The following is a 109,460-nucleotide window of genomic DNA, read 5'->3' as shown; positions in this document are numbered from 1 at the left end:
ACGTGCTCAGGTCCTGACGACACGACCCGCTGCCCGCAAAATATGCAGATGCATCGCGCGGCGTTTGCGCACCGCAATGGGTAGCGCGCTGCACCAATTCCGACATCATCGGTCTGATCTGCAAAATCATCATGCCGATCGCGCGGCGTGATGTTGAATTTGTGAAAACGCGTTTGAATACATTCATTGTCGCTCAATCAACGCGAGCAAAGCCATATTGATGCACTGCGGCGCCAATTCTCCGCCTTGTTTTCGGCAGAGTTCCAGCGCCTGCTTGTGGACATGTCCCGCGCATCGTTCACGACCAATTCCTCATCTTCCGAGAGCACCACGGAACCTGAAGCCGACGCGCGCGCCGAGCAGACGCGGCGAACGATCCTGCTTGGCGCAATCGCCACCACCGCCTGCCTTGGTTGTTCCGCGCACGCACGCGCGGACGAAGATCCGCCTGGGTCCGACGAGCGGCCCCAGAAAGGCGATGTGCTCGTCTTCTCCGAAGGCGACAAGGAGGGGAAGCTCATCACTGCGGCCGACCTGCCCGCCGGCGGGCCGCCGGTGCATGCCTGGCCGAAGGATCCCAAGACATCGGTGGTGCGCAGCGCCTCCCGGCTCAACGAGATCCTGATCATCCGGCTTGATCCCGCCGAGCTCGACGACAAGACGCGCGAGCGCGCCGTCGACGGCATCATCGCCTATTCGGCGATTTGCGCTCATGCGGGCTGTCCCGTCACCGCCTGGGTGAAGAGCGATGTCGGCGACAAGGAGGTGTTCAAGTGCATGTGTCACAACTCCGAATACGATCCTCGTGCGAGCGCACAGGTGGTGTTCGGGCCGGCGCCGCGACGGCTCGCCGCGCTGCCGCTGGCGCTCGCTGACGGCTCACTCAGTGTCGCCGGCAACTTCATCGGAAAGGTAGGTGGCGCGCAGCCTGGATGATGGACGGTGCGGGATATGCCCGCGTCACGAGAGGCCGCATCCGCCGATGGGCGGACGGCGGGACGAACGACAAGAATTCAACACAAGAATTCAAACGGATGAAAAAGGGGAACGTCCATGAAAACTTTCATGACCAGGAAGCAATGGTACCTGTCCGGCTTCGTCGCTTTTGCCTGCCTGGCTTCGACCGCCGCCACGGCTGGCCCGATCGAGAGTTATTCGCCGGTCACCGCGCAGCGGCTGGAGAATCCAGAGCCAAGCAACTGGATGCTCTATCGGCGCACCTATGACGGCCACGGCTACAGCCCGCTCGACCAGATCAACACCTCCAATGTGAAGAATCTCACGCCGGTCTGGACCTTCGCCACCGGCGTCGTCGAAGGCCACGAGGCGCCGCCGATCGTCAACAACGGCGTCATGTTCGTGGCGACCCCGATGGGGCAGGTGATCGCGCTGAACGCGAAGACCGGCGACGAATACTGGCGCTACAAGCGGCAGCTTCCCGACGATCTGTTCCAGCTGCACCCGACCAGCCGCGGCGTCGGCCTCTGGGAGGACAAGCTCTATCTCGCCACCACCGACGACCACGTCGTCGCGCTCGATGCCAAGACCGGCAAGGTGGTGTGGGACACCAAGGTGCAGGACTACAAGAAGGGCCAGTACATGACCCTGATGCCGCTGATCGTCGACGGCAAGGTCATCGTCGGCGGCTCCGGCGGCGAGTTCGGCGTGCGCGGCTACGTCGCCGCCTATGACGCCAAGGACGGCAAGGAGCTGTGGCGGACCTTCACCATTCCCGGCGAAGGCGAGCCGGGCCATGAGACCTGGCAGGGCGACGACTGGAAGAACGGCGGCGGCTCGGCCTGGATGACCGGCAATTACGACAAGGACACCAAGACGATCTATTGGGGCGTCGGCAACGCCGCGCCGTGGCCCGGCGAGACCCATCCAGGCGACAATCTCTACACCTCCTCGGTGCTCGCGCTCGATCCAAACACCGGCAAGATCAAGACCCATCACCAGTATCACCAGAACGATTCCTGGGACTGGGACGAGGTCGAGGCGCCGATGCTGATCGACCTGCAACGCGACGGCCGCAACATCAAGAGCCTGGTCCATCCGGGGCGCGATGCGATCTTCTGGGTGCTCGAACGCACGCCGACCAAGATCAACTACGTCGCCGGCTGGCCGTTCGTCTCCACCGACGTCTGGAAGGGCATCGAGCCCGAGAGCGGCAAGCCGATCGTCGATCCCGCGCACAAGCCGGTGATCGGCAAGCGCGTCGAGTTCTGTCCGTCGCTGTGGGGCGGCAAGGACTGGCCTTCGGCGGCCTACAGCCAGAAGACCGGCCTCGTCTACGTGCCCGCCAACGAGAACTTCTGCGGCGGTTTCACCGGCGAGAAGGTCGCGCTCAAGCCGGGCGAGCTCTGGCTCGGCACCAAGCCGGAGGACATCGGCCTGAAGACGAAGCCAGGCGCGGATCATTTCGGCGAACTGCAGGCCTGGGATCCCGCGACGGGCAAGAAGGTGTGGCAGCACAACTTCCCGAAGTCGCAGCTGTTCGGCTCGGTGACGGCAACCGCGGGCGATCTCATCTTCGTCGGCGGCACCAATGACCGCAACTTCCGCGCCTTCAATGCCAAGACCGGTGAGCTGCTCTGGGAGCAGAAGACCAACTCCGGCATCATGGGCATGCCGGTTTCCTATGAGATCGACGGCACCCAATACATCGCGATCCAGTCGGGATGGGGCGTGGACGCCCAGCGCATCCAGGATGCGCTGGTGACCAACAACATCGGCATCGAAGCCAATGTGCCGCAAGGCGGCGTGGTCTGGGTGTTCGCACTGAAGAAGTAGCTCCGCGGGCGGATCGAAAGAAGGCGGAGCAGCAGGGGGGTGGCGAATGCGGCGGACGGCAACGTCCGCCGCATTCTTGTTCCTACTTCCCCGTCCGCTCCACCTTGTCCTTTTCCTTCTGGTTCATCTCCTGAACCTTGGGATCGGGATTGTGCTGGCCCGTGGTCTGCGTGGTCGAGGCGGGCGGGGCGTTGGCGTTCGGCAGCGAGTTCTGGTCGGGCGTGGCGGGGCGCGTGGCCGTGGTCGGCGGCGTCGTGTTGCCCTGGGCGAACGCGCCTGCGGCCGTCAAAAGAAAGGCGCCCGACAGCGACACTGCGAGCGCCTTTGAGATGTTGGTCATCGATCTGCTCCTGTCAGATCGATGGAAACGGCGCGAGACGGCTTGTGTTCCGTCTCGCGCTGCTGTTTCGGCTCACGCCTCCAATTGCTTGCCGATCGGAAGCGAGCGGATGCGTTTTCCCGTCGCTGCGAAGATCGCATTGATCAGCGCCGGCGCAAATGGTGGGACACCGGGCTCGCCGACACCGCTCGGTGGCGTGTCTGAATTGGGCGGCACGATGTAGACGTTCGTCACGACAGGAGATTCGTCGATCCTGACGACCTGGAAGTCGTCAAAATTCTTCTGCTGCACCTTGCCGTCCTTGAAGCTGATCTCGCCGTATTTGGCGAGGCTCAGCCCCATGATCGCGGCGCCCTCGATCTGCGACGCGATACGCTCGGGGTTGACATAGGTGCCGCAATCGATCGCGGTATCGACCCTTGGCACCGACAGCTTGCCCTTGTCGTCGACGGCGACCTCGACGATGGTCGCGATATAGCTGACAAAGCTGCGGTGCACCGCAATGCCGAGACCGTGGCCCTTCGGCACCTTGCGGCCCCATTCGCCCTTTTCGGCGACCAGTTCGACCACCTTGCGCAGGCGCGCGGTGTCGATCGGGTAGCTGTCCTGGGGCTCACCGTAGTTCCAGAGGTCCTTCACGTTCGGCTTGACGATGCGGGGCGAGCCGATCAGCTCGAGCAGCATGTCTTTCTGGTCGCGCCCTGTCGCTTGCGCGATCTCGCCGACCATCGACTGCACGGCGAAGGCGCGCGGAATGTTCGAGACCGAACGGAACCAGCCGATGCGGGTATGCGCGGCTGCTTCCGGATTCTCGCAGGAGATGTTGGCGATCTCGAACGGCATGTCGGCGAGACCCATGCCGATCTCGAACGGCGCCTGGTGCACCGTGCCGGCGGCAAAGGTCGAGGCGATGCTGGGCGCCACGCTGCGGTGGCGCCAGGCGATCACCTTGCCGCTCTTGTCGAGGCCGGCCTCGATCCGCTCGGCCGAGACGGTGTGCAGGAAGCCGTTCTGGATGTCGTCCTCCCGCGTCCACTGCACCTTCACCGGCGCGCCGAGCTCCTTCGACAGCAGGGCGGCCTCGAGCGCATAGTCGCATTTCGACTTGCGGCCGAACCCGCCGCCGAGCAGGGTCACGTTGACGGTGACGTTGCCCTCGGGAATGCCGAGCGTCTTGGCGACGTCGTCACGGGTTCCGCCCGGGCTCTGCACCGGCGCCCAGATCTCCGCCTTGTCGCCCTTGACGTCGGCGACCGCCACCGGCGGTTCCATGCTGATATGAGCAAGATGCGGGATGTAGTACTCGCCGACGATGACCTTGTCGGCGCCCTTCAAGGCGGCATCCGCATCGCCCTCCTGGCGCACGACGAGGCCCGGCTTGCGCGAGGCCTCCTCGAGCTCCTTGCGGAAGGCGACCGAGTCGTACTTGCCGTTGGCGCCGTCGTCCCAGACCAGCTTCAGTGCGTTGCGACCCTTGATCGCCGCGCCGGTGTTGCGGGCGATCACCGCGACGCCGCCGAGCGGCTGGAACTTCGACGGCCACGGCCATCCCTGGACCTTCATCACCTTCTCGACGCCCGGGACCTTCAACGCCGCGTCTGGATCGAACGAGACCAGCTTGCCGCCGGTCACCGGAGGGCGTGCGATCACAGCATATTTCATGCCGGGAAGCCGCACATCGGCGCCGTAACGCGCCTTGCCGGTGGTGATGTCGTGGAGATCGACGATGCCGATCTGGCCCTTGGTCAAATAGCGGAAGTCCTTGGCGTCCTTGAGCTTGAGACCTTCAATCGCGGGCACCGATTCCTTGGCGGCATCAGCGGCAAGCTCGCCGAAGCCGAGCTTGCGGCCGCTGGCGCTGTGGACGACCTCGTGATTGACGGCCTTGACCTCGGTCGCCGGCACGCCCCAGCGCTTCGCCGCGGCCTGCTCCAGCATGGTGCGGGCGGAGGCGCCGATCTGGCGCATCGGAAGCAGATAATGCCGCGTGCTGCGCGAGCCGTCGGTATCCTGGTTGCCGAACTTCACCTCGTCGCCATGGGCCTGCTGCACCTTGACCCTGGACCAGTCGGCTTCCATCTCCTCGGCCACGATCAACGGCAGGCTGGTGCGCACGCCGGTGCCCATTTCGGAACGGTGTCCGACGATGGTGACGATGCCATCAGGTGCGACCGAAACGAAGACGCGCGGATCGACCACGACGCCGTGCGGCATCTTTCCGGCGCCGGTCTCATATGCAAATGCTTGGCGCGTCATCACGGGGGCGGCGAGCACGAAGCCGCCGGTGATGCCGAGCCCCTTCAGGATGCTGCGGCGCGAAACCTTCTCGACCTTGATGTGCTTTTCGAACCCACGGAGCTTGCCGGGATTGTCGATGAAATTCATGTCACACTCCCGTCGATGCGAGATGGACCGCGTTCTCGATGCGCTGGTAGCAACCGCAGCGGCAGATGTTGCCGGACATCGCCTCGCGGATCTGGTCATGCGAGGGCTTCGGGTTGTCCATCAGAAGCGCGGCGGCCTGCATGATCTGGCCGGCCTGGCAGAAGCCGCATTGCGGCACGTTGACCTGACGCCAGGCCTTTTGCACCGGATGATCGCCATTCGGATGCAGTCCCTCGATGGTCGTGACCTCGCGTCCGGCAACGTCGTTGATCGACGTGATGCAGGAGCGCACGGCTTCCTTGTCGACGATGACGGTGCAGCTGCCGCACAGGGCCTGGCCGCAGCCGAATTTGGTGCCGGTCAGCCCGGCCTCGTCACGCAGGAACCAGAGTAGCGGGAGATCCGGGTCGCCGTCCCAGCTCTGTTCCTGGCCGTTGATCTTCACCTTGATCATGATCATCCCTCGCTCTTCATAAGCATGCCAAATTCAAAACGCGCCGATGGGCGCGCGGCGCAGTGCCAGTTGTGTCGTGTCGTCGCATCCCGGCCCGTGATCCCGCGCGGGCAGATCCCGGCAGGAGGCAGGAACGCGAATCTCGATGTCCGGATGTGTTCGATACCTCCCGTGCTTGTTCTTGGTTGATTGTATTTCGCGCGGCATCGTGACGGCCGACCCTAGCAGAGGTCGCACCGGCCCGGCGTTCACAGCCGGGTGTTCTCACCGGGAAAAGATTGCATCGATGGTTTGTCAAAAGCAGGGCGCGGCATCACGCCGCGTGATCCGCGCGTTCGCTGACGGCAGGTGCAACGAAAAAGGCTTCGTCCGCCAGAAAGACTGCGCGGACGAAGCAGGATGCCTCAGTCGAGGGAGGGAGAAACGCAGCGGGCCGGGGACTTCAAGTCGGAAGTTGGCGGCACTGCGCAGTCATTCAGAGACCAGGACTGAGGAGCTGATGCCCTCACAGACGCGTGGTACGAAGCGGCGGCATCGCCGCCAGAGTCTTAAAGTGCGGAGCGGTCCGGCTCGCTGGCGGAGGTCGTCGCCAGCGAGCCGGGGAGGTCTGGCCGAAGCTCGGGCCCGGCCAGCTCAGAGGCTTTCCTAAGCAGCCTTGGCTTTCGCCACGTGGGTCGCGATCGCGTCCATCAGTGCCGGTGACAGGCAATCATAGGGCTCGAGCCCGATTTCCTTCAGCCGCGAACGGATGCCCGCCATCTGCTCCGGCTTCACGCCGGATTCGATCACGGAGGAGACGAAGGCGGCGAATTGCGGCGCCTGCGAGCCCTGCTCCTGGAACAGCTCGGGATGGATGAAGTCGAGACCGTAGAACGGGTGGCCCTTGTTCTCGATGCGACCGTACATATGCGTGCCGCAGGCCTTGCAGGCGTGGCGCTGGATCACCGCGGAGGGATCGACGATCTGAAGCTTGTCGCCGTTCTCGAGCACGGTGACGTTCTGGCGCGGCACCACGGCGACGACGGAGAACGTCGCGCCCTGGGGCTTCCAGCATTTGGTGCAGCCGCAGGCGTGGTTGTGGGCGACGTCGCCCTTGATGCCGACTTTGACCTGATGGTCCTTGCATTTGCAGACCAGGGTGCCGCCGGCGAAGCTGCCGCTGCCCTGTTTGAGGCCGTTGTCGATCGATGGATGGAGTGCAACAGTCATGGGTCGATCCTCCTTGGGGGTGACGTCTTCCGGTTCAGTACACGACGACGGAACGAATGGATTTGCCCTCATGCATGAGGTCAAAGCCCTTGTTGATCTCTTCGAGCTTGAGCACGTGGGTGATCATCGGATCGATCTGGATCTTTCCGTTCATGTACCAGTCCACGATCTTCGGCACGTCGGTACGGCCGCGCGCGCCACCGAAGGCGGTGCCGCGCCAGTTGCGCCCGGTGACGAGCTGGAACGGACGGGTGGCGATCTCCTTGCCGGACTCGGCAACACCGATGATGATCGAGGTGCCCCAGCCGCGATGGCAGGCTTCCAGCGCCTGGCGCATCACGGTGGTGTTGCCCGTGCAGTCGAAGGTGTAGTCGGCGCCGCCATCGGTGAGGCCGACGAGATGCTGGACGATGTCGCCGGTGATCTTCTTGGGGTTGACGAACTCCGTCATGCCGAACCTGCGGCCCCAATCCTCCTTGGCATCGTTGATGTCGACACCGATGATCTTGTCGGCGCCAGCCATCTTGGCGCCCTGGATGACGTTGAGGCCGATGCCGCCGAGGCCGAACACGACCACGTTGGAGCCCGGCGTGACCTTCGCGGTGTTGACGACGGCGCCGACGCCGGTGGTGACGCCGCAGCCGATGTAGCAGCTCTTGTCGAAGGGGGCGTCCTCGCGGATTTTCGCGACCGCGATCTCCGGCAGCACGGTGAAGTTCGAGAAGGTCGAGCAGCCCATGTAGTGGTAGACCGGCTTGCCCTTGTAGGAGAAGCGGCTGGTGCCGTCGGGCATCACGCCCTTGCCCTGCGTGGCGCGGATCGCGGTGCACAGATTGGTCTTCTGGCTGAGGCAGCTTTTGCACTGCCGGCATTCCGGCGTGTAGAGCGGGATGACGTGGTCACCCGGCTTCACCGATGTCACGCCCGGGCCGATCTCGCGGATGATGCCGGCGCCCTCATGGCCGAGGATCGACGGGAAGATTCCCTCGCTGTCGAGGCCGTCGAGCGTATAGGCGTCGGTGTGGCAGATGCCCGTCGCCTTGATCTCCACCAGGACCTCGCCGACCTTCGGGCCTTCCAGATCGAGCTCGACGATCTCGAGCGGCTTCTTGGCTTCGAAAGCGACGGCGGCACGTGTCTTCATTGGTAACTCCTCAGATTCTCGAAAGGACGCCGAGAAGTAGTCCCGGCAGTCCCGGCAACGTTCATTTATGGCCCATGCAGGCGTCTTCCGCCTTGGTGTAGACCTCGTTCTTCTCGTCCTTTTTGGCGGGACGCTGCCGGCCCCACGCTTCGGTGGAGCGGGCGCGCAGATAGACGTAGAGATCGTCCATGTAGCAGGCAACGTTCGGATTGTCGCCGAACGCCGGCATGACATTCTCCTGCGCGGTCGAGATGTTCTTGCGACCGGAGGCAACCACGCCGAGGAAGTCGCCATAGCTCATGGTCTTGACGGAATCCTTGAGCGCCGGCGCATAGGTGGAGCCCATGCCGTCGGGCCCGTGACAGACGTGGCAGTCGGAGTGATAGCGGCGGTAGCCGGAATAGGTGAACCAGTCCACGGTGCCATCCGCCGAAATCTTGTAGGTCGGGTTTCCTTCTTTATCGAGCCACTTTCCGTCGTCTTCCTTCTTCACGGCAGTCGGGTCGCCCGGACCTTCCGCGACCGCAATTCCTCCGGACGCAACCAAGATCATCGCAGCAATGGCAGAGCAGATTTTACGCAAGAGATTCATCCTCGAAGGAGCCCGGGGGAGACGAGCCGGCGCGTGGAGTCGATCCACGCGCCGGAGCGATGCTGATGGGCCTAGTTCGGCAGCGAGAACACGGTCAGCGTACCGCCGAGAGCGGTGTAGTTGCTGAGGGCCGCGTAGCCACCCACCGCGCCGAGACCTGCGGTCGGATCGGTCAGGCCTGCGGCCAGACCAATGCCGGCCCAGCCGCCGACGCCGGAGAGCACTGCGACATACTGCTTGCCGCCGTTCTCATAGGTGGTGACGTTGCCGATGATGCCGGAGGGAGTCTTGAACTTGTAGAGCTCTTTGCCGGTCTTGGCATCGACCGCCTTCAGGTAGCCTTCGAGCGTGCCGTAGAACACCACGCCGCCGGCGGTTGCGAGCGCACCCGACCAGACCGAGAACTGCTCCTTGTTCGACCAGACGATCTTGCCGGTCTTGCCGTCCCAGGCGATGAAGTTACCCATGTGGGTTTCACCGGCCGGCGGATACATCGAGAGCGTCGCACCCACATAGGGCTGGCCCGCGGTGTAGCTCACCTTGAACGGCTCGTAGTCCATGCAGACGTGGTTGGTCGGAACGTAGAACAGCTGCGTGTCCGGCGAGTAGGCTGCCGGCTGCTCGTCCTTGGTGCCGAGCGCGGCCGGGCAGATGCCCTTCACATTGTGGTCCTCGCCCGCCTTGTCGGTCGAAGCTGCATCGAGCACCTTCGGACGGCCGTAGGTCGGCGAGTTCTTGTCCATGTCGACGCCGGAGGTCCAGTTCACCTTCGGATCGTACTTTTCGGCGACCAGCAGCTCACCGGTGGCGCGATCGAGCGTGTAGCCGAGGCCGTTACGATCGAAGTGCGTCAGCAGCTTGCGCGGCTGGCCGTTGATCGACTGATCCGAGAGGATCATCTCGTTGACGCCGTCATAATCCCACTCGTCGTGGGGCGTCATCTGATAGACCCACTTGGCTACGCCGGTATCCGGGTTGCGCGCCCAGATCGTCATCGACCATTTGTTGTCGCCGGGGCGCTGCTTCGGATTCCAGGTCGAGGGATTGCCCGAACCGTAATAGACGAGGTTCAGCTCGGGATCGTAGGAGATCCAGCCCCAGGTCGCGCCGCCGCCGATCTTCCACTGATCGCCTTGCCAGGTCTTGAGGCTCGAGTCCTTGCCGACCGGCTTGCCGAGCGCGGTGGTCTTCTCGGCGTCGACCAGGATCTGGTTGTCCGGTCCTTCCGAATATCCGCGCCATGCCAGCTTGCCGGTCTTGATGTCGTAGGCCGACATATGGGCCTGCACGCCGAACTCGCCGCCGGAGATGCCGATCAGCACCTTGTCCTTGATGACCATGGGCGCCGACGTGCCGGTCTCGCCCTTGCTCGGATCGCCGTTCTTGCTGGACCAGGCCACCTGGCCGGTCTTGGCATCGAGCGCGACGAGAGTGGTGTCGGCCTGATGCAGGAAGATCTTGCCATCGCCGTAGGCCAGACCACGGTTAACCGTGTCGCAGCACATCACGGGAATGACGTTCGGATCCTGCTTGGGCTCGTACTTCCAGATGATCTTGTTCTCGTTGGAAAGGTCAATGGCGTAGACCTTGTTCGGGAACGGCGTGTGGACGTACATGACGTTGCCGATGATCAGCGGGCCGCCTTCATGGCCGCGCAGCACGCCGGTCGAGAAGGTCCAGGCGACCTGGAGCTTGCCTACGTTTTGTGCGTTGATCTGGTTGAGCTTGGAATAGCGGGTATTGGCGTAATCGCCGGTCGGCATCACCCAGTCTTTCGGGTTCTGCGACATCTTGATCAGCTCGTCATTGGCTGAGGCGCTCCCGACGGCGAGAGCCGCCGCTGAGCCAAGAAAGGTCGCCAGTAGCACCTTGCGCATAGTCATTCCTCCGTTGGTCTCGTTTATTTTTCCCGAAGCATTGGTAACTCACCGGGCTTCTCGTCCGGCGTCTGCTCGTGCAGGGCGGTCACGTTTCGGACCAGAAACGATGCTGTGCTGTTTCCTCCTCCTGATGAGAGCCACGGGTCCGCCTGCAGGAGCGGCCCGTTCTTGTTGTTCCTGCCGCAATCCCTAACGACTTCGTCATCGGGAAACTTGCCCAAGAGGGAAGCCGGTTTGCTTGATAGCGCACGGAGGAAAAGAATTTGATTTTGCAGTAGCGAATTCAGCGGCTTCCGCACCGCTTGGCAGCACTCTCAACGCTCAGGTTCCCCTTGACGGCGCTGCAACTAAGGCGGAGGATTAACCCTCAAGGGTGGCAATGGAACGATGGCGCTCGTACCAAAAGACCACTCAAATTCGAGGTAAACGTCACGCAATCACGGCTGAGGGCTCGCGCAGGCGCTGGTCGCGATTCGCGTCGAATCTCCGGATCAAACCAGTGGCTGGATTAATGTCCGACACCATTCACACGCTCTCGACGACCGGCATGACGCCGAAGCGCCAGATCCAAAGCTGGATCGACGGGCTGACGAGCCTGTGTGGGCATTTCGACGTCGATCCGCTGGAAGCGTCCTCGCTCGAAGGCCGCATTGACTACACGAGTGTCTCGCGCCTGAAGCTGTGCCAGATCGAGGTGAGCCAGCATCGCATCGCGCACACGCTGGCGCGCGCCAAGGCCAATGAGCACCCCTATATCAAGATTCACTTCCAGACCTACGGCGTGTCTTATTTTGAACAAGAAGGCCGCCACATCGAAATCAATCCCGGCGACATCATCGCCTATGACGTCTCCTGTCCGCATTCGATCATCAGCCCCGCCTTCACCCGTCACGACGTGGTGATCGTGCCGAAGGCGCTGCTGCGCGACCGCGGCTTCCCCTCGCAGCGGATGCCCGCCTGCAAGCTGTCGGCGAAGACGGGCACGGGGCGGATCGCCCACGATTTCGTCCATGCGACCTTCGACGAGGCGGCGAAGCTGTCGGCGAACAGCGCGGTCGGCGTTGCCGATTCGCTGATCGATTTGCTGCTGCTGCCGCTGCGCGAAGCCGACACGATGTTCGACCGTGTCGGGCCCGAGGCGATGTACGTGCGCGCGCAGTTCTTCATACGCGAGCACTTGCGCGATCCGGATCTGTGCATCGACCAGATCTCGGCCGAGCTCGGCTGCTCCAAGCGCTATCTGCACATGCTGTTCTCGGAGCGCGGCACCACGGTGAGCGACTACATCTGGCAGGCGCGTTTGCAGAACTGCCGCCAGGAGCTCGAGGCCCACGCCGGCAAGACCATCACCGACGTCGCGTTCTCCTGGGGCTTCTCCAGCTCGTCGCATTTCAGCCGGGTGTTCCGCAAATATTTCGGCGTGGTGCCGTCCTCGATCCACAAGGCGCAGCAGGGCGCGGCCAGCTCGGGCGAGCATTAGCAGGAAGGGCGCATCGCCCTTCCTTGCTTGCCGGACATCTTGACTTGATTGATCGAAGGCGTTCGTGAGGTAGCCGCCGCACTGCGCGTCGTGCGCTGCTGATGGTTACTGCAGTCCCAGGCCGCTGCAATACCAGGCCATGTCCTCGTGCCGCCAACCGCGCTTGACGCCGGATTCCTTGCACTCGTTGTAGGTCTTGAAGTTGGCTGCGTTGCGGCAGCCCGATGGATAGGACCCGAAGCCGCCACCCGAGGTGGAGCATGCGACCGAGCTGACCTTCGTTGCCGAGATCGAGGCGTCGGTGCTCTTGGGCGCAGCATTGGCTGCGCTGATCGACAGAATGGTCAGGCCGGCAAGAAGAAAAACTGGAGCTTTCATCGCCTTCTTCTCCTGAATGGAGGATAGCGTTACGCTATCCCAGGTGCATTATATCGAAAAATGCAACCTGAGACAACGTGCCGGCTCACACTCGGTGAAAGGCTCTTGCGGAGAGCTTCAGGTGTGACCTCGTGGAGGGAGGGATCGCGGCGCAGGAGCTGCGTTTCCGCCGATGCGGTTCGTCACGCTGACGTCGCGATATAGGGAATGCCCGCCAGGAGCGCGACGAGCAGCACCGCATTGGCGAGCATTCCGCTCCAATGCAGCCGCCGCAGCCGGCGCGGCGCATCGGTGTCGCCGGCCTCCCTCGCGCCGAGCTGTTCGTCGACCCTTTGCATGAACCAGCGGCGTCCCCAGATCGCCAGCGCTGCGATCATGCCGACACCCAATGCAGCGAGCAGGCGGCCGTCGAGGAGGAGGGCCACGGTCCCGATGAGGGCGGCGACCCGCATCACCAGGAAATGGGCGTTGAACATGCCGCGCAGCAATTGGGCGACGGGCTGAATGTCCAGCCTCACCAGCAGGAAGGCGGGCGAGGCCAGCGTGAAATAGCCCATCGGAAACAGCAGGATGACCATAACGGCGACGGCGACTGCATCCGGTGTCATGCGATCGGCCCTTCTTGTCCGCGTGCGCGGGCAATCATAGCGGGAAAATGCACGTCCGACACTAGGCTTTGGTCGGATTCCGGGGCGGGAAAGGGGCGGTCGGCGCGCCGGCCGGCAGCTCGACGCCTAGGCCGGCTCGAGGCCGAGCGACTTCGCGCTCTCGATCCAGATCGGCAGCTCGCGCTGATACAGCGCATTGGTCTCCTTGAAGCCGATCGCCGGCTCGAGCACGAAGGTCGCGAGTACCTCCTTCACCTTGGGATCGCTGTTGGCGGCAACGCACAGCTCCGCCATGCGGTCGACGACCGCCTGCGGCGTCGCCTTCGGCACCGCCCATCCCGAGAAGCCGCTCACGGTGAAGAATTTCGACGTCGCGCCTTGCTCGGGAAGGGTCTTGATCGCGGGGATCGCGTCGACCTTCTTCGAATGCACCGCGAATACGGTGCCGCGGTCGCTCTGCAGGACCGATTGTGCGGCCGTGTAGCTTCCCATCGCGGCATCGAGGGTGCCTTCGAGCATCCCGGTCCACATCGGAGCCTCGCCGCGATAATGGACCGGCTCGATGCTCAGCCCGTACTGCTTGTTGAGCTCGTTGATCGTCATGTGCGGGGCCGAGCCTGCGCTGTAGGTGCCGAAGTTCACCTTGCCGCTCTTGCGCGCGAAGGCGACGAAATCCTCCAGCGTCTTGACCCCGGTCTTCGGGTTCGCAACCAGCAGCAGGCCGGCGCCCGGAATGACGCTGACGAGCGTCAAATCCTTGTCCATGTCGTAGCCGGGATTCTTCATCACCACGCGGTTCATGATGTAGGTGGTCGAGATCGAGCACAGGATGGTGTGGCCGTCGGGCTCGGCGCGGGCGACTTCCGCCGTGCCGATCGCGCCGGAGGCGCCGGGCTTGTTTTCGACGACCACGGTCTTGCCGACTTGCTTGGAGATGAATTCGCCATAGGCGCGCGCGAGCAGGTCGGTCTGCCCGCCGGCGGGATAGCTGCAGATCATGCGGATCTGCCGCGACGGCCAGCTGCCTTGTGCTGAAGCGCTGCGCGAGACAAAGGGCATCGCGAACGCGCCGGCTCCGGCGGCGATGAAGTGGCGGCGATCGATTTTCTTGGACATGATTCTCTCCCGGTTCCCTGGAGGGTACTGCACCAGGCAGGCGCTGCCACGGGCGTCAGGCGAGACAGATTGGCGCATTGCGTCGGACGGAGTGGGGCATGGTGGGCGCGGCCTCCGTACGCCGGACGCAGTGCAGCGCTTCTCCAGCGGCTCTGCGCTGCAAGGTTAAGAGGCGTTGCAGCGCGTCCGGGCACCAGAGCCCTTTCCAATCACCGCTGAATGATCTTCGTCCACACGTCGCCCAGAATGGCGGGCTCGCGTGGCGGCAGATAGGTGAGGCCGGCCTGCTTGCCGAATTCGGCGATCTTGCCTTCCGTCGCAAGGGCGCTCAGCGCCTTGTTGACGGCCTCGATCAGCGCGGGATCGCTGCCGAGGCCGACATAGCCGCGATTGGCGCCGATCGGATAATAATACCCGGACGCTGAGAGTGCGGTGTCGGGGTGCGCGGTACGATGGGCGTCGAAGCGGCCGAGGTCGATCAGCGTTGCGTCATAGTCGCCGCGCTGGAGCGCGCCCAGGAGATCGTCGCGGCCAGGGACGAGATGGGTGATGTTGTCGATCAGCCGTCCCTTGTCGAAGGTCATCAGGACGGCGTCGCCGAGCGAGCCGCTTTCGATGACCAGACGAAGGCCGGCGAGATCGCCGATGTCGCCGATCTTGCGGCCGTTTGCCTTCGGCCCGAGCACCACTGTCATCGGCGAATAGACGTAAGGCTGGCTCGGCGCGAGCACGCCGAGCGCGACGCGGCGCCGCCGATCGTCGCGCGTGGCCCCGGCGAAGTCAGGCAAGCGCGCCGTCTTCATCCCGGGGACGACCAGCGAATCCTGCGTCAGCGCGTAACCGCCGACCAGCGAGCAGCGCCCATCCGAGAGCAATGCGTTGGCCTCCAGCTGCGGGCTGGAATCCTCGTCCAGCTTGCTCTCGAACCACTGGATCGCCAGCGACCGTCCGAGCCGTTCCGCGACCGCCTGCGCCAGCAGCACATCGAATCCGGCATCCGGCTTGCCGCGGTGGTGCATCGAGAGCGGCGGCCGGTCCTCGTCGAGACAGATCCGCAAGGGATCGTCGGCCGCCACGGCGACCGACGCCATCGTCGAAAGCAAGGCCGCAAGGCTCCATGCAGCACGCCGGCCCCTCATGGCTTCCTCCGGCTGGAGACGAACGCCCAGAGATTGCCGATCTCCTCGTCGTTGAGAATGTCGCCCCAAGGCGGCATCCTGTTATTCTTGCCGTTCTTCACGGTGGTGACGAACCGCGTCTTGTCGTCGGGAAAGGCACGCAGGTCCGGGGTGATAGTGCCGGAGTTCATCAGATTAGGGCCATGGCAGTGCGAGCATTTCGAAGCATAGGTCGACTTGCCGTGGTCGATCTGTGCCTGCATGGGATTGCCGCTTGCGTCGTCCGAGGCGCGGACGGTCGCCGCAAGCGCGACCGTCAGCCCCGCGACGGCGGCGAGGATCGCCGCCGTCTTGTGAGAGACCACTTTCAGCATTGCACCGGATTACTGCTTGATTGCAAAAACCCAGAGCGAGCCGCCGGGCGGCACCTTGGCAAGCCGCTCGTCGCCGGAGAACAACGAGTAGACGCCGCCATAGCCTGATGTCACCGCGACATATTGCACGCCATCCTGCTGCCAGGTCACCGGCTGGCCCTCGATGCCGGACCCGGTCTGGAATTGCCAGAGCTTCTTGCCGGTGTCGGCGTCGAAGGCTTCGAATTCGCCGGTGAGGGCGCCCGAGAACACGACGCCGCCTGCGGTCGACAGCACGCCCGAGAAGCGCGGAATGTCGCTCGGCGCTTCCCATTTCGACTTGCCGGTCATGGGATCGATGGCCTTGAGGTGACCGCGCGGGCCGTCCCCGAACTCCCAGGGATCGGTCAGGTCCATGCCGAGATACCATTCACCCTGCTTGAAGGTGACGGGCTCGGCCTTGTACTTGCCGCCGAAGTTGAGCGTGTTGGCGTAGGCGAGGCCGGTCTGCGGATTGAACGACATCGGCTCCCAGTTCTTGCCGCCGAGGATCGACGGATAGACCGTCACCTTCTTGCCCTCGCGCGCATCCTTGGCGACGTCGGTCTCGATCGGACGCCCGGTCTTCATGTCGACGCCGGTCGCCCAATTGACCTTCACGTAAGGATTGGCCGCCAGCAGCTTTCCGTTGGTGCGGTCGAGCACGTAGAAGAAGCCGTTGCGGTTGGCATCCATCAGCACCTTGGTCGGCTTGCCCTCGACATTCATGTCGGCGAGGACCATCTCGGCCACGCTGTCATAGTCGAACGGATTGTTCGGCGAGAACTGGTAATGCCACTTGATCTTGCCGGTCTTGGGATCCATCGCCAGCACGGAGCAGGTGTAGAGGTTGTCGCCGGGACGCACCGCCGAATTGAACGGTCCGGGATTGCCGATGCCCCAATACACGGTGTTCAGTTCGGGGTCGTAAGAGCCGGTGATCCATGTCGAGCCGCCGCCGAGCTTCCAGGTGTCGCCCTTCCAGGTGTCGCCGCCGGGCTCGTCCGGCGAGGGGATCGAATGGGTGCGCCAGAGATGTTTGCCCGTTGCCGGATCCCAGCCGTCGATGAAGCCCCTGGTGCCGAACTCGGCGCCGGAGATGCCGGTGATGACGACGCCGTCGGCGACCAGCGGGGCCACCGTCATCGAATAGCCTTCCTTGATGTCCGCCGCCTTCTGCCGCCACAGCTCCTTGCCGGTCTTGGCGTCGAGCGCGATCACGTTGGCGTCGAGCGTGGTGCGGAACACCTTGCCGTCGAACAGCGCCGCGCCGCGGTTGATGATGCCGCAGCAGACGATGCGCGGCGTCTCGGCGGGATATTCGACCTTGGTCTTCCAGATCTGCTTGCCGGTCTTGGCGTCGACCGCCATGGTCGCATTGTGCGAGGTCACGTAGATCACGCCCTGGTACACCAGCGGCTGCGATTCCTCGCTGCGATCGTCGTTGAAAGAGTAATTCCAGACCGGGACGAGGTTCTTGACGCTGTCCTTGTTGATCTGGTTCAGCGTCGAGAAGCGCTGCAGATTGTAGCCCATCCCATAGTTGAGAACGTTCGATGTATCGGTCGCGCCTTTGACCAGTTGCTCGGTGGTCTGTGCACTTGCACACGTCGATGCAAGCATGACGAGGCTCGCGGCCATCGCAAAGCGTTTCATCCGTTCCTCCCAATATGCGCGCCTTTTGACGCTGCGGGAGCAACACTCCGTCGGAAACCAAAACGCGTCAATACGAAAGTCGTAAGTGTCGTGCCGATATCGTTGGACGCAGCTGGCGGTCACCTTACGGAAACCTGACGGCAGCGGACTCACTTGCGTGGAGACGCTGAAAAAATTCCGCGACGCGAAGCAGCTCCGGGCGGCGGCCCTGCCAGGGTTCCGCGGTTGGCGCGCGCGCAAGTTGCAATTCCGGACTTGAACCGGGGGGCGCTTGTGGGATTTATGTCGTTATGTCCCGCCCGAACCTGGGCTCTTCATCTGGGAGGTCTTGATGATTTCGCGTCGCTCGGTTGCGCTTGCGCTCACCATTGCATTGTTGTCCGGTCCGGCGTGGTCCGCCTCCGGCAACGCAGTCAAGTTGTTCGACACCGACAATGACGGCACGCTCGATCTTGCCGAGGTGAAGAAGGCGGCCGCCGCCACGTTCGCAAAGCTCGATCCCGATCATGACGGCACGCTCGATGCACGCGAATTGCGCGGCCGGCTGTCGGCGAAAGAGCTCGCCGCCGCAGATCCCGATCGCGACGGGACCCTGACGCTCGACGAATATCTGTCCGTGGTCGAGCAGCGCTTCAACGCAGCCAATCCCGACAAGGACGGAACGCTGGATGCGAAGGAGCTGAACTCGCGCGCCGGCCGCGCACTCCTGCGATTGTTGCGGTGATGCCCGTCGATTCGACGCGCGGTGCGCTGCACAAGCCTGCGTCTCATAGCTCTTGTTTGACCAAGAGAGAACTGGCTTTGTCCGAGAGAGAAATGCGGCCGTGAAGAATCGACACTGATGTGGTCGGCAGTCGAATCGAGGCTTGAACTGCACCTGACGCAGCCCTAGGTTTTGCGCCGCGCGATGTCGCGCTCAATACCTTGGGAGACCCCGAATGGCCTGGAAAGCTCCGAAGATCGTGGAAGTGTCGGTGGGCATGGAAATCAACATGTACGCCTGCGCTTCGCGCAAGTAAGACTGACGACCTGCCGCGGCTTCGGCGGTGAACACCGTCGAAGCCGTGGCAGTGTCGGATACGCTTGCCGTCGGATACGCCTGCTGTCGGATACGTCCTTGCCCTCGGACACGCTTTGCCCGCTGTGCCTCGCGCTTCGTCACTGATGCATTTCTTCATTGATGCGGTGCCACGCCGCGAAGGCTGCAATCCGTTCTCATCAAAATCTCGACTTTGATCGGCGGCAGTGTGTTACGCTGATGCCTGGTCAGCGCAGCTGCCGCATCGATGCGGCGCGCGCGTTCGGGGCACGGGATGCGCGGCGGAGCTTGTCGATTTCGGATGGTCGTTGCGTGTGCGCTCGCGCTGATGCCGGCATGCGCCGGTGCCGAGGAAGGCTTCGATACCGAGCATATCTTCGGCTTCATGATCGGCACCGATGTCGGCAATCCCGGCGAGCGCGAATTCCAGAGCCAGACGACCGGGCGCTTCGGCAAGGGCGGCGGGACCTATCGCGCGCTGGAGAAGGAGGTCGAGATCGAAATCGTGCCGTTGCCGAATTTTCGCATCGAGATCGGCGGCATCGCCAGCCTGCACGACATCACCGGCGTTCCCGATATCGACGACCGCCGCCAGTTCAATTTTCAGGGCGCCTCGCTCGATTTGCGTTATCGCCTGCTCGACCGCGAGCGTGCGCCGTTCGGGCTCACCATCGCCGCCGATCTCCATGGCGACCGGATCGACGAGACCAGCGGAGCGAAAGGGCGGATGTACGGCACCGAGTTCACGTTGGCCTTCGACCGCGAGCTCATCCCGAATTTCGCCATCGGCGCCCTCAACCTGATCTATCAACCGGAATGGGCGCGCTTCGAGGTGGCGGGGGTGTCCGAGAAGAGCTCGACGATCGGAGCGGCGTTCGCCGGCCTGGTGCGGGTGCGGCCCAACATGCTGCTCGGCGGCGAGCTGCGCTATTTCCGGCAATATGAAGGCATCGGCCTCGGCGAGTTCTCGGGCCAGGCTTTGTTCGTCGGCCCGACCGCCTATTTCCAGCTGTCCGAGCGCTCGCGGCTGACCTTGAGCTGGAGCATGCAGGCCTGGGGCCGCCCGGTCGGATCGGGCGGCAATCTTGACCTCGTCAATTTCGAGCGCCACCAGGCCCGGATGGTGTTTGGCATCAATTTCTAGAGTTGGCTCGATTCCTCCTGCCGGATTGAAACTTCCCCCTCCATGGGACGTAGTTTCTTGTGCTAACCTCCATTGTTCCCGTGAGAGGATCCCGGCATGAACCCGATTGACCTGGTGGTGACCGTGTGTGCGGTGCTCTCGCCTGCGACTTGCGAGGAGCAGCACCTGATCTTCAATTATGCAGGGTCGCCCCGCCAATGCGTGATGGCCGCGCCCCCCTATATCGCGCAATGGGTCGGCGATCATCCGAAGTGGCAGGCGGTGCGGTGGCGCTGCGAATATCCGCACCCTAACGACAAGGCGTAACGAAGCTCTCTATTTGGTGCAGTCCTTCAGGTCCTTGTCGGCGATCGAGAACACTGCATCCGCCCTGATCTCGATGTCGCGGACGACGCATTGGCGTCCGTTGGGGTAGCCGACCCTGGCATCGTAGCGGCCCGGCTCCACGCCCGTGATGCGCAGCCGCTCGTCGTGATCAACCTCCTTGTCCTTGTCGTTCAAGCACTGGTTCGGGCCCCAATCGGTCTTGCCGGCCGGTGAGAGCTGGAAGCCGGAGATCGTCTCCGTCGTCAGGTTCCAGAGCCGAATGCCCTTGCCTTTGGTCTGCGCCAGCGCGGCGCCCGGCACCGCCACCAAGAGGAGGCCGATCGCAATCAGCGTACGTCGCATTGGTGAATCTCCATCGACAAGTCGCTCCAGTTGACCACGAGTGTTCATTTCGATTCAAGCTGCAGCGCCGCGAGCTCGGCCCGGATCCTGCCGAAATCGGCTTCGCTGCGCATCGCGCGCGGAATGGCGATCGGCACGTCCTGCACGATACGTGCGGGGCGCGGCGACAGGAAGAACAGGCGGTCGCCGAGCCTGATCGCATCGTCGAGACTGTGGGTGACGAGCAGTGTCATCACCGGACGGCTCGCCACCAGTGTCGCAAGCTCATCGCGCAGGCGGCCGGCGAGCGCGTCGTCGAGCGAGGCGAGGGGCTCGTCGAGCACCAGGAGATCGGGCTCGACCGCGAAGGCGCGGGCGAGCGCGACGCGCCGGGCGAGGCCCAGTGACAGCTCGCCGGGGAAGTGGTCGCGATGGGCCTGAAGCTCCAGGATCCTGAACAGCTCCGACAGCTTGGCGTCAGTCACGTCGGGCGCCACCAATCGCACATTCTGCTCGACCGAACGCCACGGCAACAGCCGCGGCTCCTGGAACACCATGCCGATCCGCGCCTGCGGTGGCCGCGCGATACGGCCTTGAAATTCATGGTCGAGCCCGAGGATGATGCGCAGCATCGTGCTCTTGCCGCAGCCGGACGGGCCGATCAGCACGCCGACCTCGCCCGATGAAAGAGCGAACTTGACCGGCGCCAGCACCTCGTGGGTTTCGCCCGCGGCACTCCTGAACGTCTTGCCTGTGATCTCGACCTCAAGCCGCACGGGGCCGCCACCGTGTTGCACGGGCTTCGAATGGCTGTACCAGCAGCGTCTCGATCACGAGCACGACCGCGGCGAAGGTCAGCGAATAGGCCAGCAGCCGCGGCGTGTCGAACAGCTGGAAGGCGACCCCGATCTCGAAGCCGACGCCGTTCGGACGACCCAGCAGCTCGGCGACCAGCACGATCTTCCACACCAGCGACAATCCGGAGCGCGCGGCGGCCGCGATATAGGGCGCAAGCTGCGGCAGCACGACATGGCGGAACGCGCGCCAGCGCGGCATCGCGAACACGCTCGCCATCTCGTCGAGCGAGCGGTCGAGCGCGCGGGTGCCCTCGCGCAAGGTGACGACCGCGGTCGGCAGCTTGTTGATGGCGATTGCCGCGATCGCCGCGGCCTCGGTCAGACCGGCCCAGATATAGGCCAGCACGATCACGACCAGCGCCGGCAAATTGAGCAGCAGGATCAGCCAGGGATCGCCGAGCTTGTCGGCGAGCCTGACCCGTCCCATCAAATAGCCGATGGCGCTGCCGAGCGACATGGCGAGCACAAAGGCGAGGATCACGCGCGCCAGCGTCGCGCCGAGATGCAGGAACAGCGCGCCGGATGAGGCTTCCGCGATCATGACCTCAAGCACGGCCGGCGGGGAGGGCAGCTTTGCGCCGCCGACGAACAGCGCGGCAATCCACCAGATCACGAGGAACAGGGCGAACGACAGAAGACGCAGCACCTCAATCTCCGGGGACTGCGTGATAGAACGTGCCGGGGTCGAGCTCGGTCGCGGGGCCGACGAGGTCGCGGCCGCCGATCTCGGCCAGCACGCGGTACAGCACGCGCGCGTCCTGTTCCTCCTCGGCGATGCTCCGGCGCGGGATCCCGTCGCGATAGCGCTCGCGATAGGTCTTGAGCAGGGTGGCGTCGCTCGTGCCGGTCAGCGGTGCGATCTTGTCCCAGGCCGCATCCGAGGTCACCAGCAGCTGCTTGGCCTTGCGGGTCATCGCGATGAAGCGCGCCACTGCGTCCTTGTGGCTTGCCGCCCAGCTCTCGTCGAAGACGTAACCGACCGCGGAGACGGCACCCTTGGCGCCAAGCTTCGGCAGGATCTCCTCGATGCCGGCGAGGCGCCGAAAACCCTTGGCTTCGAGCTGGGCGCAGAAATTCCAGAAATTCAGGCTCGCCTCCATCTCGCCGTCGAGCGCCTTGGCGGCGATCAGGGGCGGAGCGCCATATACGATGGTCGCATCCGACTTCAGATCGATGCCGTCCTGCTTCATGCGCGCCTGGAGCAGCAGCCAGCTCTTGTCGATCGCCCCGCCGGCGACGGCGAGCTTGCGGCCCTTGAGGTCGGCGAGCGTCTTGATCGGCGAAGCGGCGGGCACCATGACGGCGCCGAGCGCGCTGGAATAGGGATAGAAGGTGAGCTTGGCGCCGAGCGCCCGCTCGCGCGACACCCACAGCCAGTCCGACAGGATGATGTCGGCGCTGCCTGCGCGCATCGCGATCTTGCCGGCCTCGGTGCTCGCGAGCTCGGCGACCTCCAGCGTGAGGTCCGCCTCCTTGTCGAGACCGCTCGCGCGGATCGCGGCCAGCTCCCAGGAGAATGTTCCGGTTTTCTGCACCGCAAGGCGGATCGTATCCGCGGCGCGGCCTGGTGCGGCCAATGTCAGCGCCAGCATCGTCGCGAGCGCCAATGTTCGACCAAATGCCCTTATCACACCGCGTGCTCTCATCACCTTGTGAGCCGTTTCCCCTGACAGAGTGCTTTTCAGGACAATACGCATAGCATAGCTTCGGCCGCAACCCGCGGGAGGATGCGCATGAAACTGGGCGGACAGCTACGACCGATTGTCGCCGCATTGACTGTGTTGGCGGCGACCGCGTGCGTGGCGCGGGCCGAGGAGGCCAACGACTATCCGACGTCCGCGCGCGCGGAGTACGTCTATGGCTGCATGAAGGCGAATGGTGAGAGCCGGCAGTCGATCGAGCAATGCTCCTGCTCGATCGACGTGGTGGCCTCGATCGTCCCCTATGAGCGCTATGTTACCGCGGAGACCGCGCTGAGCATGTCCCAGGTCCGCGGCAATCTCGGCGTCCAGTTCCGCACCTCCGAGCAGGCGAACACGGCGGTGAATGATTTGAGGCGCGCGCAGGCGGAAGCCGAGGTGAGGTGTTTCTGATAGCCCACGATGACAGCCGTATTCGTCATGCCCGGGCTTGTCCCGGGCATCTACGTTCTTGGGGATGGCGCGCAGTTTCGTGGATGGCCGGGACAAGCCCGGCCATGACGATCGGTAGACCTAAGTCCCCGGCTTCTCGACATCCCACTCGTTGCGGAACACGTGCCCCTCCGTGTCCTTCGCTTCCGCGCGAAAGCGCTTGGCGCCGTTGGAGACGTAGGTGAAGCGTAGATTGGGATCTTCCGAGATCGAGATGCCGCCTTCCATCGACAGCACGGGGCTGTCGTCCTGAGTGAGCTTCAGCTGGTTGACGAAGAAGGCGGGAATATAGAGCTGGGTGACCTGGTCCATCTGCAGGCCGGAATTGTTGGGATGACCGATCATGATCTGCGCTTCGCGGATTCGGCTCGCGGGCGCTTCCTCGCGCGCGAACTGCCGGTAGCGCATCTGGCCGAGCCGGTTGTTGGCCTCCTCGGCGTTCTTGCCTGCCGGCGCGGAGCAGCCGCCCGAGGCCTTCACATAGACCTTCGAGACATAGAGCTGACCGTCGCTGAGCTCGGCCACCGCATGCACGTCGGTGTAATTGTTGACGCGGACGCGCGTCGAGATCTCGGTGACATTGGCGTCCGGACCGAGCTCGAACTTCGCCGCCATCGGTGCCGGGTTGCGGTCGATCACCAGCGTGATCGAACGGATCCGGCGGCTGTCTGCGGGTGACAGCTTGCTGCGCAGGGTGACCGGCACGATCGCCGCGTCCTCTGCGCGATATGGCATCTCGATGCCGATGACGGCGCTGCCATCATTCATCGGACGATTATTGAAGATGTCCTGCACCAGGCCCGGCCAGGGATCGTAAGCCTCTTCAGCCCGCGCGGGCACGGCGAAGGCGATGCCGAGCAGGGCGGCGATCAAGGGCAGGCGGCGTGTCCATCCCGTCATGGCTATGGTTCCCGGCGTCAGCGAAGCTGATCTCATGCAGATGATAGCGCGCCCGCTACTCCCATTCAATTTCCGAGAATGCTGCAGTTGCGTTCCGGGCGTTGTAATCGCCGAACAGCTCCCAGCGTGGCTTTTCCTCAGCGGCCGCCTTGTCGGCGGCAGCCCGGATCGGCTCGCCGCGCTTGTTCAGGGCGCGCACGTCGGACAGCAGCGTTGACAGGTAGCGCCGTTCATCGCTCAAGGCGGCAGGCCAGTCGCTCACGGGCCCGTGACCGGGAACGACGCGCTGCGCCGGGATGGTTTCCAGCTCCTTCAATGTGCTGAGCCAGCCGCGGATGCTGCCGTCCATGACTGGAATGTGGCGGAGAAAGACCAGGTCGCCCGCGAACAGGGTCTTGGTCGTCTCGTCGTACACGGTCACATCGTTGTCGCTGTGTCCGGCGCGCCAGGCGCGCAAGACGAGGCGGCGCGAGCCGAGATCAAGCGTCATCGTGTCGGAAATCAGCAGGGTCGGAGGTATGATCTTCACCGGGTCGATCAACGCGCTGCCCATGATGCGGCGAAAATTGTCCAGATAGTAGGGGCCGCGGGTCGCGAGTGCCTGCGGCAGCTTGCTGTGGCCGACGAAGGTGGTGTCCGGGGCGGCGAAGGCCGCATTGCCGAATACATGGTCGGGGTGGCCGTGAGTGTTGATGACATAGCGGATCGGCTTCGTGGTGTGGGCTCGCACGGCCGCCAGCAGGGCCTTGCCTTCGCGCAAGCTGCCGCCGGTGTCGATGACGGCGACGGCTTCCTCGCCCACGATGAAGCTGACATTGGCAATGTCGCCCTCGTTCTCGCGGCTCATCAGCGCAATGGTCCCGGAGTGTACGAAGATTCCCGGTGCGACTTCGCTCACAGGCAATTCGGCCGCCCCGGCCCGTGCTAGCGTTGCTGTCCCCAGCAGGGACAAGGCTGCGATCACTCGAGCGATGCGAGACACTTTTCCGCCTCAGTTCAAAGGATTGGCCGCATTGCACTGCAACAACGCGAAATCAGCCAAAGTCGGGCAAGGCAATGCCTGCAAGACCAGACATGCAAGACATGGCACCTCATGTGTTGCATGGATAGCATTCAAACAAAACGAGGAGGAAGCGCGATGACGGAGGCCGGACGACATCGTCGCTGGTTGTGTTCCCTGTGGGTCCTGGTTGCGTCCTGTGCGCTCGGGGACGTCGCCATGGCGCAGACCAAGGACAGCGGCGACCTCTCGTTCGAGCTGGTCGACCCGAACGTGCTGCGTGTCTGTGCCGATCCGCGCAATCTTCCGTTCTCGAACGAGAAGGGCGAGGGCTTCGAGAACAAGCTCGCCGAGTTCTTTGCCGACAAGCTCAAGAAGAAGCTCGACTACGTCTTCTTCCCGCAGGCCACCGGCTTCGTGCGCATGACGCTCGGCGCGCATCGCTGCGACGTCATCATGGGTTTCCCGCAGGGCGACGATCTCGTGCAGGGCACCAATCCCTATTACCGCACGAGCTATGCGCTGGTGGCGAAAGCCGGCAGCGGGCTCGAGGAGGTCGACACGCTCGAAGATCCGAAGTTGAAGGGCAAGCATGTCGGCATCGTCGCCGGCACGCCGCCGGCGACCAACATGGCGTTGGCCGGCCTGATGGGCGACGCAAAGCCCTATCCGCTGATGATCGACACCCGCTACGACAATTCGGCGCAGGCCATGATCGACGATCTCACAGCCGGCAAGATCGATGCCGGCGTGCTGTGGGGCCCGATGGCCGGGTTCTATGCCAAGAAAGCCGGCTCGCTGCATGTCACGCCCCTGGTGAAGGAAACCTCAGGGCCCAAACTGGTCTATCGCATCGGCATGGGCGTACGTCCCGCCGACCAGAATTGGAAGAGGCAGCTCAACAAGCTGATCCAGGAGAACCAGGGCGAGATCAACAAGATCCTGCTCGACTTCGGCGTCCCGCTGCTCGACGAGAGCGACAAGCCGCTCGGCGCGGAGACGGCCAAGAAGTCGCAATGAGGCGGCGCCTTGCCGCTGTGCTCGTCGCTGCCGCGTTCGCGGTGCCGGCATTCGCGCAGCAGCAGGAGCCGTTCGAGCCCGAAGGTTATCGCACCGACAATTACCGCGCGCCGGTGCCGGCGACGCTCGCCGGCGCGCGCGTGCTCTCCACCGCGGAAGCCGAAGCGATCTGGCGCGCGAAGAGCGGCGCCTTCGTCGATGTGCTGCCGCGCCCCCCGAAGCCGAAGAACCTGCCCGCAGGCACGGTGTGGCGCGATGCGCCGCGCAGGAACATCCCGGGCAGCATCTGGCTGCCGGATACCGGCTACGCCACTCTGCCGCCGGCCATGGAGGATTATTTCCAGCGCGGGCTCGCCCGTGTCTCGGGCGGCGATAAGGCCGCGCTGCTGGTGATCTATTGCCTCGCCGACTGCTGGATGTCCTGGAACGCCGCCAAGCGCGCGCTGGCCTATGGCTATTCCAACATCGCCTGGTACCCCGACGGCACCGACGGCTGGGAGCGCGCCAAGCTGCCGACGGAAGAGGTGCAGCCGGAAACGCGGCCGGAGCAGTAGACGCCGTCATGCCCGGGCTTGTCCCGGGCATCCACGTTCTTCACGCTGCGTGGCCAAGCGTGGATGGCCGGGACAAGCCCGGCCATGACGGCGGTGCGAATGGAGAGAGGCGAAGCAAGCGCCTTACTGCTTCTGCAACTTCGTCAGCGTGCCCGTGCCGTTATTGTCGGTCGCAGAATAGGTCACCCTGTCGCCGGCATGAACGGCCTCCAGCATCGCGGCGTCCTTGGTCTTGTACTCCTGGAGGGCGCCGGCGCCACCGGCACTGCCGCCGACCGTACCCTTCTGCGTCTGCTGGATCGAGATGGTGCCGTTGAGCCGGTCGATCCGCATGACCATGCCAGTCAGGTCGTCAGCAAAAACGCTGGTTGCGAGCATGCCGAGGGCTGCAACGCCCGCAAAGATAAATCTGGTGGTTCCCATCGAGGCCTCCCGACGTCTTGGAGTTCACTTCGACAAGCCATCCTAGAACGATTTGGTTCCGGCCGATAGCGTCGCAAAGGTTAACCGGGCCGATCCGGGAACCTGTCGGGAGCCGTCGGCGAGACGAACGCTATTCCATCTCCTGCTGGATCACGCGGCCGAGCGCGAACAGGCGTTGGTCGATCGTGGTGGGAACCTCGCAGACGAACCGCACCACCTTGTTGCGATCCTCGAATATGCGGGTCTTCCAGATCAGCTCGTTGCCGAGCGCCTCGACCTTGGCCTCATCACGCGGCGTCGCACCCTGAAGCGCCTGGAGCTGAATTGTCTCCTCGCGGATCTTGTCGGCGGCTTCGCGCTGCTTGCGGCTGACCCGTTCGAGCCCGTTCATGACCTGGGAACGCTGGGCGTTGAGCGTGTCGAACAGGCCGGCGAACAGCAATTTTGCGTTGGTGGTCTTGTCGGTGGAGGAGGCCAGGAAATCCTTCACCGACTTTTCGGCCTCGTCCATCGACGTCTTGCGTGCCGACAATTTTGCCACCAGCGCGGTGATCTTCGCATCGTTCTTCCATTTGGTCTCGGCGTCGTCGAGCGCAGGACCGGCCCACACCGCGGCGAGCGAAATCTCTGGCACCTTGGCTTGCGTGCAGGGCCAGTTGGGATAGCGCGGATCGGCCGCGCGGGCGGCCGTGCCCGACAGCGCGAGCGCCACAACGGCCATCACCAGAACCTTCATCCTTCGCCTCCTGCCGGCCCCCGTCGCGCCAGCCCGCGCGAGGGATCATAGGCCCAAATCGCGCCGATCATGAAGACGATTGTGCAGCTTGCTACCACCGCCAGCGAGATCCAGTTGATCTGCCCGTAGAGTGCAAAACGGATCAGCTCGACCGCGTGGGTGAACGGATTGGCCTCGCAGAGATAGTACAGGTAAGGGCTGCCCTCCTGCACCCGCCAGAGCGGATAGAGTGCGGACGAGGCGAAGAACATCGGGAAGATGACGAAATTCATGACGCCGGCGAAGTTTTCCAGCTGCTTGATGCCGGAGGAGATCAGCATGCCGAGCGAGCCCAGCATCAGCCCGGACAGGATCAGCGCCGGCAGCACGGTGAGATAGCCCGACGGCGGCGGGGTGATGTCCCAGAACCAGGCGATCAGCAGGAACGCATAGACCTGGAGCAGGGACACCGCGGTGCCCGCCAGCAGCTTGCAGAACAGCAGGAAGCCGCGCGGCAGCGGGCTCACCAAGAGCGTACGCATGTTGCCCATCTCGCGGTCGTAGACCATCGACAGCGAGGACTGCATGCCGTTGAACAGCTGGATCATCGCCATCAACCCCGGCGCGATATAGACCTCGTAGAGGATGTAGGTCTCGTAGGGTGGGATGATCGAGATGCCGAGCACCTGGCGGAAGCCGGCAGCGAAGATGAACAGCCAGACCAGCGGCCGCACCAGCGCCGAGACGAACCGCTCGCGCTGATGCAGGAAGCGCAGTCCCTCGCGCCAGACGATGCCCGTGAGGCAGGTCAGGTACTCCTGCACCGAGAAGCCGCGCGGCGCCTCGCGTGTCGTGATGCTGCTCATGCGCCGCCTCCCGGCATGGTTTGCGCGCCGGTGAGGCGCATGAAGGCGGTGTTGACGTCCTGCGCGCCTGCTTCGGTGACGACCCGGCTCATCGGCCCCTGCGCCAGCACCTGGCCCTGATGCAGCACCACGAGGTCGTCACTGGGCATGATCTCGTCGAACAGATGCGTGGCCCAGAGCACGCCGATGCCTTGCTCGGTCACGAGCCGGCGGACCTGGCTGATGATGTCGGCGCGCGCCTTGACGTCGAGCCCGACGGTGGGCTCGTCGAGCAGCAGCAGTCGCGGCCGGTGCAGCAGTGCGCGGGCGATCTCCAGCCGCCGCATCTGGCCGCCCGAGAGATCGCGCACCTTGCTGCCGGCGCGGTCGGAAAGCCCGATGCGGCCGAGCAGCTCGGCGCTGCGCGTAGCGGCCTCACGGCGGCTGATGCCGTGCAGGGCGGCGTGATAGAGTAGGTTCTGCGTCAGCGACAGGTCGAGATCGAGCGTGCGCGGCTGGAACACGACCCCGAGCAGCCGCAGCGCCTCGCCGGGCCTCTTGCTGACGTCATGGCCGAAAATGCCGACCCGGCCGGTCTGGATGCCGAACAGGCGCGTGATGAGCGAGAACAGCGTGCTCTTGCCGGCGCCGTTGAGGCCGAGCAGGGCGGTGAAGCTTGCCGGCTGCACATTGAAAGAGACGTCGATCAACGCCCGGCGCGATCCGTAAGAATGACTGACGCCGTCGATCGATAGCGCCGGCACCGCGGCCGGATCGGGTCTCGGCACCTCGCGCGGGTCGGGGATCGGAGCAGGACTGGTCATGGCGCGATCGCGATGCCCCAGGGCAATTCGCCAACCTGGATGGTCTTGATCACCTTCTGCGCGGCGACATCGATCACCGAGACGTCGTTCGAGACCCCGTTGGTGGTCAGCAGATATTTTTCATCCGGCGTGAACGCCATGTGCCAGACCCGCTGCCCGACCAGCAGATATTTCGTCACCTTGCGCGAGGCGACATCGACGACGGCAATGCGGTTGGCCGGCCCGAGCGCGACGAAGGCGGTTTTGTCGTCCTTGGTCATGCCGATGCCGACAGGCTGGATCGCCTCCTTCCGCAGGCCCGGGATCTCGAAATTGACCTTGCCGATGACCTCGTGCTTTCCGGGATCGATGATCGAGACGGTGCCTCCGATCTCGGAGGAGACCCACACTTCGGAAGCATCGTGCTTGAACTCGGCAAAGCGCGGCCGGGCGTCGACCAGCACGTTGGCGACGATCTGGCGCGACGACGTGTCGATGAAATGCGCCATGTTGGTCGTTTCCGACGTGTTGATCAGCGTCTTGCCGTCGGGGCTGATGGTCATGCCCTCGGGCTCGACGCCGACCTGGATGTCGCCGAGCCGGGCGCGCTTCTCCAGGTCGATCACGGTGACCGTATTGTCGTTCTCGTTGGCAACATAGAGAATTTTTCCCGCCGCATCCTGGGCGAACAGCTCGGGGTCGGGGCCGGAGGGCAGGCTGTCCACCACTCCTTGCGTCTTCGCGTCGATCATCTGGATGGTGTCGTCGTCGCCGACCGCGACCATCACGAACTTGCCGTCGCGCGTGAAGTCGATGCCGCGCGGGCGCTGGCCGACCTTGATGGTCTTGGTCACCGTCCAGCTGTCGGTGTCGATCACCGACACCGTATTGCTCTTCTCGTTCGAGACATAGGCGATGAACGCGTGCGCGGGCGCAGCCGCGAGCGCCAGCCCGGAGAGAAGCCCCACACGCCACATGCGCAACATCTGCGTCCTCACTTCAGCTTGCATTTGCTCTCCGGACGATCATAGCCGAGCGTGTCGAGCTCGGAGACCTGGTGCAGAAATCCCTCCTGCGGCGACACCGACACCACCATGCGGCCGTCGACCAGGAGGATCGGCTGGCGCAGCTGGAGATTCCAGTCGCGCAGCGTCAGCCGCGTGCCCTTGAAGGCGGCGACCGAGAAGTCCGGGCCCTTGATGAAGTCCGTCACCTTCTTGACGTCGCCGGAATTGGTGCGCGAGGTGGCCTCGCCGATCATGCGGGCGGCGGTCCATGCCTGCATGTCGAGCGCGGTCATGCGCCGTGAATTGAGCTTCATGAAGCGGTTCTGCATCTGGATCGCGCCCCATTGGTCCTGCGCCGCGTCCCAGCTGCGCGGCACCAGCCCGGCCGAGCCGGCCACGGGCCGGGGGTCCCAGGTGCGATAGGGCAGGTAGGCGCCGAACACCTCGCTCTCGTCGGCGGCAACCAGCACGTCGTAAGCCGGCGCGCCTTGCGTGAACACCGGCATCTGACGCTGTATCAGCGTCACGCCGCTATCGGTACGGCGGGCGCCGCCCTTGTCCTCGAAAGTCTTCTCCTGCACGATCTTGGCGCCAAACCGGGTGGCGGTGCGCCGGAGCGCGTCCGCAAACAGTCTGTCCTCGTCATGCGAGCCGACCACGAGCAGCCAGCGCGACCACTTCTTCCACACCAGGTATTGGCCGAGCGCATCGGCCAGCATCGCGCGCGTTGGCGCGGTGTGGATGACGTTGGCGCGGCAATCGGCCTCGCGCAGCCGCTCGTCGATCGCTCCCGCATTGAACAGCAGCGCGCCGCGGTCGCGCAAGGCGTCCGAGACTTTCAGCAGCGCATCGGCGGGCAGGTCGGTGATGATGAAGCTGTTCTTCTCCGCGAGCGCGGTCGCGGCCTGGACGACGTCCTCACCCTCCCTGATGCGGCGCTCTTCCAGCACGAAGCGCTGGCCCAGGAATCTTCCGGTGGTGTTGTTGTCCTCGATGGCGAGCCGCGCGCCGGCGACGCCGTCATTCTCGGCCGGTTGCTCGACCAGCGACAGCGTCGATCGGGTGCCGGCGACGCCGAGATAGCCGACGCCGATCAGGGCTGGCTCCGCCGCGAGCGCGCTCGTCGCAGCAAGACCGAAGCCGATCAGACCGGCCAACCATCGGATCATGTTTCCTCCGAGCGATCCCCCCGGCTTGACCGCAGGTGGAGAATTGTCTCTGCTTCAAGCATGACCAATTTGTCAGGGCATGCAACCCCGCATTTCGTCCCCGCGCGCGCGAGAGGCGGAATCACGATCATGCGAGCATTGATGGTGATCGCCGCTTTGCTGTTGACGCCGTCGCTTGCGCGCGCCGATCCGCCGAAGCTCGCCGTGTTCGATTTCGAGCTGATCGATACCAGCCTGCCGGGCGAGTTCTACGGCTCCCGGCCCGAAGAGGCGCGGCTCGTGCTCATCAGCGAGCAGCTGCGCAAGGAACTGAGGGAGTCCGGCAAGTTCCAGGTGCTCGACATCGCGCCGGTCAGGGACGCGGCCCGCCACGCGAACTTACAGGCCTGCGGCGGCTGCGATCTCAAGCTCGCCGGGCAACTGGGCGCAGACCTTGAGATCACCGGCATGGTGCAGAAGGTCTCGAACCTGATCATCAACCTCAACATCTATCTGCGCGATGTGAAGACCGGCGCCATGATCATGGCTGCGAGCGCCGACATGCGCGGCAACACGGATGAAGCCTGGACCCGCACGATGAGCTATCTGATCCGCAACCGCTTGCTGGCGCCGAATTACGGCAAGCGGGAGTAGGGCTCTCTACCCTCCCCTGGAGGGGGAGGGTCGATCGCGCGAAGCGCGAGCGGGGTGGGGTGACGGTCTCTCCTTTGAGGCGGTGTCCGCGTGGAGAGATCACCCCACCCCGCTACGCATTGCGCTTCGCTTCATGCGTAGCGACCCTCCCCCTCCAGGGGAGGGTAAGAGAAAGCATCACCCCTTCAACTTCTCCGCATGCCAGTGCAGATGATCGCCCATGAAGGTGGAGATGAAGTAGTAGCTGTGGTCGTAGCCCGGCTGACGCCGCAGGGTCAGCGGGATGCCTGCTTTGCTGCAGGCAGTTTCGAGCAGCTCGGGCTTGAGCTGCTCTTTCAGGAAATTGTCGGCCTCGCCGACATCGACCAGAAAGCTGGAGAACTTCGCCCCGTCCTCGATCAGCGCCACGGTGTCGTGGCTGCGCCAGGCGTCCTTGTTCGGTCCGAGATAGCCGGTCAGCGCCTTGATTCCCCAGGGCACGACCGAGGGGGCCACGATCGGCGCGAACGCGCTCGCGGCGCGATAGCGATGCGGGTTACGCAGTGCCACCGTCAGCGCGCCATGGCCGCCCATCGAATGGCCCATGATCGACTGCCGCTTGGCGTCGACGGGAAAATGTCCCGCCACGAGCTTGGGCAGTTCGTCGGTGACATAGCTCCACATCCGGTAATTGCGCGCGAAGGGCTCCTGCGTCGCGTCGACATAGAAGCCGGCCCCGAGGCCAAAATCATAGGCATTGTTGGGGTCGCCCGGCACGTCGGGTCCGCGCGGGGAGGTGTCGGGTGCGACGAAGATCAGGCCGAGCTCGGCGCAAGCCTTGCGGAATTCGCCCTTCTCGGTGACGTTGGCGTGAGTGCAGGTGAGGCCGGACAGATACCAGACCACGGGCAGCTTGGCGCCGTCGGCATGCGGGGGAACGTAGACCGAGAACACCATGTCGGTTCCGGTCGCCTGGCTGGCGTGGCGATAGACACCCTGCACGCCGCCGTAGGATTTATTGGTCGAGACAGTCTGAATCGTCATGCCCTAAGCTCCAGTGGCATTCAACCACATCAACATTGCAACGCTTGTGTGACCGAATTTGTGGCAGCTGCCCGTCAGGCGACACCGCTGTCGATCGCCAGCCGCACCAGCTCGACCGAGGTCTTCACTCCGAGCTTCTGGCGCATGATGGACGAGGTGTTGGCGACCGTCTTGTACGACGATTGCACCAGCCAGGCGATCTCGGACAGGCTCTTTCCGGCGCTGAGCAGCCGCAGGATCTCCATCTCGCGCGCGTTCAGCTTCGACAATGGGCTTTGCGCCAGCGTCGGCCCCGCGAAGGCGATGCTGCGCGCGATCGCCGTGGGCAAATAGGTGCCGCCGCCGCCGACGGCGCGGATCGCCTCGACGAGGTCGTCGGGGTCGCCGGTCTTGGAGACGTAGCCCTTGGCGCCGCATTCGATCGCGCGCGCGGCAAAGGCCGGGTCGTCGTTCATGCTGAACATGATGATGCGGGCCTCGGGCGCGCGCTCGAGGATGCGGCGTGCGAGCTCGAAGCCGGAGACGGTCGGCAGATTGATGTCGATGATGCAGAGGTCGGGGCGTTCGACGATGAAGATGCACTCGCCGTCCTCGGCGTCGGCGGCCTCCAGAATCTCGATCTCGCCCTCGTCGGCCAGCACGGCACGGCAGCCGGAGGCGACAATGGGATGATCGTCGACAATCAGAATGCGCATTGGCGTTTCCTTGTGACAGCGTCGGCCTGTTTCGCGCCCGGCCGGGATTGCTGTACGCTTCCGATTAGATATCCGCCGCTTCGTCCCTGTCAACGTCATCAGGCAGAGGCGGGCGAGGCTTCGCGAGGCACGGGCGACACCAATGTGGCAAAATCTATCCTTGCGCGGGCGCATCAACCTCTTGCTGGCGCTGCTGCTGGCGCTGGGGCTCGCCGTCAATATCGGCCGCCAGGTCGCGGAGGCAGGTCCCCGCGTGCAGGCCGAGGACCAGAGCGTGATCCGCCTCGCGCGCGAATTCATCGAGATGATCGTGGCTGATCTCAACGAGGCGCCCGATCCGGATGCCAGGCTGAACCAGATCGCGCGCGACCTCAGCCGTCTGCGCCATGTCAGCATCACGCTCCGGAATGCCGGCGGCAATCCTCAGACGCCGCCCCGGCTCGACGGCGAGGCCGACACGCACGGGCCGCCAGCCTGGTTCGTCAGCCTGGTTCATCCCGAGCAGACCGCGGTGAGCGTGCCTGTCTCGATCCATGGCAGGCCCGGCTCGCTCCTGATCACCTCGCATCCGGACGACGAGATCGCCGAGATCTGGGACGGTATCGTGACCCAGCTCGAGGTCGGCTCGGTGATCGCGCTGGCGCTGTTCTTCCTGATGATGAATGTGGTCGGCCGGGCATTGGCGCCGCTGCAGTCGCTGGCGGAGGCAATGGGCAGGCTCGAGGGCGGACATTACGAGGCCCGTGTCACGCCGGGCGGTGCGCCGGAGCTCGCGGTGATCTGCACCAAGCTCAATCACCTCGCGGCAACGCTTCACGAGGCGGTCGAGGACAAGCGGCGCCTCGCCGAGCGGGCGGTGTCGCTCCAGGACATCGAGCGCAAGGAGATCGCGCGCGAGCTCCACGACGAGTTCGGGCCGTATCTGTTCTCGCTGCGCGCGCATGCCGGCGCGCTGGCGAAGCAGGCGGATGGGCGCGTTCCCAGTGCGGAGGCCGTGCGAAAGCATGGCAGCGCCATGCTGGAGCAGATCAACGCGCTGCAGCAGTTCAACCGCCGCGTGCTGGAGCGCCTGCGTCCCGTCGGCCTCGCCGAGTTCGGCCTGCGCCAGGCGCTGGAATCGCTGTCGCGGCTGTGGCGGGAATCGCATCCCGACGTCGCGATCGAGACCACGATCTCGCCGTCGCTTGGGGTCACCGGCGAGACCGCCGATCTCACCATCTACCGCATCGTGCAGGAAGCCCTCACCAACGTGTTCCGCCACGCTGGCGCGACCTCGGTCAATGTCGTCATCGAGCCGGCGGAGCAGATGGCTCACGATGGCCGCGTCTGCGCCCGCGTGCGGGTCAGCGACAATGGCCGCGGCATGGAGCCGGACCAGAAGCTCGGCTTCGGCCTCGTCGGCATGCGCGAGCGGATTCTGGCGCTGGGCGGCACGCTCAACGTCGTCTCCGGAGCCGGCGGCTTGACCGTCGAGGCGCTGGTTCCGACCGCGGCCGCCTGATCGCTCCCGAAACGATCGGGAATAATTCCCGATTTGGTCGGGAAAACGGGAGCGGATATTGCCCGACCTTTTGTGGCTGGCGGGATTGCGACCGCCGAATACACTCGTCTCAACCAAACGGCGGACATCAAAACAGCCGGTGGTTACGGATGGGAAGGCGGGGATGGGCAAGGTTCTTTCGTTCAAGCGTCGTTTGTTGATGGCCTCGGTGTCATCAGGGCTGGTGTCCGGGATGGTTTTCGTGAGTCCCGCCGCAGCGGCGCCGGACGAGGAGACCAACGTCCAGAACCTGCCGCCGGTCGAGGTGGCGGCGCCGCCGCCGTCGGTGGCGCGACGGGTCGCGCCGACGCGGCCGGTCGCCCGTATCGGGGCCGCGTCGTCCGCCGCGCCGAGGACAAGGCTTTACGTCTACCCGACCTCGCCGGGCACCGGCCGGGGTCTCGATGTCGACAAGGTCGCCTCGTCGATCAACGCCGTCGATGCCAATCAGATCAAGCGGACCGGCTCGCTGAACGTCACCGACGCGCTGCGCGACAACATCGCCGGCGTCAACATCACCGAGGTCACCGGCAATCCGTTCCAGCCGGATGTCGAATTCCGCGGCTTCGTCGCTTCGCCGGTGACGGGCACGCCGCAGGGCCTCGCGGTGTATCAGAACGGCGTCCGTATCAACGAAGCCTTCTCGGATGCCGTCAACTGGGACCTGATCCCGACCGCCGCGATCAGATCGGTGACGCTGGTGACCAACAATCCCGCCTTCGGCCTCAACGCGCTGGGCGGCGCCATCAACCTGCAAATGAAGGACGGCTTCACCTATCAGGGCGCGGAGATCGACGTGATGGGCGGCTCGTTCGGCCGCGTCCAGGGCTCGGCGCAATGGGGCAAGCAGGTCGACAAGAATTTCGGCGTCTATGCCGCGCTCGAAGGCCTGCGCGACAACGGCTTCCGCAACTTCTCGCAATCGACCGTGCGTCGCTTCTACGGCGATGTCGGCTACAAGGCGGGCGACAGCGAATTCCACGCCAATATGGGCGTTGCCAAGAACGATTTCGGCGCCAGTGCCACCGTTCCGGCCGAACTGCTCGACAAATATTGGGGTGCGACCTACACCACGCCGCAGACGACGTCGAACCGCGTCGGCTATCTCAACCTGACCGGCAAGGTCGATGCGACGCCGACCTGGACGCTCGAAGGCGCCGCGCATGTGCGCAGGTACGAACAGAAGCTCGTCGACGGCAATCCGACCGACGTGCAGGAATGCGCCGCCCTGGGCCTCTTGTGCTTCGGCGACGATACGACGCCGGCCAACGGCACCGACGGCGCGCAGCTCGTCAATCCCTATCCGCTCGGAACCATCCTCGGCGAGATCGACCGCAGCACGATCCGTTCCACCAGCTTCGGCGTATCGGGGCAGGCCACCAACACCGATCAACTGTTCGGCCACGACAACCGCTTCGTGATGGGCACGAGCTATGACGCCAGCGTCACGCGCTACAACGCCACCGCCGAGGTCGGCGCGATGGGAGAAAATTACGTTGTCAGCGGCAGCGGCGCCTTCCTGGGGCCGACCGGTACGGATGCGACCGGCTTCACCGGTCCCGTCTCGCTCCGGACCGTCAACCAATATAACGGCCTCTACGCGATGGACACGTTCAACGTCACGGATGCTTTCGCCATCACCGGCGGCGGCCGTTTCAACGTGGCGCGCATCTCGCTGGAGGATCAGCTCGGGACCGATCTCAATGGCGATCACACCTTCACGCGTTTCAATCCGGTGATCGGCGGCACCTACAAGATCACGCCGGAGCTGACCGGCTATGCCGGCTATTCCGAGGCCAACCGCGTGCCGACTCCGCTGGAGCTCGGCTGCTCCGATCCCGCGAGGCCCTGCCTGATCGCGGCGTTTCTGGTCTCCGACCCGCCGCTCAAGCAGGTGGTGTCCAAGACCGTGGAGGCGGGCTTTCGCGGCACCAAGGAGTTGAACATCGGCACGCTCGGCTGGAAGATCGGCGGCTTCCGCGCCACCAATTACGACGACATCGTCGCCATTCCCGTCCCGGGGCGGACCGGCTTCGGCTATTTCTCCAACGTCGGACGGACGCGGCGGCAGGGGTTGGAGGCCGAAGTCAACATCAAGTCGCCGACGTTTCAGTTCCAGGCGAGCTATTCCTTCGTCGACGCGCGTTTCCTGGACGCGTTGACCATCGGCTCGAACAGCCCGTTCGCCGATGGCGACGGCAACATCCAGGTCTCGCCCGGCAACCAGCTCCCCGCGATCCCCCGCCATCGCGTCAAGGTCGGCATCGACTATGCCGTCACCGACGTCTGGAAGGTCGGCGGCAACGCGCTGTTCGTCTCCAGCCAGTATCTGGTCGGGGACGAGTCGAACCAGTTCGCGAAACTGCCGTCCTATACGGTGTTCAATCTCCACACCTCCTACCAGGTGGCGAAGAACATCCAGCTCTATGGCAAGATCGACAATATCTTCGACAAGCGCTACGCGACCTACGGACAGTTCTTCGATCGCGGAGCCTTGCCGAACTTCACCAACGGCGGCAACGACTTCACCGACCCACGCTCGCTGAGCCCGGCGCGGCCGCGTGCGTTCTATGCGGGGATGCGGGTGACGTTCTAGGCGCGAAGGCGCAGCCGGCTGCGCCGGCGTGGAGAGCCCCCACCGCCTCGCGCGGACGGCTTGCGCAAAATATCCCGCTTCCGGCATCATACGGCCGGAGGCTCGCTTTGCCGTGTCGTTGAAGAATCCGGATGCCGTCGCCGCTATCGTTGCAGCGCTCCGACATGTTTATGGCGACGAAGTCGCCCGCCTCATGCTCGTCGAGGGCATGAGCCTCGCCAACCTGATCGATGCAATGTTTTCCGCCCCCTTGACGCACCGCGAGGCCATCAAGGCCATTACCGACGGACTGGATGACTTCGTCATTTCACCGGACCTCGGCCTCATGTGGCACCTCAAATACATCTATGGAAAAGAGCCCGGCTCCTTGCACGTCGTGGACATGGAGATCGCCACGCCGAATGGCACGTTGGCAAGCAAGGATGTCTGGCTGCGCTTGTCTGGCTAGAGGGAGAGGGGCTGTTTGGACATTTGGCCCTAGCGGGGGAAGTTCCACGCGGGTTTACCGATCAGCAACCATGGCGAATGATCTGAAAATTTTAACGAAACTGTTCGGCAGTCTGTGCGTCGGTTTGCTGGAGGGCCCGTCTGATGACAGAGCACCGGTTGAGAGAACAGGAATGCCAGATCGCGCGCTATCGGCGCCTGGAACGGGAGGTGACTGATCCGCTTGCCGCGTGCCTGCTTCACGGCATCGTCGAGGAGCTTGAAGCCGAGCTGCGCAAGGACAGGCCGGATTGGCACGGGCCGCGCGATTAACGCTTTCTTAGCGCTAATCATGCGGATGATCGCGCGGGAATGGCCAAGGGAGACTGCTCCCATGCTGAAGGACGGCACATATGCGGCGTGGTACAAGACGCCGCTCGACCAGGGCACCGGGATCGTCCACGTTGCAGACGGACAGATCTGGGGCCGCGACAGCCTGATGACATATCACGGCTCTTGTCAGGTCGACGGAGACCGCTTCACCGCCACCGTGTCGACCAAGCGCCATACCGACGGGCGTGCAACGGTGTTCGGCGTGGAAGACGAGCTCACCTTGGACATCGAGGGGAACTGCCCCGGCAAGATCGCGACCTACACCGCGAAGGCACCACAAGTGCCGGGAATGATTCTCCAGGGAACGCTTATTCTCACCGAACAGCAATCGCCGGCGCGCGTCGAGCCGCGTCCGCCGTTCAAGCCCGGCAAGCTGCCAAAGTTGCCGAAGCGCTCGCGCTGACCGGGGAAAATGGCGCCAGGCGCACGATCGCCTCGAACTGGCATCCAGCCGGCGACGAGCCCGGCCCGCGACGGGCGAGCTCCCAGCTCCGCTGCCGCCTTGCGCTCACCGCCTCGCACGCGGTGAGCCCGGCAAGACCGCGTTGGTCTCACGCGCAACTGCAGGGCGAGGCGGGTTTCAAGCGCCGCGATGCATTTTCGCGGTTGAGGCGTCCCCTTCGCACGAACGTGCCCTGTGTTCGTCCCTGGAACTCCAAGTTCAAATCGCCATCAGCCCCGACGCTCTTCTTCGGGTAGATTTCGTTCGGTTGCACAACCGATTAACGGGTTGTTAGAAGACTCTATCGCAAATGGTTCTGAACGATAACAACAACCCTGCCGGGTTCCAGCGCCCGGAGCATTTGCGTGAATGTGCCGGCTCCCCTGACCGCAGAAGATTTCGTCGCGCGCGGCACTCGCTCGGATCAATTGGTTGCGACCGTCGTGTTCGCCCTGCTCGCCGTCGGCTCGCTTCTCCCGACGCTGCTTGTTCCCATTCCGGCGATGGGGGATTACGTCAACCATCTCGCCCGCATGTATCTTCTGAGCGAGATGGGCGCCACCGATGCCAATCCATATTATGAGGCGGCGTGGGCCTTCTATCCGAACCTGGCGATGGACCTGGTGGTCCCGCGGATGGCGCGGCTTTTCGGCACCGAGACCGCAACCCGGCTGTTTCTTCTCGTCAGCCAGATCCCGATCGTCGGCGGCGCGCTTGCGCTCGAATGGGTCGTGAAGCGGCGCGTTCATCTCGCCGGTTTCGCGGCGCTCATGTTGCTCTACTGTCTTCCATTTTCCTTGGGGGTTCATCAATTTCGAATGCGGCCTCGGCATCGCCCTTTGCGGCATCGCCGCCTATCTGGCCGTTGGCGATCAACCGGCGCCCGTGCGTTTCGGTGTCAACGCAGCTTTCGTCGTGCTGCTGTTTGCGTCGCATCTCTTCGCCTTGGGGGTCTACGGCGCGACGCTCGGGCTCCATGAGCTGTGGCGCGCCTTCGACCGAAAGTGTCCTGCGCGAGACGTCGCACTCCGGTTCTTGACGCTCGCAACACCGGCCGTCGCGTCGTTGGTCATCATGCGGTTGACCGCCGGGTCCGTCGGAAGCGAGAGGACCTTTTGGAGTCTTGACCACAAGCTGCTCTGGCCGTTCTTCATCATGAACGGCTACAGCATGGCCGTCTCGGGGGCGTGTGCGATCGTGCTGATGGCAGCATTATACGTCGCCGCCAGATGCAGCATGCTGAAGCTGGCACCTGCCGGAATCTGGATCGCAACCGGCTTCGCGCTGCTCTATCTTGCGCTTCCGCCGCGGCTGTTTGACACGGCGTTTGCGGATATCCGGGTTCTGCCTGCAGTCGCCTTGATCCTTCCGGCCTTCTGCTCGCTGTCGCTGCCAGGCCGACGGTGGACGATGGCTGCGCTTGTGATTGTCGGTGGCATCACGCTCGCGAATCTAGGCCTGGTGCTCGATGTCTGGCTCTCCTACCGTCTGGAATATTCGGCCGTCATCGAATCCTTTGAGCATGTCGATCGTGGTTCGAGGATTCTGATCGGGACCAGCGCTGAAGGCGAGGATCCGCCGTTCCAGGATCTCACCCGGTTCCCGGTGTACTATGCGCCGACGCTCGCCGTGCACTACGCAAATGCATTCGTGTCGAACCTGTTCACCGAGACCGGCAAGCAGCCGATTCAAGTGCGCGCCGAACTCCGCCGCCTCGCCGTCCCCAATGGGGGGCCCGTGCCGATACGCCTGCTCCGTGCCATCGCCGAAGAAAGAACGACCGAGCCCGAAGAAACCGCTGCCGTCCGTACCTGGTATCGGGATTACGACTATCTCTATCTGGTCGGCCCTGCGACGGCGAACCCGCTGCCAGACCTGCTGGAGGAATTGGATGGGTCCGGGCGCTTCGTCCTCTACAAGATCCGCCACACATCCCGAGCGTGCGACTGAGAGCTCACGGATCCAGGGAGGGCAATTTGCCACGTCCGGCGATTCTGCACGCTCAGCCCTCGGCTCGCCCGCTTCTCAAACTGCCCTGGACTCGCCATTGTGCGGCCGCAACAGGTCGGAAGAGGAGCTGCATCAATGTCGGACAAGGTCTCGCGTCGCCGGCTCGCGAAACTCGCGGGGCTGTCTGCAGCCGGTCTGACCGCCTCGCTCCATGCGGCCGAGGCCCGGCCGGCATCGCAGCCGCGCAGGGGAGGGGGCTTTCCGGCGGGCTTCGTCTGGGGCACGGCGACGTCGTCCTATCAGGTCGAGGGCGCGGTCAACGAGGACGGGCGAGGGGCCTCGATCTGGGACAAGTTCGTGCGCATCCCCGGCAAGATCGAGGACGGCACCACGGGCGACCGCGCCAATGAGCACTATCACCGCTACAAGGAGGACATCGCGCTCATCAAGGCGCTCGGCTGCAAGGCCTACCGCTTCTCGGTGGCCTGGCCGCGGCTGTTCCCGGACGGCGACGGCAAGCCCAACCCGAAGGGGCTCGACTTCTACAACCGGCTGGTCGACGAGCTCCTGAAGAACGGCATCGAGCCGTGGCTGACGCTCTATCACTGGGACCTGCCGCAATCGCTCCAGGATCGCTTTGGCGGCTGGCGCTCGACCGAGACCTGCAAGATATTCGGTGATTACGCCGCCTATGTCGCCGGTCGTCTGACCGACCGCGTCAGGAACGTGTTCACGCTGAACGAGAGTGGCCGCTTCGTCTATTTCGGCTACGGCATCGGCATCGACGCGCCCGGCCTGACGCTGCCGCAGGCCGAGGTCAACCAGATCAGGCACAACAGCGCGCTGGCGCATGGGCTCGCGGTGCAGGCAGTGCGCGCCCATGGCCGGCGCGGCACCAGAGTGGGCCCGGCCGAGAACGTCGACGCCTGTCTGCCGGCGATCGACACGCCGGAGAATGTGCGGGCCGCCGAGATCGCGCTGCGCGAGATGAACGCCGGCTATCTCAACGTCATCATGACGGGCCGCTACACCGACGCCTTCCTGAAATTCGCCGGGCCCAACGCGCCCAAATACACCGATGCGGAGCTGAAGATCATCTCTTCGCCGGTCGATTTCCTCGGCCTCAACATCTACGCGCCGCAGAACTATGTGGTGGCCACCGACCAGGGCGCGGGTTTCATGCCGCTGCCGATCCCGAAATCGTTTCCGCACATGAACTCGGACTGGCTACGCGTCGGGCCCGAGACGATCTATTGGGTGCCGAAGCTGGCGGCCAAGATCTGGAAGACCGATGCGATCTACATCAGCGAGAACGGCGCCTCCGGCGATGACGTCGTCACGCCCGACGGCAAGATCTACGACACCGACCGCATCATGTACCTGCGCAACTACCTCGCCCAGTTGCAGCGGGCCACCGCCGAGGGCGTGCCGGTGCGCGGCTATTTCCTCTGGAGCCTGATGGACAATTTCGAGTGGGTGTATGGCTTGAACAAGCGTTTCGGGCTGTACCACGTCAATTTCGACACCCAGGTGCGTACGCCCAAACTCAGCGCCAGCTTCTATCGCAACGTGATCGCGAACAACGCGGCGGGGGCGTAGCGGCTTCCATGACCAACCGCGCGGCGGAAAATCGGAGGAAAGGCTTGAGCCTCGCGCATTGACTCAACTCGCCCCCTTCTTCAAAACCGTCCTCAACGCACATAACAAGAGGACAACGCCCATGGCTGACGCGCTGATCATCGATGCCTGCCGGACCCCGCGCGGCGTCGGCAAGGCCGGCAAGGGAGCACTCTCCGGCATTCATCCGCAGCAGCTCGGCGCCACCGTGCTGCGCGCGCTCGCGGACCGCACCGGCATCGACACCGCCGATGTCGACGACATCGTCTGGGGCTGCAGCGCGCAGGTCGCGACCCAAAGCGGCGATCTCGGCCGGATGTCGGCGCTCGATGCCGGCTACGACGTGCGCGCCAGCGCCGTGACGCTCGACCGGTTCTGCGGAAGCGGCATCACCAGCGTCAACATGGCGGCATCCTCGATCATGGCGGGCGCGGAAGATCTCGTCATCGCCGGCGGCTGCGAGATGATGTCGATGGAAGGGCGCCGTGGCTCGGGCCCGATGATGATGGACAACGGCAATCTGCACCTGCGCGCCACGCATCCGCAGTCGCATCAGGGCGTCTGCGCCGACGCGATCGCGACCATGGAAGGCATCAGCCGAAGGGATGTCGACGCGCTCGGGCTGGAGAGCCAGAAGCGTGCCGCGCATGCGATGGCGAACGGGTACTTCAAGAAGAGCCTCGTGCCTGTTCACCGCGAGGACGGCAGCCTCGCGCTCGACCACGAGGAGTATCCGCGGCCGCAGACCACGATGGAGGGACTGAGCAGCCTGAAGCCGGCATTCCCGGCAATTGCCGACTACGCGCTCGACGACAAGGGCACCACCTATCGCGGCCTGATCCTGCAGAAATATCCCGATCTCGAGATCGACTTCGTGCACCACGCCGGCAATTCGTCCGGCGTCGTCGACGGCGCCGCCGCGATCCTCCTGGCCTCGCCCGCTTATGCCAAGGCGCACGGCCTCAAAGCCCGCGCCCGCGTGGTGGCGATGGCGAACATGGGGGACTCGCCGACCCTGATGCTGAACGCGCCGGTGCCGGCGACGCGCAAGGTGCTGGCGAAGGCCGGGCTCACCATCGACGACATCGACCTGTTCGAAATCAACGAGGCGTTTGCGGTGGTGGCGGAAAAATATATCCGCGACCTCAAGCTCGACCGCGCCAAGGTCAACGTCAACGGCGGCTCGATCGCGCTCGGTCATCCCATCGGCGCCACCGGCTCGATCCTGATCGGCACCGTGCTCGACGAGCTCGAACGGCGCGATCTCAAGCGTGGTCTCGTCACCATGTGCGCCGCCGGCGGCATGGCGCCCGCCATCATCATCGAGCGCGTCTAGCCGATCGCCACCTCGCTTTCTCCCTGTTTTTACGGGGAGGAAGACCGCGACATGCGCTCCGACCCTTATTTTTCAGGGTGAAACACGACCGGCCTTTCAGAAAGAGGCCGGTCGTCGCTTGTCGAAAACGGCGAATCAGTTCTAGCAAGATGTCGTGCGGGCCTTTGAAACAAGGCAAAATCCGCTGCTCAAGGCTCCTTCCGCACTGGAAGTGGCTAAAATGCAGGGTTTTTTGTCACAGCGGGGCAAAAAGCCCGTAAAATCGCGACAAAACTGTGCAGAAGGCTATAGGCCTTCGCCGGTTGGTCTAATATGCAGCCGTCACGAATCAGAGGAGACACGATGGCAACCCAAATGTCCAAATCGCAATTGATCGAAAAGATTGCGACCGCCACAGAGCTTTCCAAGCGCGACGTCAAGAACGTCATGGAGACGCTGACCGACGTCGGTCACAAGGAGCTCAAGAAGAACGGCCTGTTCCTGGTGCCGGGCTTCGCCAAGTTCGTGGTCATCAAGAAGCCCGCGACCAAGGCTCGCAAGGGCACCAACCCGTTCACGGGCGAAGAGATGATGTTCAAGGCCAAGCCGGCCCGCAAGATCGTCCGCGCCCGCCCGGTCAAGGCGGCCAAGGACGCCGTGGGCTAACGACGCAAAGGCCCCCTCGGGTAGAGGGGGCCTTTTGTTTGGGGCAGCCGCGAGGGCCTGAGACGGAGGGCTCAACCCTTGCGGCGCTTCACCCGGATCGGGACCGGCTGAAGCCGCGGCTCAGGTCCTGCGAGCGCATCGCGCACCCGATCGACGGCACGACCGAGCAGCTGGCGCAGCCGCTGTGTCTTCCGCGATCTGTTCGCTTCTTCCAGCAGTTTCTTCATCGCATTCACTCCGCCGCTTCGACCTTCGCATCGACATGGGGCTCGAGCGCCGCGGCGATGGCTTCGTCGACGCGCTCCAGCCAGATGAATTCGAGGTTGTCCCGTGCGCTCTTCGGGATGTCGTCGTAGTCCCGCTTGTTGCGCGCCGGCAGCATCACCCGCTTCAACCCGGCGGCGGCCGCAGCCACCACCTTCTCCTTGATGCCGCCGACCGGCAGCACCAGGCCGCGCAGCGAGATCTCGCCGGTCATCGCCGTGTCGCTCCTCACCGTGCGATTGGTGAGCAGGGACGTCAGCGCCGTGAACATCGCAACGCCCGCGCTCGGTCCGTCCTTCGGGGTCGCCCCCGCCGGCACGTGAACGTGGATGTCGCTCTTCTCGAACGCTTGCGGGTCGATGCCGAGCTGCGAGGCCTTGCTCTTCACCAGCGTCAGTGCCGCCTGCACGCTCTCGCGCATGACGTCGCCGAGCTGGCCGGTCAGGATCATCCCGCCCTTGCCGGGCACGCGCGAAGCCTCGATGAACAGGATGTCGCCGCCGACAGGCGTCCAGGCAAGGCCGGTGGCCACGCCCGGAATGCTGGTGCGCTGCGCGATCTCGCCTTCGAAGCGCGGCTGGCCGAGCATGGTGGCGATGTCCTTCGCCGTCACCACGACCTTCGCAGCCGTGCCTTCGGCGACCTGCACCGCGGCATGGCGGAACAGCTTGCCGATCTCGCGCTCGAGGTTACGCACGCCGGCCTCGCGGGTGTAGCCCTTGACCACCAGCTTCAGCGCGTCCGGCTCGATCTCGGCCTGCTCGGCTGTGAGGCCGTTGGCCTCCAGCTGCCGCCGCACCAGATAGCGCTGCGCGATCTCCAGCTTCTCGTCCTCGGTGTAGCCGGCGAGGCTGATCAGCTCCATGCGGTCCAGCAGCGGGCCCGGGATCTGGTCCAGCATGTTGGCGGTCGCGATGAACACCACGCGCGACAGGTCGAAGGGCACGCCGAGGTAATTGTCCCGGAACGTCCCGTTCTGCTCGGGGTCGAGTACTTCCAGCATCGCAGCCGAGGGATCGCCCTGCACGCCGCGGCCCATCTTGTCGATCTCGTCCAGCATCATGACGCAGTTCCTTGCGCCCGCCTTCTTGATGCCCTGGATGATGTTGCCGGGCAGCGCACCGATATAGGTGCGCCGGTGGCCGCGGATCTCGGCCTCGTCATGCACGCCGCCCAGACTGACGCGCACGAAGGGGCGATCCATCGCACGCGCGATGGATTGGCCGAGCGAGGTCTTGCCGACGCCGGGCGGGCCGACGAAGCACAGGATCGGGGCCTTGCCCTGCGGCGCCAGCTTGCGCACCGCCAGATATTCGATGATCCGGGTCTTGATCTTCTCCAGGCCGAAATGGTCGGCATCCAGGATGGCTCGCGCCTCCTTGATGTCGATGGGCTTCTCCGCGGGCAGCGCCCAGGGCAGTTCGATCAGCCAGTCGAGATAGGTGCGGACCATGCCGGCTTCGCCGGCGGCCTCGGGCATGCGCTCATAGCGGCGCAGCTCCTTCCTGGCGTGCGCGTCCGCCTCGGGTGGCATGTTGGCCTTGGCGATCGCGGCGGTCAGCTCCGCGACCTCGGCCGCCTTGCCGTCGCCTTCGCCGAGCTGGCGCTGGATCGTCGCCATCTGCTCGCGCAGGATCGCCTCGCGCTGCCGCTCGTCGAAAGAGGCCTTGGTCTGCTGGCCGATCTCGTTGGAGATGCGCAGCACCTCCAGCCGCTCGGCCAGGTGCTTCGATACCTTCTCGACGCGCAGGGCGAGGTCGATGGTCTCCAAGACCTCCTGCTTGTCCTGCGGCCTGATGTCCATGAACGAGGTCGCCAGATCCGCCAGCGCGCCGGGCGCGCTGGTGCTCTGGAACATCGCAACCAGCTCGGGCGGCGCCTGCGGCAGCAGCTCGATCGCCTCGATGGCCTGGCGCTGCAGGTTCAGCGCGCGCGCCTCGATCTCGGGCGAGGTCGTGGTCGGCTCGGGGATCTGCTGGAAGCGCGCAACGGGGAACGGCGTCCCCGGCAGGAAGTCGAGGATGCGCGCGCGCTGCACGCCCTGGCAGACGATGTGGTGGGTGCCATCGGGCGCGGTGATGTAGCGCACGATGTTGGCGATGGTGGCGACCCGGTAGAGGTCGTCCGGTCCGGGCTCCTCGGTCTCGCGGCTGCGTTGCAGGACGATGCCGATCGGCCGCTGCTCGCGCAGCGCCTGCTGCGCGGCGGCGATGGACTTCGCCCGGCCGATCGTGATCGGCGCGATGGCGCCGGGGAACAGCACCATCTCCCGCACGGGGATGATGATCAGCGCGTCGTCGGGGATCTTCACGTCGTTATTGGTCTGTTCGTTGTTCATCTGTTCGGTGGCCATGATCGACCTCAGGATTTGGCGAGGCGCAGAGCGACGCAGCCGTCCATCACGAAACGGCTGATGGCGTAGCGGCCGAGGGGTAATGCAATGCGGCGCTCAAAACGCCCCTGCGGCAGCTCGAGCCGGTGGATGCGGGCGTTGCGGAGCTCCGGCGGAAGGGTGCGCCGACCGGAGATGACGAGCACGCCGTCATGAATGACCGTCTCGACATTGTCGGGATTGACGCCGGGGAGCGCGACCAGGATCAGGAGCTCGTGCTCGGTTTCCAGCACGTCGATCGGCGGCTCCCAGCAGGCTTCCTGGCGGCCGAATTGCTGGCGCAGCCGATCGGCGCGGGTCAGCGAGTCCAGGGCTTCGGACAGCATCCAGTCGAGGGGATTTTTGGGTTGCATGTTGGGGGCTCTGGGGTGGGAAAGCCTGCATATGGGACTGGTTCCAGGGAAATCCAGTGCTCTGGCGCCGATGTGCCATGCGCCGTCGTGCGATCCAAAACAAATGTCGCGCCACGGGCCCAAACGGCAACGCCGCGGCATGGCCGCGGCGTTTCGTCATCGTCAACGCGCAGCGTCAGGCCGCGGCGAGGTATTCTTCCTCCGCCTCGAGGTTGATCACCGAGGTGGCGAGTTCGGTCAGCGTATGGTCGGTCGCCTCTTCCTCGTCCAGCGTCGCCTGAAGCAGCCTGGCCGCGTCCTGCATGCCGAGCTCCTCGGCCCAGGTGCGCAACGTGCCGTAGCGGGAGATCTCGTAGTGCTCGACAGCCTGGGCGGCCGCGAGCAGGCCCGCGTCGAGCGCCGGCGCGCCCTTGAAGTCCTTCATGATCTCGGCACCTTCATCGGTGATGCCGTTGATCGCCTCGCAGGGCTTGCCCCGTGCCGGCTTGCCCAGCATCTTGAAGATCTGCTCGAGACGCTTGACCTGGCCCTGGGTCTCGCGCAGGTGCTTGTTGAAGGCCGCCGCCAGATCCTTCGAGTGCGCGGCCTTGGCCATCTTCGGCAGGGTCTTGATGATCTTGTTCTCGGCAAAATAGATGTCCTTCAGCGTCTCCAGGAACAGGTCGCTGAGCATCTTGGGGGCCTGGCGCGGTCGCCGCGCGGCGGTCTTCTTGGTGGTGCGCTTCTTCGCTCGTTTAGCCATACGTCCTCCTCTTGAGGTCACACGGGAAGGCGTCGCCTTCCTCAATCCTCTGGCGATCAAAGCCGCTTGCTGAACGAAAGTTCCAAACTGCAACCGACGCGCGCGCGATCGTTCAGGTCGGACGCTTGCAGGGATCTTCCTGGCGCTGCCGTGCCGCGGTGTTGCGATCGAGCTGCGCCCGCTCGCCGCGGCGCAGCTGGCCGGCCTTCATCACGCCATAGACGAGGACCCCACCGAGCACGAAGGCGCCGATGAACCAGAGCCGGAGCAGATCGGCCGAGAGCTGGCCGAGGAGCGTTCCAATTCCGCTGTCGCTCATTGCCTTCTCCGGTGATTTCCAAAGCGGCATCGCTGGGCTAAGTCAGCCCGGCAGCCATCGTTCCAGCGTCCAAGGACCACACCGCCACATGCTCGACTTCGCTTTATCCGCCTTCGTGACGCTGCTGCTGGTGGTCGACCCGGTCGGCCTCGCGCCGGCGTTTCTTGCGGCCACCGGCGGCATGCCCGACAAGGTCAAGCGCACGATCGCGCTGCGCGCGCCGCTGATCGCGGCCTCGATCCTGGTGGTGATCGCGCTGGCCGGAAACTGGCTGCTGCGCCAGCTCGGGATCGGCATCCCCGCCTTCCAGATCGCCGGCGGGCTGCTGCTGTTCGGCGTGTCCTACCAGATGATCTTCGGAGATCGTCCGCATCGCGAGGCCCGAGAAGCCGACAAGGCGACCTCCGAGCACGCTTCCGACGTCGCGGTGTTTCCCCTGGCCATCCCGATGATGGCCGGCCCCGGCGCGATCGCGACCACGCTGCTGCTGTCGGGCGATGCCGGCTACGGAGCGAAGCTCGCCATCATCATTGCGGTCGTCGTCTCGGTCTGCCTGATCTGCATGCTGTGCTTCGTCTCGGCCCACCTGATCGCGCGCACCCTGGGGCGCACCGGCAATGCCGTGATATCGCGCGTCCTCGGCATGCTGCTCGCGGCTTATTCGGTGCAGTTCGTGATCAACGGAATTGCCGCCGTCCGGACCAGCCTGTCATAGGGCTGCGAGATCAGTTGAATCCATTGATTTTGCCGTCCATTTCGTGGTTTGGCAGCAGCTTCGCCGGGACGGCGCGGGATCCGGGCCGCTTTCGCTTGCACTGCCATGTTGCTTTGACGTACTTCCGTTCTAACAAGTCGATCGTCGGGAAATCGGGATGTCGATGACAACGGACGAGCTCGCCAAGAGACAGGCCATCATCGACGCGTGCCGCCGCATGAACGCGCTCGGCATCAACCAGGGCACCTCGGGCAACATCTCCGTCCGGCATGTGGACGGGCTCCTGGTCACGCCGACCAGCGTGCCCTATGACGCCATGACGCCGGAGCAGATCGTCTTCATGACCATGGACGGCGCCCACGCGGCGGAACAGAAGCCGTCGAGCGAATGGCGCTTTCATCGCGACATCCTGAAGTCGCGACCCGACGTCAACGCCGTCGTGCACGCCCATCCGACCTATTGCACCATCCTGGCCATCATGGGCATGGAGATTCCGCCGGTGCACTACATGATTGCGGCGGCCGGCGGCGACAGCATCCGCTGCGCACCCTATGCGACCTTCGGAACCGCCGAACTGTCCGACCATGCGGTGCGGGCGCTGGAGGGCCGGCTGGCCTGCCTGCTCGACCATCACGGCATGATCGCGATCGGCAAGACGCTGGACAAGGCGATGTGGCTGGCCGTCGAGGTCGAGACGCTGGCGCGGCAATATCACGGCTGCCTCCAGATCGGAAAGCCGCCATTGCTTCCGAGCGACGAGATCGAGCGGGTCCGCCAGCGCATGGCCGGTTACGGACTGTCGGAAGGTTAGGGCGGGCGGTGTTCGCGCGGATCAGACATCTCACCGATCGCAAGGGATCCAACCGCGTCATGGTTCGGCTGCGCGCGCTGTTGCGCAGCAACGAGTTCTATCTCATCCCGCTCGCACTGGTCATCGGCGCGCTGGCCGGCGCCGTCGTGACGCTGATGGCCGAGATCGCGCAGATTGCCCATATGGTCATCTACGGCATTCCGGTCGACGTCCGCCTCTCTGCCAATGCCCGGGTCAGCCCGTGGGCGGCACTGATCGCGCCTGCCCTCGGCGGACTGGCGCTCGGCATCATGGAATGGTCGCGGCGGCGGATGAAGATCTCGAGCGCGGTCGACCCGATCGAGGCGAACGCGCTGCGCGGCGGCAATCTGTCGATGCGCGACAGCGTGGTGGTGTCGAGCCAGACGCTGATCTCCAACGGCTGCGGCGCCTCGGTCGGCCTCGAGGCCGGCTATACCCAGATCGGCTCGGGTATCGCCTCGCTGTTCGGCAAATTCTTCAATCTGCGCCGCAACGATCTGCGGCTGATGGTCGGTTGCGGCGCTGCCGCGGCGATCGCGGCCGCGTTCGGCGCGCCGATCACCGGCGCCTTCTACGCCTGCGAGCTGATCGTCGGCGTCTACTCGGTCGGCAGCGCTGCACCGATCCTGGCCGCTTCGCTCGCCGGCGCGCTCACCGCGCAATGGCTCGGCGGCGCGCCCTATTCGCTGGAGATACCCAAGGTCAGCGCCGTCGGCGTCGAGCAATATCTGGCGCTCATCGGGCTCGCGCTCGTCACGAGCGGCGTCGGCATCGCCGTGATGCGCTCCTCGCCGAACTTCGAGCGCCTGTTCGCCTGGCTGCCGGTCTGGCTGCGTCCCGTGTTCGGCGGCCTCATCGTCGGCGGCTTCGCCATCGTCACGCCGCAGGTCCTGGCGGCAGGCCACGGCGCCATGGTGCTCGATCTGTTTCACGAGATGACGATCGGCCTGATCGCGCTGATCATCGCCCTGAAGGTCACGGCGTGCCTGATCTCGCTCGCCTCGGGCTTCCGCGGCGGTCTGTTCTTCGCATCGTTGTTCGTCGGCAGCCTGATCGGAAAGTTTTTCGCCGCGGTGCTGCTCCTGATCAGCCCGAACTTCGTGATCGACCCGCTGGTCGCGATGCTGACGGGCATGGCGACGCTCGGCGTCGCCATCGTCGGCGGTCCCCTGACCATGTCGTTCCTGGTGCTCGAGATGACTCGCAACGTCGACGTCACCGCCGTGGTGCTGGCCGGCTGCATCGTCACCTCGATCTGCGTCCGCTTCATGTTCGGCCACTCCTTCTCGACCTGGCGCCTGCATCTGCGCGGCGAGACCATCCGCAGCGCCAACGACGTCGGCTGGCTGCGCAACCTCACCGTCGAGCGCCTGATGCGCTCCGACGTCGGCAAGGTCCCCTCGACCACGACGATCGCGGCCGTGCGCCGCGAGTTCGCGCTGGGATCGCGGCCGGGGGTCGTCATCGTCAACAATGCCGACGAATATGTCGGCCTCGTCCTGCTGCCGGACCTGTTCTCGGGCGATCTCGATACCATCGCCGACGAGATCCAGGTGATCGAGCTCGCGCGCCTTACCGAGATCGTGCTGATCCCGGAAATGAACGTGAAGTCGGCGATGGCGGTGTTCGACGAGGCCGAGGCCGAAATGCTGGCGGTGGTGGATTCCACCGACAGCCGCAAGGTGGTCGGTTTCCTCACGGAAAACTTCGCCCGCCGCCGCTATGTCGAGGAGATCGACAAGGCGACGAGGGGCGTGCTGGGCGCGCTGTCCTAAGGCGCTGGCCTCCTACCGGCCCGATTGAGGCGGAGCCGCGACGAGGCAGGCCACGATCCGCCGGACCAGTGGCAGCACCAGGAGCAGGGTTGGAAAGGCGACGAGCCATGACAGACCCCAGGCACCAGGCCAGGTCGCCAAGAACGCCGGCGTCGCGCCGAGGCTCCGGAGCGTGGAAATGACCGAGACTACGGCGGTCATGAGGATGGACAGCACGAATGGCATCACGATCGGCGCATAGCGCGCCGGCAGTTTGCGAACCACAATCATCTGGCTTCTCTTGGAAAAGGACGCGTCGATCACGTTGAACCCTGGAAATGGCATCGATCCCGACGGCGTCGGTTGATGCGTTGGTTCACGTAAAACGCTTACGGCAGCCGAAAAACGGCGCAACTGTTCATTATCCGCTCAGGTTGGGTGGTGCAAGCTGGGACTTGGCCGTTTGGTTTACAATCGTTCAAAGCGTGGCAGATTGCCGCGATCAGGAAACCATTTCAGTGGTTTGTGCGTTACCCGATGTTTGCTTACTCAATTTTTTGGCGAGAACACAGGAAGATCAAGATGAGTGATGGACCGATGAAATTCGCAGCCGGCCGAAATGCGGTCCTGGCCGCGTTCGCAAGCGTGGCGCTGCTCGCAGCCTCGGTGTCGCCCTCGGCTGCGGCGTCCTCGGGGGCGGCCCCGGCGGTGTCGGCAAAGGCTGCGGCCGTGGGCCAGGCCTCCTCGGACGTCACCGACTTCAGCGCAGCCCGGCGTCGCTATTACCGGCGCGGGCCGAACGCCGCAGGCCTCGCCTTCATGGGCGCTGCCGCGGGTATCATCGGCGGGGTGATCGCCGAGCAGCGGCGCCGCGACTACTACGAGAACCGCTATTATTACGGCCCGCGGCCCTATTACGGCGGTCCCCGTTATTACGGCGGTCCGGGCTATTACGGCGGCGGCAGTCCCTTCTATTACGATCCGGGATACTGAGCGGCTGTTTTTGACGCGGCCCGGAATAGGTTGCGCGAAAAGGGCGGTACTTTGCGCCGCCCTTTTTGTTGCGTCGGTACCTTTGTAGCCCGGATGGAGCGAAGCGCAATCCGGGGCCGCTCGCCCGGTATCTCGCGCTGTCCCGGATTACGCTAGCGCTCCATCCGGGCTACGGCATCGCGCCTGTGTCGCCCCCTGTCAATCCTCGTATGCAAAAATATTCCGCTTTACCGAAATTCGGTTTTGGCGTATGTGTCGCTCATCCCGGCTCACCCAAGAGGGGCGACTTGAAGTCGTCATGTTCGCGAGCCGGGGTTGCGGTGGACGCGGCAGCGTCGGCGCGAGAGGTACGGGCAGGGCGGGTAGTCCCTGTGAGCCCGTGGCCGCGCGCGGACGAGCGGCGCTGCTAGGCTCGTCTCGCCTGTAAGTTTCGCAGCTCCGTCGACAGGGCTGGAAATACTGCGGCGATAGGGCGGGCCGTGCGTACGGCAAAACCGTGTGGTCCTGGCCGTCGTTGCTACGGTCAAGCCGGATCGAAGATGTGCGCGAGTCCAACCGGGCAGACGGCATCATGCAATTCGAACGGCGAGGGAGGCCAAAGGGAAAGTTCGGCTCCCGGGAGAGCACGGCATAAGCCGTCCAGCCACTGCGCAGGGAAGGCCGAGTGATCGGCACCACCTGTATGCTGCTGTGCGGTCTCCTTTGCGCATCATTCGCGCAGCGGACCGCGGGTGCGTTGTCAGCACCCGGCCTTCCCTGCGCCCTCTTGGCAAAGAGGGTAGCGAGACGAAGCAAAGCTCGGGCGAAACAAGCCGCGGGGCTGCGAAGCCGTGTCTGGGACTTGAGCTGCGTGCCACAAGCTCGACCTCGTAGGGCGGGCAAAGCGGCTTGTCCGCCGTAGATCGAAGAGCGAAGGCGGAAGCGTGCCCACCACTCTTGCGTATGGCTTGAACGCGTGGGCACGGCGCTATGCGCCTTTGCCTACCCTACGGCACTGCAGCTGGGATGTGCATGGGAGCATCGCGAAGACGACAGAGAGAGCGCGCGCCACACCTCGCTCCCGTGCCGCTGCGCCAGTTGCAGAGTCTGCTGGCACATTCCGGTCAAATATTCGGCAACCGTGCCCGCTAGCATCAATGGACTTCTATCCGTCAATCCGCTTCAATGGGCCGATCACGCATGGAGGCCGCCGCGGCCGGAACTCGAGCTGCTGCCTGCCGCCGAGCCCTGAGTCGCTTGGGCAGCATTGTCGCTGGCCCTGCGCTCGCTCGCAGTGCGGCTCCGCCCCTTGCGCGAAACGGCCGAGAGTGCTCTTTGCTTGAGGGCTTTCCGGGGCGGAGCCCCGATCCAGAGAAATGAGATGAGCAAACTCGTTATTCGCGCCGGAGAATTCACCTTCGATGCCCGCTTCGAAGAGCAGCTGGCGCCCAAGACCGTCGCAGCCTTCCGCAAGGCGCTGCCGTTCGAGAGCCACATCATCCATGTGCGCTGGAGCGGTGAGGGCGTGTGGATGCCGCTCGGCGACCTCGACTTCGGCGTCGGTTACGAGAACCACACCAGCTATCCCGCGCCCGGTCAGATCATCCTTTATCCCGGCGGCATCAGCGAGACCGAGATCCTGCTGGCCTATGGCGGCGTGCATTTCGCCAGCAAAATGGGGCAGCTCGCCGGCAATCATTTCATCACGCTGACCTCGGGCCTGGAGAATCTCGCCACCCTCGGCAAGAGCGTGCTGTGGAAGGGCGCCCTGCCGATCCGCTTCGAGGAAGTCTGAGTGACCGACCCCCGCTACCCACGCGATCTCCGCGGCTACGGCCGCAATCCGCCGCATCCGCAGTGGCCCGGTAACGCACGGGTCGCGGTGCAGTTCGTCGTCAATTTCGAGGAAGGCGGCGAGAACAACATCCTGCATGGCGACCGTGCCTCGGAAGCCTTCCTGTCCGACGTGCTCGGCGCGCAGCCCTGGCCCGGCCAGCGCCACGCCAATATCGAATCGATGTTCGAATATGGTTCGCGCGCCGGCTTCTGGCGGCTGTGGCGGATGTTCACCGCGCGCAACTGGCCGACTACCGTGTTCGGCGTCGCCACCGCCTTGAAACGCAATCCCGAGATCGTCGTGGCGATGAAGGAGGCGGGCTGGGACATCGCCAGCCACAGCCTGAAATGGATCGAGCACAAGGACATGACGGAAGCGCAGGAGCGCGCCGAGATTGCCGAGTCGATCCGCGTCCATACCGAGGCGACGGGATCGCGTCCGCTCGGCTGGTACACCGGCCGCTCCTCGATCAACACCAACCGTCTCTTGATGGAGGAGGGCGGCTTCCTCTATCTCTGCGACTCCTATGCCGACGATCTGCCTTATTGGATCAAGGGCGCGAATGGCAAGCAGCTCGTCATTCCCTATACATTAGACGCCAACGACATGCGCTTCATCAACCCGCAAGGCTTTGCCGAAGGCGAGCAGTTCTTCACCTATCTGAAGGACGCCTTCGACGTGCTCTATGCCGAAGGCGAGACCGCGCCGAAGATGATGTCGGTGGGACTGCACTGCCGCCTCGCCGGGCGGCCCGGCCGTGCTGCGGGCCTGATCCGCTTCCTCGACTATATCGGCAAGCACGAGCGCGTGTGGGTGCCGACAAGGCTGCAGATCGCGCAGCACTGGCACGCCAGGCATGCGGATCTTGCCGCCAACGCATTCGAGATCGGTTGAGGGACGATGTCGCAAATCTCGCTGTCCGACCTCAACGCCGCTGCCAAGGCCGACTTCGTCGCGGTGCTCGCCAATGTCGTCGAATATTCGCCGTGGATCGCCGAGCAGCTCGCCGGCAAGCGGCCGTTCGCCGGCGTCAACCAGCTCCACGCCGCGCTGATGGCGGCGATCCAGAGCGCCGAACCCGACGTGCAACTGGCGCTGCTCCGGGCGCATCCCGATCTCGCCAACAAGACCCAGCGCGCGGCGGGACTTACGGCGGACTCGACCGACGAGCAGAACAGCGCCGGCCTCGACCGGCTGTCGGAGGCCGAATATGCCGCGTTCGAGCGCGTCAACAATGCCTATCGTGAAAAGTTCGGCTTCCCCTATATCGTGTGCGTGCGCCGTCACACCAAGGATTCCGTGCTGCGCGACTTCGAGACGCGGCTGCTCAACATCGCCAAGACCGAGACGCGCCGCGCGCTCGAGGAGATCGGCCGCATCTCGGCGCTGCGGCTCGATCAGCTCGTCCTCGCCGACGACAAGCTGAAGGTGCACGGGCGGCTTTCGACGCATGTGCTGGACAACCACGCCGGCAAGCCCGCACCCGGCATCCCGGTGGAGCTCGTCGAGCTCTCCGCTCTCGGCGAGAACCGCATCATCGCGCGCACCGTCACCAATGCAGACGGTCGCACCGACCAGCCGTTGATCGGCGGTCGCCCGCTGCCGATCGGCCGCTACGAGCTTCGCTTCAGCATCGGCAAATATTACGCCGAGCGCAACGTTCAGCTGTCGGCCCCGCCCTTTCTCGACGAGATCCCGTTGCGCTTTGCCATCAGCGAGCCGGAAAATCACTACCACGTACCGCTATTGGTCACGCCCTGGAGCTATTCGACCTATCGCGGCAGCTAGCCGCCGAACTTCGCGTGCAGCGCCGGAAACAGCCGGTCCGGCTTGAAGGGCGGCGCGGTGAAGCGGATGCCGGTGGCGTCCGCAATGGCGTTGCCGAGCGCGGCCGCAACCGGATTGTACGGACTCTCGCTCATCGACTTCGCGCCAAGCGGTCCGATCGTGTCGGACGTCTCGGCAAAGAACACCTCGGTGCGCGGAATGTCAGCGAAAGAGGGCAGGTGATAGTCGCGGAATTTCGGGTTGGTGACGCGCCCCTCGGCATCGATCACCATCTCCTCGTAGAGCGCCGCCCCGAGCGCCTGCGCCACGCCACCCTCGACCTGACCGCGGCACTGCATGGGATTGGCGACGACGCCGGCATCGGCGGCATGCACGCTCCTGAGAATCCTGAGCTCGCCGGTGCCCTTGTTCACGGCGACGCGAAAACCCTGGACGTTGAAGCCGACCGAACGCGGCGTCCCGGCGGAATTGCCGTTGCCCGCGAACGGCTGCCCGCGTTCGTGCCCGAGCTTTGCCAGCTCCGCAAAGGGCATGCGCCGGACCCCGCTGACGACCGCATTGTCCTCGATCACGCAGGTCCCGGCGTCGCACAGCCACGCGTCGGCGGCGGCCGCCTTCAGCGCGGTCGCAAGCTGCATGGAAGCCGCATGGGTCGCCTTGCCGGCGACGAACATGCCCGCGCTGCCATAGGCGCCGGTGTCGTGGCCGCCATGGGCCGTGTCGGACTGGCGCAATTGGATTCTGTCGACGGTGGTTGCCAATGTCGTCGCAGCGACCTGCCGGTGCACTGTGCTGGTGCCATTGCCGAACTCTGCGGTGCCGACGGTCAGCTCGAAGCCCCCGTCCTCGCCCAGCACGATCGTGGCGTCGGCGAGGTGGCCGGCCGGCGGCGCGGTGTCGATCATGGTCAGCGCGACGCCGTCGCCGATCAGCCAATCCGGCGACAGCTCCGGCTGCGGACCGTCGGCCTGCATGGCTCGCTCGACGAGATCGAGGCACTGGTCGAGCCCGTAGGATCCGTAGAGCACGTCGTGAAAATCGGACGGCGGCGGCGACAGCATGGGATCGCCGGGCCTGACGATGTTGCGCCGGCGCATCTCGTATGGGCTGATGCCGAGCTGCCTCGCCAGCTCGTCGATCGCAGCCTCGATCGCGATCTGCGTCTGGGGCAGGCCATAGCCGCGAAACGCACCGGACGGCACCGTGTTGGTGTAGACGGCATGGCCGTCGACCCGCTTGTTCGGGCAGTTGTAGACGGCGATCGACTCCGACAGCGAATGAAACATCACGGGCCCGGCATGATTGCCGTAGGCGCCGGTGTTGGAGAGCACGTCGAGCTGCAGCGCGGTGAGCTTGCCGTCGGCATCGGCGCCGGCCTTGATGTGGACTCGCATCGGATGGCGCGTCGAGGTCGCGATGAACTGCTCCTCGCGGGTCAGCTCCAGCTTCACCGGGCGTCCGGTCTTGAGCGTTGCGAGCGCCAGGATGTCCTCGACGAACATCTCCTGCTTGCCGCCGAAGCCGCCGCCGACGCGCTCGCAGAACACGCGGACCTTGTCCAAGGGAAGCTGGAAGATGTCGGACAGCGCGCGCCGGGTCAGGAACGGCACCTGCGTCGAGGTGCGGACATTCAGCACGCCCGCCTCATCAAGCCAGGCGAGGCCGCCATGCGTCTCCAGCGCCGCATGCTGCACGCGATGGCTGTGGAAGGTGGCTTCATAGCTGACCGCGGACGTGGCAAGCGCCGCCGCGACGTCGCCGAACTCGCCATGCGTCTCCGCCGCGAGGTTGCGCTGGGGATCTGCGATGCGGTTGGCGATGGTGCGATCGGGATGGATGATCGGCGCGCCCGGCGCCATCGCCTGCTCTGGATCAATCAGCGCAGGCAGAATCTCGTAGTCGACCTTCAGTCGGCGGCAGGCCTCCTCCGCGGCAGCCTCGCTCTCGGCGACGACGGCGGCGACCCGCTGGCCGATGAAGCGGACGACGTCGTCGAGAATGCGGGTGTCCTCCGGGTCCATCCAGTCCATCTCGTGCCGGGCAGTCGACATCAGGACCGATGGTGCGTCCTCATAGGTCAGCACCGCATGGACTCCGGGAACATTCAGCGCTTCGGACTTGTCGATCGCGACGATCCTGGCGTGGGCATGAGGCGACCGCGCCAGCTTGACGTGAAGCAGGCCGTCGATTGCGGTGTCGAAGGTGTAGCGCGCCTTGCCGCGGACGATGTCGGGGCCTGCCGGCGCTGGCAGGCTGCGGCCGAAGGCAGCGCCGGGCTCGACGCTCGCCTCGACATTGGTCTTGCCGAGCAACGCGTCCTCGATTGCGCGGTAACCGGTGCAGCGGCAGATATTGCCCTTCAGCGCGGCGCCGAGATCGGTGCGCTGCGCCTGGTTCAGCGAGGCGCAGGTCAGGATCATGCCGGCCGTGCAGAAGCCGCATTGAAAGCCCTGCGCGTCGAGGAAGGCCTGCTGCATCGGATGCGTGCCATGCTCGCCGCCGAGACCTTCGATCGTGGTGACGGTGCGCCCCTCGGCGCGGAAGGCAGGGATCAGGCAGCTATGCACCGGCTCGCCGTCGAGCAGCACCGTGCAGGCGCCGCAGTCGCCGGCGTCGCAGCCCTTCTTCACGCCGAAATGGCCGAGCTCGCGCAGGAACGTGCGCAGGCATTGCCCGGCCCGCGGCTCCTGCGCAAACGGCTTGCCGTTGATCTCGAAGCTCATGGCGGAGTTGCCCCGAGCAGCTCGCCGCGGATCTCCTCGGCAAGCCGCAACGTCATATGCTTGCGCCAGAGCGGCTGGCCGTGGATGTCGGTATGGTACAGGTCATCGGTGATCTGCTGCGAGATCGCGTCGCGAAGCGTGTTCGCGTCCGGAGCCTTGCGGAAGGACAATTGGATCGGTCGCACCGTCGATGCGGTGACCGTGAGCGCCAGCGTGCCGTCGGCATCCAGGCTGCCGATCAGCAGGGCCGCCGAGCGGCCGACCGGGGCCAGCGAGATCTGGCGAAAGGCCGTCCGGCGCTTCAGTGCGGCCATGGGAATGTCGATCTGCCGGATCAGGTCGCCCGGCGTCAGGCGATTGCGCTGGTTGCCGGTGACGAAATCGACGACGGGAATCCGCTGCTCGCCGCCGCCAGCCTTCCAGATGGTGCAGACGCCATCGAGCGCCGCGGTGAGCGAGATCATCGGTCCCGCCGGCAGCGACATGCAGAGATTGCCGCCGACCGTCGCGGTCTTCCAGATCTTGAACGAAGCAAGGAACGCCCGACAGCAATGGCCGATCAGCGGTGCGGCCAGCCAGTCGGGCGGGCAGGCGAAACCATCGAGTTGCGCGACGGTGCAGGTGGCGGCGATGGAGAGATGGCTGTCGGTGATCGTCAGCGCCGGCCATTTCAAGTCGGTCAGATCGATCAGCCGCTTCAGATGGACCTGCGGCTCGGAGAACAGCCACGTGCCGCCCGCGAGCCAGGCGTCGCCGGCCGTCCAGACCGGCAATTGCACCCGTGTTTGCGGATGGGCCACGGTCGTGATTGTGTTCAAATCCATGGCCGCGCCAAAGTTTCCGCCGGTGAATCGTGATGACGAGTCTTGCAAGACCGGAGCCAAGTCGCAACAAACAAGTCGCGCCAGGACGGCGATTGGGCAGTTGGCCGCAGTGAATGCGGGGAGAAGCGGATCATGAGTGACGCGAAGCCGATCTGGATCCGGGATCCTCTCGCCATCCTTGCCGACGGGGCCGAGCGCGGGATCGTCGTGAAGGACGGCCGGATCGTCGAGCTCGTGCCCGCCGGCGTCACGCCGGCAACGGCGGACGTCGCAATTTTCGATGCGAGCGAACACGTGGTGCTGCCGGGCCTCATCAACACCCATCATCACTTCTACCAGACGCTGACGCGGGCGCTGCCGGCGGCGATGGATCGCGAGCTGTTCCCCTGGCTCAAGGCGCTCTACCCGGTGTGGGCGAGGTTGACGCCAGAGGCGCTCGAGCTCAGCGTCACCGTGGCGATGTCCGAGCTGCTGCTGTCGGGCTGCACGACGACGACGGATCATCATTACGTCTTCCCGGCAGGGATCGAGGACGCCGTGGATGTCGAGGTCGGCGTCGCAAGACGGCTCGGCGTGCGCGTGCTGCTGACGCGCGGCTCGATGAATCTGTCGCAGCGCGACGGCGGCCTGCCGCCTGACAACGTCGTGCAGGACGAAGACACGATCCTCGCCGATAGCGCGCGTGTGGTCGCGAAGCATCACCAGCGCGGCGCGGATGCGATGGTGCAGATTGCGCTTGCGCCATGCTCGCCGTTCTCGGTGACGCCCTCGCTGATGCGTGCCACCACCGATCTCGCCGACAAGCTCGATGTGCGTCTGCACACCCATCTCGCCGAGACCGAGGACGAGAACGAATTTTGCCAGCAGATGTATGGCTGCCGCCCGCTCGACTATCTCGAACAATGCGGCTGGCTCAACGCGCGAACCTGGCTCGCCCACGGCATCTTTTTCAACGCCGACGAGATGAAGCGGCTTGGCAAGGCCGGGACGACCATCAGCCATTGTGCGTGCAGCAACCAGATCCTGGCGTCGGGCTGCTGTCCGGTCTGCGAGATGGAGGAGGCTGGCGTCGGGATCGGACTCGGCGTTGACGGCTCGGCCTCAAATGACAGTTCGAATTTGATGCAGGAGGTCCGCGCCGCCTTCTTGCTGCAACGGGCCCGCTATGGCGTGACCAGAGTCAGCCACAAGGACGCGCTGCGCTGGGCCACCAAGGGGTCGGCAGCCTGCGTCGGCCGGCCGGAACTCGGCGAGATCGCCGTTGGCAAGGCGGCCGACCTCGCGCTGTTCAAGCTCGACGAGCTGCGCTTCTCCGGCCATGGCGATCCCTTGGCCGCGCTGGTGCTGTGCGGGGCGCATCGGGCCGATCGGGTGATGGTGGCCGGACGATGGGCTGTGATCGACGGCGCGATCCCGGGCCTCGATGTCGCCGATCTCATCCTCAGGCACAGTTCCGCGGCGAGGGCGATGCGGGCCGGATAGGGAAGAATTGAAAGAGGGGGCGACCACAAGTGCCGGGTGCTTCTGGCCACCCCCTCCGAACCTCCTCCGGGAGGAGCAGGTGAATTAGCTAAAGCAAGAAGCGTGCTACTTGCCCGGCAGCTTGTCGTCGATGCCCTTGACGTAGAAATTCATGCCGAGGATCTGCCCGTCGTCGAGGTGATCGCCGCCCTTGCACTCGACCGGCTTGCCGTCTTGCCCAACGATCGGGCATTTGAACGGATGCAGCTTGCCCGCAATGATCGCGGCCTGGGCATCCTCCGCCATTTTCTTCACCTCGTCGGGCATGTTGGTATAGGGGGCCATCGCGAACATGTGGCTGTCGAGGCCGCCCCAGCTGTCCTCGGACTTCCAGGTTCCCGCGAGCTCGGCCTTGACGCGCTCGATGTAGTAGGGGCCCCAGGTGTCGAGGATCGAGGTGAGCTGGGTCTTTGGCCCGAATTTGATCATCTCGGAATCCTGGCCGAAGGCGAGCTTGCCGCGTTCGCTGGCGATCTGCATCGGGGCAGGCGAATCGGTGTGCTGCATGATGACGTCGGCGCCCTGGTCGATCAGCGCCTTGGCGGCGTCGGCTTCCTTGCCCGGGTCGAACCAGGTGTTGGCCCAGATGATCTTGACCTTGATGTTCGGGTTGATGCTCTGCGCCGCCAGCATTGTCGCGTTGATGCCGGAGACGACCTCCGGAATCGGGAACGAGCCGATATAACCGAGCACGCCCGACTTCGACATCTTGGCCGCGATCAAGCCTTGAATGTAGCGGCCCTGATACCATCTGGCCGAATAGGTCGACATGTTCGGATTGCGCTTGTAGCCGGTGGCGTGCTCGAAATGCACGTTCGGATATTTCTTGGCGACCTTCAGCGTCGGGTCCATGTAGCCGAACGACGTCGTGAAGATCAGCTTGTTGCCGGCGCGGACGAGCTGCTCGATGGAGCGCTCGGCGTCGGGGCCTTCGGGCACGTTCTCCAGATAGGTGGTCTCGATCTTGTCGCCGAGCTCCTTTACCAGCGCCAGGCGCCCCTGATCGTGCTGATAGGTCCAACCGAGGTCGCCGATCGGGCCGAGATAAATGAAGCCGACCTTGAGCTTGTCGGCGGCGGAGGCTGCGCTGACGCTCCCGGCAAGCAGGAGCCCGGTGGCCAGCGCAAGAAGTGATTTCCTCATCATCGATCTCCAAACATCAGGGGAAAGCCATGATCCGCAACGCGCGCGCCCCATCGCGCACGTCACAGAAATGAAATTCAGCAGTCGGGAACGAACACGGTGCCGAGTGCGGCCGGCGCGGTCGAGCCACCGCTGCGCTCGCGGGAAATCAGTACCAGGACGACGACCGTTGCGAGATAGGGCAGTGCCGACATGAACTGCGAGGGAATGCCGACGCCCCAGCCTTGGGCGTGCAACTGCAGGATCGTCACCGCGCCGAACAGATAGGCGCCGAGCACGAGCCGGCCCGGCCGCCAGGACGAGAACACCACCAGCGCCAGCGCGATCCAGCCGCGGCCCGCGGTCATGCCGGGAACGAAGAACGGCGTATAGGCGAGCGGCAGATAGGCGCCGGCAAGCCCGGCGCAGGCGCCGCCGAACATCACGGCAAAGGTGCGGATGCGCAGCACGGGATAGCCGAGCGCATGGGCAGATGCGTGATTGTCGCCGCACGCGCGCAGGATCAGCCCCGCGCGCGTGCGGTACAGGAACCACCAGACGCCGACGACGAGGGCAATGGAGACGTAGACGAAGCCATCCTCGCCGAACAGCACGCGGCCGATCAGTGGGATGTCGGTGGCGCCGGGAATGTGGAGATGCACCGCCGGCGTGATGCGTTCGCCGACGAAGCCGGCGCCGATCAGTCCGGACAGCCCGACGCCGAGGATGGTCAGCGCGAGGCCCGTGGCGACCTGGTTGACGGCAAGCCCGAGCGCCATCAACGCGAAGACCAGCGACATCAACACGCCCGCGACGATGCCGAACAGCGCGCCGATGAAGACCGACCCGCTGAGCCACGCGCCGGCGAAGCCGCAGGCCGCGCCGACGATCATCATGCCCTCGACGCCGAGATTGAGCACGCCGGATCGCTCGGTGACGAGCTCGCCGGTCGCAGCGATCAGCAGCGGCGTCGATGCGGCGAGCACCGAAAGGATGATGGCCTCAACCAGCTCCACGAGCCACCTGTCGGTTGGGGAAGACCAGCTTGAAGCGGTACAGGATCAGGGAATCGCAGGCGAGCACGTAGAACAGCAGGATGCCCTGAAAGACCTTGGTGACATCCAGCGGGATCTTCATCGCGATCTGCGCTTGTTCACCGCCGATGAAGGTCAACGCAAGGAAAAGACCCGCGACCAATATTCCGAGCGGGTTCAGCCGGCCGAGGAAAGCAACGATGATCGCCGTAAAGCCGTAACCCGGAGAGATGCCGGGCTGGAGATGGCCGATGGGACCTGCAACCTCGATGATGCCGGCGAGGCCCGCGAGCGCGCCTGATATCGCGAAGGTCAGGATGATCAGCCGGTCGGCCTTGAAGCCGCCGAACCGTGCGGCACGAGGGGCTGCGCCGACGACGCGGATCTCGAAGCCCTTGATGGTTCGTCCGAGCAGGATTGCGGCTGCGGCGACCACTAGAAGGACGATGATGGAGCCGAGATGCAGCCGGCCGCCTTCGATCAGCAGCGGGACCGTCGCGACCGGGTCGAACTCGGCCGTTGTCGGGAAGTTGAAGCCGTGCGGGTCGCGCCAGGGACCGCGCACGAGATAGTCGAGGAAGAGGTCGGCGACATAGACCAGCATCAGGCTGGTCAGGATTTCGCTGGCACCGAACTTCACCTTGCAGATCGCCGGGATCAGCGCATAGAGCGCGCCCGCAGCGGCAGCGAGGACAAGCATGGCGGGAAGTACCCAGGCGCCCGCATCGGTGCCTTGCGTTCGCACCGCGATCCAGCTTCCGGCCACCGCGCCGATCAGGAATTGGCCCTCGGCGCCGATATTCCAGGCATTGGCGAGATAGCAGAGCGACAGCCCGATGGCGATCATCACCAGTGGCGTCGCCTTCACCGCGATCTCCTGCAGCGAATAGCCGTCGGTCAAGGGCGCGATGAAATAGGCATGCAGGGCGAGCAGCGGATTCTTGCCGAGGATCGCGAACAGGATAACCATGGTCACGATCGTGAGGCCGACCGCGATCAGAGGCGAGACCAGTGCGATCGTTCCGGAGCGCTCGGCGCGCTTCTCAAGCACCAGCTGCATACGCGGCCTCCTGCGGCTCCAGACTGCTGCCGCCCATGAGAAGACCGATCTTTTCGCGCGTCGCCTCGCTGGTCGCGAGTGGCGCCGACAACCGGCCGTGGAACATCACGGCGATACGGTCGGCGATCTCCGCGAGCTCGTCGAGGTCCTGGCTGGTGACGAGGACTGCGGCGCCTGCGGCCGCGAGATCAAGCAGCGCCTGACGAATGACGGCAGCGGCGCCGGCATCGACGCCCCAGGTCGGCTGACTGACAACCAGCACCGCGGGATTGCGCAAAATCTCGCGTCCCACGATGAATTTCTGCAGATTGCCGCCGGAGAGCGATGCGGCTTCCGGATCGCGCTTGGCCTTGCGCACGTCGAACGTCTCGGTCGCGATGTCGACGGTCTTCAGCGCGGCGGCGGTATTGATGAAGCCGCGATGGACCATGCCGCTCGCGGCATGTCCGGTCAGCAGCGCATTCTCCGACAGCTTCATGCGCGGCGCGGTGGCATGGCCGAGCCGCTCCTCGGGAACGAACGCCGCGCCCAGCCTGCGTCGTTGCGTGATGGAGAGGTGACCGGCGGGGGTGCCTTCGATCACCACCGTGGCCGGCTGCTTCGACAAGCGTTCTCCGGACAGCGCGGCGAACAATTCGTCCTGGCCGTTGCCGGCGACGCCGGCGATACCGAGGATCTCGCCGCCCCTCAGCTCGAACGAGATGTGATCGAGCCGCACGCCGTGCGCCTCGCCAGGTGCGAGCGAAAGATCGTTGACGACGAGCCGTGGCGCGGTGGTCGTCCGGCCGGACGCCGCCTTGACCTCCCTGATCTCACCGCCGACCATCATGCGCGCGAGTGAGGCTGCGGTCTCGCGCCGGGGATTGCAGGTCTCGACCTTCCTGCCGCCGCGCAGGATCGTGGCGGTGTCGCAGAGACGCTTCACCTCCTCGAGCTTGTGGCTGATGTAGAGGATGGCGCGGCCTTCGGCCTTGAGACGCTCCAGCACGATGAAGAGCTGGTCGGCTTCCTGCGGCGTCAGGACGGCGGTGGGCTCGTCCAGGATCAGGAATTTCGGGTCCTGCATCAAGGCGCGGACGATCTCGATGCGCTGGCGCTCGCCGACCGACAATTGCCAGACCTCGCGCCGGGGATCGAGCGGGAGGCCGTAGGCCTTCGACACCAGCGCAAGTCGCGCCGACATGTCCTTGAAGGACTCGTTGCCGTCGAGGCCGAGCGCAACGTTCTCCGCGACGGTGAGATTGTCGAACAGCGAGAAGTGCTGGAACACCATGCCGATGCCGCGCTTGCGCGCGTCCGCAGGGCCGGACAGCACGACAGGCCGCCCCTGCCAATGGATCTCGCCGGCGCTGGGCTGGACCAGGCCGTAAATGGCCTTGACCAGCGTCGACTTGCCGGCGCCGTTCTCGCCGAGCACGGCATGGATCTCGCCGGGCCAGATATCGATGTCGATGGAATCGTTGGCGAGGAAATCGCCATAACGCTTGGTGAGCCCGATCGTCCGCAGCAGCGGGGTCTCGCCGGAATTCAGGCCGTCAGGTGTCGAATCCAACATTCGCAGATGCGCTTGCATGGTGAATTGCCCCAATAGTGGGCTAGTTTGAACCCCGGCGTAAGGTGTGAAAATGCGTCATCCCTTGCTCAACGCTTCGGCGGGCGGGCGGTGCCTGCGGCGGGGTGGTCCGGCTCGCGTCCGCGCGCACTGCAGGGTCCCTCGCGCAAGGCTGGGATCGCGCCTTTTGTAGATTTGTGGCGGGTCAAGTCAAATTGGGGGGCGGCTGACCACGCCGGCCGCCGTCGCTGCCGCCCCGTTCCTAACCGATTGAAAAATATTGCGTATGTGGGCCGCTTAGATGATGGCTGCTGCGGTCCGGAGAAAGAGGGCTCCCATCGAGATGGGGGCGCCAAGATCGTTCCAAAGGCGTCGCTCGGCGAAGGGATCGCACGTCATCTGAACGAAATACGAATCAGCCATGTTTCGGATGGTGGCCGCACCATTGGAGTGATCCTGGCCGCACATGAATAGCGATATCTCGTTGTCTTCAGAACGCGGAAACCGATTCTACCAAGGCACAGCCGCCACGCTTGTCGCCAACGCCCTTCAGGCGGTGAATTTTCTCGGAGATCGCTTCCTGAGAAAATTGCCTCATTCGTTGTCGGCCATCGAGGACCTTTACCGGCACGCGATGGACAGCGCCTTCTCCGCGACGGAACCCTTCCTCGTCACGGGGGCACCCCACGCATCCGCCTATTATCCCCGTGACTTCGCTTGGTTCTATCCTGATGTCCTCGCGCCCGAAACCATCATGGATGCGCAGGATGCGGTGCGGCGGGCTCGGCTGCTCGACAAGAGCGTCCGCTTGTTGCTGGAGGCGGTTCGCGCCGGCGTCGTCACGACGACCATCGTTCCGGCAGGGCGAGGACGGTATCTCGGCGTGAATTACTTCTCGCCTCCGTCGGATACGCTGCTCGGCATCATTGCCGGCTTGCAGCAGATGATCTCGGCTGACGAGAGGGCGCCGTCCTATCTGGCGATGTCGCAATGCGCACATGCTGGCCGTCTATTGCTTGCTGAATATGGCGGTGACCTGAAGCGCGCGACCCTCAAGCTTGCAAGTGAGCTCGAGCCGTTCGAGCATGACGGCACCGGGTACTTATTGTGTGACGCAAGTGGCCCCCGCTCCGCTGCGACGGATACCCGCGCCGAACGCAGGCGTTTCGTGACCAATGCTTGCGTCTACACGACGTTCGTGTGGAGCGTGCAGCTCGGGATCGTCGACGAGAACGAGCTGAAGCGGCTGCTCGGGCGCGATCTCGCGCAGTACAAGAAGGACCTGCTCCATCTGTTCGGCGGGGACGGCTTCATCAGGCATTCCCTGGATGGTCCGAAGGGCCCGTCGGCCTCTGCGGTCGCGCTGGACTTCGTGAGCGTGCATCGCGGCTTCTGGGATCTGAACGATGCGAGCGAGCGGGCATTGTTCGCGGCCACAGCGGATCTGATCATCGCGGAGCCGCGCTTTCGCATCCCCAGCACGTTTCACTTCCTGGTATCCGCGGATAATCCACGCAACAAGATGATCCACAAGATCGCGGCGCCTGCCTATCAGGGCCGTTCCTCCTGGCCGACGTTCAACGTCGAGTTCGCCGATCGCATGCTGGACTATGATGAGTTCTCGGCGAGCGATACCTACCGTTCCTGCGCCCAGGGAATATTGAAGGACATTCGGACCGCGACAGAGCTGCATGGCGGATATCCAGAGCTGATCTCCGAGCAGGGTCTGAAATATCGCACCTGGGCCTATCAGGGTGCGGTGGCCCACTCCTGGTTTCCGCGTTTCCTGTCGGTCTGGCGAAGGGCGTATGGATCGCCGCTCCTGAAGTGGGATGACTGACCTGCGGGCCGCGATGCCGGCGGAGACAATCGGCGCAAACCTGTCACGCCACGAGATCGAGCAGCCGGCACGATCCGCGTACGAGCACCTTGCGTCCGGCTGGCGTCATCACAGGCACGCCATCATTGATGACGACGAGGCCGAGCGCGACGAGGCCATCGATGAGATAGGGCTTCGAGAGACGACCATTCGACGGCGCGTTGCGAAGTGTGCGCAGCGCTTCCCACTGGTCCGGGGCAAGTTCGAAGTCGAAATCGTTGCTCATGTTGCCTCAAGCGATCGTACCGTTCGCGCCTCTGTTAGCGACGCTGCATGAAGACCATGCGACGACAATGAGTCGGGAATTCGGTGAGCTGTTTAGAACGTCTCTTCACGAATTGCCGCACTTCGTTGCGACACGAGAAATAGATCCCTCAATCAAGAAATTCGTCCGCGTGCCTCGATCACTAATTGATGATCTGTAGTTGATGCTGCGCTGCAAGTTACCGCAGTGCACGGGAAGTATCGCTGTCCCATCATGCGACGGGTTGGGCGCGAAATCATGAGGCCGGAAATCCGGGTTTCTGTTAATTTGATTCGCGGGGAATGACTTCACGCGGCAGGAGTGGAGTGCATGAACAGGTTGGTCGAAATTCGCAGTCAGGAATCCCTGTGCCGAGAGCGTGCGGCGCTCGATTTCGATCGCCGGATCTTCTGGCTCGCGCAGGCCGAAGAATGGGAGCAGCGCGCGCTCGACGAAATCGCCTATCACTTCCGGGAGTGCAACGGAGGACAAGCGGAACTCGTACGAAACTGAGATCGGCCGCGAGCGAGGCCTACTGATAAGTCGCCACAATGTCGGACACGGCGCGCTCGAGCTGTTGCGCGGTGGCGCATTGGCGCACGACGGTACAGAACGTCGCATAGCGCGGCATCTCGGAATCGCCAAAGCCCCAGGCGAGCCGTCCTTCCGGATTGAGCCAGACCAGTCGCTTGGAGCGCTCGGAGATGCGGCGCAGAATATCGGCGCGCGGGTCCAGATTATTGCTGCGGGCATCGCCGAGCATGATCACCGTGGTCCGCGGCGTCAGCGTGCTCATGAAGTCCTTCTCGAAATCGACCAGCGAGGAGCCGTAGTCGGATGAACCGAAGCCGACCTTGGACATGATCTCGGCCATCGCCTCTTCCGGCGAATTCTTCTCCAGAATTTCACTGACCTCGATCAGGTGCGAGGAGAAGGCAAAGGAGCGGACGTCGTCGACCACCTCGTGCAACGAGTGGATCAGCAGCAGGAAGAAATCGGAGACCTGGGCGACCGAACCGGAGACGTCGCAGATCGCGACGATCTTCGGCCGCTCGCGATGCTTGCGCTTCCAGGCGGTCAGGAAGGGCACGCCGCCCCAGGCGGCGTTGCGGCGGAGCGTGCGGCGCACGTCGAGATGGCCGCGGCGCTGACGCTTGCGCGGCTTGGAATAGCGCTCACGCAGACGGCGAGCGATCTGGCGGATGAGGGCGTGCATCTCGGCGACCTGACGCCGTTCGATGCGTGCGAGCGGCGCGTTGCGCAGGATCTCGTTACGAAGGTTCTCGGCCTCCTCGCGGGCATAGAGCGCAAGCCCCTGCGAGACCGTGTCGCGCACCGCCTCGCGCAACGCGTCGAGCGCGGCGCGCAGACGCTCGGCCAGCGCGGGATTGGTCGCAGTGAGCTCGTCGAGATCGTCGCGCAGGCGTTGAAGGCCCATGGCATCGAGAATGCGGCTGGAGAAGATGCCGCGCTGGGTGGAGTAGCGGATATCGGACAGGGAGGCCGCGCCGGAGGCGCTGGCGATGGCGGCTGCGATCGCGTTGCGGTCCTGCGACAGCAGCATCTGCGCGAGCGGACCCAAGCCCTCGGGGGGCTGAGCTTCACCCGCCTCGCGGGCCGAGCCGGAGGAGGGCGGCTGATCCTCGCCTTGCGCGGCGTCGTCGTTGGCGGCTTCAGGCTGATCCTGCCGCGGCTCGGGCTGGCTGAAGAACAAGTCAAAGCAGTCGCCGAGCGCGAGCTTCTCGTCCTGCGACTTGGCGAGCGTCAGCAGCAGCGCGTCGCGCAGGACAGCACGGTCGGAGATACCGACCTTCGCGACCGCGCGCATCGCATCGATGCTCTCGGCAGGCGAAACGTGGACGCCGACGCCCCGCGCCGCCCGAAAGAAACGATGGAGGTTCTCGCGCATCGGCGTCAACCGAAGACGTTGGACCGGGCCGCCTTGGCAATGAAGGTCGTCACCTGCGGCGATGCGGCCTCGATGTCGGCTTCGTATTTCAGGAGCACGTTGAGCGTGTCCTTGACGATATCGGTGTCGAGCTCGGTGGCCTGGAGCAGCACCAGCACGCGCGCCCAGTCGATGGTCTCGCTGACCGAGGGCAGCTTCTTCAGATCCAGCGAGCGGATCTCGTGGATGAAGCCGACCATCTGCCGGCGCAGCGTCTGAGAGATGCCGGGTACACGGCTTTCGACGATGCGCTCCTCGAGCCGTTGCTCGGGGAAGCCGATGTGCAGATGCAGGCAGCGCCGCTTCAGGGCATCGCCCAGGTCGCGCTCGCTGTTGGAGGTGAGGATCACGGTCGGCGGCGTGATCGCCGAAACCGTGCCGAGCTCGGGGATCGTGACCTGGAAGTCGGAGAGGATTTCCAGCAGAAGCGATTCGAATTCCGCGTCCGACTTGTCGATCTCGTCAATCAGCAGCACGCAGCCGCCCGGCTGCTCCAGCGCCTGGAGCAGTGGGCGCGGCTCGACGAACTCCTTGGAGAAGAACACGTCGCCGAAATCGTGCAGCTGGTCGAGCGCGGCATGCAGCGTCTGAGCGCCGCCGAGGACCTCGCCGAGCTTGTCCTTCAGGATCTGCGTGTAGAGAAGCTGCTTGGCGTATTTCCACTCGTAGAGCGCCTTGGCCTCGTCGAGGCCTTCATAGCATTGCAGGCGGATCATCTTCATGCCGCGCCAGGCCGCGATCGCCTTGGCAAGCTCGGTCTTGCCGACGCCCGCCGGCCCCTCGACCAGGATCGGCTTCTCGATCTGCTGAGACAAATAAACGGCGGTCGCGATCTGCCGGCTCGCGATGTAGCCCTGCGCGGCGAGGCCGCTCTCCACTGCCTCGATCGACGTCGAGGCCTTCTGATCAGCCACGAAAGGGCGCTCCCAAAGGTCTTGCTTGAGGCTTGTTCTGCCTGCGTTCCCCGCAAAGAACAAGCCTCGTTTGGGAGGCATCAGATCCGCGTGAACGGCGCTTTTTCCGCTGAGCGCAAATAGTTGAGCGCCTCGCCGTTCGCGGGGTCAGTGCCGCAGCAGCTCCGGCTTGCGGATGGTCTGCCGGAGCTCGGCGCCGCAGTCGGCGCATTCATAGACGAAATCGATTCTGGCGAGGCTCCAGTGCGGCTCGACCTCGCGCACATACATCGGCAAGAACCCCATGCAGGTGGGGCAATTCACGGGCGCGATTTCGACATCCTGATGATGCTGTACATAAGCTGGCATCTCGGTTCTCCCTCGCAGGCGACCACCAAACCCCGCGCAGAAGCTACTGCCAGCCGATCCAAGCGCGTCATCAACTTTTTCGAACGGAGATGGAACGACGGACGTTTGTCGCTCGCTGTGACATTCTTGTTACGTGTCTGTACTGTAACGGGCGGACAGAATGCCTATTTCTGCGGCCAATCCGACTTTTTCGGACCCTCATCCAACGAAAAGGGAGTAACGCCCATGACGCATGCCATTCGTTTTCACAAGACCGGCGGTCCTGAAGTCCTCGTCTGGGAGGAAGTCAGTGTCGGCAAGCCCGGACCGGGCGAGGCGCGCATCCGCCACACCGCCGTCGGTCTCAACTTCGTCGACATCTACAACCGCTCGGGCCTTTATCCGGCGCAATTGCCGAGCGGACTGGGCAGCGAGGCGGCCGGCGTCGTCGAGGAAGTCGGGTCCGGCGTTACCGATCTGAAGCCGGGCGATCGTGTCGCTTATGGCGCCTCGCCGCTCGGTGCCTATTCCGAGGCGCGGCTGATTCCTGCGGACCGCCTGCTGAAGTTGCCCGATGGCGTCGACGACAAGACCGCGGCGGCGATGATGCTGAAGGGGCTGACGACGCAATATCTGATCCGGCAGACCTATCGGGTGAAGGCCGGCGACACCATCCTGCTCCATGCCGCAGCCGGCGGCGTCGGCCTGATCCTCAGTCAGTGGGCCAAGCATCTCGGCGCGACCGTGATCGGCACGGTCAGCAGCGACGAGAAGGCCAAGCTCGCCAAGGCGCACGGCTGCGACCATGTCATCATCTACACGCGCGAGGACTTCGTGAAGCGCGTCGACGAGATTACCGGGGGCAAGAAGGTGCCGGTGGTTTACGACTCCGTCGGCAAGGATACGTTCCTGAAGTCGCTGGACTGCCTCGCGCCGCTCGGCGTTGCCGCGCTGTTTGGTCAATCCTCCGGCGCGGTCGAGCCGCTCAATCTCGGCCTGCTGGCCCAGAAGGGTTCGCTCTACGTCACCCGGCCGACGCTGTTCACCTACGCCGCCAAGCGCGAGAACCTCGTTGCGATGGCGAACGAACTGTTCGACGTCGTCAAGTCCGGTGCGGTCAAGATCGAGGTGCACCAGACCTATCCCTTGAGGGATGCCGCCCGGGCGCATGCCGATCTCGCCGCACGCAAGACCACAGGATCGACCGTGCTCACGGTGTGATCCTTGATTAGCGGTGGCGCAGGTCGGTAAAAGCCTGCGTCACGTTCGTTCGTGCTTGCTCAGGTCGCGGGCGTGATCAAGGCGGATTGCCTGGAGATCGACCTCGTCGGGGGCGATCATGGGAAGGGCCGCCTCGGCCAGGATGGCCTCGGTGACGTCCTCGACCGAATTCTCCGCGATCTCGTGGATGAACGAGATGTTCTGGTATTCGCCCGAGGCGATCCGGGAGACGACCTGGCGCCGGGTGATTTCTGGATCGACGACAGCCTCGCGGCCGCGCCGTCCATAGTCGATCATCACGACGAAATACTGCATGAAACGATCCTGCCGCGCGCCCGTCACCGGGAACGCGGCAGAGTATTTCTGAAAATCAGAATAAAGTCAAGAGCGATTTCCGAATAGCGGAAGTCGTCGTCACTTGCCCTTCTTGCGCGGACGCGCCGACTTGGCACGCAGCCGCTCGAGCTGGCCCTTGGGCATGGACAGGCAGATCTCGCCGACCCAGTCCAGCTTGACGCCGACGATCGGCTTGGCGTTGAAGCTGGTGAGATTGACGACGGACGGGCTCTTGCCCCGCTCGATGGTCTTCAAATAGCGCTCGCCGGTCTTGAGCCGGACCACGGCCTCCTCGCCGTAGAAGCTCGACAGCGGATGGCGCTGGTCCTTGTAGACCACGATCACGTCGCCGCTTTCGTATTTGGGCAGCATCGAATCGCCCACGATCTCGAATGCGACGGTTTCTTCCATGATCGGGAAGGGCAGTGCGATGTCGCCGAGCCCCTCCGGCGGAACCTGCTCGTAATCCGGCTCGATCACGGCACCGGCGCCGACGCGGCCCATGATCGGTGCGAGATTGAGCTCGAGATATTCCATGATCGGAATGATCTCCGAAGCCTTCACCAGACGCTCGCCGCCGAGGATCTCCGAGACCGCGCCGGGCCGCACGCCCATGGCCGCCGCGAGGCCGCCCTTGCTCTTGCCCGTCTTTTCCAGGCCCCGCTCGATCATTGCAACGTCCAACATGGTGATTCCCTCGTTTGCGCACCGACTTGCCTCTTGTAATCCGAAATTCGGAATTGATGCAATTATGAATATCAGAATTATCGCTTGACTTAATCTTCGGAATACCGGAAGATGCGTCTCGCCATCCGGTCGTGCGATCGGAGGAGGCGCATCACAGGACAGCATCATGGAACCGGGCCATTGGCCGTCGGAGCATTCCGACGCGCTGCGCGACTATTTTCGCAAGGGCATGTCTTATGCGGAGATCGCAAGACAGATTAACGCAAGGTTTGGAACGGCTTACACGCGCAGCGCGGTGATCGGCCGCGCCAAGCGGCTCGGGCTCGTCATACCGGAATGGATCACGAGCCCATCGCTCGCGCCCTATTTGCCGGGCGAGGCTCCGGTTTCGCCGCGCCGGGCGGTGTTGCCGAACCTGAATTTGCCGCCGAAATCCGCAATGAGGCCTGCGGCGCAAGTGAAGCTCCGCTGCGTCGGCGTTCAGCCGCGCCTGCTGCAACTGGTCGCGCTCGGGCCGGCCGACTGCCGCTATCCCTATGGCGGCGACAAGGACGGGGAGGAGATCGCCTTCTGCGGTCATCCCTGCCGGCCGGGCTCCAGCTATTGCGCACCGCATGCGCGCCTGACACGCCGCTCCGGTGCTGCGTCCGCCCGCGTCCCGGGTCCTGTCGTGCTGAGGCTGGTCTCTGCGGCCTGATCTCGTGCGACCCGTCCAATCGTCAATTTCGCAAAGGAGCATCCGTTTGGCACGCGTCCGACGCAACAAGTCCTACAAACTGGCCAAGATCTACGACAGGCGGTCACGCGAACTGCCGTTCAATGCCGACGTGACGGAGGTCGAGGTCGACAATCCGCTGGCGCTGGATTCCGGTGAGAAGATCCTGGCCATCCGGTCGATCCGTGGCGATCCTCTCGGCCGGCTGCGCGCCCACCATCAGATCGACGAGGCGCAATACCTCGGCGGACGCGCCTTCCAGAACGATTGGGAAAGGGCGGAGCGGGGGCCTCAAGCGATGGACCCGACGAGGGAATATGTCGATGGCGCGCGTACGCGCGAACCGGTCACCGAGAGCCAGCGCCAGGCGGTGCTGCGGCTGAACCGGGTCGAGCGCGAACTTGGCACCGACGGCGCCGCGCTGGTGCACGACGTGCTGATACTGGGCCTGACCATGGATCAGATCGCCGTGCGCCGCGCCGTCCGGACGCAGCGCTGGAACGATTATTTTGCGCGGCGCTTTCGCGAATGCCTGGACCGGCTGGCGCTGGTCTACGGCTTCGCGACGGCAACGGGGGCGCAGCGGGCGGAGCGGCGCGGATGATGACGGTACGCCGGCGGCCATCGCCGCCGGCGTGTCAGCCGGTTGCTCAGGGATGCGGCACGATCTGGTAAGGCGTCGTGTAGGGCTCGACGCGGAGCGAGGCGTTGGCCAGAAGCCCGATCTTGGCGGTCGGGGCCTGCTGAAGTTCGCCATTCGGGCCACGATGCACGTTGTATTGCCAGACCGTGAGATCGCCCTTCTGCGCGAGCGCGTGCGCGACCGCGCTCGCATCATTGCCGCCGAGCCCCTGGAGCTCTTCCGCCGATAGTCCGACGACGATTTCGTCCTTGACGGTGATGATCTTGAAAAGGTTCATCCTGGTCTCCTGCGCCCATGCGCCTTGTATCGAGAGGGTGAAAAGCGCGACCGCGGCGCCCTTGATGAGATCGCAGCGAGAAAGCATGCCGTCGTCCTTTAGTGCTGAGGCGCGCCCGAATCGAAGAGTTTTCAGCCATGGCGCCCGTTGTCTGCGTGGCCGTGTCGCAACGGCTTGGTCGCTCGCTCATGGACAAGGGTTCATGAGTGGAAACATTTTCGGATTGGCCGCGGCCGCGCCGGAATCAGGGCGCTGGAGAGACCGGCTCCGGGGGCGATGCATTTCGGCGTCGATACAACCGCTGAAGTCTGACGCAACAAATGCGTGTATGCGCTGGTGAAGCCCAATTCGTCGCCAACGTCCGTTCATATCGGAAATAGGTAGAAACGTTGTGCCGATTGACAGCGATCGGGGCTCTGTGTGTGATGATGACGCTTCTTGACGCAGGTGGGTGACGGCGGTCGATATTCCTGTTATCCGGAATTGCCGTGGTGCGATGCCGACGAAGCATCGCTCAATCAACGGTTGGACTTGCCGGACCAGTTGTTGCTTGGCATAATTGCAACCCTACGGTTGAGCCCGTCGTTTGGACATTCGTTCAGCGTGCCAGCCGGCCGGGGCCACCCGGCCGAGAGTTCGCCGCCATAGGGCCCCCGGTGTGGCGTCTTGTTGTGGCGTTCGGTTCTCGAGTGGATCACGAAGGCCGATGCTTGTCATAGGTGCGAGATGAAGAACGTCAATTTCGCGGCTGAACTGCACCTCAAGCTCGGCGCGCCCGCGAGCGGCACGGTCGAAAGTCTGCGCCTGCTCCGCGCGTTCCTGAAGCTCGCGCCTCGACAGCGTTTCGAGGTCATCAAGCTGGTCGAAGACCTCGCCACCGAAGAAGCTCTTCCCGAGCACCCGTTGTCCTGAGCCGGCCGCGCGGCCTCACGTCCTCATCTTCCGTTCTCCTGCCGGAGCCGGAGCGCCGGCGAGGTTTCCCCGACGTTGGCCGCTGGAAGGCGATCCGGCAAGTGTGGTATTCAGTCGGGAAAACGGGAGGAGTGCGACCATGATCGAACCGAAGCTCGAAGTTCCGGCCGAACTGCGCGACCTGGCCGAGAAGACGATTGACCAGGCCGAAAAGGCATTCGGCATGTTTTTCGAAGCCGCCAGCAAGTCGATGTCGACCGTTCCGGGCGCGGGGACGGAGGTGTCGAAGCAGGCGCTGATTTTCACCGAGCAGAATATGAAGTCGGCGTTCGAGCACGCGCGCAAGCTGGTTCATGCCACCGACCTTCAGGAAGCGATGCGAATCCAGTCCGATTTCCTGCGTAGCCAGTTCACCAGCGCGGGAGATCACATGCGCCAGATGACGGGCAGTCTCATGCAACCGGGCAAGGGCAAGTCCTGATTCGCGGCCGGCGCACGGCGTGGAGATCCGAACTCTGATGCTGGCGCAGATCCATGACGGGCCACCGAATGAGCTCATTCGCCATCCGTCATCTCTTCTGCTGATCCCTGTCGGTCCTCCGGCAGGGATTTGCATCATGCAGGTGCTGTGCCCGGCGCGCGACTAACGCGCGATGAGATTTGGATGAACCGTCATCTTGCTCTGGGTTGTTGTTTGCGCATGATCGTTCCGGAAAACCGGTTCGCACTTTGCGCTAACGCGGCCCTTCGGGTCCGGATCATGCTTTAACGCAGCGTCGCGATGTAAGCCGCGATGTCGCCGGCTTCGGTCCGGCTCAAGGGGAAATTCGGCATCTTCGGGTGCGGATCGAGCAGGAAGAAGGCGAGCCTCTCCGGACTGAAGTCCGGCTTGCGCGCCACGGAGGCGAAGGAGGGGACGTCGGCGCTCGCCTGGGTCTGGCCGTTCGCAACGACATGGCAGCTTGCGCACCAGCGCTTGGCGAGGTCGGCACCGTGATCGGCATCGGCTGCGAGTGCGGACGAGGAGCCGACGCCGGAGGCTGCGGCAAGCAGCAGGCAGATTCGTCTCAAATGCTGGCGCATAGGGTAACCTTCATGCATTCGTTGCGGCCGCATGCCTATCCGCAGCACGATCCTGGAAATTGCGAAAGATCGATGCGAGCGATGATCGACCGCAGCAGTTTGCGAGCCGAACGATAGAGATGCCGTAAGAGTGCCGGCATTCTCGCCGCGGGCAGACCAAGATGTCTTATATCAAGGCTTCTGGTGTCAAGACGCCTCGTGTCGAAACCCTTCGTATCAAGACTTTCGATATAATGGGACACGTGTCTCTCCGAGGCCATAGGAGATTTATATCCTGCCGCCCCGGAGCCGCCTTGATCTGCCGCAAAGCGAATATCGGCTAATAATCGCCCGGATTCATGATCATCGGGCTTTTCGTGTCGGCCGGCGCCAGCGCGCTACTGGCGCTGTCGCGCAGGAAGCGGTCGAGTGTTTCCTGGATCTTCTCCTTGACCGAGTTGGGGCCGCGATCGCTCATTTCCGTGTGCTGGGCGCCGGTGTGGACGATGTCGATACCGCGCGCCTTGGCCTCTTCCGGCGTCGGCAGCACGCCGGGATCGGTCACGAAATGCGGGTCCTTCGACCGGAACGACAGGATCTTCATGCCGTCGCTGCGCACGAAGGGGACCCGCAGATTGTCGAGCGTGATCACCTTCGACACCAGCTCCGGGTGCTGATGGGCGACATACATGGAGACATCGCCGCCGTTGGAGTGACCGACGAGGGTGATGTGGCCGTAGTCGACGTTCTCCTGCTGTTTCCGCAACTGGTCCAGCACGAACAGGATGTTGGCCTCGCAGCGGATATAGACCTCGCGCCGGCCGACATATTGCTGACCGACATGGGTCATCAGCGGCGGGTCGCTCGGCAGGTCCTGCTGGATGCTGGCAACGAGATAACCGCGCGCGGCGAGCACGTTGGCCAGGAAGGAATATTCGGTGGCCTTGACGGTGTTGCCATTGCTGATGACGGCGAGCGGAAGTTTCCACAGGCCGAGATTGGCCTTGGTCTCGTAATCCCGCCGCACCGCCAACTCGACTGAAATCGGTCGCTGCCGCGAGGCGTCGAATAGCGCCAAGGTCTCGTGGCGGATCGCGAACCGGCTTATGAGGAAATACTCCCCGACGCCGAGGACACAAAGAAACGCCAGGATTGCAGGCACCCTCTTCATGGCTGGTCTCAAATCACGTTTGTCTGAACATGGTCATTGGGAACTCCCGGATCGAGCGATCGTGAGCAGGTTACGGGATTAAATTTAGGCAAGTCTGTGAGCAAGCCCGCAGGAGCCCCGGGCCCAAGCGACTTGCGCAAACGACCGGGGGGACTAGAGGCAGCCCGACCTGCCGCGTTCGGGGCATAGCCGGAACGCGCTCGACAACGTGAACAGGAAGCGGGGGCTGCGGCGCTCGTTGTCCGGCGCCCGGTAGCTCAGGGGCACCGCTACGCCGAGATCGGCCTGGAGATCGTCCGGCAGGAAGAAGCGCACGCCGGCTCCGACCGAAGTGAGTGACAGGCCGTCGCTCAGTCGATAGCCGTCGTTCCAGACGGCGCCGGCGTCGCCGAAGGCGTAGAGCTGATAGCCGGTCCAGTAGCGGAAATTGAGCTTCTGGTCGAAGCGCAGTTCAAGCGAGCCGGCAAGGCCGTTGTCGCCGCTGATCTCGGCTGCGCCATAGCCGCGGCCGAAGGCCATGCCGCCGAGATAGAATTGCTGCGAGGTGAACAAGGGCCGCGACGCGGTCTGGCTCGCCGCAGCGAGCTTGAGCGACCAGGCATCGTTGATCGTCTGGTAACGCGTGAACCAGAGATTCAGCACCGAGAAGTTCGAGGAGGCGCCGTCGCGCGACAACAGATCGTCGTCGAAATGCGAAGCGCCGAAGACGTCGAGGCCCTGGCGATAGGTCAGCGTCGCGAAACTGGTGCCGCCGAAGGAATCCTGCAGGCGATAGTCGGCGGTCAGGCTCGCCGTCCTGATGTGGTCGTTGTACCAGGGGCCGTAAAGGTCGTGCTCGGATACATTGCTGAAGGTCGTCGCCGCAGTCAGCGTGAGCGTGGAGGATTGCGATTGCAGCGGAACGATGCTGGCACGCAGTTCGAAGGCCTCGGTCGTCGTGATGTCGCTGTCGAGGCGGCGGAGATCGCCCGGCCTGACCGCGCTGTAGAGCACGGAGGCACCGAGGCGCACGCCGTCGACGCCGACGGGCGTGTCATAGGACAGGCGCGCAAAGCCGAGCTGGCGAGGATCGTTGGCAATGGTCGACAGGTTGACCGCCAGCGTGTCTCCGGGTGCGAGGTAGGAGTTGAACGCGCCGGTGGCGTAGGTCTGCCACGGTCCGACCGAGGATGATCCGAGATTGTCCAGGCCGAACGAGGAGAAGACGTGCCATGTCTTCAAGGAGAGGATGAGACGGAATCGGCCAGAGGTGCCGCCGATCTCCTCCAGAGCGCTATCGGTGATCCGAACGCCCGGCCTGCCGTTGATGAGGAAGAGTTGGCGTTCGAGCGTCGGAAGGCGCGACGGTTGCTCCGCCAGAACCGGCCCCAGCATCGGCCTGACGCCGAACTGTTCGGCGCCGTCGCCTTTCAGCTCGACCTGCACGATGGCGCCTTCGATCACCTGGATCCGGACCTGGCCGTCGGCAATGTCCTGCGGCGGCACGATCGCCCGGCTCAGATGGAAACCGTCGGCGCGGTAGAGATCGCTGATCGAACCGGCGATCCCGGCGAGATCCGCCTGCGAGACCTTCTTGCCGAGATAGGGTTGATAGACCGCGGCAATGCGATCGCGGGAGATGGCGTGGGCGCCGCTGACGCTGACGCCGCGCAGCACGAATTGCGGCTTGGTATCGCCACCGGTGTTGGGCTGGCCGACCGTCGGCAGCCTGACCGGCGGCCGGCTCAGCGTTTCCCGCTCGGTTTGGTTTTCAAAATATTTCTCGGGCTGGCGCGGATCGAATCCGGGTTGGTTGGCCTGTTGGGCGAGCGCCTCGGAAACTCCGATGAATATCGGTAGCAATACTGTCAGCGCGGTAACGAGATGCCGCTTCCCAACGCGCGCAGCGGGGCCTTCCCCGTAATTCCACGGAGAAATTGCCATGCGGCGGTAAGGCTTCGTTAGGTGCATGATTTTTCATAGATTTTTATGGTCAATGATTGGTTAATCCGGTCCCGCCGCTGGTCGCTTCCCGCTAATTCTATCTTGAGTGATTTCGGATACCCCTCAGGCCTGGCTGTCACGCGGACTGAGGGATCGTCATGTTCAGCAAGATTGGAATGCGGTGCGCCTTGTTGGCCGCGCTGATCCTGGGAACGGCCTCCGGCGCATCTGCCGCCGATGACGGGGCCTGGTCGGTCAGCAAGTCGTCGGGCGAGGTCTGGCTGGCAACGAACGGCGCGCAGCAGGTGTCGTTGAGCCAGGAAGGGACACTGAAACCGGGCGATACCATTCGTACCGGGCGCAATGGACGTGTCCTGCTCGTCCGCGGCGAGGAGACGATTCTGATCTCTCCCAACTCCGTGGTCGGCTTGCCGGCCGAGAAGAAGGAGGGCCTGTCGACCACGATCATCCAGCAGGCGGGGTCGATCCTGCTCGAGGTCGAGAAGCGCAACGTCAAGCATTTCGAGGTCGAGACGCCCTATCTCGCCGCCGTGGTGAAGGGAACGCAGTTCAGCGTCACGGTGGGAGCAGGCAGCACCAAGGTCGGCGTGCTGCGCGGCCAGGTCGAGGTCTCCGACTTCAGGACGGGACAGATTGCCCAGGTCATGAAGGGGCAGGCGGCCACGGCGTTCGAGCACGGCAAGCCCGGTCTCAGCCTCAGCGGCGCCGGGTCGTTCAACGCGATCGAGCAGGGCAAGCCGCGGGCGCCGAGCATCGAGCGCATTCCCGTGCCGAAATCGGGATTGACCGCGCCGCGCAATGCGGCGAACGGCCATGCGATCCACGCGCTCGGCCCGATCGACAAGGGGAGCAAGGCGGCCGGCGCGCTGAAGCAGGTGCATCAGGCGGCAGGAAATCATGCGTCCAAGGCCGGAATCGTGCGCATCTCGAGCTCGCTCGGCGAGGTCAAGCTGAACGTCCATAAGGTCACGCGCGGACTCGCCCATGGCGCGGCGGCTGCCGGCCCGGTGCGCAACGCGAACGCCAACGCCAGCGTCCGTACCGAGACGGTCTGGAGCGACAGCAATGCGAGCACGACAGCATCCAACAGCGCCGTACAGACCGCGGTGACGACAAGCGGTGCTGCAACGGCTGGCAGCAGCAGTTCGTCGAGTGCGGCCATCGCGGCAGCGACAGCCGCGTCCTCGAGCGACAGCTCCGGCGGCAACAATGGAAACGCTGGCGGCAATGGTAATTCCGGTAACAACGGCAACGGCAACAACGGTAACGGCAACAGTGGTGCCACCGGCAACGGCAAGGGCAACAACGGTAACGGCAATGGCAATGGCGGCGGCAACGGCAGCAACGGCCATGGTCACGCCTACGGCCGACGCTGAGGCGGTTTCCTGAGGGGACGAGGGGGCGCGCCCAACATAGCGGGCGCGCGGGAGGATCGGAGTGAGACGCTATCGGCCGCATATCCTAGTCGTGATCGCCCTTGCGATCGTGCTGTCCACGGGATGGCATGGTGCGCTTCGCAACGCGCTCACCGATCTGCGGTTCGCCTGGCAATCGCGTGAGGCCAGCGGCGACGTCGTCGTGGTGGCCATCGACGCACCGTCCATCGAACAGATCGGGGTGTGGCCTTGGCCGCGCCGACTGCACGCCGAGCTGTTGCAGGGACTTGCGGCGGCGGGAGCGGGCGACATCGCCTTCGACGTCGATTTCAGCACGCCGTCGGATACCGCTTCCGACGAGGCCTTCGTCAAGGCCCTTCGCGAGGTCGGCGGCTCGACCATCCTGCCGTCCTTCAAGCAACCGACGCCGAATGGTGGCCCAGCCTACATCAATCGCCCCTTGAAGCCGTTCAGCAACCAGTCCTGGCCGGCCGTCGTGAACGTCGCCGTCGAATCCGACGGGCTCGTCCGCCGCTATCCGTTCGGCGAGAAGCTCGGCGATGCCGTGATGCCCTCGATGGCCGTCGTGCTCGCCGGGAAGGACGCCAATCGGCGGCCGCCGTTCCTGATTGATTTCAGCATTCGTGCGGCCTCCATTCCTGTTGTCTCCTATGTCGACGTCCTGCGCGGCAATACCGATGCTCTCGACAGGCTGAGAGATAAGAAGATCATCGTCGGCGCCACCGCGCTCGAGCTCGGCGACCGCTTCAGCATTCCCAACGGCAGGATCGTCTCGGGGCCGGTGCTCCAGGCATTGGCCGCGGAATCGATCCTTCAGGGCCGGACGCTGCGCTGGACCTCCGATCTCGGCATGATCCTGGGCCTGGGCGTGATCTGCCTCTTGATGATGTATTCGTGGCGCCGCCTCGGGCCGGGAATTCGCGTTGCAATCCTGGTCGGCACCGGGGCGGCTATCGAGCTGACCGCAGCGCTCGTGCAGGCGAGATGGTCCCTCGTCATCGACACATCGCTGCTGCACATTGCCATCGTCGCCTATCTGACCGCGATTGCGCTGGACGAGATCGATTTTCGTGGTCTCCTCGGACGCATCGCCGAGAGCCGCTTTCACCGGATCGCGATGTCGCTCGGCGACGGTCTCGTCTGCACCGACGAGAATCACCGCATCACGGTTTGGAATCCCGGCGCCAGTGCGATCTTCGGTTACGCGCCGGCCGAGATGATCGGCCGTCCGTTCGAAACGCTGTGTGCCGTGGCGGCAGCGGAGGGCGACACGAGACCATCCATGCACGACGCCGCGCGCCAGGCGCTGCTCGTTCCGGGCGGGGCGGTCGTCGTCGAGTTCGAGGGGCGGCGCAAGAACGGCGAAACCTTCCCCGTCGAGGCGAGCTTTTCGGGCTGGCAGGGAACGGATGGCTTTCAGTACGGCGCGATCCTGCGCGATATCTCGGTCCGCAAGCGCGAAGCCGAACGCGTCAAATATCTTGCCGAACATGACGCGCTGACCGGTCTTGCCAATCGCAACACGCTGCATGCCAGGCTGGTGGGCATGATTGCGGACGCAGAGCGACAGCCTCGCGAGGTCGCGTTGCTCGTGATCGGGCTCGACGGCTTCCAGCAGATCAACGACATGCTTGGGCATGCAGCCGGCGACCTCGTGCTGCGGGCCGTCGCTGAGCGTCTCCGGATCGAAGTCGATGGCAAGGCGGTCGTTGCCCGGCTCAGTGGCGACGAATTCGCCATCGCGCTTGACTGTGCAGAGGCCGGCGAGCCGATCGCAGCGTTCGCCGACCGGATCGCACAGGCGTTCGAAGCGCCGCTTGCGACGGGCACGCGGCAGCACCGCGTCAGGATCAGCATCGGAGTTTCAGTCCATCCTGAAGGCGGACACAACGCCGACGAGCTCCTGAGCAACGGTCATCTTGCGCTGAGCCGTGCCAAGGCGACGCGGCGGGGCAGCCATGTGCTGTTCGAGGCCGCGATCAGACAGGAGCTGGAGAACCGGCTGACACTGGAGAGCGAATTGGCGCTTGCGGCGGATCGGGGCGAGTTCGAACTGTTCTACCAGCCCCAGGTCCGCCTGATCGACGGCAGCCTGGTCGGGGCCGAAGCGCTCATCCGTTGGCGACATCCGGTGCGCGGTTACGTCTCCCCTGCGGAGTTCATGCCAGTGGTCAACAGCTCGGCTCTGTCCGAGCGGATCGCGAACTGGGTGATGGAGACCGCCTGCCGTCAGGCGCGCGCGTGGGAGTTGTCCGGCAGCAACGTGCGGGTCGCGATCAATCTCTCGCCCTCGCAGCTTCAATCCGGCGATCTCGCGCAGTCGATCGCGTCGCTGCTCGACACGACCGGCCTGACGCCGTCGCTGCTCGAGATCGAGGTGACTGAAGACATCCTGCTCAATGACGAGAGCCGCGTGCTCGCCATGTTCAAGCGCATCCAGCAGCTCGGCGTGCGCGTCCTGTTCGATGATTTCGGAACCGGGTATGCGAGCCTGAGCTATCTGAAGAAGTTTCCGCTCGATGGGCTCAAGATCGACCGGTCGTTCGTGTCCGGTCTTCTGGTCAATTCCGACGATGCTGCCATCGTCAGCTCGACGATCGGCCTCAGCAAGCAGCTCGGCCTCACCGTTGTGGCTGAAGGTATCGAGGACCGAGCCACGGCCGATTTCCTGCTCAGCATGGGATGCGAGGAAGGGCAGGGATATTTCTTCGGCCGTCCGATGCCGGCGCAGGCATTTGAAACGCAATTCCTGGCGGCCGAGCTCGGGGCTGTCAGCGCTGCCTGAGCGTGCGGAATTTCTTGCTCCCCCGCGCGGTCGCAGCGCAAATTGAACGCGCAGATGCGAAACGGCGGATGGGCGCGGCATTGTCTGCTTTGGAGAGCTGAGCGGAAACGTGTCTTGAAGCTGCGCAGGGCCGCGCTTGACCCAAACGGGACATCCAAGCCATGGAAGGGATGCATTTCACGCAACATCAATTTTTGCGTGCAGTATGTTTGTGGCAGAGTCGTATGTTCAGGCTGATACAATGTTCCGACCCTCTCCGGTGAAGGTAGTTTGCCTCGTCTTGGTCGGCGCGATTGCAGCGCTTGCCATTGCTTACGAGAAAGACCAGCCTCGATTTTCGCTCAATCCCTTCTGCGGTGTTCGTTTTGCATATCGTTTGAATGTCACGATTGAAGTCAAAGGCGAAAAATACTCCTCGTCGGCAACTGGCGAGTTGCAGAACAATCGGATCAGTACGGGTGGTGTTTGCAGGCAAGAAATCGGTTCCGTCCTACCGTTTCGCTTGAGCGATAATCGACTTGTTGTTGTCTATGCGGGTCTTTGCCGAGCTGCGGTAAGAGAGTTCGCTGGAGGGCAGGATGCCGAACCGTGGGATAGCGGCCTCAAAGCTGGCCCAATCGACGATGCGTTCAAGACTGCGATGAAAGAACATAAGAAGCTGGACATCGCCCAGCTCTGCGTTGGGATAAGTCGAGACCGAACCGGGGTCGATAGGGCCAGATATGATGGCTACTTTTTGGACAGTGCTGACGAACCGCAGACATGGCGAGGGTTCAGCTTCGATGACAATCCCTATTTTGATGGCATAAGCGAAACTGAAAGACCGCGCATCGTCTCGGCCGTGGCGGAAGCGACGAATCGCCCCCCCGTAGATCTTCTTGAGAAGGTCGCTCCAGCGACGCTCAAGGCACACTTCGGGGGCGAATGGTCAGAAAGTCCAGCTTGGATGTTTTTTGATCGGCGGATGCAGCATCAGTCGTCTTACGGCGAGAACGAGTTTCATGTGCCGGAAGAGCCGCATCAACTTCCGAAGGCTCCCGGCTTCCCCGCAACGCGCTGAGACGTCGTCTATTGGCCCATCGCGTCAGTTAGTCCGATGCAGCGGTTTGTCTGGAGTTGGAGGTAAAGCCGACCTGCCGGCTGAGCGCCCGGACTTCTCAGTTTGACCCAGAACAGACATTGCGGGAGCGCGCGGATGTGCAGCCCGATGGCGGGTTGCTATTACATCCAAGGTGGAGTGGGCAGATTTTTCTTACGCAGGAAGTCCGGGTTGAACAGCTTGGATTGATAGCGCTGCCCGCCATCCGCGAGGATGGTCACGATGGTCTTGCCTGGACCGAGATCGCGCGCTAGTCGCATGGCTCCAACGATGTTGATGGCGCTCGACCCACCGAGCACAAGTCCTTCATGCTCGATTAGGTCGAATAGAACGGGCAACGCTTCCTCGTCAGTGATCTGATACGCCGCGTCAATTGGGGTGCCTTCCAGGTTCCTTGTCACACGCACTTGCCCTATGCCTTCAGTGATCGAGTCTCCTTCGGTCGTCAGGTCGCCCTTGGTGAACCAGTTGTAGAGCGCGGCCCCCATGGGGTCGCTGAGCGCAACCCTGACGGCTGGATTTCGCTCCTTTAGGGCTCGCGCAACCCCACCCAAAGTCCCGCCGCTGCCGACGGCACAAGTAAAGCCGTCGATTTTTCCGCCTGTTTGTTCCCAAATCTCAGGTCCAGTCGTGCGGTAGTGGCCCTCGCGATTGGCAACGTTGTCGAACTGGTTAGCCCAGAACGCACCGAGTTCTTCGGCCAACTGGCCGGAATAGCGAGCATAATGACCGGGGTTTGAGTAGGGAACGGCGGGGACCAGTCGCAGGTCTGCACCACACAACCGCAACATGTCCTTCTTCTCCTGACTTTGCGTGTCGGGCATCACGATCACGCTTCGATAACCGCGTGCATTAGCCACGAGCGCAATGCCGATGCCGACATTTCCGGCCGTGCCTTCGACAATGACACCGCCCGGCATGAGCTTGCCGCTCTGCTCAGCATCATTGATCATGGCGAGGGCCGCACGATCCTTGATCGAGCCACCGGGATTAAGAAATTCAGCCTTGCCGTAAATCTCGCAACCTGTGGCCTCCGACGCCATTCGCAACCTGATCAATGGCGTGTTGCCGATGGAGTCTACAAATCCCGTTCGTACGCCGTTCATCGCCTGCCCACCTTCGCGCTTCCGCAACTTTAGGCTGTTCAGTGGGAAATTCCGTTCTCTAGTTCACACGATTTAGACAAGGACGTTGGCGTCCGGGCCGCCCAATCAGCGATTCTATTCCCGAGCGGCGTTTCGGTTCCGCTTGTGGCCCGTGGCTGACCTCCGCCCGGCGCGCCGCGATGGCCGCTTCCGACAGGTGAGCTGACAAGGTCATGCAGGCTATCAAGGGCAGCCTTTGACCCAAAGTGGACTCCACGTTCTTGTGTTTCGTGACCTCACGGCAATCTCGCTGCAGACGCCTTCTTTAAGTTGATCCCGACGCCTTAGGGACGCGGTACTTAAATGGCCACGCGTTGCCTGGGTTAGCTAGCCGATTTGACATCTCACACTGCCGTCTCCCGTTTCTAGAACTGAGATTTTGGCATTTATGTCTTCGCGAACGACGGTGCCTGAAAACATAATCGCACCAACGCCTATTGCGCCACCCGCTATCATATCAGTTAAAAAATGCGCCCCCTGCACGGGAATTGTTAGAAAGCAAAGCGTCTGAACAGCCAAGGTAATCCAACGCGCTGGTGTGCTCCATGCTGCCCAGAGATAGAGAACGACAGTTGTCGTATGAAAACTGGGAAACGAGATTGTTCCCGAAGGAATTTCGGCGGCGTAAATGTCGACGACGCCAGCTCTAAGCGCATCGTAAGTGTCTTTGTAGTTGGAAAACTGTACCCAAAAATTGGGATGCTGCGAGGCCGTCATTCCGTGTTGGAAATAGGCTCCGTAAGAAGGAGTAACGATAGCTACCACGTAAACGATAGTCAAAGAGACCGTGGATGCGATCAAGAAGCGCGCCATCGAGGATATACGCTGATACGCTGCAAGGACCACGATGATGAAAAGAGCGTAGGAGGGCCAACAAAGGTAAGCGATGCGGCAAGTCATGCCGAAAAGCGGATGATTAACGTGCCATTCAAAATATTGGATCCAATCAAAACCGAACGTCGAGTCGATCCGGGCCAAGGTTTGGTCGACCAGCGGATAATATCTGCCGACATAAGACGGCGCCAAGTGAGCAATCAAATTGACTTGGCTTAGAAGGAAGATGTTCGCAAACGCAAAAGCGGCTGCCGAGAATGACATTTTGTTTTTGGCTCGAAAAAATAGACCAGCAACCGTCAACACGAGACCGACAACAATGGAGACGATTATATCCTTCGTAAGATGAAGTCCCTGAGGCATGGCTGAAATCAGCCAGAAATCGAAGGCCATCGCCGAAAGGGTCGTCACATAGACAGCAAAAAAAGGTCGTAACGTCTGGTGAATGTTTGCCATAAATCACCTCATGGTTGTATGAGGCCATAAACCAGAGGTTGTGAAGAAAGCGTCAATCGCGGCGCGGACAAGACAGCTTCAACGGGCGACCTCTGTCATTTTCGCGCTGGTCGCGTCTGTTGGCCCATCTGCGAAGCCGCGCCTCCTTTGGCGAAGGTCCGCTGATTGCGCCCGAGCGGACCAGGTTTGCTCAACCTGAGTTCTTCGCATTTTGACCCGAAGCGGACATCCTCTGTTTATGGAAAATTGAGCATTCACTGTGATCTCGGTTGACGGAGCGCTCCTCTGCAACCGACAAGTGGCCTTGGGCGTGTCAGGTCATTTGTCGCCCGCTCCGAACCGAGATTGGCCGTGAAATCTATCTGCAAAACCGCAGTTTTGGCTCAACTTGTTGCTGCGAGCTTATGTGTCGGGGCGTGTTCTCCCCAGGAGGACGCCCATCTCACCTGTGCGACGACTATTTTTGTCGCGGACAAGCTTATGGAAACGGGCAAAGTCCCCAATGACCTTGCGCTACGACAAAAAGCCAACGACGCTGAGGTCAACCATCAGAACGCCTCTGCGACTTTCCGAAGGTTGGACACACGTGAGCCTGAAGGTGAGCATGAACGTCTGATGGAGCTTGCGTTCATCTTTGGGAAGGAACGTGATCGAATTCTCAATGAGCTATCACCGAAGGAAGTTGTCGCCCGGGCGAAGACTTGCATCGAACAAGCACCTCCGAAGGGGCGAGGGTTTCCGCGTCCGGATGGCAGCTTTTGACAGGACGGGCACGGCTACGCTGCGCAGTAGCTCATTGTTCGCGCTAGGAGACGCGGAGGTTTCCGGTGTGGGATATTCGATGGTTTAGAGACCTAGCCTACTTATGGGGTACCGTAGCGTTACTCTCCTTTATTCCTGCCCTGATCGTTGGCGCAGCAATTGGGCGGCTTGTGGGACGATGGTTTCTGTGCGTCCTTCTTAGCTATGCCGCCGCCATAGCGCTCCTCGCTCTTACGCGCGTTCAGCAAGGCTTCCGTCACCCTCCGAGTTTGATCGAGCTGCTTGCCTATTCCGCAGTGCTTGCTCTGCCGCCGATTTTGGCCTTCGCATCTGTGGGATACCTGGTCGGACGCAAGTTCAAAGAGCGGCGCGATCTGAAATCCCACTGATTGGCGAGCAGCCTAATGTCTGCGATTGGCCCGTTTGAGACATGCCGGAGCGGTCGAACACTGTAGTTCACAGGCGTAGACCGGAAGCGAACGGCACGCGCCCAAAGTGACGCGATTGACCTGAAGCGGACCTCGGCTGCTTCATTCATAGTTGAGAATTTGGCGCGATATTGGTTGACCAAAATAGCTCGCACACGCTCGCGCAGTCGGCTGGTGAGGAGGCAGTTCTCACTCTCGCGGAGTTTGGCTTGATGGATCGCGTCAGTGCCCGCCTTGGCCGCTGGACACCTGAAGGGAAAAGATTTCTGGCGGAAGGCATGCAAGCGTGGCGGGATTGGCGGGATCAAATCGACGCCGATGCCGAAGCAGAGCGGCGTGAAATTGACCGTAGAGCGAGTGCGGATAACGTTCGATGGGCCAAGCGCGCGCCGATTGCTGTATGCATCACGGCGGGCCTGATTGTTGCTGGATGGATTGCAGCCAAACTCTAAAGTGCTCGCAGCGCCTGAAGTCAGCTTCTGGCCCGAACGCGAAGTTCGGGCGGTGTAGCCGGTTGTCGGCTCTTGGAGGTAGACCATAAGCAATCGGCCGACCTTCAAGACGGCGCTCTTGACCCTTAGCGAACCTTGGAAAGACATCTTTGTGCTAGGCCATGGTGTTGCCGTCCGACAATCTGAGGTAGCCTTATGCGAAGGCGCGAATTTATCACTCTTGCAGGCAGCGCAGCGGTAGCGTGGCCGCTAACGGTACGAGCCCAGATCGAAGTCGATCCGACCGTCACTGCTTCAGGTGGCAACTCCGATCTTCTCAAGACGCCTTTGACCGAAGATGGCAACTCAATCAGCCTAGAAGCGGTGATCTTCAAGCCCCCTGGCGGGGGGCCATTTCCTCTCGCAATATTCAATCACGGTTCGACCGGTAGAAATCCGACGCCAGAACGCGTGAAGCGAACTTGGTTCTCCGTTGAACTCGCCGGTTTTCTCAACCAGCGAGGTTGGCTGGTCGCATTTCCGCAGCGGCGTGGTCGCGGCAAATCAGATGGGTTTTGTGACGAAGAACTCCTGAGAAACGGGAAGGCAAAATTTGCGTGCGACGAAGACACCGCGCGAACCGATTCAGCTAGGGCATTGAGCGATATCGACGCTGCCATTGGCGTACTTCGCGAGCGTCCTGATGTCGCGCCAGGCCCTATACTCATGGGCGGGCACTCGCGGGGAGGTGTCCTGTCAGTCGCCTATGCAGGAACGCATTCTACGGAAACTCTGAGAGTTCTCAATTTCGTGGGAGGATGGATCAACGAAGGATGTAGGGTTGCCGAGCCGATTAATCAGGAACTCTTTCTACGCGGAGCGCGCTTTGATCGGCCAACGATTTGGCTGTACGGACAAGGCGATTCTTTCTACTCCATCGCGCACAGCAGAAGGAATTTCGTCGCTTTCGAGAAGGCCGGTGGCAAGGGCCAGTTCTTCGAATTTGATAGACCCATGGCGGTGGGCCACAACGTCATTCACCATCCTGATCTTTGGACCCGACCAGTCGGTGAGTACCTTGATGCCCCTCATGCATGAGGCTCGTTGCAGATTATGCAATCGTACGTCCGCTATTGGCCCGAATGCGAAGTCCAGGCGGCGTTCCCGGTGGTCGGCTCATGGAGGTAGACCGGAAGCAACCGGCGGACCCGCCGAACGGCGCTCATGACCCGAAGCGGGCGACCAACATCACCGCTCGAGCCTCGTACGCCAGCTGGCCGCTCTTGCCTTTAGTCGCAGTGATCTGCGAACGGGCTCTGAACGCGGCTCTACTTCGGGATCGTGCCAATCTACGGTCTCTCGCTCATTGCGCGGTCGGTTTAACCTGACGTAAATTCGCGTGTCGAGAGCTTCGACGTCAGCTTGTGGCCCGTTTCGGACCTCACGCATTGCCGCTCTCTGGTGCCGTTACAGGGACATAAGCGGACATAGCGGAGATATGAGTAGATCGTTTAGGACTGCCCTCCGGGGTCCTCCTTGTCACTCCCACGGGCGACAATCTCTAGGTCCTTGTCAGGGAGCGGACGCTGCAGGGACTTTGCTTCGTCCCACGGCGCACGCAACCAGGTGTCCTTCTCCTCGGGCGAAGTCAGGATCACCGGCATCGCCTTTGGATGAATCGGCTCGACGACCGCGTTTGGGCTCGTCGTAAGCAACCCATAGACCTGATGCGGCCCTGGAATGGGCTTCGACTTCGTGCCGCGATCGCCGTTGAACGTTGTCCAGATGCCGGCGAATGCGAACAGCGGTCGCGCCTCCGCCAGCGCGAACCACACGATATCCTTCTTTTTCGTCTCCGGGTTCGGCTCCGGGGCATACTCGGCAAAGCTGTTGGCGGGGACGAGGCAGGGGTGCTCCGGCTTGAGCCAGGCTCGCCAGTGCGGCGAGGCGGTATTGCGGATGTTCGTCACGGGCGGGCCGCCGGTGCGCGGCGGCGGTGGCATGCCCCAGCGCATCATCGCCATTTCTCGTTCGTCGCCTGACTCGCGGATGACGGGAGCCGGGTAGTCGGGAAAGACGCCGGGCATCGGCGCCAAATTGCCTTCGTACCGGCGGACGATGCGGAAGAGCTCGGCGATGGCCTGCTGGTTTGTCGTGATCGAATAGAGATTGCACATAAGATGGATTGTGCCTCAACGCTCGCCCGGCCACCAGACGGACGGCGGATGAGCGGCCGAAATCTTTGTCGGTCAGCGCCACAAGCGTGCTGCGCTTGTAAGGGTAGCCGCGCACTTGCGAGCAGTCTTTGCAGCGCATGTAGCGCTCGAGTTCGTGGATGGGCGTTGTCTTCGCACGTCGAATAATGTCCAGCGCAACCGTCTGATTGGTATCGCAGCCAAGGCAACGCACCTCAAGATATGAGTATCCCGCGTTGATGGCATCGCCGATCGTTGGCGACGGCTGCGCAGGTCCCTTATAGCCAAGCATGCGATCATTCCACGCCTGACAGGCCAGCCTGTCGGCTTCCTTGCGTGCGTCTCTCGCGCGCTCGGCTGACACTTTGATCTGCGTGCCGAAGGGGTATTCTCGCGACTTCGTGGACATCCGCTCATCAAAGCCATGCGCCAACAACGTTGGCAAATTGTCGATTCCTAGTGGGTGAGGGAGCCGATCAACCACTGCTCCTCGTGGGTGTGGAAAACTGGTTCGTCAGTGCCCGTCGGCTCTCGCTCGCTAGATGGCACCCTCTCGACGGAGGACGCCAAGGCCGGCTCAACAAAACCCGGGAAGGGCGCCTTGAGGCCGATCGCCGGGGACTTCCTTTGAAGATGGGACGCCACAAAACAAACTCCACGCAGCAAATTGTTGGATTCGAATCTTTGTGGGCAGATTCGTTCCGCGCTCGCCGGCTCTCGCAGAGAGGGATTAGGAACCAACTGAATCCTCTGGCGTTTTAGCATCGCATGGAGGTGCAACATGGCTAAAGCGAAGAAGCAGACCGCCCGCGGTCGCAAACAGGACCGCGCGCGCGTGGCGGGCGGACAGAAATACGAAGTCGCCTACGAAGCAAAGAAGACAGGCCGCTCCGCCTCTGCCGTGAAGAAGGCGGTCAAGAAAGTGGGCAGCAGCCGCAAGAAGGTCGAGTGGAAGCTGAAGGGGCGTTGAGTTCCGGCTTGAGGCTGAAGAAGGCCCGGGCTGACCTTGCGAGGTCAGCGCCTGGTCTTGAGAGGCCAGCATCCAAGCAGCGCTCGCCACTCGAAGATAACAACGGTGCCACCGATCAGCACGGTGCCGATGATGGCCATGATCAGGGTCATTCCCAACATCAAATCACCTCGCTCTGTTGCGAGGTTCTTAAGTACCAGAGTGAACAGTTTTTCCAAGTTTATCTTTCGATGCACGACGGTCACCGATGCTGACGGCGAGCGCGTCCACGAAGCTCCGATAGATAAACTCTGGCTGGTCTAGCCGGGGGTGCCATTAAGAATCTTCTCACCTAAGGAACTGCGGCAATCGCCGCGGCTTTGAGTCGGTGCTGGCTCGCCGCCGAGCTGGCGGAGCGGCCCCGGCCATACCCCCAGCCCCCTGCGATGCCGGGGCCGTCTCTCCGCATTTGCGTAGTTTCGGAGTAAGCGTACGCGTCCATCGCCTTCGATCGTGCCGGCCGACCGCCTCGATCGGGACATTTATCTGGTGCTCGAGGATTTTGGCGTGCGCGCCGGCTGCGCTTGGCGCGAGACCGACGAGCAAGATACCGACCGCGACACCATCATTCGCGATCTGCTCTCCGGCCAGTACACCTATCCGGTGCGCATCGTGGTCTTCAATGCGATTGAGGGCCATGCGCGCGATGCGACCAGCGAGATTGCAGATGCCGTGGCTGAGGCCGATGCTGCAAATACGCCGGCTCTCCAGGCTTTCGTGGAAGCAAATGCCACCCGGCCTGTTGCGGTGCAACTACCGCACCCCTTGAGCGTGGTGTCGTCTGGCCCTTGCATCTAGCCTTCCGTGGGCGTTCCCTTTTTGGAACCCCCGTTCCTCCCAGCGCGTTTGAGTGCATTGTAAGTGCATCATTGGAGTGGGTGCATGGTCAAAACTCGGCGTCGCGTCAGACAGGCAAAAACGTTCAGGGATCGTCTACTCGAGGAAGCCGCCAGATTTCGCGCGGCGGCGGATCAATTGCCCCCTGGGACGGAACGCGAACTTCTGATGAAGCGTGTATATCAAGCAGAAAAAGCGTTGGAGATGAGCGAGTGGTTGAGTAGACCGGCCGCCAGCCCGCCTGCTTCGCTCAGAAGTCTCCTTAAGGCAACTTAGCCGCTATATGAAGCTACTGACTGAATATCTGGAACGAGCGGTGCAGCTCGAAAGCCTGGCAGCCGACGAGAGCGATGGCCAGTTCAAAAAGCAATTGCTGACGCAAGCGGAATCATATCGCAAGCTCGCGGCAGAGCGTGCACTAGAATATGGACTTCCGATGCCTAGCCCTCCGCAGCCGAAGATTGTTTGACACGTCGGGCAAAACACCGGCAGAATAGCATCATCGAGACGAGTCTTATTTTGCGCCCGCGCCGGAGATTTCCGCCGCGGGTTTTTTGCGTCTCGATCCTGAAACAAAATAAGTGATTTGAAGGAAATTTCCAGATGACTGACCCAGTGAATGTCAACCTGCTGTCCCAGAACGCACTTGCGAGGGCAGCCGCCCGCCGAGCGGTGAAGCAACGCACGTTGACCGAAATCAAGTCCTTGGCCCGAACGCATACCGCCCTCGCCATGCGAACTCTCGTGCAGATCATGCGCGACAAGGAAGCGCCGGCCCATGCCCGCGTCGCCGCAGCGAGCCTCATTTTCGATCGCGGCTGGGGCAAGGCGTTGCAGCCGATTGTCGGCGACGACGGGAAGCCCGTGGAGTTTGTTCACCGCATCGAGCGGGTTATCGTTCATCCCGGCGACAACGTGATCATGGAAGCGCAGATCGAGGAGAGCGCACAGCGCGTGCCGATCAGCGTTCTCGGGAGCCTCGGCGCGATATGCGATTCCGAAGCAGCCTATGAGGAGCGTTGGCTGAATTCGCAGGAGCAGGCATGAGCGACATACTTCAGAAGCTGCTGCAACCGCGTGCCGCGCCGGGTCCAGAGCCGAAATGGCCGAAGTGGATCGCGGAGGCGCTTGCCTATCAGCCGGAGAGCTCTCCGGTGGGGCTGGACCCGCCGCCCAAAGCGGTCTCACCAGAAAGCGAGGAGCGACGCAACTTGCGGAAATTAAGTCGTGTACCCAACACTTGAACAGGGAAAGCCCGCGGGGACGCCGCGGGCTTCCTTATTTCTGAGACATTCCGACGGTCTCACCGAGAGGGCGGTCGCCGAGAAGCTACCGCCGTCGCGCGACCGCGACACCGAACAGGAAGGCGACGAACAGGCTGGCGAGCGGTGCTTCGCGCGTGATCGCCGCGACGGTCGCGAGAGTTCCGCCGGGCTTGCGCGATTGCTCGATGGTCGAAGTCAGACGGTCGACGGCCGCGTGCAGGCCTCCGGCGACTTCACCGATCGTGCGGGAGACATCCGCCGCCGTGTCGATGGCGCGTTCTGCCATGCCGGGTTGCGAGGTGGATTGCGGTATCTCCGTGCTCAAGCGCGTGACCTCCAGACCTGATGATGAAGACCGGCACCTTTGGCTATCCGCGCGAGCGCTCGTTTTGAACAGCGGGTCTGACGACCTTTGGCTATCCGCGACAGGCGCCGTCATTTAACGGCGGGTGCCGGCCTTGGATGGGCAATTCAAGGCACGGGCTTTTGTTCCTGGCAAGCGAAGGCCCCCGTGAAACGACGGGTGCGAATCTCTGTTAGGCTGGCTCAACCTTGTCGAGGTTAAGGAGGCCGCCGTGACCGATCGAACCATGACGGATCGCGCCCGGCGCATCGCTTTGCTCGGCGCCCCCATCGACATGGGGGCATCGCAGCGCGGCACCTTGATGGGCCCTGCGGCGCTGCGGACCGCGGGCCTTGCCACATTGCTCGAAAGTCTGGATTTCGAGGTCGTCGACTATGGCGATCTTTCCGTGGCCGAGGTCGGGGACCTCACCGACAGGCCGCCCGCAAGAGCCAATCACTACCGCGAGATCCAGCGCTGGTCCCGCATTCTGAGCCAACGAGGCTATGAGATCGCGAAAACCGGCGCGCTGCCGATCTTCCTCGGCGGCGATCACACGCTGTCGATGGGATCGGTCAACGCGATGGCGCGTCATTGGCAGGAGCGCGGCCGGGAGCTGTTCGTGCTCTGGCTCGACGCCCATGCCGACTACAACACGCCGGGGACGACGATCACCGCCAACATGCACGGCATGTCGGCCGCGTTCCTGTGCGGCGAGCCCGGCCTCGACGGCCTACTCGGCGACGATCCGCGCGCGTCAATCGCTCCGGACAAGCTCGATCTGTTCGGCGCGCGTTCGATCGACAAGCTGGAAAAGGAGCTGATGCGCGCCCGCCGCATCAGGGTCGTCGACATGCGCCAGATCGACGAGTTCGGCGTCGCCGTGTTGATCCGGCGCGTCATCGAGCGGGTCAGGGCGAGCAACGGCGTGCTGCATGTGAGCTTCGACGTCGATTTTCTCGATCCATGCGTGGCGCCGGGCGTCGGCACCACGGTGCCGGGTGGCGCGACCTATCGCGAGGCGCATTTGATCATGGAGCTGCTGCACGATTCCGGCGTGGTCGGGTCGGTCGACATCGTCGAGCTCAATCCCTTTCTGGACGAACGTGGCCGGACGGCGCGCACGGCCGTCGAGCTGATCGGCAGCCTGTTCGGCCAGCAGATCACCGACCGGCCGACGCCGAGCAACGCGATCGCTCCGGGCGAGTAGATCTCGCGTACGGCACTCAGTGCGCCACAAGGGCAATGGTTGGAGGCGTGCTGTTCCTGGTGCGGGCGCCTTTGTTGCTGCAGAAGAGAAGGTACGCCCAGTTTGGCCCGGAACTTGCTGGAAGGATGCAGGGAACCGGGAGGGGCGCTTTTGAGTTAACCTGCAGTCGGACAATAGCGGATCCTTCGATGACAAGTGGTCGTTTCGCGAACTCTATCTCCACCGCGCTCCGCCATCCCGGCGTGATTGCGCTCATCGTGGCAGGCGTGACGATTGCAGCAATGCTGATCGTCGACCATGGTCCCTGGAGCCGCGCCAAGACTCAGCCGGCGCATGTGGCGATGTATGCGACGACGGGAGAAGCGGCACGGGCCGCTGGTGCCGAGGTGCTTCCGACCAAACCGAAATCACCGATCGAGCCGGCGCGGCCGGGGCCCAAGACGTCCCCGGCCATCAATCCCGTGACGCCGTAGGGACGTCAGCTCTTCCGACCATAGTTCAGGAGTCCCCCGCTCGTCTTCGGCGGATGCGCGCGCAAGGCATCCTCGTTCGGTTCGGTGCCCCAGCCGGGCCGGTTCGGCACGACCAGATAGCCGTTCTCGATCTCCGGCTCGTGCGTGAAGAGCTCGCGGTCCCAGGCGAGACGATCGATATCGATTTCCATGATGCGCAGGTTCGGAACGGCGGCGCAGAAATGGGCGTTCGTCATCGAGCAGAGATGGCCGTAGAAATTGTGCGGGGCGACGTTGACCTCGAAGGCTTCCGCGGCGGCTGCGATCTTCATCGATTGCCAGACGCCGTTCCATGGCGTGTCGATGATCGCGACGTCCATGGCCTGCGCCTGGAAATAGGGCAGGAATTCGCGCAAGGAGAGCAGCGTCTCGCAGGAGGAGATCGGATGCGGGCTTTGTCTGCGAATATAGCCGAGGGCGTCCGGGTTGAAGCTGTCGATCTCGACCCAGAACATGTCGATATCGGCAATGGTGCGCAGGATCCTCAAGTAGCCTTCGGTCTTGGCGTTGAAGTTGCAGTCCAGGAGGATGTCGACGTCGGGGCCGGCACCGTCGCGGATCGCTTCCAGGTGCATGTGCAGGTCGCGCAGGATCTTGCGGTCGACGTTGATCTCGGGCGCGAAGGGCGAGCCGAAGCCGGGGCGCCAGCCGGTCGGTCTGCCGTCGTCATAGGAAAAGATGTTGGTCTTGAGCGCGGTGAACTTCTTCTCGCGCACCTCGCGGCCCATCGCCTTGACGCCGTCGAGGTCTTCGATCGGCGGCTTGTACCAGGACGGGTGATTGATGCGCCATGTGGCGCAATGCGACCAGTAGACCCTGATACGGTCGCGCAGCTTGCCGCCGAGCAGCTCGTAACAGGGCACGCCGAGACACTTCGCCTTGGCATCAAGCAGCGCGTTCTCGATCGCACCTAACGCTTGCGCGACCACGCCACCGGCGGCGGGACGCGTCGCCGCGAACAATTCCGCATGGATGCGCTCGTGCTGGAAGACGTTCTGCCCGATGACGCGAGCCGAGAGGCGCTGGATGGCAGCCCCGACGCCGGGCGAGCCAAAACCCTCGTCGAACTCGCTCCAGCCGACGATGCCGTCCTCGGTCGTCAGCTTGACGAAATGGTAGTTTCTCCAGCCGGCATCGCAGGCGAGGATTTCGAGGCTTGTTGCTTTTGACGATTGGATCATGTCGCTCCCTGTCGCCGGCCCGGCGTTGTTCTTGTTGTGGTCCGATCGCGAGCCGGCCTGGCGACAATTGTTAGGCCAACACTGGAGTGGCGGGAAGCCCGCCTCAAGCCGCCCAGGCGTCGGTTTTGGCGCTTTCGGGCGGGAAAACCCCGTAGAATCCGCTGTTAATAATCACGATCTTTCCCGGGATCGTCGCGAAAACGCGCCAGGTTCTGACGCTTTTGGCCACAATCGGAGACGACGTTCCGGCCATGAAATTTCTGGCCACGATTTCGATTCTGGCGTTGCTCACGATGAGTGGGGCCGTCATTTCCGATCGGATTCTGACGTCGGAGCAGCACGTCGCGCAAGGGGTGGAATAGCGCGGCGGGCGAGGACGCTTCTTGTCTTTTGGGGGAGGCAGATGCTTTCGATAGATCAGTTCTTGCGGTTCATCAGCGTGCCGGCCGTGTTCGCCGCCTTCATCATCGCCTCGCAGATTTCGGCGGCGCTGTCGCCGGTCTAGCTTCAGCCGATCAGCGACGAGCCGAGCAGAGCAAGGACGGCCAGCGCCATCAGCGCGGTGCCGAGCCAGCCCAGAGCGATCAGCCATGACCGGGCCCTGAAGCGGTCCATGATCGCGCGGCTCGAGACGATCAGCATCATCATCGCCATGATCGGGACCGCGACGATGCCATTGAGCACCGCGCTCCACACCAGCATGTGGATGGAGTCGATCCCGGTGAAGCCGAGGCCGAAGCCGATGATGGTTGCGGCGGCGATGATGGTGTAGAAGCCGACCGCCTCGCCCGGCTTGGCCTCCAGCGTCGCCCGCCAGCCGAAGATCTCCGCAACGCCATAGGCGGCCGAGCCCGCCAGCACCGGGATTGCGAGCAGTCCCGTGCCGATGATGCCGGTCGCAAACAGCGCGAAGGTGAAGTCCCCGGCGAGCGGCCGCAGCGCTTCGGCCGCCTCGGTCGCCGAATTGATCTTGGTGACGCCGTTCGCATGCAGCACGGAGGCCGTGGTCAGGATGATGAAGAAGGCGATGCCGTTCGAGAGCAGCATGCCCGAGAAGGTGTCGGTCTTGATGCGGTCGAGCTCGCGGCCGCCGCCGCGCTTGAGCTCGCGCAGCGGCTTGTCGCGCCTGCCCTGGTTCATCTCCTCGACCTCCTGCGAGGCCTGCCAGAAGAACAGATACGGGCTGATGGTGGTGCCGAGCACGGCCACGACCATCATGAGATAGTCGGCGTTGACGTCGGCCTTCGGCCAAACCGCGGCGAGCAGCGCCGTGCTCCACGGGATCTTGACGGTGAAGGCGGTCGCGACATAGGCGAACAGCGCCAAAGTGAGGAATTTCAGCACCGGCGAATAGCGGCGATAGGGCAGAAATACCTGGAGCAGGGTCGAGCCCGCCGCGAAGATCAGCGCGTGCTCGTGGTTGAGCCCGCCGATCACGAGCGAGAGCGCCTCGGCCATCGCGGCAATGTCGGCGGCGATGTTGAACGTGTTCGCCGCCACCAGCATGGCGACGAGGCCCAGCACCGCCCATCGCGGCGCGATCTTCATGACATTGGCGGCGAGCCCCTTGCCGGTGACGCGGCCGATCTGCGCGCTGACGAGCTGGATGGCGATCATGAACGGCGTGGTGAGAAACACCGTCCACAACAGCCCGTAGCCGAATTGCGCGCCGGCCTGCGAATAGGTGGCAATGCCCGACGGATCGTCGTCGGCAGCGCCCGTGATCAGGCCCGGCCCCAGCCTTTGCAGAAGCGTCGGCGAGGATTTCGTCGGAGTGAGGGCGCTGTCGCTCATCGAAGGGGACCTCGGTCGGGGGCGCGTTGTCATAGCAAATGCCAGCAAGGGAACGTAAGTTCCATGCTGCGCGAGAGGTCCGCAATTTCTGAAAAGGCTAATTCGGCTTGACTGACGGGCAAAACACCGGTAGAGTGTCACCATCCCAGGATATCGTCTCGAGACATCCGGCACCTCAAGGCCATCCGCGGAGTCCGCCCGCGTCGGCTGGCTGGATTTCGGTGGAAGGCGTGCGCCGCCTCGTTACTTGATGCTGACGAACATGCCCCAGGCGGCGGCCAGCGCGGCGCCGGTGAAGAGCACCACGGGATTGTCGCAGAACGTGTTGCCGTATGTGCAGACGTCCGCGCCGAACTGTCCAAGCTCGTGATGGCTCGCCGAGTAGAACAATCCCGACAGCACCAGCAATGCAGCGGCGACGTAGTACATTGGCGTCTCTCCGAAACCTTCCGATTGGCGTCCATGCAGGTGTCCCAGCATGGCGCGAAGAGATTTCGTTTCGCCGAATCCGCTTTGCTGCATTTAAGATAAAGTTTGACCTGTCGGGCAAAACACCGGCAGGATGACATCATGAGCGGGTGCCGGCGATCGCGATGGTGACCGGCCTTCGACAGCAAAAAGGCCCCGCATTGCGGGGCCTTTGCCGTGTTGGAGCTTGACCGATCAGCGCCGCGTGCCGGTGCCGTAGAGCTCGCGCTCGCGGCCGACGTCCTCCGGCGACAGCGGCGGGCTTGCCGCATCGAAGTCGGTCCAGCCGCTCTTCTGCCAGGCCGCGCTGCGCTCCTGCAGGTTCACGGCGCGCTCGTTGAGCAGCGCATCGAGGCGGGCGCGGTCCTGGTCGGGCACCCGCGCGGTCACCAGCGTGCCGCCGCGGCGAACGCCTTCGGCATAGCGCGAGGCGTCTTCCCTTGAAACGCCCGCTTCCGTCAGCGCGCCGATGATGCCGCCCGTGGCCGCGCCGGCCGCCGCACCGACGGCCATTGAAGCGAGCCAACCCGCCGCGACGACCGGCCCGAGGCCGGGGATCGCTAGCAGGCCGAGGCCGGCAAGCAAACCGGCCGCGCCGCCGAGGCCGGCACCGATGCCGGCACCGGTTCCGGCGCCCTCGGCGCGATCGTCGACGCCGTCGCGATCGCGGTCGACCTTGCCGGAGCGAGAGCCGTACCAATTGTCGGAATTGTTGGCGACGATGCTGATGTCGGAGTGCGGCACGCCGGCTGCTTCGAGACGGGTCACGGCGCGCTCGGCATCGGCGTAATTGTCGTAAAGGCGAGAGATGGTGACGGTCATTGCTTGGTCTCCTGATTGGTTCGTTACTTCGCGGGGTTGACGTTGCCCTGGAAGTCCAGGCTGACGTCGGTCTTGGTGCCGGCCTTGTCGGCCTTGCCGCGCCAGACGCCCTGGTCGTCCTTCTTCAGGCCGGAGACGTTGGAATATCCCGCCTCTTCGATCTTCGACTTCGCCTGGCCTTCGGTAAAGCTGTTGCGGCCGGCGACCGGTTTGTTGGAATTGTTCCGGTCCGAGCTGTTGACGGCGTTGTTGCCCGGCCCGCTTTGCGCAGGCTGCGGCTGCGCGCCCGCAGGCACCGCTGCGAGCAGCAACATGGTCGTGGCGAGTAGAGTGAGACGTCGCATTTTTTTGTCCTCCGGCAAGTGAATGTGTCGGCGACAACAGGTGAGACTCGAATTGGTTGCTCGCGTTCGAAGCTTCCGAGTGCCGCAGCTGTCTTCGCGTTCGCTCCTTGCATCGATGCAAGCTCGGTCAACGAACGTATCGAAGGCGTGCGAGCTCGCGCGTGTTTGAAGAGCTCACGACCGCGTTCTTGTTCGGACCGCGGGGTTAGGAACAATTGTTCACTTTGGTACTTAGGAACCAGGTGTTTTCCGTGGACCGCCATGACCGACAAAAGCCAGGCAGAGCGTCTCGTACAGCGACCTCCACAGACGGGGCCTTCCTGCCCCGGCTGCCACACGCCATCGCGCTTCGTCACCTCGGTGCTCGACGTGAAGCAGGACAGGCAGATCCTGGTCTACCGGTGCGACACGTGCAGGGAAGAGATCTGGCGGTAGCGCCGCTGAGCCGAACGGAGCCGCAGGACAGCGCAGACGTATTCTATTTTGCCGACGCATCAATCGATGCGGCACGAAAGACTGAGAGGCGCGTCACTTCACGGACTGCGCTTGGGCTTGCTTCGTGGCAGGCTCCCAAGGCGCGGGAAGGATGACTCGGATCGGGCGCGCTTCTGCGGCGCCTTGAGCAGCGGGCTGAGCTTGATCCTTGGCGGGATCGGCCAGAGCCGCGGACAGCAGTGCAATCAGCAACGCCAGCGAAGTCGCCACAAGTCTCAAATCCAGCATCGAAGCCTCCGGTCTCCGCATCAACGCGGGCGGCGCGAGTTGGTTCGTTCTCGACCGGGAACAAGTGGCAATTTTCGATGTTTGAAACAGACAGACCCGGATGACCGGGCTGCTGGAGGAGGACACGATGAACATCAAGACCATCATTGCCGCTGCCGTTCTGACGTCGGTCGCGGCTCCCGCATTCGCGCAGTCGTTCTACGTGGTGCAGGACGTCAAGACCAAGAAATGCACCATCACGGAGGCGAAGCCGACGACTACGGAAACCACCGTCGTCAGCGGCGACACCGTCTACAAGACCAGGACTGAAGCCGAGGCGGGCATGAAGACCGTCAAGGTTTGCACGTCGAACTGAGGAGAATGGCGATGCCTGTACTTTTGCTTTGGGCCGTCCCGGCCGTGATCGTTCTCGGTGGCGGCGTTTATCTGATCGGCCACATGCACTGAGGCAAGGCCCCGGCGCCGTGGACTCACGGCGCCGGGTCTTCGTGGAAAGTCCGCGCAAGCGGCAAGCAAAAGCCCGCGTGGAGCAATCCGCGCGGGCTTTCGGTCATGAACCGGCCTTGAGGAAAATCTGGCAAGCAGCCCTCAACCGGCGAGGGATACGTCGATCCGTCCAAGCCCCCGCACCGCCGGCAGCGACATCAAGCCGGGCTTGGCGAAATGATAACCCTGGAACAGCGCGATGCCGGCGGCCCTGAGAACCGTGAGTTCAGCCTCGTTCTCGACGCCCTCGGCCAAGACCGTGATATCGAGCTCGCGCGCCATGGCCGCCACGCCCGATACGATGACCTGCTTGGGGTGACTGAGATGGATGTCGCGCAGCAGCTCCATGTCGATCTTGATGAGATTCGGCTGCAGCCGGGCAAGCAGGCCGAGGCCGGCATAGCCGGCGCCGAAATCGTCCAGCGCGGTCCAGAAGCCGAGGGCCTTGTAGGCGCGCACGATGTTTTCGACATGCGTGGGATCGCTCATCCGCTCGTTCTCGGTGAACTCGAACATCAGATTGGACGCGGGGAAATTCGCCCGACGCGCGGCCTCGAGCGATTTCTGGATGCAGGCGCGCGGCTCGTACACGGCGTTCGGCATGAAATTGATCGAGAGGCGCGCGCGCGGATCGGCAAACAGCTTGCCTGCGGTTTCGATCGCCATGACGCGGGCGGCCTGGTCGAAGCGGTAGAGCTGATCGTCGGTGAGCTGGCTGAGGACGCTGTGGGCGTTCTCGCCGTTCGGGCCGCGCACCAGTGCTTCATAGCCCCAGATCCTGTTCTCGGCGACGTCGACGATTGGCTGGAACGCCATCTTGAATGCGAACGGCAACTCCTTTCCGTCGGCACATCCCGCACACTTCACGACCATTTTGCCAAACTCCCGCAGCCCTCGGAGAGGTGGACGTTATGGCGCAGCGGTTAAGGAACAGCGAAGTGGGGAGGGCCGCCGCGGCCGGGTTGCGTTCAATTGTGCACACTAGCCGGCTGGTGATCGGCGTTTCGGCGCGACGAAACATTGCTGAAACAGAGCTGAAACCCGATTGTCCTGAACTCCCTCGCGCCCGGTTCCGACCAACGGAGCGAAAAGGAGATCATCATGATCCAGATCGGTTCGAAGGAAGAAGTCGCGTTCCTGCTGGCGCTGTTCGGCACCCACACCCAGCCGGTGAAGCGGCCGAAGCCGAAAACGCAGCAAAGGTAGAGAGGCTGAACCCATGCCAGGTTTGGCCGAATGCCAGAGCCTGCTCAGGCTCCTGATCGCCAGGGGCGATCCCAAGGCCATCCCGCTCGCCAAAGGCGCCATCGATCAATATCTGAACACGGCGCCGGTCAGCGCGCGGGGGCGCGGCCTGCGCGTGCTCCAGCGCGACGCACTCGACCAGCATGATGTGGCGGTCGGCGTGCAGCGCTCGTTCGCCGAGACGGTGGACGCCTATATCGCGTGCAAGCTTGCCGAGGAGTAGGGCGGCCGCGTAAGCGGGCGCGCTCATGGCACGCGACGCCTCCGGTCCCGTGATGCAGGTGACGTTCGGGCTCGAAGCCGTGATGCGCGCGTCGCGACCCCAATCACACGATCATTGATGCGTCAGAAGTCGGCAGCGGCTGCTCGGGGTCCAGCACGGCGACCTTCCGGCCGAGCTGCCAGACCTCGACCTTGCCGTGCCGCGTGAACTGTCGTGCGAAGCCGAGAGCGGACGAATCGGACGAAGCCTCGAACGGTTCGGCGGAACGAAAGACGCCGTTCTCGCCGACGAGATAAGCGCGATATTGTAGCGTCATGTCGGAGCCCTCAGGCCGGGCGAGCGCAGCCAGGCATCGATCTGCATGGCGGTCTCGTCCTGCCGCGCGCGGCGCAGCAGCATCTCGCGGCGGCGCCCCGGCGCGATCGCACGCGCTTCGTCGCGGCAGCGTGCGGCTTCGTCGGCGAGTCTTTCGTTGAGTGTTGTGGTCTGTTTGAAACGACGCCGCCTCAGCATGGCGTTGCTCCCTCGTTGGAGGAGGGCGGGAGCGCTGGTCGCGTTCTCATCACCGATCTTGTGCCAGGTGCCTTGCGGTGACGTATAAACCTTACGCCCGCCGCGACCGAGAGTCTGTATCTTTTGATAGGCCGCGGGGATCTAATTCCGAGCGCTCTTCCTGAGCTTTTTGAGCGACTTACTCAATTGAATGCGACGCAATAGTTAACCCTCGAAAGCGCACCGGCATCCTGAGAGAGGTGACGGCAGTCGCTGAGGGGACCGCTTGGCGGGTCAATAGTAGCGGAATCTCGCGAGTGCCGCGCCGATCGGCACGCGCTCACCGGCTGATCATGGGCTGAAGGCTAGGTCTCTTGCCACGTGTTACTTCGGTCAGAACACGTTCGACAACGAACTGAGACACATCCCTAAAAGAATCAAATTGTTTAATCATATGAGAGAGAAAGGATGCCTCGGCGAACCAGAACACCTGGCCATGAAATGACAACGAAGTTGATGGCATCACGACGTAATCCAGAATAGCGTCATTATCCTCCGCAAGTCGCAGCGCCACAACCCATCCTGGGGGCCACCTTACGCGGCGAACGAGCTTCCACTTTGGCGGATTTCTGACATATCGTCTGCAAGCGGATACTCGAAAGCAGATATTCACGGCGTCATCGACTCGGAGACACTCAGTCGACAAGTCAAAGGTGGCATTCCGCCCGGATTGCTCAAGGACTCTTTGTAGCAGTGCTGCATTTCCTCGCTGAATCTCTACCAACCTTTTGCGCCTATCAAGTTTGGCCCAGTAACTCTTATTGCCGGCATAGCCGATCATGCGGTAGAGATTCCGCAGAGTGCCGAAGTGCTTTAGATAGGTCGCCATAGACGGAAGGCCCGGGGCAGCGTCAATAATAGGCGCGCTCAACTTCCCTTTCTTCATGAGAAGTTTTCGAAGGCGCACCAGCATTTCTTCTTCCGATATTTTGACGCAACGTTGTTCTAGAGCGTTGCTCACCCTTCTAAAGACAATGTGATCAATAATCGGTTCAATGGCGCCCTCGCTCCTAACCCAGACCTCCTTAGGATTGGTGGTCCTCTTAGCTCCGAGCTTCCGCGAGAGCCTATTATACACCACGTTGCCAATGTAGGCTTCTCGACGCAGAAGTGCGCTGATCGAGCTCTGCGTCCACGGTCCTCCCCTGTTGGTCAAGACGCCCCGCTTGTTAAGCTCACGGGCGATTTCTTCTTGAAACGCCCCGTCGAGATATCGATTGAAGATCCATCGGACGACCTCGACCTTTTCGTCTGGTCCAGGAGCCAGCCTCACCCGATCTGTCGAGAGAAATTTGTGCTCACCCGCTTCTAACGTTCCTTTCCAACGGCACTCGTCGTCCACAACCTGTCGTTCTAACCCAAAGGGCGCTCGACCGCCCACTTTGAAGCCTTTCCTCGAAAGACGGACAGACGCCGCGTGAACTTTCGCGGAAAGCTCCCGGCTGAACTCAGCCGCCATAATTCTTTTGATATTCTTCACGATGCTGGAGAGTAAGCTGCCGTCATTGTCGAACTGTTCCGCACAATACGTAACTTTAACACCTGCTTTCCGGCAGATGAACTCGTAGTGCGCGCTCTCGTCGACGTCTTGAAAGCGGCCCCAGCGGCTGACGTCGAAGATCAGCAAATGCCCAAAGTCCGCCTGAAGAGAACTGACATCATCAATTAGTTTGGTTATTCCTTGTCTGTTTCTGATTGTTAGTCCGCTCTCGCCCGCGTCGCGATACGTGCGGACAATCTCTAAATTGTGAAGTTCTGCGTACGCGGCGATAACCGCCGCCTGATTTTCGATCGAGTATTGCTGATGGTCTGTGGACATCCGGACGTATTGCGCTGCGCGACGCTTGTCTTGCGGGCGAAGCGAACGACCTTTGTGTGCAATGAGAGCTTTCGACATGGCCCTGACCGCGCCTTCCAAACACCAGTCGCTCATTGTTTGAATGAAAAATGTAACCGGGCCGAGCTGAAATACAATCAGCACTCCTGTCTTACTTAGCTGTCGATCTTCCTGTCCTTCGCAGAGAATGACGCAGCAGTTCCGCTTGTGGCCGATTCTGTTGAAGAAGGGCGGCTGTTGCGGCGCAGAGGGATCAATGATTCAGTCTGTCTAATTGGCAGGACTGAAGATCATGACGGGGCATCGACAAGTCGAACAGGCTGCGTTGTTCTATGAGTTCTCGCTCGAAAGGCATATTCCCACTGACCACTTGCTCTGGTCGATCGATAGATTTGTCGACCTTGAAAGGGTCAGCAGGCGCTGGCATCTTTCTGATGCGATGAGGTTCATCTCAATTTGGCCAATCGGTGGTTCTGCTGGCTCGGTCTGGATGGGGCGGTGCGGGGTCACTCGACATTCTCCAAGAACGGGCATGGCCGCTTCCGGCAGAGCGACCTTTAGGCAGCAGGCGGCCCGAACCACTGCGTCAATGCGGTCTCGAGTCCGGATTGGTTCTCGTCTCCCGCCCAAGCCACGTGCCCATCCGGCCGCACCAGCACTGCGACCAGCGTGGTGACCTGTCCGATCACCGGCAGCTCCCAGGGGCCAACCGTGCTGGCGTCGACCACATCGATGCGATGTTTCCAGGGCGCGATATCGGTGCCGCCTCGCTCGCCAAATGCGAGCATCACGCCGCGCGCGCGATGCAGCAGCGTGAACAGTCTCAGCTTCCGCCCTTCAACCATCAGCTCGAGATCGGGCATGCGCCGGCCGAGCAGCGGGTGGCCTTCGCCAAGATCGTAAGCGATGTCGAGGCCGCTCATCATGGCGCCAAAACGTTTGCGCGGCTCGTCCATGGCAAGCAGCTCCGCAATGGTGTCGCGCGCCGCCTTGAGGCCATCGTCGCCGCGGCGGAGCAGGGCGATCTGCGCCATGGTATTCTTCAAGACGCGCGCGGCCACCGGATGGCGCTCGATGTGGTAGCTGTCGAGCAGGCTGTCGGGCGAGCTGCCTTTCACCACCTGCGCCAGCTTCCAGCCGAGATTGACGGCGTCCTGCACACCGAGGTTGAGGCCTTGCCCGCCGACGGAGTGGTGGATATGCGCGGCATCGCCGGCGAGCAGCACGCGGCCCTTGCGATAAGTCAAAGCCTGCCGGGCCGCATCGGTGAAACGGGAGATCCAGGCGGGATTTGTCACGCCGAAATCGGTGCCGTAGGCCGCGACGAGGGCATCGCTGAGATCGCGCATGTCAGGCTCGCCGGTTCGCGCGAGCGTTGCTTCCGTCAACACGACCAGCACGCGTCCGCTCTCCGTCTTGCTGAGGCCGTGAAAGCCGAGCGCATCGTGGCGCAGGCCGAGCTGCGGCTCCTCGCTCATCTCGACCTCGGCCATGAGATTGCTGAGTGTCGGTGAGGAACCAGGGAAATCGATGCCGGCTGTCTTGCGAACCAGGCTGCGGCCGCCGTCGCAGCCGACGAGATAGTTTGTGCGCAACCGCTCGCCGCCGGATAGCGAGACATCGACGCCGGTCTCGTCCTGCACGAAGCCGGTGACCTCGCGATTGCGATAGAACGTGACCGCGAGCTCTTCGACCCAGTCGGCCAGGATGCGCTCGACATGGTTCTGCCGCAGCGCGAGTCCGTAAGCGTGCCTTGTGGGGAGATCGCCGATGTCGAGCCTGGTCCAGGCAAAGCCGGCGAGCTGGACGATCTTTCCTTCGCGCAGGAAGCGGTCCGCGACGCCGCGCTGATCGAGGACCTCGATGGTGCGCGCATGCAGGCCCCCGGCGCGTGTC

At 63.4% G+C, this 109,460-nt stretch carries 118 protein-coding genes and 3 pseudogenes (1 of these 121 only partly in view); 53 read left to right on the top strand and 68 right to left on the bottom strand.

Going from position 1 to position 109,460, the window contains the following annotated elements:
- From TSA1_RS05640 to TSA1_RS05630, 3 genes are all read left to right on the top strand, one after another.
- On the top strand, window positions 1-17 hold the 3' end of the coding sequence (locus TSA1_RS05640; RefSeq protein WP_100175474.1) for a group III truncated hemoglobin. 448 nt of this gene lie to the left of the window's left edge; only the last 17 of its 465 coding nucleotides appear in the window; its start codon lies off the left edge, out of view; its stop codon occupies window positions 15-17.
- Window positions 18-282: 265 nt separating this feature from the next.
- Window positions 283-936 (top strand): QcrA and Rieske domain-containing protein, encoded by a 654-nt coding sequence (locus tag TSA1_RS05635; protein WP_100180991.1) that lies wholly within the window; start codon window positions 283-285, stop codon window positions 934-936.
- A 129-nt stretch (window positions 937-1,065) separates the two neighbouring features.
- Window positions 1,066-2,793 carry a methanol/ethanol family PQQ-dependent dehydrogenase gene (locus TSA1_RS05630; protein ID WP_100180990.1) on the top strand — a complete coding sequence of 576 codons (1,728 nt, stop codon included), beginning with the start codon at window positions 1,066-1,068 and terminating at the stop codon, window positions 2,791-2,793.
- A gap of 82 nt (window positions 2,794-2,875) precedes the next feature.
- Here the strand turns inward: TSA1_RS05630 and TSA1_RS05625 are convergent, their stop codons facing one another.
- The 7 genes from TSA1_RS05625 to xoxF5 form a co-directional block, all read right to left on the bottom strand.
- Window positions 2,876-3,133, bottom strand: coding sequence for a hypothetical protein (locus TSA1_RS05625; protein WP_100175473.1), 258 nt, complete (start codon window positions 3,131-3,133; stop codon window positions 2,876-2,878).
- A gap of 72 nt (window positions 3,134-3,205) precedes the next feature.
- Window positions 3,206-5,518 carry a xanthine dehydrogenase family protein molybdopterin-binding subunit gene (locus TSA1_RS05620; RefSeq protein WP_100175472.1) on the bottom strand — a complete coding sequence of 771 codons (2,313 nt, stop codon included), beginning with the start codon at window positions 5,516-5,518 and terminating at the stop codon, window positions 3,206-3,208.
- Window position 5,519: 1 nt separating this feature from the next.
- Window positions 5,520-5,972 carry a (2Fe-2S)-binding protein gene (locus tag TSA1_RS05615; RefSeq protein WP_094891237.1) on the bottom strand — a complete coding sequence of 151 codons (453 nt, stop codon included), beginning with the start codon at window positions 5,970-5,972 and terminating at the stop codon, window positions 5,520-5,522.
- Window positions 5,973-6,617: 645 nt separating this feature from the next.
- On the bottom strand, window positions 6,618-7,181 hold the full coding sequence (gene gfa / locus TSA1_RS05610; protein WP_100175471.1) for an S-(hydroxymethyl)glutathione synthase: 564 nt from the start codon (window positions 7,179-7,181) through the stop codon (window positions 6,618-6,620).
- A 34-nt stretch (window positions 7,182-7,215) separates the two neighbouring features.
- Window positions 7,216-8,325 (bottom strand): S-(hydroxymethyl)glutathione dehydrogenase/class III alcohol dehydrogenase, encoded by a 1,110-nt coding sequence (locus TSA1_RS05605; RefSeq protein WP_100175470.1) that lies wholly within the window; start codon window positions 8,323-8,325, stop codon window positions 7,216-7,218.
- 61 nt (window positions 8,326-8,386) lie between these two features.
- Window positions 8,387-8,878, bottom strand: coding sequence for a c-type cytochrome, methanol metabolism-related (locus TSA1_RS05600; protein ID WP_100175469.1), 492 nt, complete (start codon window positions 8,876-8,878; stop codon window positions 8,387-8,389).
- A gap of 110 nt (window positions 8,879-8,988) precedes the next feature.
- Window positions 8,989-10,794 carry a lanthanide-dependent methanol dehydrogenase XoxF5 gene (gene xoxF5, locus TSA1_RS05595; RefSeq protein ID WP_100175468.1) on the bottom strand — a complete coding sequence of 602 codons (1,806 nt, stop codon included), beginning with the start codon at window positions 10,792-10,794 and terminating at the stop codon, window positions 8,989-8,991.
- A 514-nt stretch (window positions 10,795-11,308) separates the two neighbouring features.
- Here xoxF5 and TSA1_RS05590 point away from each other — a divergent pair.
- On the top strand, window positions 11,309-12,277 hold the full coding sequence (locus TSA1_RS05590; protein WP_174718776.1) for a helix-turn-helix domain-containing protein: 969 nt from the start codon (window positions 11,309-11,311) through the stop codon (window positions 12,275-12,277).
- Between the two features lie 105 nt (window positions 12,278-12,382).
- On the opposite strand, the gene TSA1_RS05585 is transcribed toward TSA1_RS05590, so the two are convergent.
- The 6 genes from TSA1_RS05585 to TSA1_RS05560 all read right to left on the bottom strand — a co-directional run bounded on the left by TSA1_RS05585 (window position 12,383) and on the right by TSA1_RS05560 (window position 17,545).
- Window positions 12,383-12,655, bottom strand: a complete 273-nt coding sequence (locus TSA1_RS05585; protein WP_100175466.1) for a hypothetical protein — start codon at window positions 12,653-12,655, stop codon at window positions 12,383-12,385.
- Between the two features lie 182 nt (window positions 12,656-12,837).
- Entirely contained in the window at window positions 12,838-13,263 is a 426-nt protein-coding gene (locus TSA1_RS05580) for a hypothetical protein (protein ID WP_100175465.1), read from the bottom strand.
- A gap of 126 nt (window positions 13,264-13,389) precedes the next feature.
- Complete coding sequence (locus TSA1_RS05575) at window positions 13,390-14,379, bottom strand: Bug family tripartite tricarboxylate transporter substrate binding protein (RefSeq protein ID WP_100175464.1); 990 nt, start codon at window positions 14,377-14,379, stop codon at window positions 13,390-13,392.
- Between the two features lie 209 nt (window positions 14,380-14,588).
- Window positions 14,589-15,518 carry a substrate-binding periplasmic protein gene (locus TSA1_RS05570; RefSeq protein ID WP_100175463.1) on the bottom strand — a complete coding sequence of 310 codons (930 nt, stop codon included), beginning with the start codon at window positions 15,516-15,518 and terminating at the stop codon, window positions 14,589-14,591.
- Window positions 15,515-15,871, bottom strand: a complete 357-nt coding sequence (locus tag TSA1_RS05565) for a c-type cytochrome (RefSeq protein WP_100175462.1) — start codon at window positions 15,869-15,871, stop codon at window positions 15,515-15,517. Before TSA1_RS05565 ends, TSA1_RS05570 begins: the two co-directional genes overlap by 4 nt.
- Window positions 15,872-15,880: 9 nt before the next feature.
- Complete coding sequence (locus TSA1_RS05560; protein ID WP_100175461.1) at window positions 15,881-17,545, bottom strand: methanol/ethanol family PQQ-dependent dehydrogenase; 1,665 nt, start codon at window positions 17,543-17,545, stop codon at window positions 15,881-15,883.
- Window positions 17,546-17,876: 331 nt separating this feature from the next.
- Between TSA1_RS05560 and lanM the strand changes: the two genes are divergently transcribed.
- From lanM to TSA1_RS05540, 4 genes are all read left to right on the top strand, one after another.
- Window positions 17,877-18,269 carry a lanmodulin LanM gene (gene lanM / locus TSA1_RS05555; protein WP_174718775.1) on the top strand — a complete coding sequence of 131 codons (393 nt, stop codon included), beginning with the start codon at window positions 17,877-17,879 and terminating at the stop codon, window positions 18,267-18,269.
- Between the two features lie 214 nt (window positions 18,270-18,483).
- Window positions 18,484-18,564 carry a pyrroloquinoline quinone precursor peptide PqqA gene (gene pqqA, locus TSA1_RS05550; protein ID WP_035663753.1) on the top strand — a complete coding sequence of 27 codons (81 nt, stop codon included), beginning with the start codon at window positions 18,484-18,486 and terminating at the stop codon, window positions 18,562-18,564.
- Between the two features lie 321 nt (window positions 18,565-18,885).
- Entirely contained in the window at window positions 18,886-19,728 is an 843-nt protein-coding gene (locus TSA1_RS05545) for a DUF6662 family protein (protein WP_245448116.1), read from the top strand.
- A gap of 96 nt (window positions 19,729-19,824) precedes the next feature.
- A complete protein-coding gene (locus TSA1_RS05540) occupies window positions 19,825-20,034 on the top strand; it encodes a hypothetical protein (RefSeq protein WP_094891247.1) in 210 nt (69 codons plus the stop codon).
- A gap of 9 nt (window positions 20,035-20,043) precedes the next feature.
- Here TSA1_RS05540 and TSA1_RS05535 read toward each other — a convergent pair whose 3' ends face one another.
- The 4 genes from TSA1_RS05535 to TSA1_RS05520 are packed head-to-tail and all read right to left on the bottom strand — an operon-like array spanning window position 20,044 to window position 22,879.
- A complete protein-coding gene (locus TSA1_RS05535; RefSeq protein WP_100175459.1) occupies window positions 20,044-20,397 on the bottom strand; it encodes a hypothetical protein in 354 nt (117 codons plus the stop codon).
- Between the two features lie 44 nt (window positions 20,398-20,441).
- Window positions 20,442-21,152, bottom strand: a complete 711-nt coding sequence (locus tag TSA1_RS05530; protein ID WP_174718774.1) for an ABC transporter ATP-binding protein — start codon at window positions 21,150-21,152, stop codon at window positions 20,442-20,444.
- Window positions 21,142-21,879 carry an ABC transporter permease gene (locus TSA1_RS05525; RefSeq protein ID WP_100175457.1) on the bottom strand — a complete coding sequence of 246 codons (738 nt, stop codon included), beginning with the start codon at window positions 21,877-21,879 and terminating at the stop codon, window positions 21,142-21,144. The genes TSA1_RS05530 and TSA1_RS05525 overlap by 11 nt, the downstream gene beginning before the upstream one ends.
- A 1-nt stretch (window position 21,880) precedes the next feature.
- On the bottom strand, window positions 21,881-22,879 hold the full coding sequence (locus TSA1_RS05520) for an ABC transporter substrate-binding protein (RefSeq protein WP_174718773.1): 999 nt from the start codon (window positions 22,877-22,879) through the stop codon (window positions 21,881-21,883).
- 87 nt (window positions 22,880-22,966) lie between these two features.
- On the opposite strand from TSA1_RS05520, the gene TSA1_RS05515 reads away from it, so the two are divergent.
- A complete protein-coding gene (locus TSA1_RS05515) occupies window positions 22,967-23,326 on the top strand; it encodes a hypothetical protein (RefSeq protein WP_100180988.1) in 360 nt (119 codons plus the stop codon).
- 120 nt (window positions 23,327-23,446) lie between these two features.
- Here the strand turns inward: TSA1_RS05515 and TSA1_RS05510 are convergent, their stop codons facing one another.
- Together TSA1_RS05510 and TSA1_RS05505 are read right to left on the bottom strand one after the other, a co-directional pair.
- On the bottom strand, window positions 23,447-24,265 hold the full coding sequence (locus TSA1_RS05510; RefSeq protein ID WP_174718772.1) for a quinoprotein dehydrogenase-associated SoxYZ-like carrier: 819 nt from the start codon (window positions 24,263-24,265) through the stop codon (window positions 23,447-23,449).
- 55 nt (window positions 24,266-24,320) lie between these two features.
- Window positions 24,321-25,247: a quinoprotein relay system zinc metallohydrolase 2 gene (locus TSA1_RS05505; RefSeq protein ID WP_100175455.1), complete on the bottom strand. Its 927-nt coding sequence runs from the start codon at window positions 25,245-25,247 to the stop codon at window positions 24,321-24,323.
- Between the two features lie 156 nt (window positions 25,248-25,403).
- On the opposite strand from TSA1_RS05505, the gene TSA1_RS05500 reads away from it, so the two are divergent.
- Window positions 25,404-26,285, top strand: a complete 882-nt coding sequence (locus TSA1_RS05500; RefSeq protein WP_174718771.1) for a substrate-binding domain-containing protein — start codon at window positions 25,404-25,406, stop codon at window positions 26,283-26,285.
- A complete protein-coding gene (locus TSA1_RS05495) occupies window positions 26,282-26,839 on the top strand; it encodes a PQQ-dependent catabolism-associated CXXCW motif protein (protein WP_100175453.1) in 558 nt (185 codons plus the stop codon). Before TSA1_RS05500 ends, TSA1_RS05495 begins: the two co-directional genes overlap by 4 nt.
- 123 nt (window positions 26,840-26,962) lie before the next feature.
- Here the strand turns inward: TSA1_RS05495 and TSA1_RS05490 are convergent, their stop codons facing one another.
- From TSA1_RS05490 to TSA1_RS05465, 6 genes are all read right to left on the bottom strand, one after another.
- The gene (locus TSA1_RS05490; protein WP_100175452.1) at window positions 26,963-27,262 is read right to left on the bottom strand and encodes a copper-binding protein; all 300 of its coding nucleotides are present in this window, start codon (window positions 27,260-27,262) and stop codon (window positions 26,963-26,965) included.
- A 130-nt stretch (window positions 27,263-27,392) separates the two neighbouring features.
- Window positions 27,393-27,998, bottom strand: a complete 606-nt coding sequence (locus tag TSA1_RS05485) for a BAR domain-containing protein (RefSeq protein ID WP_100175451.1) — start codon at window positions 27,996-27,998, stop codon at window positions 27,393-27,395.
- Window positions 27,995-28,843: an ABC transporter permease gene (locus TSA1_RS05480; protein WP_100175450.1), complete on the bottom strand. Its 849-nt coding sequence runs from the start codon at window positions 28,841-28,843 to the stop codon at window positions 27,995-27,997. The genes TSA1_RS05485 and TSA1_RS05480 overlap by 4 nt, the downstream gene beginning before the upstream one ends.
- Window positions 28,840-29,646: an ABC transporter ATP-binding protein gene (locus tag TSA1_RS05475; RefSeq protein ID WP_100175449.1), complete on the bottom strand. Its 807-nt coding sequence runs from the start codon at window positions 29,644-29,646 to the stop codon at window positions 28,840-28,842. The genes TSA1_RS05480 and TSA1_RS05475 overlap by 4 nt, the downstream gene beginning before the upstream one ends.
- Window positions 29,643-30,611 (bottom strand): YVTN family beta-propeller repeat protein, encoded by a 969-nt coding sequence (locus TSA1_RS05470; protein WP_174719278.1) that lies wholly within the window; start codon window positions 30,609-30,611, stop codon window positions 29,643-29,645. The genes TSA1_RS05475 and TSA1_RS05470 overlap by 4 nt, the downstream gene beginning before the upstream one ends.
- A gap of 8 nt (window positions 30,612-30,619) precedes the next feature.
- A complete protein-coding gene (locus TSA1_RS05465; protein ID WP_100175447.1) occupies window positions 30,620-31,801 on the bottom strand; it encodes an ABC transporter substrate-binding protein in 1,182 nt (393 codons plus the stop codon).
- A 129-nt stretch (window positions 31,802-31,930) separates the two neighbouring features.
- On the opposite strand from TSA1_RS05465, the gene TSA1_RS05460 reads away from it, so the two are divergent.
- Complete coding sequence (locus TSA1_RS05460; protein ID WP_245448114.1) at window positions 31,931-32,434, top strand: DUF3280 domain-containing protein; 504 nt, start codon at window positions 31,931-31,933, stop codon at window positions 32,432-32,434.
- 177 nt (window positions 32,435-32,611) lie between these two features.
- On the opposite strand, the gene fghA is transcribed toward TSA1_RS05460, so the two are convergent.
- Window positions 32,612-33,457: an S-formylglutathione hydrolase gene (fghA, locus tag TSA1_RS05455; protein ID WP_100175445.1), complete on the bottom strand. Its 846-nt coding sequence runs from the start codon at window positions 33,455-33,457 to the stop codon at window positions 32,612-32,614.
- Window positions 33,458-33,531: 74 nt separating this feature from the next.
- Window positions 33,532-34,152 carry a response regulator gene (locus TSA1_RS05450; protein WP_100175444.1) on the bottom strand — a complete coding sequence of 207 codons (621 nt, stop codon included), beginning with the start codon at window positions 34,150-34,152 and terminating at the stop codon, window positions 33,532-33,534.
- 142 nt (window positions 34,153-34,294) lie between these two features.
- Here TSA1_RS05450 and TSA1_RS05445 point away from each other — a divergent pair, with 142 nt between their 5' ends.
- The 10 genes from TSA1_RS05445 (at window position 34,295) to TSA1_RS05410 (ending at window position 45,097) form a co-directional block, all read left to right on the top strand.
- The gene (locus tag TSA1_RS05445) at window positions 34,295-35,653 is read left to right on the top strand and encodes a histidine kinase (RefSeq protein ID WP_174718770.1); all 1,359 of its coding nucleotides are present in this window, start codon (window positions 34,295-34,297) and stop codon (window positions 35,651-35,653) included.
- Between the two features lie 163 nt (window positions 35,654-35,816).
- Entirely contained in the window at window positions 35,817-38,288 is a 2,472-nt protein-coding gene (locus TSA1_RS05440; protein ID WP_174718769.1) for a TonB-dependent receptor, read from the top strand.
- 112 nt (window positions 38,289-38,400) lie between these two features.
- A complete protein-coding gene (locus TSA1_RS05435) occupies window positions 38,401-38,736 on the top strand; it encodes a hypothetical protein (RefSeq protein WP_245448112.1) in 336 nt (111 codons plus the stop codon).
- Between the two features lie 143 nt (window positions 38,737-38,879).
- Entirely contained in the window at window positions 38,880-39,047 is a 168-nt protein-coding gene (locus TSA1_RS39565; protein ID WP_174718768.1) for a hypothetical protein, read from the top strand.
- A 61-nt stretch (window positions 39,048-39,108) separates the two neighbouring features.
- The gene (locus TSA1_RS05430; protein ID WP_174718767.1) at window positions 39,109-39,510 is read left to right on the top strand and encodes a hypothetical protein; all 402 of its coding nucleotides are present in this window, start codon (window positions 39,109-39,111) and stop codon (window positions 39,508-39,510) included.
- Window positions 39,511-39,914: 404 nt separating this feature from the next.
- A complete protein-coding gene (locus TSA1_RS41000; RefSeq protein ID WP_347338507.1) occupies window positions 39,915-40,529 on the top strand; it encodes a hypothetical protein in 615 nt (204 codons plus the stop codon).
- Window positions 40,465-41,499: a hypothetical protein gene (locus TSA1_RS05425; RefSeq protein WP_347338506.1), complete on the top strand. Its 1,035-nt coding sequence runs from the start codon at window positions 40,465-40,467 to the stop codon at window positions 41,497-41,499. The genes TSA1_RS41000 and TSA1_RS05425 overlap by 65 nt, the downstream gene beginning before the upstream one ends.
- Window positions 41,500-41,634: 135 nt before the next feature.
- Entirely contained in the window at window positions 41,635-43,098 is a 1,464-nt protein-coding gene (locus tag TSA1_RS05420; RefSeq protein WP_100175440.1) for a GH1 family beta-glucosidase, read from the top strand.
- Window positions 43,099-43,219: 121 nt separating this feature from the next.
- Window positions 43,220-44,452 carry an acetyl-CoA C-acetyltransferase gene (locus TSA1_RS05415; protein WP_100175439.1) on the top strand — a complete coding sequence of 411 codons (1,233 nt, stop codon included), beginning with the start codon at window positions 43,220-43,222 and terminating at the stop codon, window positions 44,450-44,452.
- Window positions 44,453-44,794: 342 nt separating this feature from the next.
- A complete protein-coding gene (locus TSA1_RS05410; RefSeq protein ID WP_025037698.1) occupies window positions 44,795-45,097 on the top strand; it encodes an HU family DNA-binding protein in 303 nt (100 codons plus the stop codon).
- A 71-nt stretch (window positions 45,098-45,168) separates the two neighbouring features.
- Here TSA1_RS05410 and TSA1_RS39560 read toward each other — a convergent pair whose 3' ends face one another.
- The 5 genes from TSA1_RS39560 to TSA1_RS05390 all read right to left on the bottom strand — a co-directional run bounded on the left by TSA1_RS39560 (window position 45,169) and on the right by TSA1_RS05390 (window position 49,167).
- A complete protein-coding gene (locus tag TSA1_RS39560; RefSeq protein WP_174718766.1) occupies window positions 45,169-45,324 on the bottom strand; it encodes a hypothetical protein in 156 nt (51 codons plus the stop codon).
- Between the two features lie 5 nt (window positions 45,325-45,329).
- Window positions 45,330-47,714, bottom strand: a complete 2,385-nt coding sequence (gene lon, locus TSA1_RS05405) for an endopeptidase La (protein WP_100175438.1) — start codon at window positions 47,712-47,714, stop codon at window positions 45,330-45,332.
- Between the two features lie 8 nt (window positions 47,715-47,722).
- Window positions 47,723-48,106 carry an Hsp20/alpha crystallin family protein gene (locus tag TSA1_RS05400; protein WP_100175437.1) on the bottom strand — a complete coding sequence of 128 codons (384 nt, stop codon included), beginning with the start codon at window positions 48,104-48,106 and terminating at the stop codon, window positions 47,723-47,725.
- 175 nt (window positions 48,107-48,281) lie between these two features.
- Window positions 48,282-48,848, bottom strand: a complete 567-nt coding sequence (locus TSA1_RS05395; protein ID WP_100175436.1) for a YciE/YciF ferroxidase family protein — start codon at window positions 48,846-48,848, stop codon at window positions 48,282-48,284.
- A 112-nt stretch (window positions 48,849-48,960) separates the two neighbouring features.
- On the bottom strand, window positions 48,961-49,167 hold the full coding sequence (locus tag TSA1_RS05390; protein WP_100175435.1) for a F0F1 ATP synthase subunit B family protein: 207 nt from the start codon (window positions 49,165-49,167) through the stop codon (window positions 48,961-48,963).
- 88 nt (window positions 49,168-49,255) lie between these two features.
- Between TSA1_RS05390 and TSA1_RS05385 the strand changes: the two genes are divergently transcribed.
- From TSA1_RS05385 to TSA1_RS05375, 3 genes are all read left to right on the top strand, one after another.
- Window positions 49,256-49,882 carry a MarC family protein gene (locus tag TSA1_RS05385; RefSeq protein ID WP_100175434.1) on the top strand — a complete coding sequence of 209 codons (627 nt, stop codon included), beginning with the start codon at window positions 49,256-49,258 and terminating at the stop codon, window positions 49,880-49,882.
- A 157-nt stretch (window positions 49,883-50,039) separates the two neighbouring features.
- On the top strand, window positions 50,040-50,693 hold the full coding sequence (locus TSA1_RS05380) for an L-fuculose-phosphate aldolase (RefSeq protein ID WP_174718765.1): 654 nt from the start codon (window positions 50,040-50,042) through the stop codon (window positions 50,691-50,693).
- Window positions 50,694-50,701: 8 nt separating this feature from the next.
- A complete protein-coding gene (locus tag TSA1_RS05375; RefSeq protein ID WP_100175433.1) occupies window positions 50,702-52,489 on the top strand; it encodes a chloride channel protein in 1,788 nt (595 codons plus the stop codon).
- 12 nt (window positions 52,490-52,501) lie between these two features.
- On the opposite strand, the gene TSA1_RS05370 is transcribed toward TSA1_RS05375, so the two are convergent.
- A complete protein-coding gene (locus TSA1_RS05370; RefSeq protein WP_100180984.1) occupies window positions 52,502-52,759 on the bottom strand; it encodes a DUF2798 domain-containing protein in 258 nt (85 codons plus the stop codon).
- A gap of 47 nt (window positions 52,760-52,806) precedes the next feature.
- On the opposite strand from TSA1_RS05370, the gene TSA1_RS38755 reads away from it, so the two are divergent.
- The 5 genes from TSA1_RS38755 to uraD all read left to right on the top strand — a co-directional run bounded on the left by TSA1_RS38755 (window position 52,807) and on the right by uraD (window position 57,065).
- Window positions 52,807-53,058 (top strand): hypothetical protein, encoded by a 252-nt coding sequence (locus tag TSA1_RS38755; protein WP_142252051.1) that lies wholly within the window; start codon window positions 52,807-52,809, stop codon window positions 53,056-53,058.
- Window positions 53,051-53,461 (top strand): hypothetical protein, encoded by a 411-nt coding sequence (locus tag TSA1_RS05365; protein ID WP_174718764.1) that lies wholly within the window; start codon window positions 53,051-53,053, stop codon window positions 53,459-53,461. The genes TSA1_RS38755 and TSA1_RS05365 overlap by 8 nt, the downstream gene beginning before the upstream one ends.
- Window positions 53,462-54,821: 1,360 nt before the next feature.
- Complete coding sequence (locus TSA1_RS05355) at window positions 54,822-55,235, top strand: DUF3830 family protein (RefSeq protein WP_100175432.1); 414 nt, start codon at window positions 54,822-54,824, stop codon at window positions 55,233-55,235.
- Window positions 55,236-56,171 (top strand): allantoinase PuuE, encoded by a 936-nt coding sequence (gene puuE, locus TSA1_RS05350; protein WP_100175431.1) that lies wholly within the window; start codon window positions 55,236-55,238, stop codon window positions 56,169-56,171.
- A 6-nt stretch (window positions 56,172-56,177) separates the two neighbouring features.
- On the top strand, window positions 56,178-57,065 hold the full coding sequence (gene uraD / locus TSA1_RS05345; protein ID WP_100175430.1) for a 2-oxo-4-hydroxy-4-carboxy-5-ureidoimidazoline decarboxylase: 888 nt from the start codon (window positions 56,178-56,180) through the stop codon (window positions 57,063-57,065).
- Here uraD and TSA1_RS05340 read toward each other — a convergent pair.
- Window positions 57,062-59,788, bottom strand: a complete 2,727-nt coding sequence (locus TSA1_RS05340; RefSeq protein WP_100175429.1) for a molybdopterin-dependent oxidoreductase — start codon at window positions 59,786-59,788, stop codon at window positions 57,062-57,064. The two genes, uraD and TSA1_RS05340, sit on opposite strands and share 4 nt — an antisense overlap.
- The gene (locus TSA1_RS05335; RefSeq protein ID WP_100175428.1) at window positions 59,785-60,612 is read right to left on the bottom strand and encodes an FAD binding domain-containing protein; all 828 of its coding nucleotides are present in this window, start codon (window positions 60,610-60,612) and stop codon (window positions 59,785-59,787) included. The genes TSA1_RS05340 and TSA1_RS05335 overlap by 4 nt, the downstream gene beginning before the upstream one ends.
- Window positions 60,613-60,744: 132 nt before the next feature.
- Between TSA1_RS05335 and TSA1_RS05330 the strand changes: the two genes are divergently transcribed.
- Window positions 60,745-62,094, top strand: a complete 1,350-nt coding sequence (locus TSA1_RS05330; RefSeq protein WP_100175427.1) for an 8-oxoguanine deaminase — start codon at window positions 60,745-60,747, stop codon at window positions 62,092-62,094.
- A gap of 105 nt (window positions 62,095-62,199) precedes the next feature.
- On the opposite strand, the gene TSA1_RS05325 is transcribed toward TSA1_RS05330, so the two are convergent.
- From TSA1_RS05325 to TSA1_RS05310, 4 genes are all read right to left on the bottom strand, one after another.
- Window positions 62,200-63,276, bottom strand: a complete 1,077-nt coding sequence (locus TSA1_RS05325) for a BMP family ABC transporter substrate-binding protein (protein WP_174718763.1) — start codon at window positions 63,274-63,276, stop codon at window positions 62,200-62,202.
- A 77-nt stretch (window positions 63,277-63,353) separates the two neighbouring features.
- The gene (locus TSA1_RS05320) at window positions 63,354-64,271 is read right to left on the bottom strand and encodes an ABC transporter permease (RefSeq protein WP_100175425.1); all 918 of its coding nucleotides are present in this window, start codon (window positions 64,269-64,271) and stop codon (window positions 63,354-63,356) included.
- Window positions 64,258-65,349 (bottom strand): ABC transporter permease, encoded by a 1,092-nt coding sequence (locus TSA1_RS05315; RefSeq protein ID WP_100175424.1) that lies wholly within the window; start codon window positions 65,347-65,349, stop codon window positions 64,258-64,260. The genes TSA1_RS05320 and TSA1_RS05315 overlap by 14 nt, the downstream gene beginning before the upstream one ends.
- Window positions 65,333-66,922, bottom strand: coding sequence for an ABC transporter ATP-binding protein (locus TSA1_RS05310; protein ID WP_430649760.1), 1,590 nt, complete (start codon window positions 66,920-66,922; stop codon window positions 65,333-65,335). The genes TSA1_RS05315 and TSA1_RS05310 overlap by 17 nt, the downstream gene beginning before the upstream one ends.
- 445 nt (window positions 66,923-67,367) lie before the next feature.
- Here TSA1_RS05310 and TSA1_RS05305 point away from each other — a divergent pair, with 445 nt between their 5' ends.
- Entirely contained in the window at window positions 67,368-68,741 is a 1,374-nt protein-coding gene (locus TSA1_RS05305) for a hypothetical protein (RefSeq protein ID WP_100175423.1), read from the top strand.
- Window positions 68,742-68,784: 43 nt separating this feature from the next.
- On the opposite strand, the gene TSA1_RS05300 is transcribed toward TSA1_RS05305, so the two are convergent.
- Entirely contained in the window at window positions 68,785-69,006 is a 222-nt protein-coding gene (locus TSA1_RS05300; protein WP_100175422.1) for a hypothetical protein, read from the bottom strand.
- Between the two features lie 348 nt (window positions 69,007-69,354).
- Between TSA1_RS05300 and TSA1_RS05295 the strand changes: the two genes are divergently transcribed.
- Window positions 69,355-69,537 carry a hypothetical protein gene (locus TSA1_RS05295; RefSeq protein ID WP_100175421.1) on the top strand — a complete coding sequence of 61 codons (183 nt, stop codon included), beginning with the start codon at window positions 69,355-69,357 and terminating at the stop codon, window positions 69,535-69,537.
- 19 nt (window positions 69,538-69,556) lie between these two features.
- On the opposite strand, the gene TSA1_RS05290 is transcribed toward TSA1_RS05295, so the two are convergent.
- From TSA1_RS05290 to TSA1_RS05280, 3 genes are all read right to left on the bottom strand, one after another.
- Window positions 69,557-70,933, bottom strand: coding sequence for a vWA domain-containing protein (locus TSA1_RS05290; protein WP_100180981.1), 1,377 nt, complete (start codon window positions 70,931-70,933; stop codon window positions 69,557-69,559).
- A 5-nt stretch (window positions 70,934-70,938) separates the two neighbouring features.
- A complete protein-coding gene (locus TSA1_RS05285; RefSeq protein ID WP_174718762.1) occupies window positions 70,939-71,886 on the bottom strand; it encodes an AAA family ATPase in 948 nt (315 codons plus the stop codon).
- A 147-nt stretch (window positions 71,887-72,033) separates the two neighbouring features.
- Window positions 72,034-72,234 carry a hypothetical protein gene (locus TSA1_RS05280; protein WP_100175419.1) on the bottom strand — a complete coding sequence of 67 codons (201 nt, stop codon included), beginning with the start codon at window positions 72,232-72,234 and terminating at the stop codon, window positions 72,034-72,036.
- A gap of 225 nt (window positions 72,235-72,459) precedes the next feature.
- On the opposite strand from TSA1_RS05280, the gene TSA1_RS05275 reads away from it, so the two are divergent.
- Window positions 72,460-73,434 (top strand): quinone oxidoreductase family protein, encoded by a 975-nt coding sequence (locus TSA1_RS05275; protein ID WP_097661931.1) that lies wholly within the window; start codon window positions 72,460-72,462, stop codon window positions 73,432-73,434.
- Between the two features lie 39 nt (window positions 73,435-73,473).
- Here TSA1_RS05275 and TSA1_RS05270 read toward each other — a convergent pair whose 3' ends face one another.
- Both TSA1_RS05270 and TSA1_RS05265 read right to left on the bottom strand, forming a co-directional pair.
- On the bottom strand, window positions 73,474-73,749 hold the full coding sequence (locus TSA1_RS05270) for a hypothetical protein (RefSeq protein WP_100180980.1): 276 nt from the start codon (window positions 73,747-73,749) through the stop codon (window positions 73,474-73,476).
- Between the two features lie 99 nt (window positions 73,750-73,848).
- On the bottom strand, window positions 73,849-74,457 hold the full coding sequence (locus tag TSA1_RS05265) for a S24 family peptidase (RefSeq protein ID WP_018644790.1): 609 nt from the start codon (window positions 74,455-74,457) through the stop codon (window positions 73,849-73,851).
- A gap of 166 nt (window positions 74,458-74,623) precedes the next feature.
- On the opposite strand from TSA1_RS05265, the gene TSA1_RS05260 reads away from it, so the two are divergent.
- Together TSA1_RS05260 and TSA1_RS05255 are read left to right on the top strand one after the other, a co-directional pair.
- A complete protein-coding gene (locus TSA1_RS05260) occupies window positions 74,624-75,154 on the top strand; it encodes a GcrA family cell cycle regulator (RefSeq protein ID WP_100175418.1) in 531 nt (176 codons plus the stop codon).
- Between the two features lie 46 nt (window positions 75,155-75,200).
- Window positions 75,201-75,776 carry a hypothetical protein gene (locus TSA1_RS05255; RefSeq protein WP_100175417.1) on the top strand — a complete coding sequence of 192 codons (576 nt, stop codon included), beginning with the start codon at window positions 75,201-75,203 and terminating at the stop codon, window positions 75,774-75,776.
- A gap of 46 nt (window positions 75,777-75,822) precedes the next feature.
- On the opposite strand, the gene TSA1_RS05250 is transcribed toward TSA1_RS05255, so the two are convergent.
- Complete coding sequence (locus tag TSA1_RS05250) at window positions 75,823-76,179, bottom strand: hypothetical protein (RefSeq protein ID WP_100175416.1); 357 nt, start codon at window positions 76,177-76,179, stop codon at window positions 75,823-75,825.
- 639 nt (window positions 76,180-76,818) lie between these two features.
- On the opposite strand from TSA1_RS05250, the gene TSA1_RS39555 reads away from it, so the two are divergent.
- Together TSA1_RS39555 and TSA1_RS05240 are read left to right on the top strand one after the other, a co-directional pair.
- Complete coding sequence (locus TSA1_RS39555) at window positions 76,819-77,004, top strand: hypothetical protein (RefSeq protein ID WP_174718761.1); 186 nt, start codon at window positions 76,819-76,821, stop codon at window positions 77,002-77,004.
- Between the two features lie 139 nt (window positions 77,005-77,143).
- Entirely contained in the window at window positions 77,144-77,485 is a 342-nt protein-coding gene (locus TSA1_RS05240; protein ID WP_100175415.1) for a phasin, read from the top strand.
- Window positions 77,486-77,769: 284 nt separating this feature from the next.
- Here TSA1_RS05240 and TSA1_RS05235 read toward each other — a convergent pair whose 3' ends face one another.
- The 3 genes from TSA1_RS05235 to TSA1_RS05225 form a co-directional block, all read right to left on the bottom strand.
- Window positions 77,770-78,087 carry a c-type cytochrome gene (locus tag TSA1_RS05235; RefSeq protein WP_100175414.1) on the bottom strand — a complete coding sequence of 106 codons (318 nt, stop codon included), beginning with the start codon at window positions 78,085-78,087 and terminating at the stop codon, window positions 77,770-77,772.
- Window positions 78,088-78,406: 319 nt separating this feature from the next.
- The gene (locus TSA1_RS05230; RefSeq protein WP_100175413.1) at window positions 78,407-79,237 is read right to left on the bottom strand and encodes an alpha/beta fold hydrolase; all 831 of its coding nucleotides are present in this window, start codon (window positions 79,235-79,237) and stop codon (window positions 78,407-78,409) included.
- A 153-nt stretch (window positions 79,238-79,390) separates the two neighbouring features.
- Window positions 79,391-81,187, bottom strand: coding sequence for a ShlB/FhaC/HecB family hemolysin secretion/activation protein (locus TSA1_RS05225; RefSeq protein ID WP_100175412.1), 1,797 nt, complete (start codon window positions 81,185-81,187; stop codon window positions 79,391-79,393).
- A 131-nt stretch (window positions 81,188-81,318) separates the two neighbouring features.
- Between TSA1_RS05225 and TSA1_RS05220 the strand changes: the two genes are divergently transcribed.
- The 3 genes from TSA1_RS05220 (at window position 81,319) to TSA1_RS05210 (ending at window position 86,423) form a co-directional block, all read left to right on the top strand.
- On the top strand, window positions 81,319-82,557 hold the full coding sequence (locus tag TSA1_RS05220; RefSeq protein WP_100175411.1) for a FecR family protein: 1,239 nt from the start codon (window positions 81,319-81,321) through the stop codon (window positions 82,555-82,557).
- 61 nt (window positions 82,558-82,618) lie between these two features.
- Entirely contained in the window at window positions 82,619-85,363 is a 2,745-nt protein-coding gene (locus TSA1_RS05215) for an EAL domain-containing protein (protein ID WP_100175410.1), read from the top strand.
- Between the two features lie 280 nt (window positions 85,364-85,643).
- The gene (locus tag TSA1_RS05210; RefSeq protein WP_145984270.1) at window positions 85,644-86,423 is read left to right on the top strand and encodes a hypothetical protein; all 780 of its coding nucleotides are present in this window, start codon (window positions 85,644-85,646) and stop codon (window positions 86,421-86,423) included.
- Window positions 86,424-86,584: 161 nt separating this feature from the next.
- On the opposite strand, the gene TSA1_RS05205 is transcribed toward TSA1_RS05210, so the two are convergent.
- Both TSA1_RS05205 and TSA1_RS05200 read right to left on the bottom strand, forming a co-directional pair.
- The gene (locus TSA1_RS05205; RefSeq protein ID WP_100180979.1) at window positions 86,585-87,568 is read right to left on the bottom strand and encodes a cysteine synthase A; all 984 of its coding nucleotides are present in this window, start codon (window positions 87,566-87,568) and stop codon (window positions 86,585-86,587) included.
- Between the two features lie 366 nt (window positions 87,569-87,934).
- Window positions 87,935-88,897 (bottom strand): phosphatase PAP2 family protein, encoded by a 963-nt coding sequence (locus TSA1_RS05200; RefSeq protein WP_100175408.1) that lies wholly within the window; start codon window positions 88,895-88,897, stop codon window positions 87,935-87,937.
- 351 nt (window positions 88,898-89,248) lie between these two features.
- Here TSA1_RS05200 and TSA1_RS38750 point away from each other — a divergent pair, with 351 nt between their 5' ends.
- The 3 genes from TSA1_RS38750 to TSA1_RS38745 all read left to right on the top strand — a co-directional run bounded on the left by TSA1_RS38750 (window position 89,249) and on the right by TSA1_RS38745 (window position 91,616).
- A complete protein-coding gene (locus tag TSA1_RS38750; protein ID WP_142250326.1) occupies window positions 89,249-89,659 on the top strand; it encodes a hypothetical protein in 411 nt (136 codons plus the stop codon).
- 640 nt (window positions 89,660-90,299) lie between these two features.
- Entirely contained in the window at window positions 90,300-90,539 is a 240-nt protein-coding gene (locus TSA1_RS05195; protein WP_145984269.1) for a hypothetical protein, read from the top strand.
- A 195-nt stretch (window positions 90,540-90,734) separates the two neighbouring features.
- Window positions 90,735-91,616: a dienelactone hydrolase family protein gene (locus TSA1_RS38745; RefSeq protein WP_145984268.1), complete on the top strand. Its 882-nt coding sequence runs from the start codon at window positions 90,735-90,737 to the stop codon at window positions 91,614-91,616.
- 413 nt (window positions 91,617-92,029) lie between these two features.
- Here TSA1_RS38745 and TSA1_RS05185 read toward each other — a convergent pair whose 3' ends face one another.
- The 3 genes and pseudogenes from TSA1_RS05185 to TSA1_RS40995 all read right to left on the bottom strand — a co-directional run.
- A complete protein-coding gene (locus TSA1_RS05185) occupies window positions 92,030-92,695 on the bottom strand; it encodes an SOS response-associated peptidase (RefSeq protein ID WP_100175405.1) in 666 nt (221 codons plus the stop codon).
- A 15-nt stretch (window positions 92,696-92,710) separates the two neighbouring features.
- Window positions 92,711-93,122 (bottom strand): annotated as a pseudogene (locus TSA1_RS40570) (hypothetical protein).
- A 122-nt stretch (window positions 93,123-93,244) separates the two neighbouring features.
- Window positions 93,245-93,358 (bottom strand): annotated as a pseudogene (locus TSA1_RS40995) (non-homologous end-joining DNA ligase); the annotation flags it as partial.
- Between the two features lie 136 nt (window positions 93,359-93,494).
- On the opposite strand from TSA1_RS40995, the gene TSA1_RS05170 reads away from it, so the two are divergent.
- Entirely contained in the window at window positions 93,495-93,683 is a 189-nt protein-coding gene (locus TSA1_RS05170) for a DUF3606 domain-containing protein (RefSeq protein ID WP_100175404.1), read from the top strand.
- Between the two features lie 44 nt (window positions 93,684-93,727).
- Here the strand turns inward: TSA1_RS05170 and TSA1_RS39265 are convergent, their stop codons facing one another.
- Complete coding sequence (locus TSA1_RS39265) at window positions 93,728-93,901, bottom strand: hypothetical protein (RefSeq protein ID WP_161497185.1); 174 nt, start codon at window positions 93,899-93,901, stop codon at window positions 93,728-93,730.
- 274 nt (window positions 93,902-94,175) lie between these two features.
- On the opposite strand from TSA1_RS39265, the gene TSA1_RS05165 reads away from it, so the two are divergent.
- The 3 genes from TSA1_RS05165 (at window position 94,176) to TSA1_RS38740 (ending at window position 95,803) form a co-directional block, all read left to right on the top strand.
- Window positions 94,176-94,520 (top strand): hypothetical protein, encoded by a 345-nt coding sequence (locus tag TSA1_RS05165; protein ID WP_245448110.1) that lies wholly within the window; start codon window positions 94,176-94,178, stop codon window positions 94,518-94,520.
- Window positions 94,521-95,246: 726 nt separating this feature from the next.
- On the top strand, window positions 95,247-95,606 hold the full coding sequence (locus tag TSA1_RS40990; RefSeq protein WP_347338505.1) for a hypothetical protein: 360 nt from the start codon (window positions 95,247-95,249) through the stop codon (window positions 95,604-95,606).
- Complete coding sequence (locus TSA1_RS38740) at window positions 95,603-95,803, top strand: hypothetical protein (protein WP_145984267.1); 201 nt, start codon at window positions 95,603-95,605, stop codon at window positions 95,801-95,803. Before TSA1_RS40990 ends, TSA1_RS38740 begins: the two co-directional genes overlap by 4 nt.
- 85 nt (window positions 95,804-95,888) lie before the next feature.
- Here the strand turns inward: TSA1_RS38740 and TSA1_RS05145 are convergent, their stop codons facing one another.
- On the bottom strand, window positions 95,889-96,149 hold the full coding sequence (locus TSA1_RS05145) for a hypothetical protein (RefSeq protein WP_100175400.1): 261 nt from the start codon (window positions 96,147-96,149) through the stop codon (window positions 95,889-95,891).
- 250 nt (window positions 96,150-96,399) lie between these two features.
- Here TSA1_RS05145 and rocF point away from each other — a divergent pair, with 250 nt between their 5' ends.
- Entirely contained in the window at window positions 96,400-97,377 is a 978-nt protein-coding gene (rocF, locus tag TSA1_RS05140; RefSeq protein ID WP_100175399.1) for an arginase, read from the top strand.
- A gap of 188 nt (window positions 97,378-97,565) precedes the next feature.
- Window positions 97,566-97,850 (top strand): hypothetical protein, encoded by a 285-nt coding sequence (locus tag TSA1_RS05135; RefSeq protein ID WP_100175398.1) that lies wholly within the window; start codon window positions 97,566-97,568, stop codon window positions 97,848-97,850.
- A gap of 5 nt (window positions 97,851-97,855) precedes the next feature.
- On the opposite strand, the gene TSA1_RS05130 is transcribed toward TSA1_RS05135, so the two are convergent.
- From TSA1_RS05130 to TSA1_RS40255, 7 genes are all read right to left on the bottom strand, one after another.
- The gene (locus tag TSA1_RS05130; RefSeq protein WP_100175397.1) at window positions 97,856-99,070 is read right to left on the bottom strand and encodes a mandelate racemase/muconate lactonizing enzyme family protein; all 1,215 of its coding nucleotides are present in this window, start codon (window positions 99,068-99,070) and stop codon (window positions 97,856-97,858) included.
- A 103-nt stretch (window positions 99,071-99,173) separates the two neighbouring features.
- Window positions 99,174-99,380 carry a hypothetical protein gene (locus TSA1_RS39260; RefSeq protein WP_161497184.1) on the bottom strand — a complete coding sequence of 69 codons (207 nt, stop codon included), beginning with the start codon at window positions 99,378-99,380 and terminating at the stop codon, window positions 99,174-99,176.
- A 197-nt stretch (window positions 99,381-99,577) separates the two neighbouring features.
- Entirely contained in the window at window positions 99,578-100,864 is a 1,287-nt protein-coding gene (locus TSA1_RS05120; RefSeq protein WP_100175395.1) for an NRAMP family divalent metal transporter, read from the bottom strand.
- 243 nt (window positions 100,865-101,107) lie between these two features.
- On the bottom strand, window positions 101,108-101,293 hold the full coding sequence (locus TSA1_RS05115) for a hypothetical protein (protein ID WP_100175394.1): 186 nt from the start codon (window positions 101,291-101,293) through the stop codon (window positions 101,108-101,110).
- Window positions 101,294-101,527: 234 nt separating this feature from the next.
- Entirely contained in the window at window positions 101,528-102,154 is a 627-nt protein-coding gene (locus TSA1_RS05110) for a general stress protein (RefSeq protein ID WP_100175393.1), read from the bottom strand.
- 23 nt (window positions 102,155-102,177) lie between these two features.
- Window positions 102,178-102,498 (bottom strand): PepSY domain-containing protein, encoded by a 321-nt coding sequence (locus tag TSA1_RS05105; RefSeq protein ID WP_100180978.1) that lies wholly within the window; start codon window positions 102,496-102,498, stop codon window positions 102,178-102,180.
- A 528-nt stretch (window positions 102,499-103,026) separates the two neighbouring features.
- Window positions 103,027-103,356: a hypothetical protein gene (locus TSA1_RS40255; RefSeq protein WP_210421881.1), complete on the bottom strand. Its 330-nt coding sequence runs from the start codon at window positions 103,354-103,356 to the stop codon at window positions 103,027-103,029.
- On the opposite strand from TSA1_RS40255, the gene TSA1_RS05095 reads away from it, so the two are divergent.
- Window positions 103,349-103,576, top strand: coding sequence for a hypothetical protein (locus tag TSA1_RS05095; protein ID WP_100180977.1), 228 nt, complete (start codon window positions 103,349-103,351; stop codon window positions 103,574-103,576). The two genes, TSA1_RS40255 and TSA1_RS05095, sit on opposite strands and share 8 nt — an antisense overlap.
- 233 nt (window positions 103,577-103,809) lie before the next feature.
- Here TSA1_RS05095 and TSA1_RS05090 read toward each other — a convergent pair whose 3' ends face one another.
- Window positions 103,810-104,580, bottom strand: a complete 771-nt coding sequence (locus TSA1_RS05090; RefSeq protein ID WP_100175391.1) for an EAL domain-containing protein — start codon at window positions 104,578-104,580, stop codon at window positions 103,810-103,812.
- A 346-nt stretch (window positions 104,581-104,926) separates the two neighbouring features.
- Here TSA1_RS05090 and TSA1_RS05080 point away from each other — a divergent pair, with 346 nt between their 5' ends.
- Complete coding sequence (locus tag TSA1_RS05080; RefSeq protein WP_100175389.1) at window positions 104,927-105,175, top strand: hypothetical protein; 249 nt, start codon at window positions 104,927-104,929, stop codon at window positions 105,173-105,175.
- Between the two features lie 103 nt (window positions 105,176-105,278).
- Here the strand turns inward: TSA1_RS05080 and TSA1_RS05075 are convergent, their stop codons facing one another.
- The 3 genes from TSA1_RS05075 to TSA1_RS05065 form a co-directional block, all read right to left on the bottom strand.
- Window positions 105,279-105,491, bottom strand: a complete 213-nt coding sequence (locus TSA1_RS05075; protein ID WP_100175388.1) for a hypothetical protein — start codon at window positions 105,489-105,491, stop codon at window positions 105,279-105,281.
- Complete coding sequence (locus TSA1_RS05070) at window positions 105,488-105,688, bottom strand: hypothetical protein (RefSeq protein ID WP_100175387.1); 201 nt, start codon at window positions 105,686-105,688, stop codon at window positions 105,488-105,490. The genes TSA1_RS05075 and TSA1_RS05070 overlap by 4 nt, the downstream gene beginning before the upstream one ends.
- A 319-nt stretch (window positions 105,689-106,007) precedes the next feature.
- On the bottom strand, window positions 106,008-107,708 hold the full coding sequence (locus TSA1_RS05065) for a recombinase family protein (protein WP_245448109.1): 1,701 nt from the start codon (window positions 107,706-107,708) through the stop codon (window positions 106,008-106,010).
- 148 nt (window positions 107,709-107,856) lie between these two features.
- On the opposite strand from TSA1_RS05065, the pseudogene TSA1_RS05060 reads away from it, so the two are divergent.
- Window positions 107,857-108,122 (top strand): annotated as a pseudogene (locus TSA1_RS05060) (transposase); the annotation flags it as partial.
- Here TSA1_RS05060 and TSA1_RS05055 read toward each other — a convergent pair.
- The coding region (locus TSA1_RS05055; RefSeq protein WP_100180975.1) for an FAD-dependent monooxygenase at window positions 108,122-109,460 on the bottom strand (1,339 nt) is incomplete at its 5' end. The pseudogene TSA1_RS05060 and the gene TSA1_RS05055 overlap by 1 nt on opposite strands.

Origin of the sequence: Bradyrhizobium nitroreducens, from assembly GCF_002776695.1 — a bacterium.
In the GTDB taxonomy this organism is placed as follows: domain Bacteria; phylum Pseudomonadota; class Alphaproteobacteria; order Rhizobiales; family Xanthobacteraceae; genus Bradyrhizobium; species Bradyrhizobium nitroreducens.
This window is presented reverse-complemented; position numbering and strand designations above follow the sequence as displayed.

Excerpts from the sequence above, each read along its gene's own strand:
- TSA1_RS05635 (WP_100180991.1), top strand. The coding sequence starts at position 283 with ATGTCCCGCGCATCGTTCACGACCAATTCCTCATCTTCCGAGAGCACC.
- TSA1_RS05630 (WP_100180990.1), top strand. The coding sequence starts at position 1,066 with ATGACCAGGAAGCAATGGTACCTGTCCGGCTTCGTCGCTTTTGCCTGC.
- TSA1_RS05625 (WP_100175473.1), bottom strand. The coding sequence starts at position 3,133 with ATGACCAACATCTCAAAGGCGCTCGCAGTGTCGCTGTCGGGCGCCTTT.
- TSA1_RS05620 (WP_100175472.1), bottom strand. The coding sequence starts at position 5,518 with ATGAATTTCATCGACAATCCCGGCAAGCTCCGTGGGTTCGAAAAGCAC.
- TSA1_RS05615 (WP_094891237.1), bottom strand. The coding sequence starts at position 5,972 with ATGATCAAGGTGAAGATCAACGGCCAGGAACAGAGCTGGGACGGCGAC.
- gfa (WP_100175471.1), bottom strand. The coding sequence starts at position 7,181 with ATGACTGTTGCACTCCATCCATCGATCGACAACGGCCTCAAACAGGGC.
- TSA1_RS05605 (WP_100175470.1), bottom strand. The coding sequence starts at position 8,325 with ATGAAGACACGTGCCGCCGTCGCTTTCGAAGCCAAGAAGCCGCTCGAG.
- TSA1_RS05600 (WP_100175469.1), bottom strand. The coding sequence starts at position 8,878 with ATGATCTTGGTTGCGTCCGGAGGAATTGCGGTCGCGGAAGGTCCGGGC.
- xoxF5 (WP_100175468.1), bottom strand. The coding sequence starts at position 10,794 with ATGCGCAAGGTGCTACTGGCGACCTTTCTTGGCTCAGCGGCGGCTCTC.
- TSA1_RS05590 (WP_174718776.1), top strand. The coding sequence starts at position 11,309 with ATGTCCGACACCATTCACACGCTCTCGACGACCGGCATGACGCCGAAG.
- TSA1_RS05585 (WP_100175466.1), bottom strand. The coding sequence starts at position 12,655 with ATGAAAGCTCCAGTTTTTCTTCTTGCCGGCCTGACCATTCTGTCGATC.
- TSA1_RS05580 (WP_100175465.1), bottom strand. The coding sequence starts at position 13,263 with ATGACACCGGATGCAGTCGCCGTCGCCGTTATGGTCATCCTGCTGTTT.
- TSA1_RS05575 (WP_100175464.1), bottom strand. The coding sequence starts at position 14,379 with ATGTCCAAGAAAATCGATCGCCGCCACTTCATCGCCGCCGGAGCCGGC.
- TSA1_RS05570 (WP_100175463.1), bottom strand. The coding sequence starts at position 15,518 with ATGAGGGGCCGGCGTGCTGCATGGAGCCTTGCGGCCTTGCTTTCGACG.
- TSA1_RS05565 (WP_100175462.1), bottom strand. The coding sequence starts at position 15,871 with ATGCTGAAAGTGGTCTCTCACAAGACGGCGGCGATCCTCGCCGCCGTC.
- TSA1_RS05560 (WP_100175461.1), bottom strand. The coding sequence starts at position 17,545 with ATGAAACGCTTTGCGATGGCCGCGAGCCTCGTCATGCTTGCATCGACG.
- lanM (WP_174718775.1), top strand. The coding sequence starts at position 17,877 with ATGATTTCGCGTCGCTCGGTTGCGCTTGCGCTCACCATTGCATTGTTG.
- pqqA (WP_035663753.1), top strand. The coding sequence starts at position 18,484 with ATGGCCTGGAAAGCTCCGAAGATCGTGGAAGTGTCGGTGGGCATGGAA.
- TSA1_RS05545 (WP_245448116.1), top strand. The coding sequence starts at position 18,886 with ATGGTCGTTGCGTGTGCGCTCGCGCTGATGCCGGCATGCGCCGGTGCC.
- TSA1_RS05540 (WP_094891247.1), top strand. The coding sequence starts at position 19,825 with ATGAACCCGATTGACCTGGTGGTGACCGTGTGTGCGGTGCTCTCGCCT.
- TSA1_RS05535 (WP_100175459.1), bottom strand. The coding sequence starts at position 20,397 with ATGCGACGTACGCTGATTGCGATCGGCCTCCTCTTGGTGGCGGTGCCG.
- TSA1_RS05520 (WP_174718773.1), bottom strand. The coding sequence starts at position 22,879 with ATGAGAGCACGCGGTGTGATAAGGGCATTTGGTCGAACATTGGCGCTC.
- TSA1_RS05515 (WP_100180988.1), top strand. The coding sequence starts at position 22,967 with ATGAAACTGGGCGGACAGCTACGACCGATTGTCGCCGCATTGACTGTG.
- TSA1_RS05510 (WP_174718772.1), bottom strand. The coding sequence starts at position 24,265 with ATGACGGGATGGACACGCCGCCTGCCCTTGATCGCCGCCCTGCTCGGC.
- TSA1_RS05500 (WP_174718771.1), top strand. The coding sequence starts at position 25,404 with ATGACGGAGGCCGGACGACATCGTCGCTGGTTGTGTTCCCTGTGGGTC.
- TSA1_RS05495 (WP_100175453.1), top strand. The coding sequence starts at position 26,282 with ATGAGGCGGCGCCTTGCCGCTGTGCTCGTCGCTGCCGCGTTCGCGGTG.
- TSA1_RS05490 (WP_100175452.1), bottom strand. The coding sequence starts at position 27,262 with ATGGGAACCACCAGATTTATCTTTGCGGGCGTTGCAGCCCTCGGCATG.
- TSA1_RS05485 (WP_100175451.1), bottom strand. The coding sequence starts at position 27,998 with ATGAAGGTTCTGGTGATGGCCGTTGTGGCGCTCGCGCTGTCGGGCACG.
- TSA1_RS05480 (WP_100175450.1), bottom strand. The coding sequence starts at position 28,843 with ATGAGCAGCATCACGACACGCGAGGCGCCGCGCGGCTTCTCGGTGCAG.
- TSA1_RS05475 (WP_100175449.1), bottom strand. The coding sequence starts at position 29,646 with ATGACCAGTCCTGCTCCGATCCCCGACCCGCGCGAGGTGCCGAGACCC.
- TSA1_RS05470 (WP_174719278.1), bottom strand. The coding sequence starts at position 30,611 with ATGTTGCGCATGTGGCGTGTGGGGCTTCTCTCCGGGCTGGCGCTCGCG.
- TSA1_RS05465 (WP_100175447.1), bottom strand. The coding sequence starts at position 31,801 with ATGATCCGATGGTTGGCCGGTCTGATCGGCTTCGGTCTTGCTGCGACG.
- TSA1_RS05460 (WP_245448114.1), top strand. The coding sequence starts at position 31,931 with ATGCGAGCATTGATGGTGATCGCCGCTTTGCTGTTGACGCCGTCGCTT.
- fghA (WP_100175445.1), bottom strand. The coding sequence starts at position 33,457 with ATGACGATTCAGACTGTCTCGACCAATAAATCCTACGGCGGCGTGCAG.
- TSA1_RS05450 (WP_100175444.1), bottom strand. The coding sequence starts at position 34,152 with ATGCGCATTCTGATTGTCGACGATCATCCCATTGTCGCCTCCGGCTGC.
- TSA1_RS05445 (WP_174718770.1), top strand. The coding sequence starts at position 34,295 with ATGTGGCAAAATCTATCCTTGCGCGGGCGCATCAACCTCTTGCTGGCG.
- TSA1_RS05440 (WP_174718769.1), top strand. The coding sequence starts at position 35,817 with ATGGGCAAGGTTCTTTCGTTCAAGCGTCGTTTGTTGATGGCCTCGGTG.
- TSA1_RS39565 (WP_174718768.1), top strand. The coding sequence starts at position 38,880 with ATGACAGAGCACCGGTTGAGAGAACAGGAATGCCAGATCGCGCGCTAT.
- TSA1_RS05430 (WP_174718767.1), top strand. The coding sequence starts at position 39,109 with ATGCTGAAGGACGGCACATATGCGGCGTGGTACAAGACGCCGCTCGAC.
- TSA1_RS05420 (WP_100175440.1), top strand. The coding sequence starts at position 41,635 with ATGTCGGACAAGGTCTCGCGTCGCCGGCTCGCGAAACTCGCGGGGCTG.
- TSA1_RS05415 (WP_100175439.1), top strand. The coding sequence starts at position 43,220 with ATGGCTGACGCGCTGATCATCGATGCCTGCCGGACCCCGCGCGGCGTC.
- TSA1_RS05410 (WP_025037698.1), top strand. The coding sequence starts at position 44,795 with ATGGCAACCCAAATGTCCAAATCGCAATTGATCGAAAAGATTGCGACC.
- TSA1_RS39560 (WP_174718766.1), bottom strand. The coding sequence starts at position 45,324 with ATGAAGAAACTGCTGGAAGAAGCGAACAGATCGCGGAAGACACAGCGG.
- lon (WP_100175438.1), bottom strand. The coding sequence starts at position 47,714 with ATGGCCACCGAACAGATGAACAACGAACAGACCAATAACGACGTGAAG.
- TSA1_RS05400 (WP_100175437.1), bottom strand. The coding sequence starts at position 48,106 with ATGCAACCCAAAAATCCCCTCGACTGGATGCTGTCCGAAGCCCTGGAC.
- TSA1_RS05395 (WP_100175436.1), bottom strand. The coding sequence starts at position 48,848 with ATGGCTAAACGAGCGAAGAAGCGCACCACCAAGAAGACCGCCGCGCGG.
- TSA1_RS05390 (WP_100175435.1), bottom strand. The coding sequence starts at position 49,167 with ATGAGCGACAGCGGAATTGGAACGCTCCTCGGCCAGCTCTCGGCCGAT.
- TSA1_RS05385 (WP_100175434.1), top strand. The coding sequence starts at position 49,256 with ATGCTCGACTTCGCTTTATCCGCCTTCGTGACGCTGCTGCTGGTGGTC.
- TSA1_RS05380 (WP_174718765.1), top strand. The coding sequence starts at position 50,040 with ATGTCGATGACAACGGACGAGCTCGCCAAGAGACAGGCCATCATCGAC.
- TSA1_RS05370 (WP_100180984.1), bottom strand. The coding sequence starts at position 52,759 with ATGATTGTGGTTCGCAAACTGCCGGCGCGCTATGCGCCGATCGTGATG.
- TSA1_RS38755 (WP_142252051.1), top strand. The coding sequence starts at position 52,807 with ATGGCATCGATCCCGACGGCGTCGGTTGATGCGTTGGTTCACGTAAAA.
- TSA1_RS05365 (WP_174718764.1), top strand. The coding sequence starts at position 53,051 with ATGAGTGATGGACCGATGAAATTCGCAGCCGGCCGAAATGCGGTCCTG.
- TSA1_RS05355 (WP_100175432.1), top strand. The coding sequence starts at position 54,822 with ATGAGCAAACTCGTTATTCGCGCCGGAGAATTCACCTTCGATGCCCGC.
- uraD (WP_100175430.1), top strand. The coding sequence starts at position 56,178 with ATGTCGCAAATCTCGCTGTCCGACCTCAACGCCGCTGCCAAGGCCGAC.
- TSA1_RS05340 (WP_100175429.1), bottom strand. The coding sequence starts at position 59,788 with ATGAGCTTCGAGATCAACGGCAAGCCGTTTGCGCAGGAGCCGCGGGCC.
- TSA1_RS05335 (WP_100175428.1), bottom strand. The coding sequence starts at position 60,612 with ATGGATTTGAACACAATCACGACCGTGGCCCATCCGCAAACACGGGTG.
- TSA1_RS05330 (WP_100175427.1), top strand. The coding sequence starts at position 60,745 with ATGAGTGACGCGAAGCCGATCTGGATCCGGGATCCTCTCGCCATCCTT.
- TSA1_RS05325 (WP_174718763.1), bottom strand. The coding sequence starts at position 63,276 with ATGAGGAAATCACTTCTTGCGCTGGCCACCGGGCTCCTGCTTGCCGGG.
- TSA1_RS05315 (WP_100175424.1), bottom strand. The coding sequence starts at position 65,349 with ATGCAGCTGGTGCTTGAGAAGCGCGCCGAGCGCTCCGGAACGATCGCA.
- TSA1_RS05310 (WP_430649760.1), bottom strand. The coding sequence starts at position 66,922 with ATGCAAGCGCATCTGCGAATGTTGGATTCGACACCTGACGGCCTGAAT.
- TSA1_RS05305 (WP_100175423.1), top strand. The coding sequence starts at position 67,368 with ATGAATAGCGATATCTCGTTGTCTTCAGAACGCGGAAACCGATTCTAC.
- TSA1_RS05300 (WP_100175422.1), bottom strand. The coding sequence starts at position 69,006 with ATGAGCAACGATTTCGACTTCGAACTTGCCCCGGACCAGTGGGAAGCG.
- TSA1_RS05295 (WP_100175421.1), top strand. The coding sequence starts at position 69,355 with ATGAACAGGTTGGTCGAAATTCGCAGTCAGGAATCCCTGTGCCGAGAG.
- TSA1_RS05290 (WP_100180981.1), bottom strand. The coding sequence starts at position 70,933 with ATGCGCGAGAACCTCCATCGTTTCTTTCGGGCGGCGCGGGGCGTCGGC.
- TSA1_RS05280 (WP_100175419.1), bottom strand. The coding sequence starts at position 72,234 with ATGCCAGCTTATGTACAGCATCATCAGGATGTCGAAATCGCGCCCGTG.
- TSA1_RS05275 (WP_097661931.1), top strand. The coding sequence starts at position 72,460 with ATGACGCATGCCATTCGTTTTCACAAGACCGGCGGTCCTGAAGTCCTC.
- TSA1_RS05270 (WP_100180980.1), bottom strand. The coding sequence starts at position 73,749 with ATGCAGTATTTCGTCGTGATGATCGACTATGGACGGCGCGGCCGCGAG.
- TSA1_RS05265 (WP_018644790.1), bottom strand. The coding sequence starts at position 74,457 with ATGTTGGACGTTGCAATGATCGAGCGGGGCCTGGAAAAGACGGGCAAG.
- TSA1_RS05260 (WP_100175418.1), top strand. The coding sequence starts at position 74,624 with ATGGAACCGGGCCATTGGCCGTCGGAGCATTCCGACGCGCTGCGCGAC.
- TSA1_RS05250 (WP_100175416.1), bottom strand. The coding sequence starts at position 76,179 with ATGCTTTCTCGCTGCGATCTCATCAAGGGCGCCGCGGTCGCGCTTTTC.
- TSA1_RS39555 (WP_174718761.1), top strand. The coding sequence starts at position 76,819 with ATGAAGAACGTCAATTTCGCGGCTGAACTGCACCTCAAGCTCGGCGCG.
- TSA1_RS05240 (WP_100175415.1), top strand. The coding sequence starts at position 77,144 with ATGATCGAACCGAAGCTCGAAGTTCCGGCCGAACTGCGCGACCTGGCC.
- TSA1_RS05235 (WP_100175414.1), bottom strand. The coding sequence starts at position 78,087 with ATGCGCCAGCATTTGAGACGAATCTGCCTGCTGCTTGCCGCAGCCTCC.
- TSA1_RS05230 (WP_100175413.1), bottom strand. The coding sequence starts at position 79,237 with ATGAAGAGGGTGCCTGCAATCCTGGCGTTTCTTTGTGTCCTCGGCGTC.
- TSA1_RS05225 (WP_100175412.1), bottom strand. The coding sequence starts at position 81,187 with ATGCACCTAACGAAGCCTTACCGCCGCATGGCAATTTCTCCGTGGAAT.
- TSA1_RS05220 (WP_100175411.1), top strand. The coding sequence starts at position 81,319 with ATGTTCAGCAAGATTGGAATGCGGTGCGCCTTGTTGGCCGCGCTGATC.
- TSA1_RS05205 (WP_100180979.1), bottom strand. The coding sequence starts at position 87,568 with ATGAACGGCGTACGAACGGGATTTGTAGACTCCATCGGCAACACGCCA.
- TSA1_RS05200 (WP_100175408.1), bottom strand. The coding sequence starts at position 88,897 with ATGGCAAACATTCACCAGACGTTACGACCTTTTTTTGCTGTCTATGTG.
- TSA1_RS05195 (WP_145984269.1), top strand. The coding sequence starts at position 90,300 with ATGGATCGCGTCAGTGCCCGCCTTGGCCGCTGGACACCTGAAGGGAAA.
- TSA1_RS38745 (WP_145984268.1), top strand. The coding sequence starts at position 90,735 with ATGCGAAGGCGCGAATTTATCACTCTTGCAGGCAGCGCAGCGGTAGCG.
- TSA1_RS05185 (WP_100175405.1), bottom strand. The coding sequence starts at position 92,695 with ATGTGCAATCTCTATTCGATCACGACAAACCAGCAGGCCATCGCCGAG.
- TSA1_RS05170 (WP_100175404.1), top strand. The coding sequence starts at position 93,495 with ATGGCTAAAGCGAAGAAGCAGACCGCCCGCGGTCGCAAACAGGACCGC.
- TSA1_RS38740 (WP_145984267.1), top strand. The coding sequence starts at position 95,603 with ATGAGCGACATACTTCAGAAGCTGCTGCAACCGCGTGCCGCGCCGGGT.
- TSA1_RS05135 (WP_100175398.1), top strand. The coding sequence starts at position 97,566 with ATGACAAGTGGTCGTTTCGCGAACTCTATCTCCACCGCGCTCCGCCAT.
- TSA1_RS05130 (WP_100175397.1), bottom strand. The coding sequence starts at position 99,070 with ATGATCCAATCGTCAAAAGCAACAAGCCTCGAAATCCTCGCCTGCGAT.
- TSA1_RS39260 (WP_161497184.1), bottom strand. The coding sequence starts at position 99,380 with ATGACGGCCCCACTCATCGTGAGCAACGCCAGAATCGAAATCGTGGCC.
- TSA1_RS05120 (WP_100175395.1), bottom strand. The coding sequence starts at position 100,864 with ATGAGCGACAGCGCCCTCACTCCGACGAAATCCTCGCCGACGCTTCTG.
- TSA1_RS05115 (WP_100175394.1), bottom strand. The coding sequence starts at position 101,293 with ATGTACTACGTCGCCGCTGCATTGCTGGTGCTGTCGGGATTGTTCTAC.
- TSA1_RS05110 (WP_100175393.1), bottom strand. The coding sequence starts at position 102,154 with ATGACCGTCACCATCTCTCGCCTTTACGACAATTACGCCGATGCCGAG.
- TSA1_RS05105 (WP_100180978.1), bottom strand. The coding sequence starts at position 102,498 with ATGCGACGTCTCACTCTACTCGCCACGACCATGTTGCTGCTCGCAGCG.
- TSA1_RS05095 (WP_100180977.1), top strand. The coding sequence starts at position 103,349 with ATGAACATCAAGACCATCATTGCCGCTGCCGTTCTGACGTCGGTCGCG.
- TSA1_RS40255 (WP_210421881.1), bottom strand. The coding sequence starts at position 103,356 with ATGTTCATCGTGTCCTCCTCCAGCAGCCCGGTCATCCGGGTCTGTCTG.
- TSA1_RS05090 (WP_100175391.1), bottom strand. The coding sequence starts at position 104,580 with ATGGTCGTGAAGTGTGCGGGATGTGCCGACGGAAAGGAGTTGCCGTTC.
- TSA1_RS05080 (WP_100175389.1), top strand. The coding sequence starts at position 104,927 with ATGCCAGGTTTGGCCGAATGCCAGAGCCTGCTCAGGCTCCTGATCGCC.
- TSA1_RS05075 (WP_100175388.1), bottom strand. The coding sequence starts at position 105,491 with ATGACGCTACAATATCGCGCTTATCTCGTCGGCGAGAACGGCGTCTTT.
- TSA1_RS05070 (WP_100175387.1), bottom strand. The coding sequence starts at position 105,688 with ATGCTGAGGCGGCGTCGTTTCAAACAGACCACAACACTCAACGAAAGA.